General features: G+C 68.6%; 115 protein-coding genes and 1 tRNA gene (2 of these 116 cut by a window edge). 62 read left to right on the top strand and 54 right to left on the bottom strand.

The window, feature by feature from the left end; genetic code table 11:
• The 4 genes from dnaN to AORI_RS79130 form a co-directional block, all read right to left on the bottom strand.
• A protein-coding gene (dnaN, locus tag AORI_RS79145; RefSeq protein WP_016337882.1) for a DNA polymerase III subunit beta crosses the window boundary here: on the bottom strand, window positions 1–626 show its 5' portion. 439 nt of this gene lie to the left of the window's left edge; 626 of the gene's 1,065 nt are visible here — the first part of the coding sequence; the start codon lies at window positions 624–626; its stop codon lies off the left edge, out of view.
• Between the two features lie 9 nt (window positions 627–635).
• Window positions 636–1,898, bottom strand: coding sequence for an MFS transporter (locus AORI_RS79140; RefSeq protein ID WP_016337881.1), 1,263 nt, complete (start codon window positions 1,896–1,898; stop codon window positions 636–638).
• A 450-nt stretch (window positions 1,899–2,348) separates the two neighbouring features.
• Entirely contained in the window at window positions 2,349–3,023 is a 675-nt protein-coding gene (locus tag AORI_RS79135) for a Crp/Fnr family transcriptional regulator (RefSeq protein WP_003081747.1), read from the bottom strand.
• A 160-nt stretch (window positions 3,024–3,183) separates the two neighbouring features.
• Window positions 3,184–3,435 carry a hypothetical protein gene (locus tag AORI_RS79130; protein WP_005166943.1) on the bottom strand — a complete coding sequence of 84 codons (252 nt, stop codon included), beginning with the start codon at window positions 3,433–3,435 and terminating at the stop codon, window positions 3,184–3,186.
• 238 nt (window positions 3,436–3,673) lie between these two features.
• Here AORI_RS79130 and nth point away from each other — a divergent pair, with 238 nt between their 5' ends.
• From nth to AORI_RS79110, 4 genes are read left to right on the top strand one after another with little or no spacing between them, the layout of a single operon-like run.
• Complete coding sequence (gene nth / locus AORI_RS79125; RefSeq protein WP_016337880.1) at window positions 3,674–4,357, top strand: endonuclease III; 684 nt, start codon at window positions 3,674–3,676, stop codon at window positions 4,355–4,357.
• Window positions 4,354–4,950, top strand: coding sequence for a TlpA family protein disulfide reductase (locus AORI_RS79120; protein WP_016337879.1), 597 nt, complete (start codon window positions 4,354–4,356; stop codon window positions 4,948–4,950). The genes nth and AORI_RS79120 overlap by 4 nt, the downstream gene beginning before the upstream one ends.
• Entirely contained in the window at window positions 4,947–5,654 is a 708-nt protein-coding gene (locus tag AORI_RS79115) for an NUDIX hydrolase (RefSeq protein WP_016337878.1), read from the top strand. Before AORI_RS79120 ends, AORI_RS79115 begins: the two co-directional genes overlap by 4 nt.
• Before the next feature lie 6 nt (window positions 5,655–5,660).
• The gene (locus AORI_RS79110; RefSeq protein ID WP_016337877.1) at window positions 5,661–6,845 is read left to right on the top strand and encodes a MarP family serine protease; all 1,185 of its coding nucleotides are present in this window, start codon (window positions 5,661–5,663) and stop codon (window positions 6,843–6,845) included.
• On the opposite strand, the gene AORI_RS79105 is transcribed toward AORI_RS79110, so the two are convergent.
• Genes AORI_RS79105 through nhaA form a run of 4 tightly spaced genes read right to left on the bottom strand, consistent with a single transcriptional unit; the run spans window position 6,838 to window position 9,926 of the window.
• A complete protein-coding gene (locus AORI_RS79105) occupies window positions 6,838–7,245 on the bottom strand; it encodes a DnaJ family domain-containing protein (protein WP_016337876.1) in 408 nt (135 codons plus the stop codon). The two genes, AORI_RS79110 and AORI_RS79105, sit on opposite strands and share 8 nt — an antisense overlap.
• A complete protein-coding gene (locus AORI_RS79100; protein WP_016337875.1) occupies window positions 7,242–8,165 on the bottom strand; it encodes an alpha/beta fold hydrolase in 924 nt (307 codons plus the stop codon). Before AORI_RS79100 ends, AORI_RS79105 begins: the two co-directional genes overlap by 4 nt.
• 15 nt (window positions 8,166–8,180) lie before the next feature.
• Window positions 8,181–8,675 (bottom strand): phage holin family protein, encoded by a 495-nt coding sequence (locus AORI_RS79095; protein ID WP_016337874.1) that lies wholly within the window; start codon window positions 8,673–8,675, stop codon window positions 8,181–8,183.
• 51 nt (window positions 8,676–8,726) lie between these two features.
• A complete protein-coding gene (gene nhaA / locus AORI_RS79090; RefSeq protein ID WP_016337873.1) occupies window positions 8,727–9,926 on the bottom strand; it encodes a Na+/H+ antiporter NhaA in 1,200 nt (399 codons plus the stop codon).
• Window positions 9,927–10,133: 207 nt separating this feature from the next.
• On the opposite strand from nhaA, the gene AORI_RS79085 reads away from it, so the two are divergent.
• On the top strand, window positions 10,134–11,594 hold the full coding sequence (locus tag AORI_RS79085) for a peptide MFS transporter (protein ID WP_016337872.1): 1,461 nt from the start codon (window positions 10,134–10,136) through the stop codon (window positions 11,592–11,594).
• Window positions 11,595–11,850: 256 nt separating this feature from the next.
• Here the strand turns inward: AORI_RS79085 and AORI_RS79080 are convergent, their stop codons facing one another.
• Window positions 11,851–12,570, bottom strand: coding sequence for a VIT1/CCC1 transporter family protein (locus AORI_RS79080; RefSeq protein WP_016337871.1), 720 nt, complete (start codon window positions 12,568–12,570; stop codon window positions 11,851–11,853).
• Window positions 12,571–12,764: 194 nt separating this feature from the next.
• Here AORI_RS79080 and AORI_RS79075 point away from each other — a divergent pair, with 194 nt between their 5' ends.
• A complete protein-coding gene (locus AORI_RS79075) occupies window positions 12,765–13,043 on the top strand; it encodes an AAA family ATPase (RefSeq protein WP_016337870.1) in 279 nt (92 codons plus the stop codon).
• Window positions 13,012–13,749 carry a tRNA(His) guanylyltransferase Thg1 family protein gene (locus AORI_RS79070; protein WP_016337869.1) on the top strand — a complete coding sequence of 246 codons (738 nt, stop codon included), beginning with the start codon at window positions 13,012–13,014 and terminating at the stop codon, window positions 13,747–13,749. Before AORI_RS79075 ends, AORI_RS79070 begins: the two co-directional genes overlap by 32 nt.
• Here AORI_RS79070 and AORI_RS79065 read toward each other — a convergent pair.
• Window positions 13,713–14,393, bottom strand: a complete 681-nt coding sequence (locus tag AORI_RS79065) for a DUF2848 domain-containing protein (protein WP_016337868.1) — start codon at window positions 14,391–14,393, stop codon at window positions 13,713–13,715. The two genes, AORI_RS79070 and AORI_RS79065, sit on opposite strands and share 37 nt — an antisense overlap.
• A gap of 107 nt (window positions 14,394–14,500) precedes the next feature.
• Here AORI_RS79065 and AORI_RS79060 point away from each other — a divergent pair, with 107 nt between their 5' ends.
• The gene (locus tag AORI_RS79060; protein WP_016337867.1) at window positions 14,501–15,805 is read left to right on the top strand and encodes an MFS transporter; all 1,305 of its coding nucleotides are present in this window, start codon (window positions 14,501–14,503) and stop codon (window positions 15,803–15,805) included.
• On the top strand, window positions 15,802–16,137 hold the full coding sequence (locus AORI_RS79055; RefSeq protein ID WP_016337866.1) for a cupin domain-containing protein: 336 nt from the start codon (window positions 15,802–15,804) through the stop codon (window positions 16,135–16,137). Before AORI_RS79060 ends, AORI_RS79055 begins: the two co-directional genes overlap by 4 nt.
• A 54-nt stretch (window positions 16,138–16,191) precedes the next feature.
• Here AORI_RS79055 and AORI_RS79050 read toward each other — a convergent pair whose 3' ends face one another.
• The 3 genes from AORI_RS79050 to AORI_RS79040 all read right to left on the bottom strand — a co-directional run bounded on the left by AORI_RS79050 (window position 16,192) and on the right by AORI_RS79040 (window position 19,494).
• Window positions 16,192–16,680, bottom strand: coding sequence for a DUF6319 family protein (locus AORI_RS79050; protein WP_016337865.1), 489 nt, complete (start codon window positions 16,678–16,680; stop codon window positions 16,192–16,194).
• A 164-nt stretch (window positions 16,681–16,844) separates the two neighbouring features.
• Window positions 16,845–18,815 carry an acetate--CoA ligase gene (gene acs / locus AORI_RS79045; protein WP_016337864.1) on the bottom strand — a complete coding sequence of 657 codons (1,971 nt, stop codon included), beginning with the start codon at window positions 18,813–18,815 and terminating at the stop codon, window positions 16,845–16,847.
• Between the two features lie 100 nt (window positions 18,816–18,915).
• Window positions 18,916–19,494 carry a GNAT family N-acetyltransferase gene (locus AORI_RS79040; protein WP_016337863.1) on the bottom strand — a complete coding sequence of 193 codons (579 nt, stop codon included), beginning with the start codon at window positions 19,492–19,494 and terminating at the stop codon, window positions 18,916–18,918.
• Window positions 19,495–19,609: 115 nt separating this feature from the next.
• Between AORI_RS79040 and AORI_RS79035 the strand changes: the two genes are divergently transcribed.
• The 5 genes from AORI_RS79035 to AORI_RS79015 all read left to right on the top strand — a co-directional run bounded on the left by AORI_RS79035 (window position 19,610) and on the right by AORI_RS79015 (window position 24,858).
• Window positions 19,610–20,107, top strand: coding sequence for a phosphoribosyltransferase (locus AORI_RS79035; protein ID WP_016337862.1), 498 nt, complete (start codon window positions 19,610–19,612; stop codon window positions 20,105–20,107).
• The gene (locus AORI_RS79030) at window positions 20,104–20,835 is read left to right on the top strand and encodes a Fic family protein (protein ID WP_043848438.1); all 732 of its coding nucleotides are present in this window, start codon (window positions 20,104–20,106) and stop codon (window positions 20,833–20,835) included. The genes AORI_RS79035 and AORI_RS79030 overlap by 4 nt, the downstream gene beginning before the upstream one ends.
• Before the next feature lie 89 nt (window positions 20,836–20,924).
• Entirely contained in the window at window positions 20,925–21,683 is a 759-nt protein-coding gene (locus AORI_RS79025) for a 3-hydroxybutyrate dehydrogenase (RefSeq protein ID WP_016337860.1), read from the top strand.
• 26 nt (window positions 21,684–21,709) lie between these two features.
• Window positions 21,710–23,026 carry an MFS transporter gene (locus tag AORI_RS79020; protein WP_016337859.1) on the top strand — a complete coding sequence of 439 codons (1,317 nt, stop codon included), beginning with the start codon at window positions 21,710–21,712 and terminating at the stop codon, window positions 23,024–23,026.
• Window positions 23,023–24,858, top strand: coding sequence for a helix-turn-helix domain-containing protein (locus AORI_RS79015; protein WP_016337858.1), 1,836 nt, complete (start codon window positions 23,023–23,025; stop codon window positions 24,856–24,858). Before AORI_RS79020 ends, AORI_RS79015 begins: the two co-directional genes overlap by 4 nt.
• On the opposite strand, the gene AORI_RS79010 is transcribed toward AORI_RS79015, so the two are convergent.
• Together AORI_RS79010 and AORI_RS79005 are read right to left on the bottom strand one after the other, a co-directional pair.
• Window positions 24,836–25,420: a nitroreductase family protein gene (locus AORI_RS79010; RefSeq protein ID WP_016337857.1), complete on the bottom strand. Its 585-nt coding sequence runs from the start codon at window positions 25,418–25,420 to the stop codon at window positions 24,836–24,838. The two genes, AORI_RS79015 and AORI_RS79010, sit on opposite strands and share 23 nt — an antisense overlap.
• A 4-nt stretch (window positions 25,421–25,424) precedes the next feature.
• Window positions 25,425–26,696 carry an alpha/beta hydrolase family protein gene (locus AORI_RS79005; protein WP_016337856.1) on the bottom strand — a complete coding sequence of 424 codons (1,272 nt, stop codon included), beginning with the start codon at window positions 26,694–26,696 and terminating at the stop codon, window positions 25,425–25,427.
• Window positions 26,697–26,814: 118 nt separating this feature from the next.
• Between AORI_RS79005 and AORI_RS79000 the strand changes: the two genes are divergently transcribed.
• Window positions 26,815–27,669, top strand: coding sequence for an extracellular catalytic domain type 1 short-chain-length polyhydroxyalkanoate depolymerase (locus AORI_RS79000; RefSeq protein ID WP_043848437.1), 855 nt, complete (start codon window positions 26,815–26,817; stop codon window positions 27,667–27,669).
• Here the strand turns inward: AORI_RS79000 and AORI_RS78995 are convergent.
• Window positions 27,646–27,951: an ArsR/SmtB family transcription factor gene (locus AORI_RS78995; RefSeq protein WP_016337854.1), complete on the bottom strand. Its 306-nt coding sequence runs from the start codon at window positions 27,949–27,951 to the stop codon at window positions 27,646–27,648. The genes AORI_RS79000 and AORI_RS78995 overlap by 24 nt on opposite strands.
• 52 nt (window positions 27,952–28,003) lie before the next feature.
• Between AORI_RS78995 and AORI_RS78990 the strand changes: the two genes are divergently transcribed.
• On the top strand, window positions 28,004–29,173 hold the full coding sequence (locus AORI_RS78990; RefSeq protein ID WP_016337853.1) for an MFS transporter: 1,170 nt from the start codon (window positions 28,004–28,006) through the stop codon (window positions 29,171–29,173).
• A 262-nt stretch (window positions 29,174–29,435) separates the two neighbouring features.
• Here AORI_RS78990 and nicT read toward each other — a convergent pair whose 3' ends face one another.
• The 7 genes from nicT to AORI_RS78955 form a co-directional block, all read right to left on the bottom strand.
• Window positions 29,436–30,527 carry a Nickel transporter NicT gene (gene nicT / locus AORI_RS78985; protein ID WP_043848436.1) on the bottom strand — a complete coding sequence of 364 codons (1,092 nt, stop codon included), beginning with the start codon at window positions 30,525–30,527 and terminating at the stop codon, window positions 29,436–29,438.
• The gene (locus AORI_RS78980; protein ID WP_016337851.1) at window positions 30,524–31,453 is read right to left on the bottom strand and encodes an N-acetylmuramic acid 6-phosphate etherase; all 930 of its coding nucleotides are present in this window, start codon (window positions 31,451–31,453) and stop codon (window positions 30,524–30,526) included. Before AORI_RS78980 ends, nicT begins: the two co-directional genes overlap by 4 nt.
• Before the next feature lie 17 nt (window positions 31,454–31,470).
• A complete protein-coding gene (locus tag AORI_RS78975; protein ID WP_225949385.1) occupies window positions 31,471–32,469 on the bottom strand; it encodes a MurR/RpiR family transcriptional regulator in 999 nt (332 codons plus the stop codon).
• Between the two features lie 210 nt (window positions 32,470–32,679).
• Window positions 32,680–34,455 (bottom strand): serine hydrolase domain-containing protein, encoded by a 1,776-nt coding sequence (locus tag AORI_RS78970; protein ID WP_016337849.1) that lies wholly within the window; start codon window positions 34,453–34,455, stop codon window positions 32,680–32,682.
• 11 nt (window positions 34,456–34,466) lie between these two features.
• A complete protein-coding gene (locus AORI_RS78965; RefSeq protein ID WP_016337848.1) occupies window positions 34,467–35,735 on the bottom strand; it encodes an exo-beta-N-acetylmuramidase NamZ family protein in 1,269 nt (422 codons plus the stop codon).
• Window positions 35,732–37,537: a glycoside hydrolase family 3 protein gene (locus AORI_RS78960; protein ID WP_016337847.1), complete on the bottom strand. Its 1,806-nt coding sequence runs from the start codon at window positions 37,535–37,537 to the stop codon at window positions 35,732–35,734. The genes AORI_RS78965 and AORI_RS78960 overlap by 4 nt, the downstream gene beginning before the upstream one ends.
• A gap of 576 nt (window positions 37,538–38,113) precedes the next feature.
• Window positions 38,114–38,911 carry an HAD family hydrolase gene (locus tag AORI_RS78955; protein WP_016337846.1) on the bottom strand — a complete coding sequence of 266 codons (798 nt, stop codon included), beginning with the start codon at window positions 38,909–38,911 and terminating at the stop codon, window positions 38,114–38,116.
• A 563-nt stretch (window positions 38,912–39,474) separates the two neighbouring features.
• Here AORI_RS78955 and ssd point away from each other — a divergent pair.
• From ssd to AORI_RS78915, 8 genes are all read left to right on the top strand, one after another.
• Window positions 39,475–40,548 (top strand): septum site-determining protein Ssd, encoded by a 1,074-nt coding sequence (ssd, locus tag AORI_RS78950; protein ID WP_016337845.1) that lies wholly within the window; start codon window positions 39,475–39,477, stop codon window positions 40,546–40,548.
• Complete coding sequence (locus AORI_RS78945) at window positions 40,545–41,687, top strand: TadA family conjugal transfer-associated ATPase (RefSeq protein WP_016337844.1); 1,143 nt, start codon at window positions 40,545–40,547, stop codon at window positions 41,685–41,687. The genes ssd and AORI_RS78945 overlap by 4 nt, the downstream gene beginning before the upstream one ends.
• The gene (locus tag AORI_RS78940) at window positions 41,684–42,424 is read left to right on the top strand and encodes a type II secretion system F family protein (protein WP_016337843.1); all 741 of its coding nucleotides are present in this window, start codon (window positions 41,684–41,686) and stop codon (window positions 42,422–42,424) included. The genes AORI_RS78945 and AORI_RS78940 overlap by 4 nt, the downstream gene beginning before the upstream one ends.
• Entirely contained in the window at window positions 42,418–42,987 is a 570-nt protein-coding gene (locus tag AORI_RS78935; RefSeq protein ID WP_016337842.1) for a type II secretion system F family protein, read from the top strand. Before AORI_RS78940 ends, AORI_RS78935 begins: the two co-directional genes overlap by 7 nt.
• Before the next feature lie 16 nt (window positions 42,988–43,003).
• Window positions 43,004–43,177 carry a DUF4244 domain-containing protein gene (locus AORI_RS83160; RefSeq protein ID WP_016337841.1) on the top strand — a complete coding sequence of 58 codons (174 nt, stop codon included), beginning with the start codon at window positions 43,004–43,006 and terminating at the stop codon, window positions 43,175–43,177.
• Entirely contained in the window at window positions 43,177–43,515 is a 339-nt protein-coding gene (locus tag AORI_RS78925; protein WP_016337840.1) for a TadE family type IV pilus minor pilin, read from the top strand. Before AORI_RS83160 ends, AORI_RS78925 begins: the two co-directional genes overlap by 1 nt.
• Window positions 43,512–43,868, top strand: coding sequence for an Rv3654c family TadE-like protein (locus tag AORI_RS78920; protein ID WP_016337839.1), 357 nt, complete (start codon window positions 43,512–43,514; stop codon window positions 43,866–43,868). Before AORI_RS78925 ends, AORI_RS78920 begins: the two co-directional genes overlap by 4 nt.
• Before the next feature lie 418 nt (window positions 43,869–44,286).
• The gene (locus tag AORI_RS78915) at window positions 44,287–44,913 is read left to right on the top strand and encodes a bifunctional DNA primase/polymerase (protein WP_016337838.1); all 627 of its coding nucleotides are present in this window, start codon (window positions 44,287–44,289) and stop codon (window positions 44,911–44,913) included.
• 13 nt (window positions 44,914–44,926) lie between these two features.
• On the opposite strand, the gene AORI_RS78910 is transcribed toward AORI_RS78915, so the two are convergent.
• Window positions 44,927–47,392, bottom strand: a complete 2,466-nt coding sequence (locus tag AORI_RS78910; protein WP_016337837.1) for a DEAD/DEAH box helicase — start codon at window positions 47,390–47,392, stop codon at window positions 44,927–44,929.
• Window positions 47,393–47,710: 318 nt separating this feature from the next.
• On the opposite strand from AORI_RS78910, the gene AORI_RS78905 reads away from it, so the two are divergent.
• From AORI_RS78905 to AORI_RS78890, 4 genes are all read left to right on the top strand, one after another.
• A complete protein-coding gene (locus AORI_RS78905) occupies window positions 47,711–50,005 on the top strand; it encodes a sodium-translocating pyrophosphatase (protein ID WP_016337836.1) in 2,295 nt (764 codons plus the stop codon).
• A gap of 108 nt (window positions 50,006–50,113) precedes the next feature.
• Window positions 50,114–50,653: a hypothetical protein gene (locus AORI_RS78900; protein ID WP_016337835.1), complete on the top strand. Its 540-nt coding sequence runs from the start codon at window positions 50,114–50,116 to the stop codon at window positions 50,651–50,653.
• A 91-nt stretch (window positions 50,654–50,744) separates the two neighbouring features.
• Entirely contained in the window at window positions 50,745–51,329 is a 585-nt protein-coding gene (locus AORI_RS78895; RefSeq protein ID WP_016337834.1) for a hypothetical protein, read from the top strand.
• Window positions 51,330–51,363: 34 nt separating this feature from the next.
• Window positions 51,364–51,975 carry a hypothetical protein gene (locus AORI_RS78890; protein ID WP_016337833.1) on the top strand — a complete coding sequence of 204 codons (612 nt, stop codon included), beginning with the start codon at window positions 51,364–51,366 and terminating at the stop codon, window positions 51,973–51,975.
• A 413-nt stretch (window positions 51,976–52,388) separates the two neighbouring features.
• On the opposite strand, the gene AORI_RS78885 is transcribed toward AORI_RS78890, so the two are convergent.
• Window positions 52,389–53,201, bottom strand: a complete 813-nt coding sequence (locus AORI_RS78885; RefSeq protein WP_016337832.1) for a S1 family peptidase — start codon at window positions 53,199–53,201, stop codon at window positions 52,389–52,391.
• A 269-nt stretch (window positions 53,202–53,470) separates the two neighbouring features.
• Here AORI_RS78885 and topA point away from each other — a divergent pair, with 269 nt between their 5' ends.
• Window positions 53,471–56,383: a type I DNA topoisomerase gene (gene topA / locus AORI_RS78880; protein ID WP_016337831.1), complete on the top strand. Its 2,913-nt coding sequence runs from the start codon at window positions 53,471–53,473 to the stop codon at window positions 56,381–56,383.
• Window positions 56,384–56,486: 103 nt separating this feature from the next.
• Here the strand turns inward: topA and AORI_RS83600 are convergent, their stop codons facing one another.
• Window positions 56,487–56,705: a hypothetical protein gene (locus AORI_RS83600; protein WP_200870946.1), complete on the bottom strand. Its 219-nt coding sequence runs from the start codon at window positions 56,703–56,705 to the stop codon at window positions 56,487–56,489.
• A gap of 38 nt (window positions 56,706–56,743) precedes the next feature.
• Here AORI_RS83600 and AORI_RS78870 point away from each other — a divergent pair, with 38 nt between their 5' ends.
• The 6 genes from AORI_RS78870 to AORI_RS78845 all read left to right on the top strand — a co-directional run bounded on the left by AORI_RS78870 (window position 56,744) and on the right by AORI_RS78845 (window position 63,569).
• Window positions 56,744–57,535: an ESX secretion-associated protein EspG gene (locus AORI_RS78870; protein ID WP_016337829.1), complete on the top strand. Its 792-nt coding sequence runs from the start codon at window positions 56,744–56,746 to the stop codon at window positions 57,533–57,535.
• Window positions 57,528–58,301 carry an ESX secretion-associated protein EspG gene (locus tag AORI_RS78865; protein ID WP_016337828.1) on the top strand — a complete coding sequence of 258 codons (774 nt, stop codon included), beginning with the start codon at window positions 57,528–57,530 and terminating at the stop codon, window positions 58,299–58,301. Before AORI_RS78870 ends, AORI_RS78865 begins: the two co-directional genes overlap by 8 nt.
• Window positions 58,302–58,313: 12 nt before the next feature.
• Window positions 58,314–59,555, top strand: a complete 1,242-nt coding sequence (locus AORI_RS78860) for a hypothetical protein (RefSeq protein ID WP_228688262.1) — start codon at window positions 58,314–58,316, stop codon at window positions 59,553–59,555.
• Window positions 59,556–59,568: 13 nt separating this feature from the next.
• A complete protein-coding gene (locus tag AORI_RS78855) occupies window positions 59,569–60,174 on the top strand; it encodes a hypothetical protein (RefSeq protein WP_016337826.1) in 606 nt (201 codons plus the stop codon).
• Window positions 60,175–60,321: 147 nt separating this feature from the next.
• Window positions 60,322–62,376, top strand: a complete 2,055-nt coding sequence (locus AORI_RS78850) for a bifunctional MFS transporter/dTMP kinase (protein WP_016337825.1) — start codon at window positions 60,322–60,324, stop codon at window positions 62,374–62,376.
• Window positions 62,373–63,569 (top strand): DNA polymerase III subunit delta', encoded by a 1,197-nt coding sequence (locus AORI_RS78845; RefSeq protein ID WP_016337824.1) that lies wholly within the window; start codon window positions 62,373–62,375, stop codon window positions 63,567–63,569. Before AORI_RS78850 ends, AORI_RS78845 begins: the two co-directional genes overlap by 4 nt.
• A gap of 377 nt (window positions 63,570–63,946) precedes the next feature.
• Here AORI_RS78845 and AORI_RS78840 read toward each other — a convergent pair whose 3' ends face one another.
• Window positions 63,947–65,647, bottom strand: coding sequence for a hypothetical protein (locus AORI_RS78840; protein WP_016337823.1), 1,701 nt, complete (start codon window positions 65,645–65,647; stop codon window positions 63,947–63,949).
• A 140-nt stretch (window positions 65,648–65,787) separates the two neighbouring features.
• Here AORI_RS78840 and AORI_RS78835 point away from each other — a divergent pair.
• A tRNA-Thr gene (locus AORI_RS78835) sits at window positions 65,788–65,861 on the top strand.
• A 59-nt stretch (window positions 65,862–65,920) separates the two neighbouring features.
• Here the strand turns inward: AORI_RS78835 and AORI_RS78830 are convergent.
• The 20 genes from AORI_RS78830 to AORI_RS78735 form a co-directional block, all read right to left on the bottom strand.
• Window positions 65,921–67,129, bottom strand: a complete 1,209-nt coding sequence (locus tag AORI_RS78830) for a tyrosine-type recombinase/integrase (protein WP_016337822.1) — start codon at window positions 67,127–67,129, stop codon at window positions 65,921–65,923.
• Entirely contained in the window at window positions 67,113–67,346 is a 234-nt protein-coding gene (locus AORI_RS78825) for a helix-turn-helix domain-containing protein (protein ID WP_046199871.1), read from the bottom strand. The genes AORI_RS78830 and AORI_RS78825 overlap by 17 nt, the downstream gene beginning before the upstream one ends.
• Before the next feature lie 270 nt (window positions 67,347–67,616).
• Window positions 67,617–68,594 carry an AAA family ATPase gene (locus tag AORI_RS78820; protein ID WP_046199870.1) on the bottom strand — a complete coding sequence of 326 codons (978 nt, stop codon included), beginning with the start codon at window positions 68,592–68,594 and terminating at the stop codon, window positions 67,617–67,619.
• 28 nt (window positions 68,595–68,622) lie between these two features.
• Entirely contained in the window at window positions 68,623–69,405 is a 783-nt protein-coding gene (locus AORI_RS78815; RefSeq protein WP_016337820.1) for a DNA cytosine methyltransferase, read from the bottom strand.
• On the bottom strand, window positions 69,405–70,349 hold the full coding sequence (locus AORI_RS78810; RefSeq protein ID WP_016337819.1) for a bifunctional DNA primase/polymerase: 945 nt from the start codon (window positions 70,347–70,349) through the stop codon (window positions 69,405–69,407). The genes AORI_RS78815 and AORI_RS78810 overlap by 1 nt, the downstream gene beginning before the upstream one ends.
• Window positions 70,346–70,717 carry a hypothetical protein gene (locus tag AORI_RS78805; protein WP_016337818.1) on the bottom strand — a complete coding sequence of 124 codons (372 nt, stop codon included), beginning with the start codon at window positions 70,715–70,717 and terminating at the stop codon, window positions 70,346–70,348. The genes AORI_RS78810 and AORI_RS78805 overlap by 4 nt, the downstream gene beginning before the upstream one ends.
• The gene (locus AORI_RS78800; protein ID WP_016337817.1) at window positions 70,714–71,340 is read right to left on the bottom strand and encodes a hypothetical protein; all 627 of its coding nucleotides are present in this window, start codon (window positions 71,338–71,340) and stop codon (window positions 70,714–70,716) included. The genes AORI_RS78805 and AORI_RS78800 overlap by 4 nt, the downstream gene beginning before the upstream one ends.
• Before the next feature lie 13 nt (window positions 71,341–71,353).
• Window positions 71,354–71,974 (bottom strand): HNH endonuclease family protein, encoded by a 621-nt coding sequence (locus tag AORI_RS78795; protein WP_016337816.1) that lies wholly within the window; start codon window positions 71,972–71,974, stop codon window positions 71,354–71,356.
• Window positions 71,971–72,156 carry a hypothetical protein gene (locus AORI_RS78790; RefSeq protein WP_016337815.1) on the bottom strand — a complete coding sequence of 62 codons (186 nt, stop codon included), beginning with the start codon at window positions 72,154–72,156 and terminating at the stop codon, window positions 71,971–71,973. Before AORI_RS78790 ends, AORI_RS78795 begins: the two co-directional genes overlap by 4 nt.
• Window positions 72,157–72,435: 279 nt before the next feature.
• On the bottom strand, window positions 72,436–74,598 hold the full coding sequence (locus AORI_RS78785; protein WP_016337814.1) for an ATP-binding protein: 2,163 nt from the start codon (window positions 74,596–74,598) through the stop codon (window positions 72,436–72,438).
• Window positions 74,595–75,671, bottom strand: coding sequence for a hypothetical protein (locus AORI_RS78780; RefSeq protein ID WP_016337813.1), 1,077 nt, complete (start codon window positions 75,669–75,671; stop codon window positions 74,595–74,597). Before AORI_RS78780 ends, AORI_RS78785 begins: the two co-directional genes overlap by 4 nt.
• A complete protein-coding gene (locus AORI_RS78775; RefSeq protein ID WP_016337812.1) occupies window positions 75,668–75,949 on the bottom strand; it encodes a hypothetical protein in 282 nt (93 codons plus the stop codon). Before AORI_RS78775 ends, AORI_RS78780 begins: the two co-directional genes overlap by 4 nt.
• Window positions 75,946–76,185: a hypothetical protein gene (locus AORI_RS78770; protein WP_016337811.1), complete on the bottom strand. Its 240-nt coding sequence runs from the start codon at window positions 76,183–76,185 to the stop codon at window positions 75,946–75,948. Before AORI_RS78770 ends, AORI_RS78775 begins: the two co-directional genes overlap by 4 nt.
• A 3-nt stretch (window positions 76,186–76,188) precedes the next feature.
• Window positions 76,189–76,392 (bottom strand): hypothetical protein, encoded by a 204-nt coding sequence (locus tag AORI_RS78765; protein WP_016337810.1) that lies wholly within the window; start codon window positions 76,390–76,392, stop codon window positions 76,189–76,191.
• The gene (locus tag AORI_RS78760) at window positions 76,389–76,820 is read right to left on the bottom strand and encodes an RRQRL motif-containing zinc-binding protein (protein WP_123798687.1); all 432 of its coding nucleotides are present in this window, start codon (window positions 76,818–76,820) and stop codon (window positions 76,389–76,391) included. The genes AORI_RS78765 and AORI_RS78760 overlap by 4 nt, the downstream gene beginning before the upstream one ends.
• Window positions 76,821–76,825: 5 nt before the next feature.
• Window positions 76,826–77,200: a hypothetical protein gene (locus AORI_RS78755; RefSeq protein WP_016337808.1), complete on the bottom strand. Its 375-nt coding sequence runs from the start codon at window positions 77,198–77,200 to the stop codon at window positions 76,826–76,828.
• Window positions 77,197–77,640 carry a RapZ C-terminal domain-containing protein gene (locus AORI_RS78750; protein ID WP_051552927.1) on the bottom strand — a complete coding sequence of 148 codons (444 nt, stop codon included), beginning with the start codon at window positions 77,638–77,640 and terminating at the stop codon, window positions 77,197–77,199. Before AORI_RS78750 ends, AORI_RS78755 begins: the two co-directional genes overlap by 4 nt.
• 41 nt (window positions 77,641–77,681) lie before the next feature.
• Entirely contained in the window at window positions 77,682–77,885 is a 204-nt protein-coding gene (locus AORI_RS78745; RefSeq protein ID WP_043848434.1) for a hypothetical protein, read from the bottom strand.
• Complete coding sequence (locus AORI_RS78740; protein WP_200870945.1) at window positions 77,885–78,283, bottom strand: hypothetical protein; 399 nt, start codon at window positions 78,281–78,283, stop codon at window positions 77,885–77,887. The genes AORI_RS78745 and AORI_RS78740 overlap by 1 nt, the downstream gene beginning before the upstream one ends.
• Before the next feature lie 109 nt (window positions 78,284–78,392).
• Complete coding sequence (locus tag AORI_RS78735) at window positions 78,393–78,584, bottom strand: hypothetical protein (protein WP_016337804.1); 192 nt, start codon at window positions 78,582–78,584, stop codon at window positions 78,393–78,395.
• A gap of 193 nt (window positions 78,585–78,777) precedes the next feature.
• Between AORI_RS78735 and AORI_RS83155 the strand changes: the two genes are divergently transcribed.
• Together AORI_RS83155 and AORI_RS83150 are read left to right on the top strand one after the other, a co-directional pair.
• Window positions 78,778–79,635: a P-loop nucleotide/nucleoside kinase family protein gene (locus AORI_RS83155; RefSeq protein WP_081809751.1), complete on the top strand. Its 858-nt coding sequence runs from the start codon at window positions 78,778–78,780 to the stop codon at window positions 79,633–79,635.
• A complete protein-coding gene (locus tag AORI_RS83150; RefSeq protein WP_228688261.1) occupies window positions 79,632–80,576 on the top strand; it encodes an NAD(P)-dependent oxidoreductase in 945 nt (314 codons plus the stop codon). The genes AORI_RS83155 and AORI_RS83150 overlap by 4 nt, the downstream gene beginning before the upstream one ends.
• A 51-nt stretch (window positions 80,577–80,627) precedes the next feature.
• Here the strand turns inward: AORI_RS83150 and AORI_RS78730 are convergent, their stop codons facing one another.
• The 4 genes from AORI_RS78730 to AORI_RS83135 form a co-directional block, all read right to left on the bottom strand.
• Complete coding sequence (locus tag AORI_RS78730) at window positions 80,628–80,969, bottom strand: hypothetical protein (protein WP_016337803.1); 342 nt, start codon at window positions 80,967–80,969, stop codon at window positions 80,628–80,630.
• 253 nt (window positions 80,970–81,222) lie between these two features.
• On the bottom strand, window positions 81,223–81,990 hold the full coding sequence (locus tag AORI_RS83145; RefSeq protein ID WP_081809750.1) for a hypothetical protein: 768 nt from the start codon (window positions 81,988–81,990) through the stop codon (window positions 81,223–81,225).
• 140 nt (window positions 81,991–82,130) lie between these two features.
• On the bottom strand, window positions 82,131–82,517 hold the full coding sequence (locus tag AORI_RS83140) for a type II toxin-antitoxin system RelE family toxin (RefSeq protein ID WP_081809749.1): 387 nt from the start codon (window positions 82,515–82,517) through the stop codon (window positions 82,131–82,133).
• A gap of 6 nt (window positions 82,518–82,523) precedes the next feature.
• Window positions 82,524–82,925, bottom strand: a complete 402-nt coding sequence (locus AORI_RS83135; RefSeq protein WP_158509152.1) for a type II toxin-antitoxin system Phd/YefM family antitoxin — start codon at window positions 82,923–82,925, stop codon at window positions 82,524–82,526.
• A gap of 1,125 nt (window positions 82,926–84,050) precedes the next feature.
• Here AORI_RS83135 and AORI_RS78725 point away from each other — a divergent pair.
• A complete protein-coding gene (locus AORI_RS78725) occupies window positions 84,051–85,646 on the top strand; it encodes an HNH endonuclease signature motif containing protein (protein WP_016337802.1) in 1,596 nt (531 codons plus the stop codon).
• Window positions 85,647–86,111: 465 nt separating this feature from the next.
• Here AORI_RS78725 and AORI_RS78720 read toward each other — a convergent pair whose 3' ends face one another.
• Window positions 86,112–86,750: a TetR/AcrR family transcriptional regulator gene (locus tag AORI_RS78720; protein ID WP_016337801.1), complete on the bottom strand. Its 639-nt coding sequence runs from the start codon at window positions 86,748–86,750 to the stop codon at window positions 86,112–86,114.
• Window positions 86,751–86,794: 44 nt separating this feature from the next.
• Between AORI_RS78720 and AORI_RS78715 the strand changes: the two genes are divergently transcribed.
• The 6 genes from AORI_RS78715 (at window position 86,795) to AORI_RS78690 (ending at window position 93,033) form a co-directional block, all read left to right on the top strand.
• Window positions 86,795–87,721 carry an alpha/beta hydrolase gene (locus AORI_RS78715; protein WP_016337800.1) on the top strand — a complete coding sequence of 309 codons (927 nt, stop codon included), beginning with the start codon at window positions 86,795–86,797 and terminating at the stop codon, window positions 87,719–87,721.
• The gene (locus AORI_RS78710; protein ID WP_016337799.1) at window positions 87,718–88,533 is read left to right on the top strand and encodes an SDR family NAD(P)-dependent oxidoreductase; all 816 of its coding nucleotides are present in this window, start codon (window positions 87,718–87,720) and stop codon (window positions 88,531–88,533) included. The genes AORI_RS78715 and AORI_RS78710 overlap by 4 nt, the downstream gene beginning before the upstream one ends.
• Window positions 88,533–89,462 (top strand): hypothetical protein, encoded by a 930-nt coding sequence (locus tag AORI_RS78705; protein ID WP_016337798.1) that lies wholly within the window; start codon window positions 88,533–88,535, stop codon window positions 89,460–89,462. The genes AORI_RS78710 and AORI_RS78705 overlap by 1 nt, the downstream gene beginning before the upstream one ends.
• Window positions 89,459–89,944 (top strand): NAD(P)/FAD-dependent oxidoreductase, encoded by a 486-nt coding sequence (locus AORI_RS78700; protein ID WP_016337797.1) that lies wholly within the window; start codon window positions 89,459–89,461, stop codon window positions 89,942–89,944. The genes AORI_RS78705 and AORI_RS78700 overlap by 4 nt, the downstream gene beginning before the upstream one ends.
• A complete protein-coding gene (locus AORI_RS78695) occupies window positions 89,941–91,428 on the top strand; it encodes a flavin-containing monooxygenase (protein ID WP_016337796.1) in 1,488 nt (495 codons plus the stop codon). The genes AORI_RS78700 and AORI_RS78695 overlap by 4 nt, the downstream gene beginning before the upstream one ends.
• Window positions 91,429–91,500: 72 nt before the next feature.
• Window positions 91,501–93,033 carry a PstS family phosphate ABC transporter substrate-binding protein gene (locus AORI_RS78690; RefSeq protein ID WP_016337795.1) on the top strand — a complete coding sequence of 511 codons (1,533 nt, stop codon included), beginning with the start codon at window positions 91,501–91,503 and terminating at the stop codon, window positions 93,031–93,033.
• 88 nt (window positions 93,034–93,121) lie between these two features.
• Here AORI_RS78690 and AORI_RS78685 read toward each other — a convergent pair whose 3' ends face one another.
• A complete protein-coding gene (locus AORI_RS78685) occupies window positions 93,122–93,586 on the bottom strand; it encodes a GreA/GreB family elongation factor (RefSeq protein WP_016337794.1) in 465 nt (154 codons plus the stop codon).
• A 123-nt stretch (window positions 93,587–93,709) separates the two neighbouring features.
• Between AORI_RS78685 and AORI_RS78680 the strand changes: the two genes are divergently transcribed.
• From AORI_RS78680 to AORI_RS78655, 6 genes are all read left to right on the top strand, one after another.
• On the top strand, window positions 93,710–94,297 hold the full coding sequence (locus tag AORI_RS78680; RefSeq protein WP_016337793.1) for a TetR/AcrR family transcriptional regulator: 588 nt from the start codon (window positions 93,710–93,712) through the stop codon (window positions 94,295–94,297).
• 116 nt (window positions 94,298–94,413) lie between these two features.
• Entirely contained in the window at window positions 94,414–95,640 is a 1,227-nt protein-coding gene (locus AORI_RS78675) for a M14 family metallopeptidase (RefSeq protein WP_016337792.1), read from the top strand.
• A gap of 87 nt (window positions 95,641–95,727) precedes the next feature.
• Window positions 95,728–96,249, top strand: coding sequence for a gamma carbonic anhydrase family protein (locus AORI_RS78670; RefSeq protein ID WP_016337791.1), 522 nt, complete (start codon window positions 95,728–95,730; stop codon window positions 96,247–96,249).
• A gap of 33 nt (window positions 96,250–96,282) precedes the next feature.
• Window positions 96,283–96,714, top strand: coding sequence for an uL11 family ribosomal protein (locus tag AORI_RS78665; RefSeq protein WP_016337790.1), 432 nt, complete (start codon window positions 96,283–96,285; stop codon window positions 96,712–96,714).
• Window positions 96,711–97,124 carry a CGNR zinc finger domain-containing protein gene (locus AORI_RS78660; protein ID WP_016337789.1) on the top strand — a complete coding sequence of 138 codons (414 nt, stop codon included), beginning with the start codon at window positions 96,711–96,713 and terminating at the stop codon, window positions 97,122–97,124. Before AORI_RS78665 ends, AORI_RS78660 begins: the two co-directional genes overlap by 4 nt.
• Window positions 97,125–97,235: 111 nt before the next feature.
• Window positions 97,236–98,504, top strand: coding sequence for a serine hydroxymethyltransferase (locus AORI_RS78655; protein WP_016337788.1), 1,269 nt, complete (start codon window positions 97,236–97,238; stop codon window positions 98,502–98,504).
• A 191-nt stretch (window positions 98,505–98,695) separates the two neighbouring features.
• Here the strand turns inward: AORI_RS78655 and AORI_RS78650 are convergent, their stop codons facing one another.
• Window positions 98,696–99,214 carry an inorganic diphosphatase gene (locus tag AORI_RS78650; protein WP_016337787.1) on the bottom strand — a complete coding sequence of 173 codons (519 nt, stop codon included), beginning with the start codon at window positions 99,212–99,214 and terminating at the stop codon, window positions 98,696–98,698.
• 152 nt (window positions 99,215–99,366) lie between these two features.
• Here AORI_RS78650 and dacB point away from each other — a divergent pair, with 152 nt between their 5' ends.
• The 11 genes from dacB to folP all read left to right on the top strand — a co-directional run.
• Window positions 99,367–101,403: a D-alanyl-D-alanine carboxypeptidase/D-alanyl-D-alanine endopeptidase gene (gene dacB / locus AORI_RS78645; RefSeq protein ID WP_123798683.1), complete on the top strand. Its 2,037-nt coding sequence runs from the start codon at window positions 99,367–99,369 to the stop codon at window positions 101,401–101,403.
• Window positions 101,404–101,677: 274 nt separating this feature from the next.
• Window positions 101,678–102,706, top strand: coding sequence for a zinc-dependent metalloprotease (locus AORI_RS78640; protein ID WP_016337785.1), 1,029 nt, complete (start codon window positions 101,678–101,680; stop codon window positions 102,704–102,706).
• Window positions 102,703–103,677, top strand: coding sequence for a tRNA lysidine(34) synthetase TilS (tilS, locus tag AORI_RS78635; protein WP_016337784.1), 975 nt, complete (start codon window positions 102,703–102,705; stop codon window positions 103,675–103,677). The genes AORI_RS78640 and tilS overlap by 4 nt, the downstream gene beginning before the upstream one ends.
• A gap of 13 nt (window positions 103,678–103,690) precedes the next feature.
• A complete protein-coding gene (gene hpt, locus AORI_RS78630) occupies window positions 103,691–104,254 on the top strand; it encodes a hypoxanthine phosphoribosyltransferase (RefSeq protein WP_016337783.1) in 564 nt (187 codons plus the stop codon).
• Between the two features lie 144 nt (window positions 104,255–104,398).
• The gene (locus tag AORI_RS78625; RefSeq protein ID WP_016337782.1) at window positions 104,399–104,764 is read left to right on the top strand and encodes a hypothetical protein; all 366 of its coding nucleotides are present in this window, start codon (window positions 104,399–104,401) and stop codon (window positions 104,762–104,764) included.
• A gap of 17 nt (window positions 104,765–104,781) precedes the next feature.
• Complete coding sequence (locus AORI_RS78620) at window positions 104,782–106,155, top strand: WXG100 family type VII secretion target (protein ID WP_016337781.1); 1,374 nt, start codon at window positions 104,782–104,784, stop codon at window positions 106,153–106,155.
• Window positions 106,156–106,220: 65 nt separating this feature from the next.
• Entirely contained in the window at window positions 106,221–107,015 is a 795-nt protein-coding gene (locus tag AORI_RS78615) for an ESX secretion-associated protein EspG (protein ID WP_016337780.1), read from the top strand.
• A gap of 184 nt (window positions 107,016–107,199) precedes the next feature.
• On the top strand, window positions 107,200–108,033 hold the full coding sequence (locus tag AORI_RS78610) for an ESX secretion-associated protein EspG (protein ID WP_016337779.1): 834 nt from the start codon (window positions 107,200–107,202) through the stop codon (window positions 108,031–108,033).
• 189 nt (window positions 108,034–108,222) lie between these two features.
• Window positions 108,223–110,640 (top strand): ATP-dependent zinc metalloprotease FtsH, encoded by a 2,418-nt coding sequence (gene ftsH, locus AORI_RS78605; RefSeq protein ID WP_016337778.1) that lies wholly within the window; start codon window positions 108,223–108,225, stop codon window positions 110,638–110,640.
• Window positions 110,609–111,223, top strand: a complete 615-nt coding sequence (folE, locus tag AORI_RS78600; RefSeq protein WP_016337777.1) for a GTP cyclohydrolase I FolE — start codon at window positions 110,609–110,611, stop codon at window positions 111,221–111,223. Before ftsH ends, folE begins: the two co-directional genes overlap by 32 nt.
• On the top strand, window positions 111,220–111,231 hold the beginning of the coding sequence (gene folP / locus AORI_RS78595; protein WP_016337776.1) for a dihydropteroate synthase. It continues 831 nt past the right edge of the window; only the first 12 of its 843 coding nucleotides appear in the window; it begins with the start codon at window positions 111,220–111,222; its stop codon lies off the right edge, out of view. The genes folE and folP overlap by 4 nt, the downstream gene beginning before the upstream one ends.

The following is a 111,231-nucleotide window of genomic DNA, read 5'->3' as shown; positions in this document are numbered from 1 at the left end:
AACCGGGTGCCGTCGCCGTGCAGGCCGACGGGGCCGCGCGCCTGCTTCGCCGTCTCGGCGAGGAGGCCCGCCGGGACCAGTGCGTCGATCGGCTCGCCCGCGGAGCGCAGCGGAAGGGTGGCCACGGCCATCCGGTACCGGTCGGGCGCCGTCAGCCGCAGCTCGCGGCTGAAACTCTGCACGCGGACGCCGGTGAACATCGGCAGCGCGTCGTCCTTCGCCGCTGTGCCCGCGACCGTGCGCAACGCGGTCACGAGCGCGTGACCGTCCACTTCGGACACCTTCGGCGGCATGTCCGGGAGGTTCAGTTCGCGGCTCAGCAACGGCAGCGCGTAGCGCCCGCCTTCCACCCGCACGGCCAGCCGCGAACCCTCGACGACCAGGCGCACCAAGTCGTCTTCGAGCATGCGCAGCGTCTCCGCGAGGGGCCCGGCGGGGACGAGGACCTCACCATCGGTGTGGACCATGGCCTCGGCGGTCAGGCGGACGGCTCGTTCGCTGTCGGTGCCGCCGACGGTCAGCCCGTCCTTCCCGGCGCGCAGGAGCAGGCCGGAGCGGGCAGGCAGCAGCCGGGCGGCGGCGGAAACGGCGGACGAAAGCGGGCGGGTGGCGGCGGTCAGGTCCATGCCCGCAAGCTAGCGGGCGGCACCGACAAGTTCGGGCGCTTCGGTGGCGGCCGCGGCGGGCCGGGGGCGGAAGGTGCCGCGCAGCAGCCACACCACCGCGGCGAGCGCGAACCCGACCCCGCCGGCGGCGAGGAACGCCGCTTCGTGCCCGGCGTGCTCGACGAGGTAGCCGCTGATCGACTGCCCGAACGCGAGGCCGAGGGTCACCGCGGTGAGCACCCAGCCGAACGCCTCGGCAGCCGTACCCTTCGGCGCGGCGATCTCGATGGCCGCCGAGTGCGTCGTCGACTGCGGCGTGATGAGCGCGCCCGCGGCGAGCATGGCGAGCGCGAGGCTCCAGAGCGAACCCGGCAGGGCGAGGAGCGCCACCAACGCGCCGAACCCGGCCAGCAGCACGGGCAGCCGCAGGCCCATCTGACGCGGCCACGGGCGCAGGCTGTACGCCACGCCGAACGCGACCGAGCTGACCGACCAGGCCGAGAGCAGCAGACCGCCGATGGAGGTGTTCCCCGCCTCGGTGGCGGCCGCCGGGACGGCGACCTCGACGAATCCGATCACCGCGCCGAAACCCAGCGCGGCGATCGCGAGCGTGCGCATCCCGGGGCTGGTCAGCGCGCCGAGCAGTTTCCCGCCCGTCGACGGCGACGGCCCCCACGCGCGCACGGTCGGGCTCAGCGCGAACAGCACCGCGCCCGCGATCATGGTCAGCGAGCCGGTCACGATGCCGGTGCCCGCCCACGGCGCGGCGATCAGCAGCCCCGCGAACCCGGGACCGAGGATGAAGAAGACCTCCATGCTGATCGCCTCGTAGGAGAACGCGGCGTTCCGCGTCGGTCCGGCGGGCAGCAGCCGTGTCCACAGCGCCCGCGAGGCCGAACCCACCATCGGTTCCGTGATCCCGGTGCCGAAGGCGAGCGGGACCAGCACGAGCGTCGGTGCGTGTGCCTCGATCGCGAACACCAGGGCGGTCATTGCCAGCGCGAAGAGGATCGTGGTGGTCAGCAGCGGCCGGGTCGGCCCGAACCGGTCGATGAGCCTTCCCTGCACGACCGCGCCCACGGAGACGCCCACCAGCGACCCGGCCGACACCAGTCCGGCCGCGGCGAAGGAGCCCGTCTCACGCTGGACGTAGAGCAGCGCGGAGATACCGATCATCGCGATCGGCAGGCGGGCGAGCAGCGACGCGATCACCGCCCCGCGGGAGCCGGGCGCGGTCAGCGCGGCGCGGTAGTCGGCGAGGGAGGTGCGGTGGCTCTCGGCGGAAGCGGACACAGACTGGGACACGCGTACCAGTATGAACACTTTGGTACGCGAGTACCAGATCTGCGGCGGTAAGTTTGGTCACCACCGGATCCGGGTATTACGGACCACGAATCGCCAGGTTCGTCACGATCGGGTAACAGTCAGGCGATTCTGGGTCATTCGGGGCAACAAATCGACGCAGATGGCGTCCTTGAGAGTGAAAGAACTTGAGTTCACGGCCGATGGCCGTGGATGGTTGTACGACAGACACACAGCTTCCAGCTCCCTCCGGCGTACGGGTCGGGGCCTTGTTCCGGAGGGCGGGGAGCGCGGATCGTCGGGGGATGGTCCGCGCACAGCGAAGAGCCGGTGCGCCACGTCGGGGGTGGCGCCCGGCTCTTCGTTGTGTTTCAGCACGAGTACATGAAGGCCCCCTTCACTGCGCTAGACGCAATGAAGGGGGCCTTCATGTACTCGAAATCAACGGGCGCGGCGGGCCAGACGCTCCGGGTCCAGGATCAGCACGCTCTTGCCTTCGAGCCGCAGCCAGCCGCGGTGCGCGAAGTCGGCGAGAGCCTTGTTGACGGTCTCACGCGAGGCACCGACGTACTGGGCGATCTCTTCCTGCGTCAGGTCGTGCGTGACCCGCAGCAGGCCGGCCTCCTGGCTGCCGAAGCGCTGCGCGAGCTGCAGCAGCGCCCGCGCCACGCGGCCGGGGACGTCGGTGAAGATCAGCTCGGCGACCATGTTGTTCGTCCGGCGCAGCCTGCGGGCGACCACGCGGAGCAGCTGCTCGGCGATCTCCGGGCGGGTGGAGATCCACTGCCGCAGCGCCGGGCGGTCCATCGTCACCGCGCGGACCTCGGTCACCGTCGTCGCGCTGGACGTCCGGGGGCCGGGGTCGAAAATGGACAGCTCGCCGAACATGTCGGACGGGCCGAAGATGCCCAGCAGGTTCTCGCGGCCGTCGGGTGACTTGCGGCCGATCTTCACCTTGCCGGACTGGATGATGTAAAGCTTGTCGCCGGGTTCACCCTCGTTGAAGATGACATGCCCGCGAGGGAACTCCACGGATTCCAAGGTCTGTGCCAGCGCCTCGGCGGCTGCCGGCTCAACACCCTGGAAAATGCCCGCTCGGGCCAGGGTTTCGTCCACCTCGGGTGCCTCCTCATCGAGATACGACGTCGATCCTCGTTCTGCCGAGGACCGTGTCGTCGATCACTTTTCGCGTCAGTCTAGGTCGTGCGCGCGAGATCGCTCGTCGGCACGCCGAACGCGCGCGCGGGCCGGGAACGATCTCGCTCGAACGTGGAGCCTAACTCCGCACGCGTCGCGCGCGAAGCCTGGCCGCCTTCCCGCCCAGCCTGCGCAGCCGGAAAAGCTCGAGGGCGCGCCCGATTCCGTGCCCGTAAAGGGCCCTGACCTCGTTGGGCTGAGCCTGCTCGAGGAACTCCTCGACCTCGTTCTCCTGCACCGCGACGTGCTTGAGCCTGGTCTCCACGCGTTCCATGAACAGCGCGAAGAACATGATCACCAAGGGGACGAGGATGACGAACCAGACGGTCATGCGCCCTGCCCAGGGAATTCCGAAAAGTTGTGCATTACTCCAGATCCTCGCTCATGGCGTCCTCGATCGAAGCGCCGAGGTGGTGCTCTGGCGTGTCGGCCGTCGACCGGCGGGATGCTCCCACTGGCTCGTCCGATGGCGCCCGTAGGCTATCGGGGTGCCTCCTGCCCCCACCAATGCCCCCCGTGCGGGGGGCAAGGGTGAAAGCCGGCTCGCGTTGGTGAGACGCGCCAGGCGGATGAAGCGTTGCCTCGACGACGAGTTCCCCGACGCGCACTGTGAGCTCGACTTCACCACTCCGCTCGAACTGCTGGTCGCGGTCGTGCTTTCGGCGCAGACCACCGACGTCCGCGTGAATCAGGTCACGCCCGCGCTCTTCGCGCGCTACCGGACCGCCGCGGACTACGCCGGCGCCGACCGCGCCGAACTCGAGGAGTACCTCCGCCCGACGGGCTTCTTCCGCGCCAAGGCGAACTCCTTGCTGGGTTTGGGCGCCGCGCTGGTGGAGCGTTACGACGGCGAGGTGCCCGGCAAGCTGAAGGACCTCGTCACGCTGCCCGGAGTCGGCCGCAAGACGGCAAACGTCGTGCTCGGCGACGCCTTCGGGGTCCCCGGGATCACCGTCGACACGCATTTCGGCCGCCTGGTCCGCCGCTGGGGCTGGACCGAGGAGGAGGACCCGGTCAAGGTCGAGCACGCCGTCGGCGAGCTCATCCCGCGCAAGGAGTGGACGCTCCTGTCGCATCGGACGATCTTCCACGGCCGCCGCGTCTGCCATGCCCGCAAACCGGCCTGCGGCGCCTGTCCGCTGGCCAAGATGTGCCCCTCGTACGGAACCGGCCCGACGGGTTTCGAAGAGGCCGCGAAGCTGGTCAAGGGCGAAGAGCGCGACCACATCCTGGATCTGGCGGCCCGCCGGTGACCAGGGTCACCAAACTGGCCCTCGGTGCCGCCGTGCTGGTGGTGGCCCTGATCGTCGCGTTGCTCACGACCCGTGACGGCCAGGCGCCCGCCAAGACGTCGGGGGATCTCACGGCCGCGCGCGCGAAGGCCGCGCTCGCCCCCTGCCCCCCGCCTGGGCCCGGTGAAGTGGCGAAGCTGAGCGGAGTCGACGTCGAGTGTCTCGGCGACGGCTCCAGGGTCGACCTCGCCAAGGTGCTCTCGGGCGGTCCTGTGCTGGTCAACCTGTGGGCGTCGTGGTGCGAGCCGTGCCGCGCCGAGCTTCCGCTGCTCCAGCGGTACGCCGCAGCGCCCGGCGCCGCGCGCGTGCTCCTCGTCCAGGTCGCGAGCTCCGGCGCAGACGGGCTGTCGATGCTGGCCGAACTGGGGGTCCGGTTGCCGTCCGTGTTCGACGGCGACGGACAGATCGGGCCGGTGCGGACGGCGCTGAAGGCGCCTTCCTCCCTGCCGGCGACGTACCTGGTCACGGCGGGCGGCGACGTCCGGCTCATCGAGAACCCACGCGTCTTCCTGAACACTGACCAGGTGCGCGCCGCTGTGGAAGGGACACCATGACCGGCCCCCTCGTGGACCCGGAGGCCGTGCCCGCCTGGCTGCAACCGCTGGTCAAGATCAGCGGCGAAGTCGACGCGGCCACCTTCAGCCGGTTCAGCGTGCCACCGGACGCGAGCTACCGGTCCGCGTCCGTCCTGATGCTCTTCGGCGAGGGCCCGCAGGGGCCCGATGTCCTGCTCCAGCGCCGCGCGGACACCCTCGGCTCGCACGCGGGCCAGGTCAGCTTCCCCGGCGGGGGCGCCGAGCCGGAGGACGGCGGGCCGGTCGGCACCGCGTTGCGCGAGGCGGAGGAGGAGACCGGCGTCGAGCCCGCGGGTGTGCTGCCGGTGGCCGTCTTCCCGGAGCTGTTCGTGCCCGTGTCGAGCTTCGCCGTGACGCCGGTGCTCGCCTACTGGCGGACTCCGTCGCCGGTGCACGCCGTCGACCCTGGCGAGACGGCGGCCGTGGCCAGGGTGCCCGTCGCCGAGCTCACCGACCCGGCCAACCGGTTCCAGGTCACGCGCAAGGGCTACGACTGGAAGGGCCCCGCGTTCGACGTCGGGGGGATGTTCGTCTGGGGCTTCACGGGCGGCCTGCTGGCGATGACGCTGGCGCTCGGCGGCTGGGAACGGGACTGGGACCACGGCGACGTCCGGGACCTTGACGTAGCGTTGGCCGAACATCAGGCGCGGGTCGACGGGCGGCAAGTGCCGGAGAAGGAGTAGGCGCCGGTGAACTGGGTCGACGTACTGGTGATCCTGCTCGCGCTGCTGGCGGGCGTGTCCGGCGCGTTCCAGGGGGTGATCATCGCCCTCCCCTCGCTGGTCGGGGTGGTGCTCGGCGCGCTCGCGGGGATCAAGATCGCGCCGCTGGTCGTGGAACTCTTCCAGCATCCGGCGGCGAAGGTCGCCTTCGCGGTGGCGACCGTGGTGTTCCTGGTCGCGCTCGGCGAGACCCTGGGGGTCTGGGCGGGCCGGAAGCTGCGGCAGAAGATCAACCCGGACAAGCTTTCCGGCGTCGACAAGACGCTGGGCGCGGTGGTGCAGGCCGCCGTGGTGTTCGTGGTCGCGTGGCTGATCGCGACCCCGCTCACCGCCGTCTCGGGCGTGCCGGGGCTGGCGAAGTCGATCAACAGCTCGGTCGTGCTCGGCGGCGTCAACGACGTCATGCCCGAAGCGGCGCAAGGCTTCCCGAGCGAACTGCGCAAACTGCTGGACGCCTCGGGCTTCCCGTCCATTGTGGACCCGTTCCAGAAGCCGAACGTCGAGGACACCAGCCCGCCGGACACCGCGCTGCAGGCGAGCGCGATCGTCAAACAGGTGCACCGCAGTGTGGTGAAGATCCGCGGCAACGCGACCTCGTGCTCGCGGGCGCTGGAGGGCAGCGGTTTCGTCGTCGCGCCGCAGCGGGTGATGACGAACGCGCACGTCGTCGCGGGCACCGACGAGGTCGCCATCGAGTCGACGTCGGGCAAGTTCCCGGCCAGGGTCGTCTACTTCGACCCCGAGGCCGACGTGGCCGTGCTCGCGGTGCCGAGGTTGCAGGCCCCGGTGCTCCCGTTCACGCCGCGGGTCGCGCGCGCCGGCGACAACGCGATCGTGCTCGGCTACCCGCTCGACGGCCCGTACACCGCGACGCCCGCCAGAGTGCGCGGCCGGATCAACCTGCGCGGACCGGACATCTACGAGTCCAACACCGTGCAGCGCGACGTGTTCACCGTGCGCGGGCAGGTCCGCAGCGGGAACTCCGGCGGGCCGATGATCAACCCCGAGGGCGAGGTCATCGGGGTCGTGTTCGGTGCGGCCGTGGAGGATCCGGAGACCGGCTTCACGCTGACTTCGGAGCAGGTGCGGCCGGTGGTGGAGACGGCTCCGGCGCTGAGCGCGAACGCCTCGACCGGGCCGTGCGCTAACTAGCGGCTTCGCGCCAGGAGGTCACGACCTCTTCCACGTCCAGCGGCCGTGCCCGCAGTACCGGACCGCCCGCCGGACGCCGGTGCTCGGCGCGGATCCGTTCGTTCAGGTCCTCGACGATCTCCCGCACCCGCGCCTCCCGGCGCACCTTCGCCAGGGTGTCCGGCAGATCGTCGAGCTCCTTCGCGATCGCCAGCGAAGGCGGCAGCAGCGCCGAAACGTCGTGCCCCTCGGCGCGGACCTTGTTCACCACCCAGGCCAGCGCGGTGTCCTTGCCGTCGGTCTTCGGCAGCGGCTTTCCCGCGCCGGGAAGGTCGTCGAACTCGCCCTTCGCCGCGGCGGCGCTGACCTGCCTGTCCACCCAGGACTCGAACGACACGCCCGTCGGTTTGCGCTCGGTCATACGTCCAGGGTACGGAAAAAGCCCAGCAACGCGGCCGACGTGCGTTCCGGGGCCTCCAGATGCGGGAAGTGCCCGATGCCCGGCCAGCGCTCGAGACGGGCGTCCGGGGCCCAGCGACGGGACGCCGCCGCGGTGTCGGGCAGGACGCATCGGTCCTCTTCGCCGTGTAGTTGCAGCACGCGGGGTGCGAAGCGGCCTCGCAGCGCTTCGCCGAACCGGCGTCCTTCGCCGCGGAACTGCGCGCGGAACGCCCATCGGTAGTACTCGAGCGCGCTGTGCGGCACTCCCGGCACGAGCATCGCCTGCCGGAACGCCCGCATGGCGTCGGCGAACTCCGCCGTGTCCGTCCACTGTGGACCGGACCAGGCGCGGAACAGCTCCTCGACGGCGAGCGCGTCGTTCTTGACCAGCCATTTCTCCGGCGCCATCGGCACCTGGAAGCGGAACAAGTGTCCCGAAGCCCGCAGCTGCCCCGGCCGCCGGACGGCCCGGCGCAACGCCAGCGGATGCGCGCCGCCCAGCACGCTCACCGACGAGACCAGCCGCGGGTGCAGCGCGCCGACCGTCCACGCGAGCATGCCGCCCCAGGCATGCCCGACGAGATGGGCCTTGCGCGCGCCGAGCGACTTGATCAGCCCGCCGACGTCGCCCGCGAGGGTCCAGGCGTCGTAGCCGCGCGGGGGTTTGTCGGAGTCGCCGTAGCCGCGCAGATCGACCGCGACCGCGCGGAAACCGGCGTCGGCGAGCGCGGCCAGCTGGTGGTGCCAGGTCCACCAGAACTCGGCGAACCCGTGCAGCAGTACCACCAGCGGTCCGTCGCCGAGCTCGGCGACGTGCAGCCGGATGCCGTTCGCCGAGACGTCACGATGGGTCCACGGACCGTCTATCCGGACGATCGACGGATCCGGTGTCGCCTGCACCGACTCGAAGACTTCTCAGTCGCGGTCCGCGGGCGCGTCGTCATGACGCGGCTTGAACGCGGCGGCGGTGTCCTTGAAGCTGTTGATCGTGCGCTCGGGCGCCTTGATCTTCTTCACCTTGCGGTAGCCGAGGAAACCAGCGACCGCCGTCGTGGCGAGCATCAGCCCGAACACGATCGCGAACGCCGCCCAGCGCATCAGCCACTCCGACAGCAGCTCGCCGAGGAAGAAAAAGAAGAAGAACGAGCTGTACAGCCCGACGACCAGCGCGACCAGGAAGAAGATGGCGCCCTTGAGGCCCTTCTTCGCCTCCGCGACGACCTCGGATTTGGCCAGCTCGACCTCGGCGCGGATCAGCGTCGAGACGTGTTGTGTGGCATCGCCGACGAGTTTCCCGAGGGACTGCTCGCTCGCTACCACGTCGTCATCGCTCGACAGGGGGAGGTAGGGCACGGCCCCCACGCCGTCGGGGCCGGTACGTTCGTGCTTGGGGCTGCTCACACCGGTCATCGTGCCACGTGCCCCGATCACGGGCGCGGCGGACCGGCGAGTGTCGCATTCTCAATCTTCGCGCGCGTGCACGCGGCTGCGGTGCAGCAGCATCGCGGCGGCCGAAAGCGAGGCGATGGCCGAAGCGATCAGCACCGCCGCCTTCGCCAGTTCGACGGCCTCCCCGTCGAGCGCGAGATCGGCGATCAGCAGGCTCACGGTGAACCCGACGCCGCCCAGCATCGACAGCGCCCCGATGTCACGCCAGCCCATGCCCCTGGGTTTCTCCGCGAGCTTGAACTTCACCGCGAGCAGGCTGGCGCCGAAGATCCCGAGCAGCTTCCCGCCCACCAGTCCGACCAGCACGGCCAGCGGCAACGCCGTGGTGAACACCGCGCTGAGCGATTCGCTGTCCACTTTGATCCCGGCCGCGAACAGCGCGAACAACGGCACCGCGACCGCGGCCGACCACGGCTGCAACCGGTGTTCGAGCCGGATCGCGGGCGCGTGCTCCTCGCCCTCGTCGGCGCGGACGCGGGTGAGCAGGCCGAGCGCGACGCCGGCGATGGTGGCGTGGATGCCCGCCGAATGCACCGCGATCCAGGTGATCAAGGCCAGCGGCACGTAGATCCAGGCACTGCGGACGCGGCGGTGCTGCAGGTACGCGTACAGCGCGAGGGCGACGACGGCGACCCCCGCGGCGACGAGGTCGAACTTCGCGGTGAACAGGATCGCGATGAGCAGGATCGCGCCGAGGTCGTCGACCACCGCGAGCGAGAGCAGGAAGACCCGGGCGCTGCTGGGCAGGTTCGAGGCGGTCAGGGCGAGCACGCCCAGCGCGAACGCGATGTCCGTGGCGACGGGGATGGCCCACGCGCGTTCGATGCCCGGGGTGCCCCAGCCCACGGACAGCGCGACCAGCGCGGGCACGATCATGCCGCCGACCGCGGCGACCACCGGCAGGATCGCCTGCTTGAACCGCGAAAGTTCACCGACCACGAGTTCGCGTTTGAGTTCGAGCCCCGCGACGAAGAAGAACAGCGCGAGCAGGCCGTCCTTCGCCCAGTCGCCGATCGTCAGATTCAGGTGGAGGAATTCGGGGCCGAGCCGGAAATCGCGGATGGCGCGGTAAATGTCGTCGATGGGCGAATTCGCCCACAGCAGGGCGATCGCGGTGGCGCCGAGCAGGATCATTCCGCCGGTGGTCTCCGTGCGGAGATAACGGGCGAACTCGGCGACGACGACTTTCGCGGGACGGTTCGGTCCGGACAAGGCAACTCCCGGTTTCGGCGACGACGAATACTGTTGCCGACCAGACTTCCCGGCGCACCTTGACATCATTTTAACGCCTGGAGCTGCGGAAATCTCGCGTTCATGACAGCGACCACAAGATCCATGCGGACGTCGGTGTCCCGTCCACATGCTGGGCTTCTAGCATGTCAACTGAAAACCGACAACGATGTCTTCGATAAGGACGGCATGGTGAGTACCTCTACCGAGGTCCAGCAAGACACGAGGTTCTTCGGGCACCCACGAGGGCTGGCGAACCTCTTCGGCGTCGAGATGTGGGAGCGTTTCTCGTACTACGGGATGCTCGGAATCCTCCCCATCTACCTCTACTACGAAGTCAGTCAGGGTGGCCTCGCGCTGCCGAAGGCCTCCGCGCTCGGCATCGTCGGCGCGTACGGCGGCATGGTCTACCTGTCGGCGGTGATCGGCGCCTGGGTCGCGGACCGCGTGCTCGGCTCCGAACGGACGCTGTTCTACAGCGCGATCCTGATCATGATCGGGCACATCAGCCTCGCCGTGCTGCCGGGGCTGGCGGGCATCGGTGTCGGCCTCGTCTGCGTGGCCGTCGGTAGTGGCGGGCTGAAGTCCAACGCCACGGCCATCGTCGGCACGCTGTACGCGGACGGCGATGAGCGCCGCGACGGCGGTTTCACCATCTTCTACATGGGCGTGAACATCGGCGGTTTCGTCGGGCCGCTGCTGACCGGGCTCGCGCAGAGCGAGATCGGCTTCCACGTCGGCTTCGGGCTTGCCGCGTTCGGGATGGCGCTCGGCCTGATCCAGTACACGATCGGCCGCAAGAACCTCGGCGAGAAGGCGAGCGAGGTCCCCAACCCGCTGCCCGCGTCGCAGCGGCCGCTGGTCTTCGGCGGCACCCTGGTGGGTGTCGTGGCGATCGTGCTGCTCGTGGTCTTCGGCGTGATCAACCCGGGCAACCTCGTCGACGTCGTCGTCTGGGCCGTCGCGATCATTTCGGTGATCTACTTCGTGGTGATCATCAGCAGCAAGAAGATCACCTCCGACGAACGCAGCCGGGTGTACTCGTTCATCCCGATGTTCATCGCGAGCGCCGCGTTCTTCTCGCTGTACCAGCAGCAGTTCACCGTGGTCGCGGCCTACACCGACGAGCGGCTGGACCGGACGATCTTCGGCTGGGAGATGCCGGTCGCGTGGGTCAACTCGATCAACCCGGTGTTCATCATCCTGTTCGCGCCGGTGATCGCGGCGATCTGGACGAAGCTCGGCTCGCGGCAGCCGTCCTCGCCGATCAAGTTCGTGCTCGGCACGGTCACCATGGGGGTGGCGTTCCTGCTGTTCCTCCCCATGGTCGGCAGCGGCAAGAACGCGAGCCCGCTGCTCGCGCTGGCCGGCATCCTGTTCGTGTTCACCATGGCGGAGCTGATGCTTTCGCCGGTCGGTCTCTCGCTGTCGACCAAACTCGCGCCGGAGGCGTTCCGGACGCAGATGGTGGCGCTGAACTTCCTGTCGATCTCGCTCGGTACGGCGATGTCCGGGAAGCTCGCCGAGTACTACACGGTCGACGACGAAGCGCCGTACTTCAGCATCGTCGGCGGTGTGGCCATCGTGGTCGGGGTGGCGCTCCTGGTGGCGACGCCGATGATCCGCAAGCTGATGAAGGGCGTTCACTGACGCACTTCTTGCCGCGCTGACGAGCGACCCTCGGAGGTGCTGAAAGGGCCCTTCACCGCATAGGAAGCGGTGAAGGGCCCTTTCGCTACCCGTAACTCGCGTGATCGAAGGCGTAACTCGCGTGATTGGGGACGGAACTCGCGTGATTGGAAGGCGATGTCGATGTGCGGCGTCCGATCACGCGAGTTGCGGCTCCAATCACGCTTGATCGCCTTCTGATCACGCGTGTCGTCCCTCCGATCACGCGAGATCGCCGTCAGCCGACGGTGGTCCCGAACAGCACACCGACGTAGTACGTCACCAGCATCGTCAGCGCGCCCACGCCGACGTTCCGCGCGATCGCGCGGCCGGCCCGGGCGTCGCCGAGTTTCGCGCTGATGAACCCGGTCAGCGCCAGCCCGACCACGACGGCCGCCGCGCACGCCCAGACGCGCGCCGAGGTCGACGTCCAGACGATCGCCAGCAACGGCAGCAGCGCGCCGACGGTGAACGCCACCAGCGAGGCCCACGCCGCCTGCCACGGGCTGGTCAGGTTGTCCGGATCGATGCCGAGTTCGGCCTCGGCGTGCGCCTGCAGCGCGTCCTTTTCGGTCAGTTCGCGGGCGACCTCGGCGGCCAGTTCCGGGGAAAGGCCCTTGCCTTCGTAGATTTCCGCGAGTTCCCGTTCTTCGGCTTCGGGCATCTCTTTCAGTTCGCGCTTTTCCAGCCGCAACTGTGCGCGTTCGGTGTCGCGCTGGGTGCTCACGGAGACGTATTCGCCGCCCGCCATCGAAAGCGCGCCCGCGACGAGCCCCGCGATTCCCGCGGTGGCGATCGTGGTGGAGTCGGTGGTCGCGCCCGCGACGCCGACCACGATGCCCGCCACCGACACGATCCCGTCGTTCGCGCCGAGTACCCCGGCGCGCAACCAGTTCAGTTTGCCGCCCAGATCCGCGTGCGGTTCGTGGGGATGTTCGGTCGATACCGTCTCGGTCACCGTTTCAGTGAAACACGGAAAACGGCACGATGCGAGCGGAAAGTGATTCGGTCAATTGAGGCAATCCTTATTCATTATTGCCTTACCTAAGTCGTCGGATAGATTGCCGGACATGGCAGAGGTGGTGATCCTGATCGGGTTGCAGGCGTCCGGGAAGTCGACGTTCTTCCGGCGGGTGCGGAGAAGGCCGTTCGGTGGTCGTGGACAACACCAACCCGTCGCCGGAGGAATGGACGCCGCTGATCGAAGTCGCGAGACGGCACGGCGCGCGTGTCTCGGGGTACTGGTTCCCGCCGGATCTCGAACGCTCCCAAGAGCGCAACGCGCTGCGGAGCGTCAAAACCCGGGTGCCCGACGTCGGTCTGTATGCGACTCTCAAGCGGCTGCGGCGCCCGAGCGCCGAAGACGGTTTCGACGAGCTGTACACCGTCGGTTTGGACGATGAAGGCGGTTTCGTCGTGGAGCGGGGGTGAGGCATGGACGGTGCTCCGCGTCGACGGCCGGGGCTTCTCCAAGTTCACCGAAGCGCGGTTCGAGAAACCGTTCGATCCCCGGTTCGCCGACTGCATGGCCGAGGCGGCGAGCGCATTGATGGCGGAGTTCGCCTCGCCTTACGTGTACACGGAAAGCGACGAGATCTCCCTCGTCCTGCCGCCCGCCGCCGACCTGTTCGGCCGGGGTGTGGAGAAGCTCGTGTCGATCTCCGCCGGCGTCGCGTCGGCCGCGTTCACCCACGCGGCCGGGGTGCCCGCGCACTTCGACGGCAGGGTCTGGCTCGGCACGACGGCGGACGACGTCGTCGACTACTTCTCCTGGCGTCAGGCGGACGCGGCCCGCTGTGCGCTCAACGGCTGGTGCTACTGGATCCTGCGCAAGGCGGGGAAATCGCCGAGTGAGGCCGGCGCGGTTCTGGAAGGCACTGGCGTCTCCGAGAAGAACGAACTGCTCTTCGCGCACGGCGTCAATTTCGCCGAAGTCCCCGCCTGGCAGCGCCGCGGCGTCGGGCTGTACTGGGAGTCCTGCGAGCGCACCGGTTTCGACCCGGTGCGAGAGGTCGAGGTCTCCGCGACCCGCCGCCGCGTCCGCGTCGACCGCGAGTTGCCGATGAAGGGCGAATATCGCGCCTTCCTCGGCGAGCTGCTTCAGCCGATCGGTTCGGGCAGCCGCCGCACGGAGTAGGCGAGTTCGATCGTCTCGCCGGTCGCCGGGTCGCCCAGTTCGACGCGCCAGGAGTGGGCGAACTGGTCGACGCCGTGCACCATCGGGATCGTTCCCGAGATCAGCACGGTGCCGGGGGCGTACAGATCGCGTTCGCGCAGCACGTCCAGCCAGTACGACGGCGGCAGCAGTTCGGCGAGTTTCCCTTGCTGGATCAGGGTTTCCCCTGCCCAAGCGGAAAGCGTGAGGTCGTCGAGCCGGTCCTGGACGTCGACGAGCCGCCAAGCCTTGGCGGCGAGGACGTCGGGCCCGGCGTTCTTGCTCCACGCGACGCCGTGCGCTTCGAGCGCGCGGTCGGTGTGGTCGCAGGCCGCGGTCAGTAAGACGTCCTCGGGCTCGGGGCCGGTGATGACCAGCGCCCATTCGGCCTCGCCGGAGGTCCGCTCGTGCTGCACCGGGACCTCGTCGGTCTGGCTCGCCAGGTACGGCGCGACCGGGTAGAGCGCCGGGATCACCGAAGGCGCGGGGACGCCGAGTTCGGCCAGTTCGGCCACATGGGCGGCGACGTCCTCCTGGCTGCGACCGGCGTATCCGGCGTTCAGCAGCGTGTGGACCTCGGTCCGCCGCTCCTGGCCGTCGGGAAGGGTGAAACGCAGCTCAGGCATCTGTCCTCCGAGATTGGGGGTTGCGCATACAGCTTGTATACAAGGAGTATATCCGCAATTCAACCCCTCCCGGCGGGGTTGCGGACCTCCTACGGACGGATGTGGACATGACCTCACCAGCCGGTGACCGGCGTTCGTTGCACAAGGCCTTCGCGGCCAGCCTCTCGGGGACAGCGCTCGAGTGGTACGACTTCGCGGCCTACTCGGTGGCGGCCGCGACGATCTTCGGGCATCTCTTCTTCCCCTCGGAAGACCAGCTCGCGAGCACGATGGCGGCGTTCTCGACCTACGCCGTCGGCTACCTCGCCCGGCCGCTCGGCGGGTTCCTCTTCGGCCGCCTCGGCGACGTGCTCGGCCGCAAGCGCATCCTGGTCATGACGCTCGTGCTCACCGGCGTGGCGACGTTCCTCATCGGCGTCCTGCCCACGTACGAGACCATCGGCGGCTTCGCGGCGGTGCTGCTCGTGGCGCTGCGGTTCGCGCAGGGCGTCGGCATCGGCGGTGAATGGGGTGGCGCCGTCCTGCTGTCGAGTGAGTTCGGCGATCCGGGCAAACGGGGCTTCTGGGCGTCGGCCGCGCAGATCGGCCCGCCCGCGGGCAACCTGCTCGCCAACGGTGTCCTCGCCGTGCTGGCCGCGCTGCTCACCGAGGACCAGTTCAACAGCTGGGGCTGGCGGATCGCGTTCCTGCTGTCCGGCGCGCTCGTCGGGTTCGGGCTGTGGATCCGGCTCAAGCTGGAGGAGACGCCGGTCTTCAAGCAGATCCAGGAGCGGGGCGAACGCTCGTCGGCGCCGATCTCCGAGGTCTTCCGCACCGAACGCCGCGCGCTCGTCGCGGCCGTCCTGATCCGCGTCTGCCCGGACGTGCTCTACGCGCTGTTCACCGTCTTCGTCCTCACCTACGTCACCACGCACACCGACCTCTCGCGCGGTGCCGGGCTGGCCGCGGTGATGATCGGTTCCGCGTTCCAGCTGATCCTGATGCCGCTGTTCGGCGCGCTTTCGGACCGGGTCTCCCGGCGCAGGATGTACCTGTTCGCGACAATCGCCGCGGGGATCTGGCCGTTCGTGTTCTTCCCGATGGTCAGCGGTGGCTCGTTCGCGATGCTGGCGATCGGGATCGTGCTCGCGCTGGTCATCCACGCCGCGCTCTACGGCCCGCAGGCCGCGCTGGTCACCGAGCAGTTCTCGCCGCGCCTGCGCTACACCGGCAGCTCGCTGGCGTACACGCTGGCCGGCGTGATCGGCGGAGCACCCGCGCCGCTGCTGTTCACCGCGCTGCTGGCCGGTTTCGACACCTGGCTCGCGATCGGGGGCTACTTGCTCGTGACCGCGGTGGTGACCATCATCGGTGTCGTGCTCGCCCGTGACCCGGACCGCGAGGAGGCGGCTGCCATGGAGCCCGTGCGATGACCTGGACTCCGATGTCCATAGTGGAGGGTCTGCCGCTGATCGGCGGACAGGGCCGGTTCCGGACGCTCGCGACCGCGGAAGGCGGCCTGGCGTACGAGATCTGCTATCCGGCGGGCGTCGCTTCGCCCGTGCACAGCCACGATCACGACAGCATCGTTTATCTGATTTCGGGTTCGCTGCGCGGCACGCTCGACGGACGGGAAGTGACGCTCGAAGCGGGCGGGACGATCGTCCATCCGCGCGGCGTCCCGCACAGCGTCGAGGCCATTGTGGACAGTCGGTGGGTCGAGTTCAAGACCCCGCTGCCTTCGCGGCCACCGATCGCGGAATGAAGAAACCGGGGCGGACACTGATATCCAGCGTCCGCCCCGGTCGGGAGGAAAGTCTCAGGCGTCCAGCTCGGCCAGCGCCAGCTTCGCCTTCTCCAGCTCGGCTTCGAGCTGGGCCACCTTCGCGGCCTGCAGCTCGCGGGCGGCGTTGATGACCTCGTCGATGGGGCCCGACAGGTCCGCGTGCAGCTCCTTGGCGGCGCGGGACACGGCGGCGGCCGGGATCTCCAGGCCCTTCGTGACCCACTTGGCGCCGTTCTTCAGCTCGGCCTGCCACTCGCCGTCGGCGGTGCCGGTGACCGTGAGGGTCAGCTCGACGGTGCGGGTCTTCTTCGCCGTCGTTGCGACCTTCGGACGGCCGCGCTTGGGCTTGGGGGACTCCGCCGCCGCTTCTTCGGCGGGGGTCTCCGCCGGGCTTTCCGGTGCTTCGGTCTTCGCCTCGGCCGGAGCTTCGGCCGTCTCCGCCTGCGGCGTCGAGTCGACGGGCGCTTCGGTAGCCGCTTCTTCGGACACGGCGTCAGTGCGTGTCAAGGCATCCACGGTCATCGTCGGTGTCGTCTCCTTGCCCGGGTATGGGGTGGTACCCGGCACATCCTAGAACAGGCGTTCGACTCGCGCCCGGCGGGGTGTGGTAAGCGTGCCGGATGTCATGAAAGGGTCGTTCAGGACAAAAAGTGTCCTGAACGACCCTTTCATGACGTTTGGGACGGCTACTCCTCGGACTTGCCGGACTTCAGGCCCGAAGAGATCAGGTCCATCACCGACGAGTCGGCCAGCGTCGTCACGTCACCGACCTGGCGGTTCTCCGCGACGTCGCGCAGCAGGCGGCGCATGATCTTGCCGGACCGCGTCTTCGGCAGCTCCTGCACGACCAGGATCTGCCGCGGCTTCGCGATCGGGCCGATCTCCTTGGCGACGTGGTTGCGCAGCTCCTGCACGGCCTCGTCGCCGCCGTCGACCGCGTTGCCGCGCAGGATGACGAACGCGACGATGCCCTGCCCGGTGGTCGGGTCGGTCGCGCCGACGACGGCGGCCTCGGCGACCGTCGGGTGCGAGACCAGTGCCGACTCGACCTCGGTGGTCGAGATGCGGTGCCCGGACACGTTCATCACGTCGTCGACCCGGCCCAGCAGCCAGACGTCGCCGTCGGCGTCGTACTTCGCGCCGTCTCCGGCGAAGTAGAAGCCCTGGTCGGCGAAGCGGGACCAGTAGGTCTCGCGGAAACGCTGCTCGTCGCCCCAGATGCCGCGCAGCATGCCCGGCCACGGCTTGTCGAGCACCAGGTATCCGCCGCCGCCCTTGCCGACCTCGACGCCCTGGTCGTCGACGACCTTCGCCGAGATGCCCGGCAGCGCCTTCTGCGCGGAGCCAGGCTTCGTGGCGGTGACGCCCGGCAGCGGCGAGATCATGATCCCGCCGGTCTCGGTCTGCCACCAGGTGTCCACGATCGGCGCCGAGTTCGCGCCGATGTTCTCGCGGTACCAGATCCACGCCTCGGGGTTGATCGGCTCGCCGACGCTGCCCAGCACGCGCAGCGACGAGAGGTCGTACTTCTGCGGGATCTCGTTGCCCCACTTCATGAACGTACGGATCAGCGTGGGCGCGGTGTAGTAGATGGAGACCTTGTGCTGCTGCACGATCTCCCAGTGCCTGCCCTCGTGCGGCGTGTTCGGGGTGCCTTCGTAGACGACCTGCGTCGTCCGGTTCGCCAGCGGCCCGTACACGATGTACGTGTGCCCGGTGATCCAGCCGATGTCGGCGGTGCACCAGTAGACGTCTTCGCCCGCCTTGTGGTCGAAGACGTTGTGGTGTGTGTACGCGGCCTGGGTCAGGTAGCCGCCGGAGGTGTGCAGGATGCCCTTCGGCTTCCCGGTGGTGCCGGAGGTGTAGAGGATGAAGAGCGGGTGCTCGGAGTCGAACGCCTGCGGCGTGTGCTCCGCGGACTGGCCGTCGACCAGTTCGTGCCACCAGATGTCGCGGCCTTCGGTGATCGGCACCTCTTCGCCGGTGCGGCGGACGACGATGACCTTCTCGACCGATTCGGCGCCTTCGAGCGCTTCGTCGACATTGACCTTCATCGGGGCGGCCTTGCCGCGGCGGTACTGGCCGTCGGTGGTGATGACGATCCGCGCCGCCTGGTCGTCCACCCGGGAACGCAGTGCTGTCGGGGAAAAACCACCGAAGACGACACTGTGCAGGACACCGATGCGGGCACACGCGAGCATCGCGACGATCGCTTCGGGCACCATCGGCATCTGGATGGCGACGCGGTCGCCCGCCTCGAGGCCGAGGGATTCGAGGGCGTTCGCCGCGCGGGAAACGTCGTCCTTCAACTGCGCGTAGGTGATGTCACGGCTGTCGCCGGGCTCGCCGACCCAGTGGATGGCGACCTGGTCGCCGTGCCCGGAATCGACGTGGCGGTCCACGCAGTTGTACGCGACGTTCAGCTTCCCGCCCACGAACCACTTCGCGACCGGCGCATTGGTCCAGTCCAGTACCTGCGACCACTTCGTTTCCCAGTGCAGGCGCTCGGCCTGCTTGGCCCAGAACGCTTCCCGGTCGGCGTCGGCTTCGGCGTAGAAGTCGGCGGTGGCATTCGCTTGCGCGCTGAAAGCCTCACTCGGGGGGAAGGTCCTGCTCTCCGTGAGCAAATTGTCCAGCGCCGGCGACTGCTCGGTCATGGTGCGATGCCTCCTGTGATTCGCGTGTCTTCACGCCCGTTGGCACGCTATCGACGTTACGACGCGAAGTAAAAGGTTGCATCGTGGTTGCGCGCGGCATTCACACGCTTGAGGACAAAGCGGTACGGACCGCCGGCCATTCTGGTCCGGTCAGCGAGTAGACGACGGTGTCGCGGATGGTCCCGTCCGGCCGGACGCGATGCGCGCGCAGCACCCCTTCCCGTTGTGCGCCGAGACGTTCGATCGCCTTCTGCGACTTGAGGTTGCGGATGTCGGTCTCCCACGAGACGCGGTTCGCGCCGAGGTCGTCGAAAGCGTGGCGCAGCAACAGGAGTTTCGACTCGCGGTTGAGCCCGGTCCGCTGCCATTCGGAACCGATCCAGGTGTAGCCGACGGAAACGATCTTGTGGCGCGCGCTCATCGCGTAGAACGACGTCGTGCCCGCGACGTCGCCGGTGCGCGCGTCGATCTGCGCCCAGGCGCGGCGGTCGGTGTCGGCGAGGATGTCTTCGACCATCGCTTCGGCGGCGGCGAGATCCGTCGGTTGCCGGAGGCTGAGCCAGGTCCAGATCGCCGGGTCGGAGCCCGCCGCGAAGAGGCCCTTGGCGTGGTCGCGGGTGAGGGGTTCGAGGCGGACGCGTTCACCGGTCAAGGTCGCGTGGTCGTTCCAGTCGGTCACGATCTTGACGGTACGACCGGTAATGGCCTTACTGGATAGCCAGTTTCGAAGCATTCGAGAAGGCCACTGCGGCGTTGCCTATGCTCGCGGGAACGATCGACGAAGGCGAGGCACCATGGCCGAAGAGCGGGAAGAGCTCACCTGGGAGTTGTTCGGGACGGCCAGCAGGGATCTGGCACAGGCCGTCGCCGACGACGGCTTCGAGCCGGACCTGATCCTGTCGATCGCGCGCGGCGGGCTGTTCGTCGCCGGCGCCCTCGGCTACGCGCTGGACGTCAAGAACCTGCACGTGATGAACGTCGAGTTCTACACCGGTGTCGATCAGCGTCTCGACCTGCCGGTGATGCTGCCGCCGGTGCCGAATGTCGTCGACCTGACGAAGAAGAAGGTGCTCGTCGCCGACGACGTCGCGGACACCGGTGCGACGCTGAAGCTGGTCCGCGACTTCTGTGCCGACCACGTCGCCGAGGTGCGCTGCGCGGTGGTCTACGAGAAGCCGCGCTCCGAGGTCAAATGCGAGTACGTCTGGAAGCACACGGACCGGTGGATCAACTTCCCGTGGTCGGTGCAGGCTCCGGTGGTGCGGCGCGAGGGCCAGGTGCTGGACGCGTGATGGATCCGCTGAAGCCGCTGCTGGATCTCGAAGGGGTCCCGGCGGCCGCGAAGTCGGCGCAGGACGCGGTGTTCGCCGTCCACCGCCTGCCCGCCAACCTGCGCGGCGGCGCGGCGACGGCCGCCGAGGCGTCCGTGCGGTCGGCGCGGGCGTCGGCGGGCATCGAAGGCGCCGCGCCCGAACTGCCGGAATCCGGTGAGGTGACCGATCCGGTGCTGGCGGGCGCGTTGCGGGTCGCGGAAGCGCTCGAAGGACTGCTTCCGACCTGGCGGCGGGCACCGCTGCAGGCGTTGGCGCGCCTGCACGTTCTCGCCGCGTCGGATCTGGTGACGGATCTCGACGCGCTGGGGCGGCCACGGTCGTCCGGTGACGTCGGGCCGCGGCTGGAGATGCTGGCGCAACTGGTCACCGGCGCGACATCGGTGCCGGGACCGGTGCTGACCGCCGTCGTGCACGGGGAACTGTTGGCGCTCAAGCCTTTCGGCTCCGCGGACGGGGTCGTCGCGCGGGCGGCGGCGCGGCTCTCGGCGGTGGCGACCGGGCTGGACCCGAAGGCGCTGACGGTGCCGGAGGTCGCGTACTTCCGGCGAGTGCCGAAGTACCTCGAAGCCGCTTCGGGCTTCTCCAGCGGGACTCCCGACGGCGTCCGCGCTTGGCTGCTCTTCTCGTGCGAAGCGTTCGAGGCGGGCGCTCGCGAGGCGAAGTCCATCTCCGACGCCGCCGGCTGACCTCTGGCGAGATCCCACATGGGATCTTGCCCAGGTGTGGTGCGTGACCACATGGCCTAAGCGGGCCGGTAGACCTAACGTCGTCCGGCATGAGTGGTGCGTATCACAGCGATCTGGCGGGTAAGTCCGCGCTGGTCACGGGCGCGGCGGGCGGGATCGGCCTGGCCTGCGCCGAAGCGCTCGCCGAGGCCGGGGCCAAGGTCCACCTCGTCGACATCGACGACGCCGTCGAGAAGGCGGCGGCCGGCGTCGACGGCATCGCGCACGTCGTCGACCTCACCGACGCCCGGGCCGTCGAGACCCTCCCCACCGAGATCGACATCCTCGTCAACAACGCCGGTTTCCAGCACATCGCGCCGATCCACGAGTTCCCGCCGGAGACGTTCACCCGCGTCCAGTCGCTGATGGTCACCGCGCCGTTCCTGCTCATCCGCCGCGTGCTGCCGAGCATGTACGAACGTGGCTGGGGGCGCGTGGTCAACATGTCGAGCGTCCACGGCCTCCGCGCGAGCCCGTTCAAATCCGCGTACGTCACCGCGAAACACGCGCTCGAAGGCCTCTCCAAGGTCACCGCGCTGGAAGGCGCGGAACACGGCGTGACCAGCAACTGTGTCAACCCGGGCTACGTCCGGACGCCGCTGGTCACCGGCCAGCTCCAGGCGCAGGCCGAAGAACACGGCCTCGAACGCGACGCCGTCATCGAGCAGGTCCTCCTGCGCCGGTCCGCGATCAAGCGGCTCATCGAACCCGCCGACGTCGCCGCGTGCGTGCTCTGGCTGTCCGGCGACCACGCCGCCCATGTCACCGGCACCTCGATCCCCCTCGACGGCGGCTGGACCGCCGCGTGAACCCCTCTCCCGAAAGGATCTCCCCGGTGACCACCCAGAACCGCGGCTCGATCGCGAAGGTCGTCAGTGCCAGCCTGATCGGCACGACGATCGAGTGGTACGACTTCTTCCTCTACACCTCCGCCGCGGCGCTGGTGTTCGGCAAATTGTTCTTCCCCACCAACGATCCGCTCACCGGCACGCTGCTGGCGTTCCTCACCTACGCCGTCGGCTTCCTCGCGCGGCCGATCGGCGGGCTGGTGTTCGGGCATTTCGGTGACCGCGTCGGCCGCAAGAAGCTGCTGGTGCTGAGCCTGCTGCTGATGGGCGGGTCGACCTGCGCGATGGGCATCCTCCCGACGTACGCGACCGTCGGCGTGGTGGCGCCGATCCTGCTGACGCTGCTGCGGCTCGTGCAGGGTTTCGCGCTCGGCGGCGAATGGGGCGGCGCGGTGCTGATCGTCTCCGAACACGGTGACGACAAGCGCCGCGGGTTCTGGGCGTCGTGGCCGCAATGCGGTGCTCCCGGCGGCAACCTGCTCGCGACGGCGGTCTTGGCGATCCTCGCCGCCACCCAGTCCGACGAAGCGTTCCTCAGCTGGGGCTGGCGGATCCCGTTCCTGCTGTCCGGTGTCCTTGTGGTGATCGGGCTGTGGATCCGGCTCGCGGTCAGCGAGTCGCCGGTGTTCCTCGCGGCGCAGAAGAACGACACGACCACGCACGCGCCGGTCGTCGAGGTGTTCCGCAAGAGCTGGCGCGCGGTGCTGATCACGATCGGCTCCCGGATGGCGGAGAACGTCTCGTACTACGTGATCACGGCGTTCATCCTCGTCTACGTGACCACCGGGCTGAGCCTGCCGAAATCCGCCGGTCTCAACGCGGTGCTCATCGGTTCGGCGGTGCACTTCGTGACGATTCCTTTGTGGGGCAAGCTTTCCGACCGGGTCGGCCGCCGCCCGGTCTACCTGTTCGGCGCGATCGGCATGGCGGTGTGGAGCTTCGTGTTCTTCGCGATGCTCGACACGAAGAACTCCGGCGTCATCATCCTCGCGGCGACCATCGGTCTGGTGCTGCACGGCGCGATGTACGGCCCGCAGGCCGCGTTCTTCTCCGAACAGTTCCCGACGCGGGTGCGCTACACCGGGCTTTCGGTCGGCGGGCAGTTGTCCTCGATCGCGGCGGGCGCGGTGGCGCCGCTCATCGCGGTGGCGCTGTTCAAGGAGTTCGGCAGCACGGTCCCGGTGTCGCTTTACGTGGTCTCGATGTGCGCGCTGACCGTGATCGCCCTGCTCGCCGCCCGCGAGACCAAGGGTGAATCCCTGCACTCCGAAGTTCTCACGGAGCGCGGTCACGTGTCAGCATGACCGCTGTGGACGGAGCCGCGGAATTGCGCCGGCTGCTCGAACTGCTCGCCTCCGGCGCGGGCAGCGAGCAGCTGGCGCACGTCCCTGTCGACCCGAAGGCCACCGAGCTGGCGCTGCGGATCCGGGACACCGTCGCCGAGCACCGGCGGCGTGAGGCGGAGCTGGCCGCGTTGTTCGACACGGCCAGCGACCTCGCACGGCTGGACGATCCGGACGCCGTCCTCCGGTCGATCGTGCGGCGGGCGCGGGCGCTGCTCGGCGTGGACGTCTCGTATCTCAGCCTCAACGACGAGACCGAGGGCAAGACCTACGTCCGCGTCACCGACGGGTCGGTTTCCGCGCTGTTCCAGGACATCGTGCTCGGCATGGGCGAGGGGCTCGGCGGCCTGGTCGCGCAGACCGCGCGGCCGTACGCGACGGCGGATTACTTCAACGACAAGCGGTTCCGCCACACCTCGTCGATCGACACCGGGGTGCTCGACGAGGGACTGACCGCGATCCTCGGCGTGCCACTGGCGATCGGCAGCAAGGTCATCGGGGTCCTGTTCGCCTCGGACCGGACCACGCGGGAGTTCTCGCCCGACGAGGTCGCGCTGCTGTCGTCGCTGGCCGACCATGCGGCGATCGCGCTGGACAACGCCCATCTGCTCGACGAGACGCGCCGCGCGGTCGCCGAGCTGAACGCCGCGAACGCGACGATCAGCGCGCACAACGACGCGATGCGCCGCGCCGAGGACGCGCACGACCGGCTGATGGATCTCGTGTTGCGCGGCGGTGATCTGGCCGAGGTCGCCGCCGCGGTCGCGGACGTGCTCGGCGGCGCCATCGCGGTCTACGACGCGGACGGCGCGGTCCTCGCCAGGACCGACGGCGACCTGCGTCTTTCGCGTACCGCGGTTTCCGCGTCCAGGACGAGCGGGCGCGCGGTGTCCACTGAGGACGGTTGGCTGTGCGCGGTCCAGGCGGGACAGGAGTTCCTGGGCAGCTTGGTGCTGGGCGGTGGACGTTCGCTCGGCGAGGCCGACCGGCGGCTGTTCGAGCGGGCGGGCGTGGTCACCGCCGTGCTGCTGATGCAACGGCGGTCCGTCGCGCGCGCCGAGGATGAGGTGCGCGGCGAGCTGTTGTCGGACCTGCTCACCGCGCCCGGCCGTAATCCGGCCGCGCTGCTGGCCCGCGGTCGGCGCCTTGGAGTCGACTTGTCGACATCGCACGCGGTGCTGATCGCGCATTCCGACGACGTCTCCCGGCGACGGCTGGCCGCGGCGGCTTCGCGGCACGCGGACCTGGTCGGGGTCCACGCCGACGAGGTGGTGCTTCTGGTCCGTGGCGCGGATCCCGGCGCGCTGGCGCGAACCGTCGCCGCCGAGCTGACGTCCACAATGGAATGCCCGGTGACGGTGGGTGCGGCGGGGCCGGCCGGCTCACCGAAGGCGCTGGCTGTGGCGCACGCCGAAGCCGCGCGATGTGTCGCGTCACTGCTGGCGCTGGGCCGGGCGGGGGAAGGCGCGAGCATGGCCGACCTCGGCTTCGTCGGGCTGCTCCTCGGCGAGCACGCCGACCTCGGTGCGTACGTGACGGCCACGATCGGCCCGGTGCTCGACTACGACGAACGCCGCGGCACGGACCTGATCGGCACGCTCCGCGCGTATTTCGCCTGTGGCGGCAACTTGACGCGGGCGAAGGACCTGCTCCACGTGCACGTCAACACCGTCGTCCAGCGGCTGGACCGCATCGCGTCGCTGCTGGGCGAGCAATGGCAGGCGCCCGAGCGCGCGCTGGAACTCCAGCTCGCGCTCAGGCTGCATCGCCTCACCAGTGACCGAAACGGATGACGTCGTCGAACTCGCGCCGGGCGATCGTGGTCGCCGACGAGCCGGGCGACGGACCGGATTCGGCGCCGTGTCCGAGCGCCACGACACCGATCGGGTCGTGATCCTCCGGCACGCCGAACTCGCTGTGAAGCCGCTCCACGCTTTCCGGTGCCAGCCCGAAGAAGACCGCGCCGAGACCTTCGTCGACGGCCGTCTGCAGGATGAGCAACGTCGCCATCCCGGTGTCGACGTCCCAGTACGGCACGCGCCACCACGAATCGTCCCGATCGGCGACACCCTTGTCCGGCTTGGCGTAGCGGTCGAGGTACGCGTTCTTGACCGAAAGCGGGACGATCGCGACCGGGGCCGTGGTCACGGTTTCCGGCGCCCAGCTCGCCCCGAACTCCCAGAATTTCGCGAGTTCTTCGCCGGTGAGGACGAGAAATCCTTGTCCCTGTGAGAATCCGGCCGAGGGACCCTTCAGCGCGTTGCGCAGGACGCGCTGAAGGCTCGCCTCAGCGACGGGCTCGTCGGTGAACTTCCGGACCATGCGACGGCGTCGTACGACGTCCTGGAATTCCATACGATCAGCTTAGTGCGCAAGCGCTCGCCAGGTCGCCGCTCGCGCGCGGGATCGTCGCTGAAGCGGGCGGGCGGACGCCGTCGAGCCAGCCTTCGAGAGCGCTGAAAGCCGTGCGGAAACACGGGCCGATCGGGCGCAGCTTGTCCGGGTACGCGTCGTACAGTCCGTCGACGTGGTTGCCGTCGACGATCCGGTAGTAGCGCTGCAGACCGGCGCGGCCCTGGTCGGTGAGCATCCGCTGGTAGACATCGGAATCGCGGGTGATCGGCAGGAGCGTGTCGAGGGTGCCGTGCAGGGTGATCAGCGGTTTGCCGATCCGGCCGGTCAGCGAGATCCGTTCGACCGCGCGGTGCACCGGCCGAGGGCGGGCGGCGTAGTCGTAGTCGGTCCCGGCGAACGACGGGTCGAATTCGGCCTGATAGATCCGCTGGGTCAAGCCCCAGTAGACGTCGTTGTGGTACTTCCAGAGGAATTCGGAACCCGGCGCGAATCCGGCGTCGAGGATTTCCTGGTGGGCCTGTGAGGAACCGGTGGCGTAAGCGGGATAAGCCTTGATCGCGGGCGGCAGGAAGGTGAACAGGTTTGGGCCGTCCTCGTGCCAAAGCGTGCCCTCCCAGTCGATTCCGCCGTCGTAGAGCCACGGCCGGTTCTCGAGCTGCCAGCGGACAAGGTAGCCGCCGTTCGACATGCCGGCCGCGAGGGTGCGGCTCGGCAGGCGTCCGTAGCGGTGTGCGACGGCCGCCTTCGCGGCGACGGTCAGCTGCGTGACCCGCGAGTTCCACTCGGCGATCGCGTCGCCGGGGCGACGTCCATCGGTGTGGAAGTCGGCGCCGGTGTTGCCCTTGTCGGTGGCGGCGAACGCGTAACCGGCGGCGAGGACCTGGTCGCCGATCGCGCGGTCGTTCGCGTACTGCCGTCGCACGCCGGGCGACCCCGACACCACGAGGCCGCCGTTCCAGCGATCCGGCAGCCGGAGCACGAACTGCGCGTCGTGGTTCCAGCCGTGCGTCGTATTGGACGTCGACGAATCCGGGAAGTAGCCGTCGACCTGGATACCGGGAACACCCTTGGGCGCGGGGAAACCGGCGGAGGTGAGCCCGGCCCAGTCGGACTGGACGGTGTGCCCGGTGGCCAGGGTGCCGGTGGTGGTCAGATCGTCCAAACAGGACAGTCGTTGGGCCGCGGCGCCGGGAACGCGCACGTTCCCGCAACCGCTCGTCGCGTGGGCGGGGGTGGCCAGGGCCAGCATCATCGCGAGGACCAGGAAGAGCCGCATCGGCCGACGATAAGCGGGCGTTTCGCGGATCGGTACCCGGCGCGGCCACACAAAACGGGCCGTCGCTGTGGTGGTCTTCCACGTGGAAACCCGCGGGCGCCGGTTTTAGCCTCGGGTGATGCGAAAACTCCTCATCGGCGCGGTGGTTTCGGCATTGACCCTTCTCTTCGCGACTCCGGCACAGGCGGCGACGATCCGTCCGGTGACCGGGTTCGGGAGCAATCCCGGTGCTCTGCAGATGTTCGAATACGTTCCCGACGGGCTGCCGTCCGGACGTCCGGCGGTGGTCGTGCTGCACGGCTGCACGCAGGACGCCGCCGGATACGCGCGTGGCTCCGGCTGGGTCGGGCTCGCGGACCGGCTGCGGTTCAAGCTCGTTCTGCCGCAACAGGTTTCGGCGAACAACTTCAGCAAATGCTTCAACTGGTTCCAGGCCACGGACATCAGACGAGGGGCCGGAGAAGCCGAATCGATCGCGCAGATGGCGCGGTATTCGGCCGGAAGCCGGACGTACGTGACCGGCTTGTCGGCCGGTGGTGCGATGACTTCGGTGATGCTGGCGGCGTATCCGGAACTGTTCGCGGGCGGCGGTGTCGTCGCGGGGCTGCCCTACGGCTGCGCGGCCTCGATGATCGACGCGTACTCCTGCATGAACCCCGGCAAGGATCTGACCCCGAAGCAATGGGGCGACAAGGTGCGTGCCGCGGGGACGGGGCCGCGTTCGCCGGTCAGCGTCTGGCACGGGACCGCGGACTACACCGTCGCCCCGATGAACATGCGTGAGCTTTCCGAGCAGTGGACCGATGCCGGCGCGGCCGTCGACACGCACGCCATCACCGGGATGGGGCACGGTCAGCCGATCGCGCCGGGGTCCGGTTGCGGGCAGGCGGGGCCGTATCTGCTCGATGTCGGTGTGTGTGCCGCGGCGGAACTCGCGGCGAAGTGGCGGTTAGGCGAGGACGGCGTCCAGTAGCCCGGGGAAGCGGGCGTGGACGTCTTCGGTTCGTAGCTCGACCCAGCGGGTCCGGCCCTCGACGAACGTCGTCGTGAGGCCGGCCTCGCGCAACACCTTCCAGTGGTGGGAAAGCGTCGGCGCGCTGATCTCGACGTCGTACTCGGTGACGGCGCAGCTTCGCGGCGAAGGGTTGCTTCGCAGGGCGCGGATCAGCTCCAGGCGCACGGGATCCGCGAGCGCCTGAAGCACCGGCACGATCTCGATCTCGTCGATCGACGGCTGCGGCAGCGTGCTGCTCACGGCACTCCAAACTATTTGACAGTCATCGAACAGTCCCGTCACTATACCTCCCATGACGATTCGACGATCATCAAATGATCGGCTCGCTCTGGGGGCTCTGCTGGTACTCGCCGTCGGGACGTTCACCGTCGGCACCGACGGATTCGTCCTGAACGGGCTGCTGCCCGCCATCGCCGCCGACCTGCGGGTTTCCGAGGCCGTCGCGGGCCAGCTGACCACGGTCTTCGCGGTGACCTACGCGATCTCTTCGCCGCTGATCGCGGCTTTCACCGGACGGCTCGACCGGCGCTGGGTGCTCGGCGTGGGGATGGTGCTGTTCACGATCGGCATGGCCGGTCAGGCGCTCGGCGAGTCCTTCGCCGTGGTCGCCGTCGCGCGGGTGCTGGCCGCCCTCGGCGCCGCCGCGTTCCAATCCAACGCCTATGTACTGGCCGGCGCGCTGTCCTCGGACGAACGCCGAGGCCGCGCGCTGGCCACGGTCTCGAACGGGATGAGCGTGTCGATGGTGCTCGGCGTGCCGATCGGGGTGGTGGCGGGCAACTGGTTCGGCTGGCGCGCGGTGATGTGGGGGATCGGCGCGGTGGCGCTGGTCGTGATGCTGCTCGTGCCGCTGCTGCCCGGGGTTCGGATGCCGACGGTGTCGTTGCGCGACAGGCTCGCCGTCGTCGCGCGGCCGCCGATCGCGCGCGTGCTCGGCGTGAGCGTCCTCGGCACCGCCGCGGGCTTCGCGGCCTTCGTGTACCTGCCGGTGCTGGTGGCTCCGGTGGCGGTGGGCGCGACGATCTCGTGGCTGCTCGTCGGTTTCGGGATCGGGCAGATCGCGGGCAACGCCTTCGCGGGCCGGGCGACGGACTCGCTGGGGCCCTCGCGCGTCCGCTCGATTTCGCTGATCGGCACGGTCGTGACGTTCGCGCTGCTGGACGTCGCCGTGCTGAGCCTGCCCGGTTCGCTGGTCCTCGCGCTGGCTTCGGGGGTCTTCGGCGGCATGCTGATGGTCCCGCAGCAGCACCGGCTGTTCTCGCTGGCGCCCGACGCGCCGACGGTCGCCATGGGGCTCAACGGTTCCGCGATCTACGGCGGCGGGGCCCTCGGTGCCGCGCTGGGCGGTGTCGTCCTGTCTTCCGCCGGAGCCTGGTGGATCGGTCCCGTTGCCGCCTTCGTCGCTCTGCTGGGCTTCGCGCTTTCGGTGCCTTCGCGGGCGAAGGTGCCCGAGCCTGCGTGACCGAGGGGAGCAAGGGACCTTTGCTACCACTCTGCTGGGACAGCCCCCGTCGGCCTGGGTTCTCGCCTGTTCGCTTTAGGCGTTTCGCGGAGGGGTCGTGAGTGGCAAAGATCGTTCTAACCCTCTTTGTCACTCACGACCCCCGGCGAAAACGGTGCATACTGGAATAAAACGGGCACTCAACCGACCCAAACTGTCCTTTGTGGACACTTCGGGAAGTGGTAGCAAAGGTCCCTTGCTTCCTTTTCGCAGGTCAGGGCCCTTACTTGACCGACCAGCGCTCCTCGATACGCGCAAACCGCCACACGAGGAGCGCGAAGAGCCACGTAAGCACGAAGAGCGCTACAACCGCGTAGCCCACGTAGTCCAGGCTCAGCGACCCGATAGCCGCGAGCGGTCCGGTCGTGATGCCGAGCCGTTCGGTGATGATCGAGACGACCTCGATCGTCCCGATGAGCAAGGCGACCGCGACGGAAAGCGCCGTCACGATGAGGTTGTAGTAGATCTTCCGCACCGGCTTCGCGAGCGCCCAGCCGTACGCGTAGTTCATGAAGCAGCCATCGGCGGTGTCGAACAGCGTCATCCCCGCGGCGAACAGGATCGGCAGCACCAGGATCGCGTACCAGGGCAACGAGAACGCCGCTGCGCCGCCGGCGAGCACCAGCAGGCTGACCTCGGTCGCGGTGTCGAAGCCGAGGCCGAACAGCACGCCGATCGGATAGATGTGCCAAGGCTTGCGCACCGCTTTGGTGGCGCCGCGGAGCAGACGGTTCATGAAGCCGCGATTGTCGAGTTGCCGCTCCAGCGCCGCTTCGTCGAATTCGCCCCGCCGCATACGCCGGAACACCTTCACGATGCCGACGAGCACCACCAGGTTCATGATCCCGATGAGGTACAGGAACACCGCCGAAACGGAGGTCCCGATCAGCCCGGTCGCCTCGTGCAGCGCCGACGAGTCGTCCTCGACGGCCCCGGCGAGCGCGCGGACGCCGAGCGACAGCAGCAGGCACAGGACGAAGACGATCGTCGAATGGCCGAGGGAGAACCAGAACCCGACCGAAAGCGGCCGTTGCCCGTCGGCCATCAGCTTGCGGGTGGTGTTGTCGATCGCGGCGATGTGATCCGCGTCGAACGCGTGCCGCATCCCGAGTACGAACGCCGTGACGCCGAGGCCGACCCCGAACACGCCCGTGGCGCCGAGCTCGTACTGGCGCGGCGCCACGAAAAGCGTCAGGACCCCCCAGCCGATGACGTTGAGCAGCAGGATGAATCCGGCCATCCCGGCGACGGACACCCGTTCGCGTCGCGTGAGCGCGATGCGTCGGGATGAACGGGTCTGTCCGCCGGTGTTCAGCTCGCGCGCACCCTGAGGGAGTCGAGAGCCTTTCGTACGTGGCCATCGCTGGCCGTCAGCGCCTTCGCCGCACTCGCGACGTCTTCGCCGGACAGCAGATGGACCAGTGCGACCTTGAGGTCGCCGTCGGCCTCGGTGAGCGCGTCGGAACAGTCCGCCATGCTCATGCCGGTGGCCTCGCGCAGGATCCGGATGGTCCGCCCGCGCAGCTTCGCGTTGGTCGCCCGCATGCTCACCATCAGGTTCGAATACGTACGGCCGAGCTTGATCATCGTCGCGGTGGAGAACGCCGTGAGGATGATCTTCTGCGCCGTGCCCGCCTTCATCCGCGTCGATCCGGCGATCGCCTCGGGGCCGGTGTCCACCGCGATGAGGACGTCGACACCCGGCGGCGTCACCGCTGCCGGATTGCCCGAGACCAGCGCGGTCCGGGCACCGCGACGGCTGGCCGCGGCCAGCGCGCCGAGGACGTAGGGCGTCCGGCCGGAAGCCGTCAGCCCGAGCACGAAGTCACCGGACGCGACGGACTCGGCCACCTCGGCGGCTCCGGCCTTCGCGTTGTCCTCGGCGTCTTCGACGGCTTGGCGCAGAGCGCGCGCCCCGCCCGCGTGATGCGCGATGAACCAATCGGAGGGCACGTTGAACGTCGGCACGAGCTCCGCCGCGTCCAACGTCGCCAGCCTGCCGGAAGTACCGGCCCCGAAGTAGTGCACGCGGTGGCCCGACCGCAGCGCCTCCACGGCGAAGTCGACCGCCCGCGCCACCTGCGGCAGCACCGCGGCGACGGCTTCGGGGACCCGGCGGTCCTCGGCGTTGATCGCGCCGAGGATGCCCATGGTCGACATCAGGTCGATGTCGGTCGTCCGTGGATTGCGCTGTTCGGTTGGCGAGTCGACGTGCACCACCTGGCGTGGGACGGTCATCATGCGCCTCACTTTTTCGCTCATTTGCCGGTTTCCCGCGGCCGCCGCCTGCCGTCGGGCCGGACGCCCAGACGGTGCGAGCCAACCGCGTCCCTGGTCGCGTCGAGCGCGTTGACCGACGCGTCCATGTGCCGCTGCGCGACACCGATGAACAGGCAGTCGATGACGGTCAGCTGCGCGATGCGACTGGCGGTCGCACCCGAGCGGAACGTCGTCTCCCGCGCGGCCGTGGTCAGCACGTGGTCGGCGACCTCGGTGATCGGTGAACGCGGGAAGTTCGTCACGGCGACGGTGATCGCGCCGTGCTCACGGGCCACGCGCAGCGCCTCGACGGTGTCCGTGGTCGCGCCCGTGTGGGAGATGCCGATGGCGACGTCGCCGGGGCTCAGCACGGCGGCCGAGGTGAGCATGATGTGCGTGTCCGACCAGGCGAAGCTGACGCGCCCGATGCGGTGCAGTTTCTGCTGCAGGTCCGCAGCGACGAACGCGCTCGCGCCCACGCCGTAGACGTCCACGCGGCCCGCGCCGGCCACGATGTCGATCACGCGCTGTAGCGACGGGACGTCGAGCTGGTCGGCTGTCTCCTCCACGGCGCGCGCGTCCGCGAAGCTGACCTTGCCGATCACCGCGGCCAGGTCGTCCTCCGGACCGATCTCGCCGCCGAGGTTGCGGGTCGACCGCGCCTCGGAGCGGGCGGTGTCGGCCGCCAGGGCGATCCTGAGCTGCGGATACCCGCCGACGCCGACCGCCTTGCAGAACCGCGTGACGGTGGTTTCGCTGGTGTTCGCCGCGAGCGCGACCTCGGTGATGCTGCGCCGCGCGACCTGCGCGGGGTCGTCGAGGACGACCTTCGCGACACGCTGCTCGGCCCGGGCGAGCCCGGGCAGGAGGGAGCGAATCCGGACGAGCGGGCTCGCGTCAGCGTCCCGTGTCGGCTGCGCCGGCACGGCCTCGGACGGTGCGGCCGCGATTACGGAATCGGTATCGCCCACCGTGGGAAAGTTACTAACCGTTGGCATCTGCGACAAGGCTACCCACACCCTTCGGGAAGATCGCAACCTATCCGTGTCTGCGGATTCGATTTGCGATTAATCGTTGACCAGAAAGTCGCTAACCAGGTCGAGGCCGTTAACGAGGTCGAGCTAACGACTTGGCAACTTAGTGTCGCGATGCAAGGGGCTGTGTCCCGGTCAACGGGGCGGTCCGGTCAGCACATCGGAGCCGATTGGCTACCTAGTGCTCAACTTCCAGCCGGTAGCGACGAAAGTAGGGGGATTATGCTCACTGTCCAGCAGTATGTGGCCGCGTTCAGTGACTTTCACACCATCCAAGGAAATTCCGCGTCCGGTGTAACGGGCATCCGTCGTGTAACGCCACCGGAGGGTGATTTGTGAGCTTTGTGACACCTCGGCGGCGGCCTGCCACCAAGCGCGGTGGCCGTGCCCGCCGAGCCCGGTCTGCTCCCCGGCGGGGGCACCTGGTCCGGACGCACGCACGGTAATCGATTTCCAGGTTGCTCCGCCGTCGGTACTTATTTCCAGGAAGAGCGAATCCGACGGTCCTTCGGTGTCCACGAAGGTGTCGAAGGAGACCTTCAGCGGCCCGCCGCGCGTCTGTAACGGCGGAGTCGTGAGCGTGGCCGTGGAGACGTCGCCGGCGCCGCTGAACCACGCGTCGCGGCCGCGCGTGGGGCGGACGGCCATCGCCTTCGCGAGCGAGCTCGCCCACGTCTCCCTCGCGAGGTTGATCGAGCCCCAGCTCCGCGTCGGGTGCACGCGGTTGGTGAGCAGGATCGCGAACGACCGCGAGAGCGGATCGATCACCAGCGAGGTCCCGGTGAAGCCGGTGTGCCCGGCCGTCGAGGGGGCCGACAGCGCGCCCATGTACCAAGGCTGGTCGAGTTCGAAGCCGAGCCCGTGCGCGTTGTCGGGGAACTTGTGGTTGTAGTTCGTCAGCATCGCCCGCACCGTCTCCTCGCGCAGGATCCGCTGGCCGCGGTACGCGCCGCCGTTGAGGATCGTCTGCGCGAGCACCGCCATGTCGGCGGCCGTGGAGAACACACCCGCGTGCCCGGCGACGCCGCCCAGCGACCAAGCGTTCTCGTCGTGCACTTCGCCGCGTACGAGCCCCCGGGGCGGCTTCGCGGCGTACTCGGTCGCCGCGACCCTGGCGAGTTTCGACGCGGGCGGGTTGTAGCCGGTGTCCACCAGGCCCAGCGGCACGGCGATGCGGTCCTGGACCACCTTGTCCAGCGGAGCCCCGGCCACCTTCTCGACCAGGAAGCCGAGCGTCAGCAGGTTGATGTCGGAGTAGAGGTACGTGCTGCCCGGCGCGTTCTTCAACGGGCTGTCGAGGACGGCCTTCCGGCGGGAGGGGATGTCCGGATAGCCCTCCCACAGCGACGGGAGCGGTGTCGCGGCGAAACCCGAGACGTGGGTGAGCAGCTGCTGGACGGTGACGGCCTCCTTGCCGTTCACCCCGAACTCCGGCAGGTACCGCACCACCGGCGCCGAGATGTCCAGCTTGCCCGCCTCGGCCAGCTGCATCACCGCGATGGAGGTGAACAGCTTCGAGATCGAAGCCATGTCGAAGATCGTGTCCGCGCGCATCGGCACCTGCTGTTCGGGTGGCAGCTCCGTGCCCTTGGCGTCGGCGTAGCGGACCGCGCCGCCGACGGCCTGGCGCTCGACGATCACGCCGTCGTGCGCGAGCAGGCCGACCGCGCCGGAGAAGTGCGGATGCCCGGTGGCGTCCGGCTTCGTCCAGCTCTCGATGAACCGCTCGGCCGCCTTGATCGGCTCCGGGTCGAGGCCGACGTCGGAGGGCGCGCCGTCGCGCAGCACGGTGGACGCCGGCGCGAAGCCACCGCGCGGCTTGTCGAACCGGCCCGCCGCGCCGTCTCCCTGTTGCCCGGTCCCCGGAATCGCCTGTGCTCCCGCCGTCGACAGCGTGGTCGCCGCGACCAGTACGGAGACGGCCGCGATCAGGATCTTCCTAACACGCACGGTCGTCCCCTTCAGCGGTAGATGAGATGGCGGCGGCGTTTCCGGTCGAACTCGGCCAGTTCGGCCTGCCAGGACCCGACGATCTCGTCCGCTCCGGCGCCCTTGTCGATCATCGTGCGCAGCCTGTCCGAGCCGGAGAGCTTGTCGAGGAAGTTGTCGGGGCGCCACTTGAACTTGTCCGGATGCACCTGTTTCGCGGTGACGAACATGGTGACCGCGGTGCGGATGGCGTCGAACGCCCGCGGATCGGTGATCGTCACCTGCACGCCGCCGCAGGGCTCGTTGACGAACTTGCCGAACGTCGGCACGAAGTACGCCTCACGGAACTTCACCCCGGGAAGCCGTAGCTCGCCGAGCTTCTCGCGCCAGCGCCAATCGAGGCCCGGCGCGCCGATGATCTCGAACGGCCTCGTGGTGCCCCGGCCTTCGGAGAACACAGTGCCCTCGAACATCCCGGTGCCGGGGTAGACGAGCGCGGTGTCCGGCGTCGGCATGTTCGGGCTCGGCGGCACCCAGGTCAGCCCGGTGCGGGCGAAGAGCTGATCGCGGCGCCAGTCGCGCACCTCGACGATTTCGAGCTTGCCCGGCGTGACCCCTTCGGCAGGCAGGAACTCGGCCGCGAAGAACCGCGCGAGTTCGCCGACGGTCATGCCGTGCTGCTGCACGATCGGCTTCCGGCCGACACCCGAGGCGAACGCCGGGTTCAGCATCGGCCCGGCGGCTTTGCCGCCCAGCGGATTCGGCCGGTCCAGCACGACGACCGCCGCGCCGACCTTCGCCGCCGCGACCATCGCCGTGTACAGCGACCAGATGTAGGTGTAGAACCGCGCGCCTACGTCGGCGATGTCGAAGACGACGGTGTCGACGCCCGCCTTCGTGAACATCCCGGCGAGCTTCGTCGCGTCGGCGCCGTACGCGTCGTACACCGGCACGCCGGTGCGCGGATCGGTGTAGTCGCCCTCGGAACCGCCTGCCTGCGCGCTGCCGCGGAAACCGTGCTCCGGCCCGAACGCGGCGAGCGGCCGGACCCCGGCGGCGACCATCGAGTCGACGATGTGGTCGCCGCTCGCCAGCACGCCCGTCGGATTCGACAGCACGCCGAGCTTGCGGCCGGACAGTGGCGCCCAGCCCCGGGCGGCGAGCACGTCCGCTCCGGTGCGGGTGAGCGGGGGACCTTTGCTCTCGCTTTCCGGCTGGGCCCCCGCGACCGAGGACCCGGCCGTCAGCGCGGGGACCGCGAGCGCGCCGGTGGCGAGGAAGTGGCGGCGGTTGAGGTTCACCAGGTCAGCCCGTGGCCGAAGGGGTACTTCACCGTGCCCACGTCCTTGCCCGCGGGAACGTCCACCGGCAGCTTGCCCTGCGGCGTCACCTTCCCGAGGATCACCTTCGCCAGCGCTTCGAGCGAAGGCGAGATGTAGCCGTATGTGGCGAGCCACGTCTTGATCGGGTTCTCGTAGCCGGCGTCGTAGGGGATCTGTGCGGCGACGGCGACGACGGGCTTCCCGGTGTCGGCCAGCGCCTGCAAAAGCTTGCCCTGCAACGGATACGTGCCGACGTTGTTGGTCAGCACGACGACGAGGTCGACGTTCTTCGCCGCCGCGGCCGCCTGCGCGATCTGCGCGTCCGTCGGCGTCTGGCCGGTCTGGAGCGCGGTCGCCTGCGTGCCGTGCGCGGTGAGCTTCGCGGCCAGCGACGCCGTCGTGGTCGCGCCCCAGCCGGTCACGAGCGTCTTCGCGGGCTGCTGCTTGAGCGGCAGGACACCGCCGTCGTTGCGGATCGCGGTGACCGACCGATCGGCGATGCCCTGCGCGGTCGCGAGGTTGGCCGGGACGCCGACCTTCGACATCACCTTGGCCGGGTCGACGAACGGCGAGGTCAGGATGCCGCGGTTCAGCTTGAGCTTCAGCACCCGCAGGACGCTCTCGTCGATACGCCGCTCGGTCAGCTCGCCCTTGCGGACGGCGTCGAGCACCGAGTTGATCGCGAGTTCGAGGTTCACCGGCATGAGCAGCTGGTCGATGCCTGCCTTGAGGGCCAGCACCGGGATCTCCGCGTCGGTGTGCATCTCGCGCACCGCGTCCATCGAGAGGGAGTCGGTGACGACGACTCCGCGGTATCCGAGCTCCTCGCGCAGCTTGCCGGTGAGGATCGGCTTCGACAGCGTGGCCGGTTCGCCCGACGGGTCGAGGCTGGGGAACTGGATGTGCGCGCTCATGATCGAGTCGATGCCCGCCTTGATGGCGGCCTTGAACGGCGGCACGTCGGTCTCGCGCCAGCTGGCCTCGCTCCGGTCGATCCGGGGCAGCTCGTGGTGACTGTCGGTGGCCGCGTCGCCGTGGCCGGGGAAGTGCTTCGCGGCGGCGGACACCGTCTCCGAACGCCGTCCGGAGTTCTGGAAGCCCCTGACCTGGGCTTCGACGAACTGGCTCGCCAGCTCCGGGCGGCCGGAGAAGGAACGGACGCCGATCACCGGGTTCGCCGGGTTCGAGTTGACGTCGGCGTCGGGGGCGAAGTCCTGGTTGATGCCGACTGCGCGCAGTTCGTGCCCGAGGATCCGGGCGGCGTCCTGCGCGGCCTTGGTGTCACGGCCCGCCGAGATCGCCATCGCGTTCGGCAGTTCGGTGGCGGGGGCCCCCATCCGGGTGACCGTGCCGCCTTCCTGGTCGGTCGCGATCTGCAACGGAATGCGGGCGCCGCTGCGGAGCGCGGCCCGCTGGAGCCCGTTCGACAGCTTGGCGACCTGCACCGGGTCGTCGAAGTTGTCGCGGCTGTCGTTGTTGAAGTAGATGACGCCGCCCAGGTGGTACTTCTCGATCACCTGCGCGGGGGTGTCGACCCCGAAGTCGGCCTTGTTCTTGGCGTTGACCTCGTCGGCGGACTTGCCGTTCACCCAGGTGACGAAGAGCTGCCCGACCTTCTGCTCCAGGGTCAGCCCGCGCAGCGTCCGCTGCGCCTCCGCGTCGGCCGTCACCGGCTGCGCGGTCGCCGGAACACCCGCGACACCCAGGGCGAGCAGACCCGCGAGGGGCAGGGCGAGCGCATGGATCCTCCGATGACGGGCGTGCGCGATTCGGGTCGTCACCTCAAGCCTCCCAGATTCGTGCCTGACTCTCAGATGGAAAGAAGTCCACCTGGAAGCACTGATATCCGGAAGCTACCCACAAGCACTTTGCTTGTCCATCGGCCACCCGCACGAACGGTCCGTTCATACACAAAGGGACGCGAACGGGCCTGTCACGCTTGAAAACGTGGGCAAAACACTGGCGGCGCCCGTCGGCAAGAAGCCGGCGGGCGCCGCCAGTCAGTGCGGACCACTCGGGCGACCAAGCGTGCAACTCTGGTCGTACCTTCATGGACTCGGCGTCCGGCGTCCCGGTACGCAGTCCCTAGACGACGAGCCTCCCGCGGCGCGCTGCGCGTGGGTACCCGGTGTCCGCACACGGAGATTCGCCGGGGTGGAACAGGCTTCTCTTCTACCTGTTCCCTGGCCGACCGAACGTCCGCACCTACTTTCTACGCCGTGAGCCGGGTCACTTCAAGTGCGCAGACGGGTGCACCGGTACAGAGGCTCGATCTAGTGACACGGGCACCCTCCGCGACGGACAATTCGCGCCCCTGACTGCGAAAACCGGCCCGGTACCGCCGTGTGGGTGTGCGCTCAGCGGGTGCGTTTGCGCCGGTTGTAGCCGTACCAGGTGGCACCCGCGGCGAAGGCGCCGAGCGCGACCAGGCCCGCCGACCGCGCGGGGATCCGGGTCCGCAGCGACATCGGGTGCTCGAAGGCGAGGATCTCCCAGCCCTGTTCCGTCGCGTGCTTGCGCAGGACTCGGTCGGGGTTGACCGCGTGCGGCCGTCCGACGACTTCGAGGAGCGGGATGTCGGTGCTCGAGTCGGTGTACGCGTGGCACTGGGTGAGGTCGTAGCCGTACGTCGCCGCGAGTTGCTTCGCGGCGACGGCCTTGTTCTCGCCGTAGCAGTAGAAATCGACTTCGCCCGAGTATCGGCCGTCCACGATCTGCATCCGCGTGGCCACGCTCCGCGTCGCGCCGAGCATTTCGGCGACCGGCGCGACGACTTCCTCGCCGGTCGCCGACAGCACCACGACGTCGTGCCCGTCCGCGCGATGGGACGAGATCAGTTCCGCCGCCTCCGCGTAGACGAGCGGGTCGACGACGTCGTGCAGCGTTTCGCGGACGATCGCCGACACCTGTGCGACATCCCATCCGGTGCACAGCGCGGAAACCTCGGCTCGCATCCGCTCGGTCTTCGCCGCGTCCGCGCCCGCGAGGGAGAAGACGAGCTGGGCGTACGCACTGCGAAGCGCGGCTCGGCGGTTGATCAGGCCTTCGCGCAAAAGCGGCTTGCTGAAGGCCAAAGCGCTCGATGACGCGATGATCGTCTTGTCGAGATCGAAGAACGCCGCGACCTGGCTCGGCGTCGTGCTGGGTCGGTCCACTCGCCAAGGATAGGAGAGCCGGACGGCCGGCCGCCCGTTGGTCGACCACGATGGGGATACGACGGTGGAAAATTCACGACCGCGTATCCGATCGGGCGCGGCGTGCCGTTATCGAATTGTGGGTACCGGCGCCGCCCGCAACGGGCCGGTATCGGAGTTACAGTGAGAATGTCCGGTGTTGCACCGGGCCCAGGTTCAGTCCGACCCCCCGGGGCTGAACCCCAGGCGGCCCTCGTCCCTCCCCCCTGGCGAGGGCCGCCTCCTAATTTCCCGTCGTGCCAATGGTTCAGACCTTGTCGGCGGCGGAAACCCCGGCAGGGCAAGGCAGAACAGGCCGTAGTTCGTTAACTTTCCTTTCTCTCAAGGACTTCTTGTGTCTCGTCCGGCTCCGAGGCTCATAGCGGAAGGGGCTGACGGAAAACGTGGGAAACCGGTTTCCCGGGGTGGAGTTGTCCACAACACCCCGGTTGTCCACAGGTGGGACGGAATGGCGTTGTGCGCGGTGGGGAAGCGGCGGGACCGTGGAGTGGTCACCCGAGTCCGACCGAATCACTGGGGGAGTCATGACCGCGGAACATCCGCTCGTCGTCGCCGGAGACGACGTCCTGCTCGACGAGATCCTGCGCGTGGCGGCGGCCGCGGGTTGCGAGGTCGAGCGAGCACCCGATCTCGACGCCGCACGCGGGAGATGGGCCCGCGCGCCGCTCGTGGTGCTCGACGAGGAGGCCGCGAGCGCGCCGAACCGGCTGCTGCGGCGGAACAAGGTCCTGCTCGTCTGCAAGGGCGCGCCGACGCCGGCGACGTGGGAGCGGGCCGTCAACACCGGTTCGGAGAAGGTTCTTTCCCTGCCGGACGAGGAAAGCGACCTCATCGGCGAGTTCGCCGACGTCGTCGACGGGCCGCCGCGGGACGACGGCGTCGTCATCGGGATCATCGGCGGGCGAGGCGGGGCCGGGGCTTCCGTGCTTTCGGCCGCCGTCGCGTACCGGGCGGAGAAGTCCGGCACCGGCGGGCTGCTCGTCGACTGCGATCCGCTCGGCGGCGGGGTCGACGTCCTCCTCGCCGCCGAACGCGATCGCGGGCCACGCTGGCCGGAGCTCGAACTCGGCGGCCGGGTCTCCATGGCCGCGTTGAGCGAAGCCCTGCCGCGAAAGAAGTACGCGACCGGCTCACTGTCCTTTGTGTCCTATGGCAGGGAAGGGCGCGGCCCGGGGCCCGACGCGATCGAAGGCGTGCTGTGCGCCGGACGCCGGGCCGGCCGGACGGTCGTCTGCGATCTGCCGAGGTACTTCGGCGCCGAGACGTCCACCGTGATCGGGCTGGCCGATCTGGTCGTGGTCGTCGTCCCCGCCGAACTCCGTGCCTGCGCGGCGGCGAAACAGGTCCTCGCCAGGATCGAGCCCCACGCGTCACGGATCGGCGTCGCGGTGCGGGGGCCGTCGCCCGCCGGGCTGATCCCGCAAGAGATCGCCGACGCCGTCGGCGTTCCGCTCATCACCTCGATGGGCCGCGAGCGCTCCCTCGCGGCGGCCCTCGACCGCGGCGAGTTCGTCCTGAGGCATCGCGGGCATTTGGCCATCGCCGCCGGCGAAGTCCTCGCCGCCGCGCGAGGGCGGTTGGCCGGTGCCTCGCGATGACCGGCGATCTGGTCGAGCGGGTCCGGCGGCGGCTGGCCGGATCGGCCGCCCCGGCGGATCCGGTGAGCGTCGCGCGGGCGGTCCGCGCCGAAGCCGGTGGCGCGCTCGGGCAGGAGGCCGTCCTCGGAGCGGTCCGGCTGGCCCGTGACGAGTTCGTCGGAGCCGGGCCGTTGGCGCCGCTTCTCGAAAAACCCGGCGTCACAGACGTTCTCGTCACGGCACCCGACGAGGTCTGGACCGACACCGGCGAAGGCATCCGCTTGACGGACGTTCGTTTCGCCGACGAAGAAGCCGTCCGCAGGCTGGCTCAGCGGCTCGCCCTCGCCGGCGGGCGGCGCCTGGACGACGCTCAACCGTTCGCCGACTGCTGGCTGCCGGGCGTGGGGCCGCAAGGCCGGGTCCGCATGCACGCGGTCCTCCCGCCGATCGCTCCCGCCGGGACCGCGCTCTCGCTCCGGGTTCTCCGGCCCGCCACCCATGATCTCGCCGAACTCCGGCTGCACGGGGCGTTCGGCACCAGCGGCGCCGACCTGCTCGGCTCGGTCATCCGGCGACGGCTCCCGTTCCTGGTGTCCGGCGGGACAGGGGCGGGGAAGACGACCCTGCTTTCCGCGTTGCTCGGCGCGGTGCCCCCTGCCGAACGCATCGTCTGCGTCGAAGACGCCGGAGAACTGCAACCGGACCATCCGCAGTTCGTCAGCCTGCTCACCCGCCCGGCGAACGTCGAGGGCGCGGGCGAGGTCGGGCTGAGCGAGCTGGTGCGGCAGGCGTTGCGCATGCGTCCGGACCGGCTGGTCGTCGGCGAGGTGCGCGGCGGCGAGGTCATCGCGTTGCTCAACGCCATGAACACGGGCCACGAGGGCGGCGGCTGCACCGTGCACGCCAATTCGCCGGAGGACGTCCCCGCGCGGCTGGAAGCGCTGGCCGCGCTCGGCGGGTTGAAACGGGACGCGCTGCACAGCCAGCTGACCGCGGCGATACGAGTGGTCCTGCACATGCGCCGCCTGCCGAGCGGGATCCGGCGGCTGGACGAGGTCGGCGTCCTCCGGTCCTTCCGAGGCGAGGCCAAGGTCGTCCCGGTCTGGAGCAAGGGCGCCTGGATCGGCGACGAGACGCCGTTCGAGGAGATGGCGGCGTGAACCCGTGGTTCCTTCTCTCCTGGGGTGCGGGTCTCGCCTGCTGGCCGAAGCCGATGGCGCGCACTCCGATCGCCTGGCGGCTACCTCGCGCCGTCCGGGCGGGCTGGTGGCCGCTCCCCGCGCTGGCTCTGTCCTTCGTGGGAATCGGCTGGGCGGTGGCGACGCTGGTGCTCACCTTGGCGATCCGCCAGGAATACCGATGGCGGGCGCGAGAGAAGGCGGCGCTGGCCGAAGCCGAACTCACCGCGTCCGTGCTGCGGACCATGATCGGTGAACTCCGGGCGGGTGCCCATCCGGTCGCCGCAGCCGAAGCCACCGCGGAGGCGGTGCCCGCGGCGTCCGAGCGCTTGCGCGGACTCATCGCGGCCGCCCGGTTCGGTGGTGACACCGCCACAGAACCGGACGCGCCACCGGCGCTGGCGACCGCGTGGACACTCGCGAATCGCTTCGGGCTCCCGATGGCCGAGGTGCTCGATGCCGCGCGCCGGGACGCCGAGGCGGAGATCGGTTTCCGCCGTCGTCTCAAAGCCAAGATGGCGGGCCCTCGGGCGAGTGCCGCCGTGCTCGCGGTCCTCCCGCTGATGTGTCTGCTGCTCGGCGAGGCGATGGGGGCCGGGCCGGTCCACGCCCTCACCGGGACGGCCGCCGGTCAGTGGTCGCTCGTCGTGGGCAGCGGTCTGATCTGGGCGGGCACGGCCTGGTGCCGGGCCCTCACCGGGCGGGTGGCGCCATGCTGACCGGCGCGGCCCTGATCCTGCTGGGCGGTGCCGTCTTCTGCTGGCCGCGCGTCACCTCTGTGGCCACAGAGCGCCCCGGATGGCTCCGGCCGCGGGAAAGAAGGCCTCGCGGCAAAGGCGTCTCCGAACTCCTTCGGTCCGCGGCCACCCTCGATCTGCTGTCCGCCTGCCTGGCCGGTGGGCTGCCGGTACCCGTCGCGCTCGAAGCCGTCGTCCCGACCGCGTCACCGCAGACCGCGGCGGCACTGCGCTCGGTGGCGTCGCACCTCGCCGTGGGCGTCGGACCGGCGGAAGCCTGGGCCCCGGTCCGCGACCGGCCCGGCCTGACGGAACTGTCCGTCGCCGCGGTTCGTACGGCGAGGGCGGGCACCGCGCTCGCCGCCCACGCGAAGGACCTCGCGCGAAGACTGCGCGAGTCGCTCTCCGCCGAAGCCGAGGAACGATCCGAACGGGCCGGAGTGCTGCTGGCGGCCCCGATCGGCCTCTGCTTTCTCCCCGCGTTCCTCTGCCTCGGCGTCCTGCCCGTCGTGCTCGGCCTCGCCGGTCGTCTCGACTTCCTCTGACTGAAAGGCGCTTCCCATGAACAAGCTCCCCACCTTCCGCGAAGACGACGGCATGACGACGGTCGAGTACGCCATCGGCACCTTGGCCGCCGCCGGGTTGGCGGCCCTCCTCTATCTGGTCGTCACCAGTGATGCCGTCTCCGCTGGGCTCACCGCGCTCATCGAGCGGGCCCTGTCGGTGAAGTTCTGATGGCCGACCGCGGCTCCGTCACGGTCGAGGCGGCGCTCGGCATCGGCGCGCTGACCTTCGTATCGGCCTTGCTGTTCGCCGGGATCGGAGTCGCCTCCGATCAGCTCCGCTGTACCGACGCTGCCCGGGAGGCGGCCAGGCTCCTCGCCCGAGGGCAGCCCGCCCGTGCCGAACAGGCGGTGCGGGAGATCGCACCGTCCGGCGCTCGGCTGGACGTCGTCCGCGAAGGCGACTCGATCACCGTCGGCGTCGAGGCCGAACCGGTGGCGGGGCTCCTGCCGGGTATCCGGCTGCACTCCCGTGCCTTCGCCATCGCCGAGCCGGGAAGCGGGCCGTGACCTCGAACGACCGCGGGGTCGCGACCGTGTGGACGGCCTCGATCGTCGCGGCGCTGGTCTGCGCGGCGGCGTTCGTCTTCTGGATCGGCGCCGCCGTCACGGCCCGCCACCGCGCCGAGGCCGCCGCCGATCTGGCCGCGCTCGCGGCCGCCTCGCACGCCACGGAGGGACCCGGCGCGGCCTGCGAACGGGCTAGGGAGGTCGCCGTCCGGATGTCGGTCACGCTGCTCAGCTGCCGGTGGGAGCGCGGCGATGCCCTGGTCGAGGTGCGCTCGGAGCCGTCGGCACGGCCGGCGGTCACCGGACGGGCGGAGGCGCGGGCCAGGGCGGGCCCGGTCGGCCGGTCACCGTGACGTGCGTCGCACGACGAACGGTCGTCCGGTGGTGACCGGCCGGTAGTACGCGTGAGTAACCGCTCGGCGCGAGCAGCGGTCGTTGCCGCACGGCGAGCGGTCGAAGCCATGATCAGCGCGCCGCCGAACGGCCGCCCGCCGCTCGTCGTGAGCGCCATCACTCGGGGCGGAATCCCAGGTCGGCTGCGACGAACGGCCCTGGACCGGTCGCGCACGCCCGTTAATCGGACGTCCGGCGTTCGGTCCGTCCGGTCGCACTACCGCGCGTTCATCGCTAAGTAACCGCCGGTTGTCGCGTGAGGTCTTCTCCCGATGTGCAACTTGCCGTTTATTGAGATGTGCGCCACCTCGAGAAGGTCGCCGGGTGGCGCGGAGCAGAACCGACACAGGACAGAGTTGACCTGAGGCAGGGACGGGAATGTTGGACGCGAATTGGCCGGACAGCTGGCGGGGCGCCTTCCGCATCGAGATGCGGGCGGAGGCGATCGGCCTCGCGTGGCGTGGCTGGCCGGTGCTCCCGGGTGCGGAGCCCGCCGCGATCACCGCCGAAGGTGACGACCTCACCTGGCGCCGTCCCGTCCCGGCACAGGACAACTGGCGCGAACTGACCGAGACCCACCCGCACGAGGTCGCCACCTGGTTCGGCGACGACACCCACAGCCTGCTCGTGGCCACCGGCACCGTGCTCGACGCCATCGAGGTCGACGACGAGCTCGGCAAGGCCGCCGCCCGCCTACTGCGCGCCACCGGACACCCCGCCCCGATCGTCGCGATGCCGAACGGCCGCTGGCTGTTCCTCACCACCGTCGCCACGAGCATCCCGCGGGAACTGGCCGACCAGGCCTCGATCCAGTGGCACGGCGCGAACGGCTACATCCCGCTGCCCCCGTCGCCGTTCCAGCACGGTGTCGTGCACTGGCGGGTCAAGCCCGAGGTCTGGGGCTGGCAGCTGCCCGAGGCCACCGAGGTGCACGACGTGCTCGTCCGTGCGCTGGCCGGTGACCGGACCGTCGCCCCCGTGGCGACCCTGAGCACCGCCGCCTGATCAACCCACAATTTCAAGCCACCCCGTGGCCGGACACGGACCCGTGCTGACGCAAAGCCCCGAGCACGGTGTCCAGAACGGCCACTGCCCCCGCCTTGTCCAGCGGATCGTTGCCGTTCCCGCACTTCGGCGACTGGACGCAGGACGGGCAGCCGGCCGGGCACTCGCAGGAAACGATCGCCTCCCGCGTTGCGGCCAGCCAAGGGACAATCGCGGCAAATCCGCGGTCGGCGAATCCCGCACCCCCGGGATGGCCATCGTGCACGAACACCGTCGCCTCCCCGGTGTCTTCGTGCCACGCGGTCGACACCCCGCCAATGTCCCAGCGGTCGCACGTAGCGAACAGCGGTAGCAGGCCGATCGCCGCGTGCTCGGCGGCATGCAGGGCACCGGGGACGCGCGCCGGATCCAACTCGGCGCTCGTCCCCGGTGCCCCGCCAAGTTCCTCGGTCCCCACCCTGGAGCCTCCGGTCCCCACCGGCTCCAGAACTTCGGTCCCCGTCCGATGGCCCCCGGTCCCCGCCACACCACCGGACACACCGAGCAGCTCCGCCGAGATCGTGTACCAGACGGCGCGGGTGTGCAGGCTCTGCTCCGGCAGATCCAGCGGCGTCTGGTCCAGCACCTCGCCGGACGGGCGCCGCCGCAAGTAGCCGACCACTTGCGAACTGACCGACACCTCGCCGAGGTTCACCGTGACCCCGCCGTGCACGCTGGTCTCTTCGGTGCGCAGCACACTGATGTCGACGATCTCGCGCGGCGACGTGGTCCAGTCCGGATCCTCCGCGTGCACCAGCGCGAGCCCGGTCTCCAGGTCGAGCTCGTCGACCACATAGGACGAACCCTGGTGCAGGTACACCGCGCCGGGATGCACCGCGTAGCAGGCGGAACCCGGGTCGACGGTGCCGAGCATTCGGCCGGAATCGGCCTCCACCACGGCGATCTGCTCGCCGCCGGAACCGCGGATGCCGACCTCGGCGTGCGGCCGGTCGCGCGAAGTCCAGTACCAGCCGCTCGACCGGCGCCGGACGATCTTCTCCTTGACCAGATCGGCGAGTACGGCGCGCGCCGGGTCGCCGCCGAAGGCCGCGACCTCCGGCTCGGTCAACGGGAGTTCGGCGATGGCGCACGCCAGTTGCGGCCCGAGGACATACGGATTCGAAGGGTCGAGGACGGCGGCTTCCACCGGCCGGTCCAGGATCGCGGCCGGATGGTGCACGAGATAGGTGTCCAGCGGATCGTCCCTGGCCACGAACACGACCAGCGCCGCGTCTCCCGCGCGCCCGGCCCGGCCAGCCTGCTGCCAGAACGACGCGAGCGTCCCCGGGTAGCCGGCCAGCACCACCGCGTCCAGCCCCGCGATGTCGACGCCGAGTTCGAGCGCGTTCGTCGTCGCGACGCCGAGCAACCGCCCGGACAGCAACGCCGCTTCGAGGGCACGCCGCTCTTCCGGCAGGTACCCGGAGCGGTACGCGGCCACGGATTCCGCCAGGGCACCGTCCACTTCGGACAGAATGCGCCGGGCGCCGAGCGCGGTCAGCTCCGCGCCCCGCCGCGACCGGACGAACGCCAGCGAACGAGCGCCTTCGATGACCAGTTCGGCGAGGATGCGAGAAGCCTCGGCTCCCGCCGAACGCCGCACCGGTGCCCCGTTCTCGCCCGAGAGTTCCGACAGCAGCGGTGGTTCCCACAACGCGACCGTGCGGGCGCCGCGGGGTGAGCCGTCCTCGGTGACCGGGACACAGTCCTGTCCGGTGAGCTTCGCCGCGAACGCCGCCGGATCCGCCGTCGTCGCCGACGCGAGGACGAAGACCGGCGAAGCGCCGTAGTACGCCGCGACCCTTCGCAGCCTGCGCAGCAGCAGTGCCACGTGCGAACCGAAGACCCCGCGATAGCTGTGGCATTCGTCGACGACGACGAACGCGAGCCGCCGGAAGAACCGTGACCAGCGCGCGTGCGACGAAAGGATCCCGCGGTGCAGCATGTCCGGGTTCGTGAACACCCAGTTCGCGTGCGCGCGGACCCAGTCCCGCTCCTCCAACGGGGTGTCGCCGTCGAACGACGCCGCCCGCGCCTTCTTGATGTCCAAAGAGGACACCGCGCGCAACTGGTCGGCGCCGAGCGCCTTGGTCGGCGACAGGTACAGCGCCGAAGCGCGCTCGTCCTCGACCAAAGCCGAAAGCACCGGCAACTGGTACGCGAGCGACTTGCCCGACGCCGTGCCGGTGGAGATCACCACGTGCTCGCCCGCGCGGGCCAGCGACGCCGCTTCCACCTGATGCCGCCATGGCGCCTTGACGCCGTTCGCCCTCAGTGCCTCGACGACCGGGGCCGCCGCCCACTCCGGCCAGTCGACCGAATCCGCCGGACGGGCGGGCAACTCGGCCACATGGGTGACCGGGTACAGCGAAGCCGGGATCCCCGCCGTCGCGCGGTCGAGAAGCCTCCGCCCTTTGCCGGGTCGCACCGTGCCGTCCACCTTCCGAGCTTCGCACAGCGCACCGACAGAAACGGGCCGCCGCCGAACGGACCGGGCACTGGAAGCGGCCGTCGATGATCGATAAAGTGACCAGCCTCACAAGGTAACGGAACGTGCGGTGGCGGGGACGCCTTGCCGTCCGCCATCCCACTACCAATACACTCCCGCAATCCACACCGACTGTGGCGAGCGTCATGTGAGACGTGCCTTGCAGTGCGACTAGCGTGACGTTCGGTTCAGTTCCCCCATGCCAGCGTCGGCACGCCGGTTCCATCGGCGGATCGTCGTTGGCCAACGGCGACGTCTCCAGGAGGACGAATGTCCCGGCAGTTCCTCGCGGAGGGCGAACTCACGCTCTCCGGAGGTGGTTACACCATCGTCGGTGTAATCGCCGTGGTCGCCCTTGCCGCACTGGTCATCGGCTACGTTCTGCTCAAGGAGGTGCTGGCCGCCGGCCAGGGCACCACCAAGATGCAGGACATCGCGAAGGCAGTGCAGGAAGGCGCGGCTGCCTATCTGAAACGGCAGCGCAACACCCTCGCGATCTTCGGTGCGATCGTGTTCGTACTGCTCTTCGCCTTGCCGGCCGATGACTGGAACGAAAAGATCGGCAGGTCGATCTTCTTCCTGGTCGGCGCGGCGTTCTCCTTCGCGATCGGCTATCTCGGCATGTGGCTGGCGACGCAGGCGAACCTGCGCGTCGCGGCCGCTTCGCGGGAGGAAGGCGGTCGCGAAAAGGCGATGCGCGTGGCCTTCCGCACCGGTGGCGTGGTCGGCATGATCACCGTCGGTCTCGGCCTCTTCGGCGCCGCGGTGGTCGTCCTCGTCTACACCGGACAGGCCCCGAAGGTGTTGGAGGGCTTCGGTTTCGGCGCCGCGCTGATCGCGATGTTCATGCGTGTCGGCGGCGGTATCTTCACGAAGGCCGCCGACGTCGGCGCCGACCTGGTCGGCAAGGTCGAGCAGGGCATCCCCGAGGACGACCCGCGCAACGCGGCCACCATCGCCGACAACGTCGGTGACAACGTGGGCGACTGCGCCGGGATGGCGGCGGACCTCTTCGAGTCGTACGCGGTCATGCTCGTGGCGGCGCTGATCCTGGGTAGCACCGCCTTCGGCGTGCACGGCCTGATCTTCCCGCTCATCGTTCCCGCCATCGGCGTGATCACCGCGGTCATCGGTGTCTACATCACCAAGGCCAAAGCGGGCGAAGGCGGTCTGGTCACGATCAACCGCTCCTTCTACATCTCCGCCGGTATTTCCGCGGTGCTCTCGACGATCGCGGCGTTCGTCTACCTGCCCGGTTCGTTCTCCGAGCTGACCGGCGGCGCCACCAACGAGTCCGGGAACCCGGCGGTCATCGCGACCGTCTCGGTCATCATCGGCATCGTGCTCGCGGCGATCATCCTCAAGCTCACCGGTTACTACACCGGCACCGAGCACAAGCCGGTCAAGGAGGTCGGCAAGACCTCGGAAACCGGTGCGGCGACGGTGATCCTGTCCGGTATCTCGGTCGGTTTCGAGTCCGCTGTGTACACCGCGCTGGTGATCGGCGCGGCGGTGTTCGGCGCGTACCTGCTCGGCGGCGGCGTCGCGCTGTTCGCCGTGGCGCTGGCCGGTACCGGTCTGCTCACCACCGTCGGCGTCATCGTCGCGATGGACACCTTCGGCCCGGTTTCGGACAACGCGCAGGGCATCGCGGAGATGTCGGGCGACGTCGACGAAGACGCCGCGCAGATCCTCACCGAGCTCGACGCGGTCGGCAACACCACCAAGGCCATCACCAAGGGCATCGCGATCGCCACGGCGGTCCTCGCGGCGACGGCGTTGTTCGGGTCCTACCAGGACGCGATCAGCAAGGCGCTGAAGTCGATCCCGGAAGCGGCGGAAGCCAGCATGTCGACGCTGAACTTCTTCGTGAACACGGTGGTCAGCCCGAACACCCTGGTCGGCGTGATCGTCGGCGCGGCGGTCGTGTTCCTGTTCTCCGGTCTCGCGGTCAACGCGGTGTCCCGTGCCGCCGGCGCGGTCGTCTACGAAGTGCGCCGCCAGTTCCGCGACATCCCGGGGATCATGGAGGGCACCACCCGTCCCGAGTACGGCCGGGTCGTCGACATCGTCACGCGCGATTCGCTGCGTGAGCTGACCACGCCCGGTCTGCTCGCGGTCTTCGCCCCCATCGCGGTCGGCTTCGGCCTCGGCACCGGCGCGCTCGCCGGTTACCTGGCCGGTGCGATCGCGACCGGCACCCTGATGGCGATCTTCCTCGCCAACTCCGGTGGCGCTTGGGACAACGCGAAGAAGCTCGTGGAGGACGGGAACCACGGCGGCAAGGGTTCGGACGCGCACGAGGCCACCATCATCGGTGACACCGTGGGCGACCCGTTCAAGGACACCGCCGGTCCCGCGATCAACCCGTTGATCAAGGTGATGAACCTGGTGTCGGTGCTGATCGCCCCGGCGATCGTGCAGTTCTCGATCGGCGCGGACGCCAACGTCGGCATCCGCATCGCGATCTCGCTGGTCGCCGTCGCGATCATCGTCGCGGCGATCGTGGTCTCCAAGCGCCGCGAGTCGGTTCTTTCCGACACCCCCGCGGAAGCGAAGGCGTAACGCCGGGACAGTTTCCCTCCGCCGGGCCCGCCACGATTTCCCGTGGCGGGCCCGGCGTGTGTCTAATATCTGCGCGTCACGCCGATCCGATCCGGGGGAGTCCCTGCCATGAGGCGTTCGCTGATCCTGTTCGCCGCTTTCCTGCTGGCGGGCTGCGGCTCCGAACCGGCGGCCACTCCTTCTTCCTCCGCTCCCGTGGCCGGGGTTTCCTGGATGGACGGTTTCTGTGGTTCGTTGCTCGACTTCGCCAAGATCGGCGATTTCACGATGCCCGAGTTCGAGCAGAACGACGTCGCGAGCGCGCGGAAGGTGATGGACGAGGCCTTCGGGGTGTTCGCGCCCGGTTTCGACAACGCGGTCACCGGCTTGGGGAAGCTCGGCCAAGCGCCGAGCGCGGAGGCCGAAGCGGTGCGCAAGAGCATCGTCGACGCGCTGACGCCGATCCGGGACGAGGTACTCGCCGCGAAGGCGGCGCTCGACGCCGCGCCGAAGGGCGACAAGAAGGCCGTGACGGACGCCGCGGCTTCCTTCCGGCGAATCGGTTCCCGGATGAACGACATGCCCGACCCGTTCCAGCGGCTGGAATCGGACGTTTCGTTGAAAACACTGGCCGCGCAGGCCCCGAACTGCAAAAAGCTGCCTTCTTGACCGCTCTTTCCGCCACGTTGATTTGCATTGCCCCCCGGTATCGGTACCGTCGGGGGCCAGCCGGGAAGTCGTCAGGTCGGGAGGTGTTTTCGTGCGGCCGCGGTTCACCGTCCTTGCCGCGCTAGCAACAGGTATCGGACTCGGCCTCGCCGGGTGCGGGCAGCAGCCCGCGGTGACTTCCCACGCCAGACAAGAAGGTCTCGCGACGGTCAGCGCGTCGGAGGCCGACCCCACCTCCGCTTGGGCGGAGGCGTACTGCGGCGCGGCGGGCGGACTCGTCCGGACGCTGGCGGCGCTGCCCAGCGTCGATCCGAGCACGCCTCAGCAGGCTTCGCGCACCTCCAGTGAGCTGATGCTGTCGGTGGTCGAAGGGCTGGATCGCACTTCCGCCGCGCTCGAGAACCTCGGCCCGGCACCGGTCGCCGGCGGCGACACCTCGCGGACGGCGGCGGTGGCCCAGCTCGGCGGCATCCGCGCCCGCGCCGACGAAGTCCGCCATCGTCTCGACTCCTCAGCCGACCCCGAGGCGACGAAGGCCGCGCTTCGCGACGCGAGGACCTCGCTCGACGAACTGGACCGTCTTGACCTTCTCAGGGGCCTTAACGACGTGCCGCAGCTCGCCGCGGCGAGCAGCCGGATCCCGGTTTGCCAGGAATTGGTGAAACAACCTCGCTGAGTCATCGCCCGATCACTGGCCATCAGTCGAACTTGTGTTCTATTCTGTCCGGGTGGACGGGACGATCTCGCTCTTCTCGGCGGAGGCGAGCGGGCCGGAGCTCGCCGACCTCGCCGGAGTGCTGTGCGGGCCCGGGCGGATGACGGGCTTCGGGCGGACGGCCGGGCGGCTGTCCGCCGTGGTCGACGAGCCGTGGCGAGCGGGTGCCCTCGCCAGGGAATGCCGTCGGCGCGGCGTCCAGGCGCAGGTCTCGGCCGCCGAATGCGGGCGGCCGCTCGTGCGGACGCCGTTCCGGGTCGATCTGCTGCCGCTGGAGCAGCGGTGGAACCGTGGTGAAGAGAAGGTCCTGCCGGAGGGCTTCCGGCTCGACGGGGCCATGTTGAGGATGTGGGCGCTGGCGGCGGGCAGCCCCCAGGGCAACGGCTACCTGCTCGCGCTCGATCCGGCGGTGCCGGAGACGCACGAGCGGTTGATCACGGCGCTGGCGCGGCTGGGCGTGCCCGCCAAAGCGCAGAAAGGGGAAGACTCGCTGCTCCGGGTCACCGGACGGCGGCGGCTCGCGCACGTCCTCGAGCTGATCGGGGACGCGCCCGCGGGTGCCGAGCCCGCCTGGCCGAGCTTGGTGCCGGTGGTGCGCGCCGTCTGAAGCCGCTCGGTCGCGCGGGTCGTGAGTGGCGTTTCGTGTTCTAACCCGAAATGCCACTCACGACCACGTTGCGCCGCATTCATGAGGACGTGCACCGCACTCGCGAGTTTCGTGCCTGATCACGTGAGTCACGCCTCTGATCACGCGAGTTCCGGTTTTGCGCACGCCGCGCCCTGTGGACCTTCACGGACTTCGGACCGGTAGGTACAGAGGGCAGGGGTTTCGTGTGATCGAACGGACGGTACGTCGTCCGTCCAGGCACGCGTGTCGTCCGTCGGATCACGTGTGTCGTCCATCCGGTCACGCAAGACCGATCCAGGACAGGGTTGGCCCGGAACCCGAAACGCCCCTCACGACCCATCTGACCCGCGATCAGCCGTCGGCCGTTCATGGCGGCCGGCGAGGGAGAAAGGTCAGGGCTTCGGCGCCCGGCAGTTCGGGTTCGCGAGGTCGAGTTCACTGTGCGAAAGACAGGAGGTCAGCTGGTAGGTCTGCTCCCCGTAGTTGATGCCCTGCCGCACGGTCACGTTCCCGGCCGCGTCGACCTCGCACGGGTTGTTCATCGTGCACCGCTGGCCGCTTTCGTTGCCGGTGTTGTTGACGCCGACGACCTTCCCGGTCGAGGTCTCGATGATGGGCGACCCCGAGGTCCCGCCGATCGTCTTGCACGCCGAGGTGTACCGGATCGAGTCCTTCCAGACCCAGTCCGCCTCGTGCAGCTCGTGGACGAAACCGTCGATGTTGCAGGAGTAGATCTTCTTCCAATATCCCGAGACCACGTCCATCGCGATACCCGCCGACGGACGGGTGGGCGAGAGCGTCAGCGGAGCGATACCGTACCTCGACTTGATCTTGGCGTAGCTGGTGTCGAGCTGGTACAGCGAGACGTCGGTGTCGGTCATCGTGGCGTAGAGCAGCTTCTTCGCCTTGAGCGTGCCCAGCGACGAGCGGCCGTCCTTGGACAGCAGGCTGAACGTCCGTGACGAGGGCTTGTCGACGATTACTTCCCCGGGGTCCGGGAAACCTTCTTGCAGGCAATGCCCGTTGGAAAGGACGAGGGCCGGGTCGTCGAGGCTCGCCTCGGGCGGTTTGACCACCGACCCGGAGCAGTTCGACAACGCCACCGTTCCGGCGAAGGTGGTGGTGGCCGCTTCCGCCGGTGCGGTGCCGACCAGGGCGGACGCGGTCAGCATGGCGAACAGGGTGCCGAGGAGTCGTCGGGTCACGTGGAGTCCTTTCGGGTCGGCGTGGACATCAAGTGAAGCGTTGACGGCCACGGTGTCACCACCGTCGAACGGAGGGTGTTCGCCCCGTCACGCGGGACCCCAGGCGGACGTGTCCGACATCACGTGCTAGGTGTTGAAAGGAAACATCGACGAGGTCAGCGGCGATGCGCTGGACACACGATCGGCGGCGTGTTGCACCACCTAGCCGTGGTCCGGGCGGTGCGAGCGTGCACACTGACGGGTCGAGAGGCGGCGCGAAGGCGCCGAAGATGAGCGGAGAGCAGGACAGCGTGGCAGGAGCACGGACGAAGAAGACCGCGGCGTCGGACGACGGCGCGGGCCGTCGTCGGCTGGTGATCGTCGAGTCGCCGACCAAGGCCCGCAAGATCGCCCCGTACCTCGGCGGTAACTACGTCGTGGAGTCCTCCGTCGGACACATCCGCGACCTTCCCCGCGGCGCGGCCGACGTGCCCGCCCAGTACAAGGGCGAGTCGTGGGCGCGGCTGGGTGTCGACGTCGACAACGACTTCAAGGCGCTCTACGTCGTCACGCCGGACAAGAAGTCCAAGGTCACGGAGCTGAAGGGCCTGCTGAAGGACGTCGACGAGCTCTACCTCGCCACGGACCCCGACCGCGAGGGCGAGGCCATCGCGTGGCATCTGCTGGAGACCCTCAAGCCGAAGGTCCCGGTGCGCCGGATGGTCTTCCACGAGGTCACCGAGCAGGCGATCCGCGCCGCGGCCGACAGCACCCGCGAGCTCGACGGGGACCTCGTCGACGCGCAGGAGACCCGCCGCATCCTGGACCGGCTCTACGGCTACGAGGTCTCGCCCGTGCTGTGGAAGAAGGTCATGCCGAAGCTTTCGGCCGGCCGCGTGCAGTCGGTGGCGACCAGGATCGTGGTCGAGCGGGAGCGCGAGCGCATGCGCTTCACCTCGGCGTCGTACTGGGACATCTCCGCGACGATGGACGTCGGCGCCGAAGCGTCGCCCCGCAACTTCCCGGCCAGGATGATCGCCGTCGACGGCGCGCGCCTGGCCACCGGCCGTGACTTCGGCTCGGACGGGCGGCTCAAGGCCTCGAACAACGAGATCCGGGTGCTGGCCGAGGCCGACGCCGTCCGGCTGGCCGAGGCGCTCAAGAACCGCGACTTCAAGGTCGCGAGCGTCGAGGAGAAGCCGTACACGCGCAAGCCGTACGCGCCCTTCATGACCTCGACCCTGCAGCAGGAGGCGGGCCGCAAGCTGCGGTTCACCTCCGAGCGCACCATGCGGATCGCGCAGAAGCTGTACGAGAACGGGTACATCACTTATATGCGTACCGACTCCACGACGCTGTCGGAGTCGGCGATCTCGGCGGCGCGCAGCCAGGCGACGCAGCTGTACGGCAAGGAATACGTCTCGCCGTCGCCGCGCCAGTACACCCGCAAGGTTAAGAACGCGCAGGAAGCCCACGAGGCGATCCGTCCCTCGGGTGAGGTCTTCCGTACGCCGGGCCAGGTCGCGAAGGATCTGGACACCGACGAGTACCGCCTTTACGAGATGATCTGGCAGCGCACGATCGCGTCGCAGATGGCGGACGCGAAGGGCACCACGATGTCGGTGCGCATCGTCGGCACGGCCACCAGTGGCGAGGAGTGCACGTTCGCCTCGTCGGGCCGCACGATCACCTTCGCCGGGTTCCTCAAGGCGTACGTCGAGGCCGTCGACACCGAGAGCGGTGGCGAGGCGGACGACAAGCAGAGCCGTCTGCCGCAGCTGGTCAAGGACCAGGCGCTGACCGCGACCGAGCTGAGCCCGGACGGGCACACCACGTCGCCGCCGGCGCGCTACTCGGAGCCGAGCCTGGTCAGCAAGCTCGAGGAGCTGGGCATCGGCCGCCCGTCGACGTACGCGTCGATCATCAAGACCATCCAGGACCGCGGCTACGTGTGGAAGAAGGGTTCCGCGCTGGTGCCCTCCTGGGTCGCGTTCGCCGTGATCGGCCTGATGGAGCGGCATTTCGAGCGGCTGGTCGACTACGACTTCACCGCCGGCATGGAGGACGAGCTCGACCGCATCGCCGCCGGTGACGAGCACCGGACGCAGTGGCTGTCGAAGTTCTACTTCGGCGGCGACATGGGCGTCGACGGTTCCGTCGGCCGTCTCGGCGGGCTGAAGAAGCTGGTCGGCTCGGGTGTCGAGGACATCGACGCCCGCGAGATCAACTCGATCCCCCTGTTCAGCGACGCCGACGGGCACACCGTCGTCGTGCGCGTCGGCCGCTACGGCCCGTACCTCGAGCGCGAGGTGGACGGGACGTCGCAGCGGGCGAACCTGCCGGAGGACCTGCCGCCGGACGAGCTGACCAAGGAGATCGCGGAGAAGCTCTTCGCGACGCCGCAGGAAGGCCGCGTACTCGGCAAGGACCCGGTCAGCGGGCACGAGATCGTGGCGAAGGAAGGCCGCTTCGGCCCGTACGTCACCGAGCTCCTGCCCGAGCCGGAGCCGCTGCCCGAAGGCGCGACCGCCGCGCAGAAGAAGGCCGCGAAGGCGAAGCAGCCGAAGCCGCGGACGGGCTCGCTGTTCAAGTCGATGTCGATCGAGACGATGAACCTCGAAGACGCGCTGAAGCTGCTTTCGCTGCCGCGCGTGGTCGGCAAGGACCCGGAATCCGGCGACGAGATCACCGCGCAGAACGGGCGCTACGGGCCGTACCTGAAGAAGGGCACGGACTCGCGTTCGCTCACCACCGAGGACCAGCTGTTCTCGATCACGCTCGAAGAGGCGCTGAAGATCTACTCGGAGCCGAAGCAGCGTGGCCGGTCCGCGACCGCGAAGCCGCCGCTCAAGGAGCTCGGCGACGACCCGGTGTCCGGTAAGCCGATGGTGGTCAAGGACGGCCGGTTCGGCCCGTACGTGACCGATGGCGAGTACAACGCGACGCTGCGGAAGTCGGACAGCATCGAGGAGCTGACGGCCGAGCGCGCCGCCGAACTGCTGGCGGAGAAGCGCGCGAAGGGCCCGGCGCCCAAGCGCAAGGCTCCGGCGCGGAAGACGGCGGCGTCGAAGACGACGGCCACCAAGACGACCGCGGCCAAGAAGACCACCGCGACCAAGACCGCTGCGACCAAAACCGCGGCAGCGAAGTCGACAGCGGCGAAGAAGCCTTCGACGCGCTCGACGGCCACGAAGACGAAGTAGCTCCCTTCACGCGCCATGAAAGGTCCTTTCCTTGCAAAATTCGCAAGGAAAGGACCTTTCATGGCATCCAGGTGACCACTGAGAGGACGTGAGTGGAGCCGGGTCAGGTCGCACAGGCCGCCGGGATGTTCGCGGTCGTGCGCAGCGCCTCGCTCGCCGACGCGGGTTCGCTCATCCGCTCGGCCATGAACGCGCCGATCTCGCGGAAGACGTCTTCGAGGACCGTCCGGACGAGTTCCTCCTTGTTCGCGAAGTGGTACGAGATAAGGCCGGTGCTTGTCGGCCGATGACCGCTCGCCGACCGCTCGCCGAACCGCCTCACCCGTTCGAACAAAAGTTCTAAAAATTGTCGGTACCAGGGTGTTCAATGGTCAGGTGAGCACTTCAACGACCGCTGTCTTCGACGTCATCGACGAGGTCATCGCCCCGCTGGCAGCCGAGGTTCCGGAGCGTCCCTCGGTGATGGAGTTCTACGACCCGGAGCTCGCCGTGCCGCCGGTGCTGGCCGACGAGGAGCCGACTCCAGGGCTCACCCTGGCCGAGGAGGTGGAGCAGTACACCCGGTTCGTGAGCGGGATGGCGACCATCGGGCTGGCCCCCGGCGGCGAGGTCACGCCCGAGGCCGTCGGGCTGTATCGCGCGCTGCGCGGCGGGTTCATCCGCGGCGTCGTGACCGGTGTGTTCCCGTCGCGTCCGGAGCCGTGGGAGGTCCGGTTCTTCGGCGACGAGGACTACACCACGGTGCTGAACAAGCTCGGCAGGCGGGCGAGGCTGCGGTCCGGTTTCCTCAGCGCGCTGCCGGGCTGGGTGTTCGACGGCCTGCCCGACCATCCGCCGGGCACCGGCGAGACGGTGCGCATCGTGACGGACGCCGGCGGGCTGATCCCGCTGCGGGCCCGCGACGCCGTCGAGGTGATCCGTGAGGGCGCTTCGCGGCCGCGCCACGGCACGGTTCTCGTCGATCTCGCGGTGCGGAACTCCATCCTCGCCGAGTATCCGCACGGCGCGTTCGGCCTGGTCGACAACGACCTCGGCCGGTACCAGTTCAGCGCGGCGATGGACGGCGACGGCCGCTGGACGCTCACCTGGGGCCCGGCCAGCCGGTCGACGGCCGAGCAATGGATCGTGAAGGCGGTGCAGAACCATGCGTGAACCGGCGACCGTGAAGGAACTGATGAGGCGGGCCGCCGAGCCGGTGCTGCGCGCGGTGCCCGAGCGGCGGAGCGTGTACCTGGGGTACGACCCGGAGATCACCGACGACGAGATCCGGCGGCTGTGCCCGTCCTACGACGAGCCGGCGGATCTCGTCACCCAGGCCGAGCGGTACGCGGCCAAGGCGGCGATGCTCGAAGAGGCCGGGCTGATGGAAAACGGCGAGATCCATCCGGCCGCGGTGCAAATGCACGGCGTGATGTTGCGCGGTTCGGTGCGCGGCGTCCTCACCGGCGTCTTCGCGTCCGCGCCGCGTTCGGTACGCGTCGATTGCTACGGAGACGGGCATCAGGCGGTCGTCTGGCGGATGCGGTCGGGGCGGCGGACCACGTTCAGCCTCAGCGATTTCGGCGAGCTGGGAGCCCGGGTGTTCGGCGGGCTCCCGCACGTTCCCGCAGGGGAGACCGAGCCGATGCGCATCAGGATCGACGAGCACGGGGTGCCGCTGCCCGGGCAGGAGGAAGAGGTCGGGCTGGTCGCCGACACGCTGAACCGTCCGCGCACTGGCACGGCGATCCTCGATCTGGTCGCCTTCGGCGGCCTGAACGCCGAGTACCCGGACTACGGCTTCGTGATCGTGGACAACGACTTGGGGAGGTTCGTTTTGTACGCAGCCCCTTCCGAAGGGTGGCTGATGTTCGGTGGAATGGACCGCCGGGCACTGGCGGGCTGGCTGCACGAGGCGGTGGACTTGAGCCGGACGTAGCCGCCTTGGGCGATGACGAGGGGGAATGCGGGCATGGACCTGGACCGGCGCGCGGCCGACGCGTGGTTCCGGCGGCGAGGGCTGCCGATGGTCATCCACCGGCGGCGGCGTGGCGCAGGCATGTTGCGCCGGTCCACGCCGGGGTTGGTGTTCCTGTGCCTGCTCGACCTGCTGCTGGCCGCGTTGCTGAAGCTGCTCGACGTCCCCGAGGCCGTGCTCGCGGCCCGGATGCGCAGCAGCGGCGTCGGCTACGTGCTCGGCGTGCTGGCGCTGACGTTCGCCGTGGTCGTGGTGCCGGTGATCGCCGGGCGGCTGATGGCGAAGCTGCTCCGCGTGCTGAGCCACATCCGGGTCCGGTTGGCCGTGATGGCGGTGACGATCGGCTTCTGGCTGCTCGTGCTGCCGCTCGGCGAGCGGCTCACCGGGCTGGTGTCGTGGGACAACCCGTTGTGGGTCGCCGTGCTCACCAACCTGGCCGCGCTGGCCGTGCTGATGTTGCTGGTCCGGATCGGCGTCGGTTCGATCCTCACCTGGGCGGCGCGGAGCGCGGTCGCCCAGGTCAGGGCCATCGGCACGCTGGCGTCGCGAGCGTTGCCGCTGCTCCTGCTCGTGGTGATGTTCAGCTTCTTCACCGCCGAGCTGTGGCAGGCCGTGGAACGGCTGACCCCTGGCCGGTTGTGGCTGGTGGCCGGCTTCCTCGTACTGATCGGCGCCGTGTTCCTGGCGTCGATGCTGTCCGACGAGATCAAGGAGCTGAAGTCCTGGACCGTGGAGCCCGGCGCGACCGTCCTGCGCGGTACACCGTTCGACGACGACACCCCGCCACCGGACAGGCGCGCGCTGACGAAGACCGAGCGTTTGAACATCGCCTTGGTGCTGTTCTTCGCCCAAGCGGTGCAGATCGTGGCGTTCGGCGTGCTGGTGTTCGCGTTCTTCGTCGTGTTCGGGGTGCTGATCCTCAGCCCCGAGGTCGTGACGGAGTTCGCCGGCCGCGAATCGGCGCCCGGGACACTGCTGGGTGTCCCCCTCCCGGTGAGTTCCGCGCTCGTCAACGTCTCCGTCTTCCTCGCCGTCTTCTCCGGTCTGTACTTCGCCGCATCGACCGCGACGGATGCCCGGTACCGGCGTTCTTTCTTCGAACCTTTGCTGGAGGATGTGAAGATCAGCCTCGCGGCGCGTGACATTTATCTGGCCCATTGGGCGGATGTGCGGCGGGCAGAGGTGGTTACCCTGGAAGCAGAGGACATTCCGTAGTGAGGTGGTCACCATGAGCGGGAAGGGCGGAACTCCCTTCTTCGATGCCCCCGACTTCGTGAAAGGCGATGGCACTCAGGCAGATCCTCCGGGCGACACGTTCGCCGACCCGCTGTCCGGGCTGGTCACGACCGGCACGACGGCCCCGTCGGCGGGAGCCGACGACGTCCACGTGCAGGTGCCGGGACCGGTGCAGCCCGACCCCGAAGTCGTGAGCAGGATGGTCAGCGCGGCCATGCTCGCGGACGACCAGCCCGCCGAAAGCCCGGGTCCGGAGCAGACCGCGGCCCCGTCGCCCGCCAAGGTCGTCAGCACGGTGGGTGAACAAGGCGCTGCGCCGATCGGGATCCTGCCCCAGCAGCGGACCTGGCCGTCGAGGCCGTCTCAGCTGATCCGTCAGCCCCGCCGTCTGAAGCCGGAAGAGCCGGTCGATGTCGATGAGGAGGCCGAGGTAGAAGTACGGCGCGCCAAGCGTTCCATGCAGATGCCCCGGCTCGCCAAACCCTCGTCGAACACGGCCGGGGTGATGATCGCGATCGCCCTCATGATCGTCTTCGCGGTCCTCGCCATCCAGCTGCTCGCGAGCCTGTTCAACAGCATCGCGGGGATCTTCGGGTAACCCGTCCGGCGGATACCGCCGGACGGGGCCGTCCGTCCAGAAGTCACCCATCGGGATACCCTGGCCCTACGGTCGGGGTACCCGGTGTTGACCCGGGTCGCAACCCCGGCGCCGCGTGACTAGTGGGGTGGGCGTATCAGCGAGGGCGTGCAGTCGGTGCCCGAGGCGGGCACGAGTGGTCCGTCGGGACGTGACGCTTCCACCATGCACCGGGTGCGGCGGGTGCTGGCGATCAAGCCGTTCCGCCGGATCTGGGGCGTCTCCTATCTGTGCAGCGTCGCGGACTGGCTGAACCTCCTCACGCTGACCGGTCTGGTCACCAAACTGACCGACAACTACGCCGCGCAGAACTTCGCGTTCGTCGGGGTCGTGCTGACCTCGCTGCTGCCGGGGCTGCTGTTCGCCCCGCTCGGCGGGCTGCTCGCCGACCGCTTCGACCGGCGCAAGGTGATGGTGCTCTGCGACCTCGGCCGGTGCGGGTTCCTGCTGTCGATCGCGTTCGTCGGCACCCCGTGGTGGGTGTTCGTCGGCAACTTCCTGGTCGGCTGCTGCTCGATGATGTGGATCCCGTCGAAGGACGCGGCGGTGCCGAACCTGCTGCGCCGTCCGGATCAGGTCGAGACGGCCAACCAGCTCGGCATGGTGATGACCTACGGCCTCGCGGTGATCACCGCGGCCGGGGCGAACGCCGTGCTCACCGGTAGCAACACCACGTTCCACTTCTTCCAGGGCGACGCCCAGCTCGGCATCGCCAAGGTCGCCGTCGTCATCACCGGCCTGCTGTACCTGACCAGCGCGATCGTGATCGCGACCCGGATCCCCGAGCTGTCGCTGCGCAACGTCCACGCGGTCGAGAAGCCCAAGGTCAAGGCCGCGGACGAGGAGAAGTTCGGCTTCCGGCAGATGATCGCCGACGGTGCCCGGTTCGTGCGGACGACGCCGCTGGTGCGCGGGCTGATGATCGGTGCTTTCGGCGCCTTCGCCGCCGGTGGCGCGGTGATCGGTTCCGCCAAGCCGTACTCGTCCAGCCTGCTCGCCGGTGACGCGGCGTTCAACCTGCTCGTCCTGGCCGTCTTCCTCGGGCTTGCGACCGGGATGGCGGTGGCGCCGAAGCTCGCCAGGCGGCTCGCGCACGACCGGCTGTTCGGGATCTCGATCGTCGCTGCGGGCCTTTGTCTCGTGGTGGTGGCGTTGTCGCCGCATCTCGCCGTTTCGCTGGTCGCGGTCGCCGCGGTCGGGGTCTGGGCGGGGACGGCGTTCCTGACCGGTGTCACGATCATCGGTTCACGGATCGAGGACTCGATCCGCGGCCGGATCAACGCGATCTACCAGTCGCTGATGAAGATCGTGCTGTTCGGCTCGACGGTGCTGGTGCCGGTGCTGATCAGTGCGGTGCGGACGACCGAGGTCGAGCTGTGGGGCGGCACGATCACGATCGACGGCACGCGGCCGGTGATGGTCGGTGGCGGCATCCTCGCGCTGCTCGCCGGCATCTTCGCGTACCGGCAGATGGACGACCGGCGGGCCGAACCGATCCTCGCCGATCTCCGCAACGCCTTGCGCCGCAGCCCGCGTCGCGTGAACGGGCTGCTGATCGCGCTCGAAGGCACGCGGGCGATCAACACCGAGACCCAGGCCGCGCGGCTGGCCGAGTGGTTGCGCGCCGGTACGCGTCCGGTCGTGCTTGCCGCGGACCCGGCGCTGGACGATCAGCGGCTCGCGAAGCTCGTCTCCGGCGCTTCGCTGTCCGGTGCGCGGGCGCAAGCGCTGGCCGCCGCCGCGGTGCGGGCGGACATCGTCGAACGGGACATCCAGCCGGCGCTCGACGCCGGTTCCGTCGTGGTGATGGAGCGGTTCGTGGACTCGCCGCTGGCGCATCTGTCCGCGGTCGCCGGATTGGACAGTCAGGAGCTCGAAGGGCTCGCGGACTGGGCGACCGGCAGGCTGCGGCCCGACATCACCATCCTGCTCGACGCCGATCCCGGCACGGTGATGCGGAAGTCGGAGTCGCTGGACGCGCAGTGGCGGGTGCAGCATCTGCTCACGGAGATGGCCGCCGCCGACCCGGACCGGTATGTCGTGGTCGACGCGGAAGGTACCGAGGACGAAGTGAGCGACCGGGTGCGGACCGCGATCCGCGCGGTGCTCGTCGGCAGGCTCGCCGGGCTCGCTCCGGCGGAGGAGAAGGTCGAAGCGAGATGACGCTGATCGGTGTCTGGAAACAGCTCGTCGGCCAGGAGCCCGCCGCACGCACGCTTTCCACGGCGTCGACGGCGGCCGCCCGGATCATCGAGAATCAGCCTGTCGCGCCCGGCGCGATGACCCATGCCTGGCTGATCACCGGTCCGCCGGGTTCGGGGCGCTCGACGGCCGCGCGGGTTTTCGCGGCGGCGTTGCAGTGCAGCACCGGCACCGGCTGCGGTGGGTGTCCGGGCTGCCGCACCGTGATGGCCGGGACGCACGCGGACGTCAAGCTCGTCGTGCCGGAAGGCCTTTCGATCTCGGTCGCCGAAATGCGTTCGCTGGTGCAGGCCGCCGCCCGCCGCCCGACCACCGGGAAGTGGCAGGTGGTGATCATCGAGGACTCCGACAGGCTGACCGAAGGCGCGTCGAACGCGTTGCTGAAGGCCGTCGAGGAGCCGCCGGATCGCACGGTGTTCCTGCTGTGCGCGCCGTCGGATCACCCGGACGACGTGTCGGTGACGATCCGCTCGCGGTGCCGTCTGGTCACTCTGCGGACGCCGCCGGTCGAGGCGATCGCGCAGGTGCTCGTGGAGCGGGACGGCATCGATCCCGAACGCGCGCAGTGGGCCGCGTCCGTCTCAAGTGGACATGTCGGCCGCGCGCGGCGGCTCGCCACCGACGAGGCGGCCCGGCAGCGGCGGGCGACGGTGCTGCGGATCCCGCTCGGCCTGCGGCGGCCGTCCGATGTGTTCACTTGCGCCGATCAGCTGATCAGCGCGGCGGAGGCCGACGCGGGCGAGGAGAGCAAGGTCCGCGACGAGGCCGAACGTTCCGAACTTCGCACCGCGATGGGTGGCGACGGCACCGGAAAGGGTGTCGCCGGGGCGAAACGTGCCGCCGAAGCCGCCGTGAAGCAGCTCGAGAAGCGCCAGAAGTCCCGCGCGACCCGGACGCAGCGAGACACTCTCGACCTCGCGCTGGTGGACCTGGCCGCGTTCTACCGGGACGTGCTCGTGACCGCGAGCGGCGCGGGCGCGACGCTGAACCACCCGGACCACGCCTCGGAAATCTCGCAGGCCGCCTCCGCGTGGGCGCCGGACTCGATCCTGCGGCGGCTCGAAGCCGTCCTGGAATGCCGCGAGGCGATCGACCTGAACGTGAAGCCGAGAATCGCCGTCGAAGCCATGGTCACCACCCTGCGCCAGGGCTGACGCGCCGCTTCGCTCCCTACCCCAGCACCCCGCCCGTCCCAGGGGGGCGTCCCCGAGTCCAGTTTACCGGGGGTGGAGGGGGAAAAGGGCTGGTCGGGGGAGTTGTCCACAGGTGGGGATGGTTGTGGACAAGTGCTGTGGGTAAGTGAAGGCGCTTCGGGTTCGGGGCGGGGTTTCGGCACGCAAGGAGGGGGTGTGTGGAAATAGGGACACTCAACGTCTCTATTTCCACACACCTCCGCGCATGAGCAGGTGACTGCGGATTCCAACGCACCAAAATCCACACGGTCAGCGGCGTAGGCCAAGGCGTTCAGGGGTACGAACGGTCCTCTCACGCGGGGACGTGAAAGGACCGTTCATCACCCTCCTCGCCCCGTCTAGTCCTCTGAGTCCAGAGAGCGCGGCCGCGGCGAAGGCTTGAACCCAGGGGAGCCAGGCGACTTCTTCGCGACCGGAACCACCGCGAGCCGGCGCCGTCCCGGCATGGCGGCCACGAGAACGACACCGATCAGCAGCATCGCCGTACCCGACCAGAACATCGGCACCGTGTCGTAGGCGGCGTTGGTGTACGCCAGGTTCTTGACCGGCCCCTTCGGCGCCGCGCCACCGTTGTTGCCGGCAGGGGGCGCCTGAGCCGTGCCGCACTCGACGCCACCAGTGGGCGCGTACGCCCGGGCGATCTGCTCACCGAGCGACACCTGCGCCAGCGACGAAGGCAGCTTCTTCGCGGCGTCCGGCGGCAGCGCCTTCTGCAGCGCCGTCGTCGGCAGGATCTGCAGGTCCAGCAGCCGCGCCGAGGCACCCATCTGGAAGCCCTTGAACGGCGACGTCATGTCGCTCGACTTCTGGTTCAGCCCGGCGATCGACAGCTTCAACACCCCGATGTCGAGGGTGAGCCCGTTCCCGGCCTCGCCGCCGGGAAGCTGCTTGGTGGCGCCGTTGAGCATCTCGGCCAGCCCGCCGATCACCGGCACGTTCTTCAGCTGGTCGAAGCCCGGAACCTGCTTGAGCGACGGCAGCGGGATCCCGATCGGGATGTCCTTGGTCGGGTTGTTCGCGTCGAGGGTGAACAGCACCTTGTCGCCGCGGACGATCTGCAGCACCGGGGCGCTGTACTCGACCTTCGACGTCTTCTTGTCGCCGGTCGAGGTGACCCGCAGCGTCGGCTGGCTGGCGACCTTGATCGTCAGGCCGAGCGGCGTGCCCTTGAGCAGTTCGATGTTGGCCGCCTGCAGGGTCGACGTCGACTCGACGGCCTTGTTCTTCGAGCCGGGGATGTCGACCAGCCGCACGACCGAACGCGACGACAGCGTGTTCGGCAGGCTCAGCACCGCGCCCTTGCCGTCGGCGCTGGCGCTGGTGCCCGACAGCAGCCCGCCGAGGTTCGCCAGCGGGCCGGGAAGCCCGCCGAGACCGGCCTTGAGCTGGTCGGAGGCCTGGGTCAGCTGGTCGGCGCCCGGGATGTTCGGGATGGTCGGCAGCAGCGCGAGGTTCGCGATCGACGTGCTCGAATCGGAGATCGTGCCGACGCACGGCCCGAGCGTCGGGCTCCAGCGCGCGTGCGCCTGACCGTTGAGCAGGCCGAGGTTGAACAGCGGGTTCTTCGGCGCGTTGAGGCCGCCGCTGATCGGCTTCGGGTTGTCCGGCAACGCCGTCTGCACGAGGCTGCCCGGCGTCTGCGGCGCGTTGCCGGCGGCGGACAGGCCGAACGGCGACGACTGCGCGATCGACTTTTCGTAGCTCAGGTACGCCTCGGAGTTGGCCTGCGCGCTGGAAAGTCCCATACCGGCTTCGAGCGCGGACTGCTTCGGCAGCAACTCGCCCGCTCCCGGCAGGATGGCGCTGGTCGGTACCGCGTTCGGCAGCAGCCGCAGCACCCCGAGCGCCGCACCCGCGTCACCGACCGCCTTCCCCAGCGGCTGCGGCCCGATCGGCGCCGACATCGGCGGCTGTCCCGGATTCGCCGGATCGGGGATCGGCGTGGTCGGGATCGTCTGGGCGGTCGCCGGAGCCGCGGTCAGCAGAAGCAGGGCCGCGGCGGCCGGAAGCGCCAGCACACGGGGCAGTCGTTGCCGCATGAACAGGTCCTCCAGTGGGGATGGGCCGATCTTGGGGGACTGAGACCGGCGTCATAGGACCTTAACGACGGTGGCCCTCGAAGGTGACGTTCCAGCCTCCGCTACACTTGGCTCCGTCATCGGGTGCGAGCCCGGTGTCCGCCGCCTTAGCTCAGTCGGCCAGAGCGATTCACTCGTAATGAATAGGTCAGGGGTTCGATTCCCCTAGGCGGCTCCGCAGGTCAGGGCCCATCCGGAACACTCCGGATGGGCCCTGACTTTTTGAGTGAGTGACTAACTGAGTGACTGAGCCGCAGGATCGCCGGACTGGTCAAGTTCACCCGATCCGGGGAGCAGCCGATCCATCGCGACGGCTCCGGTCTCCACCACCGGGCGGATCTGCTTCCGGTAGACCAGCTCTGTCACGGCGGTGCTGCTGTGTCCCACCAGTCGTGAGATCTCTTCGATTGGCATCCCCCCGTCAGACAGGATGCTCACGAAGCTGTGCCTCAGCTCTCGCGGTGTCCACTTCGCAGGCGCGAGACCGGCCGCCTTGATCACGCGGCGGAAGTCCCGACGTACGTTGTTCACATCTTGAGCCGTGCCGACACTGGTGGTGAAGACCAGCCCCAGATCTCGCCACAGGGAGCCAGCGGCGGCCTTAGCCGCGTCTTGCTCCCTTCTGTGCGCTTCGAGAGCTGTGATGGCCCGCGTTGGCAGCGCTAGCGACCGTCGTGACTTCCTCGTCTTGGTCTCGCCTCGTGCCCGAACCGAACGCCAGACCTTGACGTTCGGCGCAATCGCGGGAGTCGCCTCCGGAGCGCCTGTCAGGTCGACGTGATCCCACGTCAGTGCGCGCATTTCCTCGGTTCGAGCCCCCGTGAGGAGTGACAGCACGATGTAGGCGCGCATCCGTGACTGTTCCGCAGCCGTCAAGACGGCTTCGGCCTCCGCGAGAGTCAGCGCGTTCGACGGCCGGCCTTCTCCTTTGCCCGCAGGGCAATCGCACAGAAGTACAACGTTGCGCTTGACCCTGTCCCGCGCCTGAGCGCGGCTCACGACGCGTCGCAAGATGGAGCGGAGGTTGCGAACGGTGGATGTGACCAGCGTTTCAGCTTTGGCCGCGAGCCACCTGTCGACGTCTTCCGCTGACAGGTCCACGAGTCGCCGCGCTCCCAAATCCGGGATGATGTGGTTGCTGACCAGTGAGCGCACCGCCTTGACCGTGTTCGGGTCTCGCTCTCCGAGTTCGTAGTTTGCGAGCCAGTCGTTCACGGCGTGCGCCACCGTGTATCCGGCTGGTGCGTTAGCTGCGATCCCTTCATCGAGGGTTCGCAGAATCTCCTTGAGCTTGTCTTTCGCCTCGGTCTTGGTCTTGCCGCTGGCCTTCTTGACGATCCGTTTTCCGTTGGGGCGGTATCCGATGGTGACTGATGAGATCCAGCGCTGACGGCGCTCGTCCCAATGAAGTCCGCCATCCCCGCGGCTACGCCGTGCGGCCATAGTTGACCTCCTCTGATTCGTGGGTGAGTAGTTCGAGATAGGCCGTGATTGCGGTTGCTGGAATGCGGCGTGCCCGGCCTTCCTTGACGGATCGGAGGCGGCCAGCGCGGATGAGTTCGTAGATCACGGAACGGCTGAGGGAGAGCAGCCGCATCGCTTCCGGGATCGGGTAGAGGTGCCGAGCAGGAACAGGCATCGGCGTGATCGTGGCGTCCATCGCGGGAGTCCTTCGGTGTCGTACGGCCGGGCGGTGGCGGTGACAAACACGGCGGTTCCTTTCGGTGGGTGTCACTCGGGTGTCACTGGTGTTTGCGCTGGTCAGGTGGTTGGGGTGACAAGGTGACAGGGGTGACAGCGGAGACGGGTCCCTGCTGTCACGGGTGACAGGCGGTTGGGGGTGTCACTCCGGCTGTCACCGCTGTTTGCGCTGGTCAGCGTCGCGAGGTGACAGGAGTGACGGCGGTGACAGCCGGGTGTGTCCCGGGTGTCACTCCGGGGCGCTGTAGGTGCCTTCGCGGTCGACCTGCAGTTGTCCGGCTTCCTGCATCCGTTTGCAGGTCTGGCGGACGGTGTTCGGGACGAGCTGCAGGGCTTCGGCGATCCGGGCGGGTTTGAGCGGTCCGTGTTCGCGCAGCAGGCGGAGAATGTCCGCGCGGGTGTTGGACACGGTGTGGTCGGAGGCGGGTCCGTCCAATTTGGTCCAGGCACCGGCCTGGGCGTCGAACAACATGGCGTAGTCGGCTTCCTCGACGTCGCGGCCGGTGACATGAAGTACCCCGTCGGCCTGTCCGCGCCCGCGTTCGAGCACCAACGTGGCGTCGACGGCGCCGGTGAGTCCTGCGGTTCCGGACACCAGGTTCTGCCAGTCCTCCGCGCCCTGTTTGCGGACGTGGTGGATGAGCAGGAACGGGACGCTGTAGTGGTCGGCGAGGCGCTTGAACCTGCTGGCGGCGGCGTAGTCCCCGGCGTAGGCGGACATGCCGGGAGCGTCGGAGCCGCGCATTTTCTCGTAGGTGTCGATGATGACGAGCCGGGCGTGCGGGTTTTCCTCCAACCAGTCGATGAGCAGCTGTTCGCCTCCGGCGGTCATGGTGGGACAGGCGGTTTCGAGGGTGAGCAGGGGCGCGGCCCGGCCACCGGCGGCCAGCATCTGACGGCGGCGTCGCTGCAGCCGTCGGCCGGTGTCTTCCAGCGCGCAGTACAGAACCGGGCCACGCTCCACGTCGATTGAGCCCAACACCGGGTCGCCGTTGGCGATATCGGCGCCGAAACCCAGAGACAGCCACGACTTTCCGAGCTTCGGCGCACCGGCCAGCAGGTTCAGCCCTTCCGCCAGCAGGCCGGGGACGGCCCATTTCGGCGGCGGGAACTCTTCTCGCATCAGCTCCGCGTCCGTCCACCGGGTACGGCGTTCGGGCGGTGTCGGCACGGGCACCAGAGCGCGCGGGGACGTCGTGGCTGTCATGGGTTTCGAGCCTCCGTAGTGCTGGTGGTCAGGCGGCCAGTGACGGCGTGGACGCGCCGGAGAGGGCGTGAGCGTTGGCGATCAGGCGGCCGACGTGCTCGGCGACTCCGGGGACGATGGCGTTTCCGTAGGCGCGGAGGTGGTGTTCAGCCAGTTCGCGGGAAAGCCCATCAACCAGCCGATCCACTCGGGGTTCGCTTGCCCAGTGCCTCGCGCTCGTCCGCGTCGGGGTTGTCCGTCGCGCCAGTCCTTGCGGCGGCTGGTCGTGCCGGTGCGCAGCTTCGCCAGCAGGTCCCCCCGGCCGCCGCGTTCCCCGTCCGAGGCGCGGGGCGTGGGCCACTCCGAGCAGGCGGGCACGTGCTTGTGGGGCGCCCACCTCACAAGCTCGGATACGGCCGACGCGGTGGCGGTATCCCAGTCGAACAAGGTCGGCGTGGACGATGTCGAGTCCTCGGGTCCGCAGGCCGGGCACGTTCTCCCAGAGCACCCACTCAGGTCCGACCGCGCGGATGACGTCGAGCATCGCGGGCCAGAGCCACCGCTCATCCTCTTGCGCGAGCCCGAGCCCGGCGAGGGAAACCGGCTGGCACGGGAACCCACCCGCGACCAGGTCGACGTGTGGGCGGGACTGGGACTCCCACCAAGGGACAGTGGTTCGAACGTCGTCATGCCGGGGCACCTCCGGGTAGTGGTGGGCGAGAACGGAGCGACAGAACGGGTCGATCTCGACTTGGCCGACCACGGTCATCCCGGCGCGCTCCAGACCGAGATCCATCCCGCCGATACCGGCGAACAGGGACAGGACGTTCATCACGCGACCTTCCTGGGGCGGTTGGCCCCGGCCTTGAGGCCGGAGGTGATCGTGGTTTCGGCCTCGCGTTCGGTGAAGGCCCGGATGCCGACGTGCCGCCCGGCGGCGGTCCTCAGCGCCGCCCGCACCTCGTCCTCACCGACCGCGCCACCGGCCACGAGCTGTCCGAGCGCGACGGCGGCGGCGTAGAGCGTGGCGTTCCGGTTGGTGGTGGCGTCGGCGACTTTCCCGGCCTCCGCCCGGATCGCCGCAGTGAGGTAGCGGTCACGGCGGCCGGTCGACGGCCGGATCGGCACTACCGGCGCGGGCGGCAACGCGGCCGGGGTGAGCCGATCCGTGAGCCATGCCGGCAGTGCCGCCACCGGCCCGTCGAACAGGTAGCCGTACCGGCCGGACGTGGCCAGGCTGCCGGGGGCGACGACGTAGCCGCCCCACGCGCGGACGTCGACTTTCCAGCCGAGCCCGTTCCCGCGCTCCCCACCGGTGTTGCGCAGCCGCACCCCGTCCGGCGCCCGGAAGTACAGGTGCAGACCACCGGACGGCGTCCGCACGGTGAGGGTGTCCCCGGGCACCGGTTCCCCGGCCTGCTCCGCCAGGATCGCCAGCACATCCTCACCACTGGCCGCGCCCTGCTCCGCCCACTCCGCGGGGACCTCTTCCCCGCACTTGACCACGTCGAGGTCGATCACGCACAGCCCGGACGGCCCGGTGGCCAACCCGACGTTGTACGCGGCCTGCGACCACGCCGCGCGGATCTTCGCGGGGTCGGTGGTGGCGCGCTGCTCCCACGTCCGGTGACCATCCGCGCAGCGGCCGGTGCCGGGGCAGTCGTCGATGTTGTGCCCCGCAGGGCGCTTGCGGCCCGGGCGGAGCGGGAACACGTGCCAGCCGCGCCCGGCCGCGTCCAGCGCGGCCGCCTTCATGGTGTCGTTCGGGGTGTTCATCGGGCCTCCTTCACGAGCTGGCGGGGACGCTCTTCGCGGGTCTGGCAGATCAGGCAGTGACGGGACTCGCGGGGCGTGTCGTGGTCGGGCAACATCGGCTCCCCCTTCGCGCAGCCACAGGCACACGCGCGCCAGCAGAGCGGCCAGCGGTGCCCGTTCTCGCGGCACTGCTGAGCGGTGGCGCACTCGTCGCACTGGACTCCGTCGGCCGTGACCTTCCACCCGGAGTCGGTCAGGGCCGTAGTGGCCTCCTGCACGGTCCGGAAGTGCAGCTCGCAGCCGAGGTCTTCGGAGTTGCTGAACTCGTGCCCGCAGTCCCCGCACGCCGCGACCACGCACGTCTCCTGCCTGAATCCCGGCCTGATCATCGGGTCGCCTCCGGGGCGACACGGCCGAACGCGGTGGTGTGGTCGGCCAGCCAGTCATGGACGACGAACCGGCGTTGCGCGAAGGCGTGGGCGATTGTGGCGTGCACGGGCAGGTCGTCAGGCTGGCAGATGGTCACCACGCCCGGCTCCCGATAGGTCCGAACGGTGCCGTCGGCCTTCAGGCGGGCGGAGATCAGCTCCACGGGCATCCCGCTCCAGACCGAGCGGGCGCGCTCGTGCAGGGTTCGGTAGGCGTCGTAGGTGTGGAGCCGGTTGCCGGGGGCGTAGCCCTCACGCAGGCCGACGGCGACCATGACCGCGGACCGGACCAGCCGCCCGCCGCTTCGCCAGCGGCCACCGGCGACAAGTTCGCGCGCCGCGCGCTCGCAGTCGTCCGGGTCCGGGGTGCCGTGGCTGACACTGGGATCGCGGACCAGCCGAATCCAGGACGATCCGTGGCCGGTCGTGAGGGCGTAGGCGGTCATCGGCACCCCAGTGCGGCCGGTGAGCTCCGCGATCTCGTCGACGACCTCGGCGAGCGGGTAGAGGGGTGCGGTGGCGTGCAGCTCGTGCGCCCACACGCCCGGCGCGGAAGCGGTCTCGCGGTAGTGGAAGCTGCTCATGTCGGGGTTCCTTTCAGCAGTGGCGGAGGATGGCGGCGATGGCGTCGTGTTCGGCCTGGTCGACGGTCATGGCGTAGGTGGTCTTCACCCGCACCCAGTGCGCGACGTAGCCGCACCGGTCCTTGGCAGGCAGCCACTTCGCGGGGTCCTGATCGCCTTTGGCGCGGTTGGACTTCGCCGACACCGCGACCAGGACGGCGGGGTCGTTGGCGTAGCGGGTGCGCTGCTTCTCCGACCAGCCGCGGGTGCCGGAGCGGGCCGCTTCGGCCAGCGGCACCATGTGATCGACGTCGACGGTCCCGGGGTCGGTGACCGTCACTCCGTCGTAGCGGCTGGGCCACTCTCCACTCAGGACCTTGCAGCCCTTGCCGGTCTTCACATTCCGGCCCTGAACCTTGAGCGTGTCCTCGCGGCGGTCGCAGCCCTTGCCGACAGAAACCCAGTGCGGCCAGTCGTCGCGTTTGTAGTGGGCGCCGGTGTCGACCGGGGCAACCCGGAGCGCGGCCAGCTGACGGGCGGTGCTCGAACCGGCGGTGGGCCGCTTCGCTGCCGCGGACTCCGGTGTCGGCACGCACGCCGCGGTGCCGAGCGCGACGGCAGCCGCCAGCGTGGCGATCGTGGTGGTCGGTTTCATCGCTTGCCCCCGCTCTTGTTGGCCTTGTGGACGGCTTCGCAGGCCGGGCACGGCGGGCTGTGAAACCACATCTCGCGCGAGTTGCCGCTCTTGAACGTCAGGCCGCACAGGGTCTTCACGTCGCCGTTCCACCAGCTCTTGGTGCCGCGGTGAACCACGGGTTTGGCGGGTTTGCTGCCCATGTCGATCCCTTCCGTTAGTAACGTTGAGTGAGCGTTTTTGGCGTGGGGGTGCCGTGGCGGCGGCCGGTGGCGCGTCGCCGGAACGGTGTGGAGTTCGAGTGAGACCGGGAGTGAGGTCCTGGGAGACCGGTTAGGTTTCTAACTCCCGGAGTGAGATTGGGGATCTGGCCTGCTGATCTGCGGAAAGTTAGCCCGGTGAGGCGAGTTAGCCCGGCCCGTCAGGGGCTCGTGATCATGGTTTCCGGCGGTGCCCCGCCGTCCGGGCTGGGCTAACTCCGGTCACTCGTCGCCGTCCAGGTCCGCAGTGGCCTGCTTCGCGAGAGCTTCACGCACCGTGACCGGGTCGACCGGCCAGCGGTTGCCTGTGGAGGGCACCTTGACCCCGTACTGTGCGGCCAGGATCTCCCGCAAGCCCTTGCCCGTGAGCCGCTTGTACGGCTCCCAGCCCGGGGCGTGCGCCGCCAGCAGCGCGGGCACATCCGCCGCAGGCACGGTCGTGTCCCCTAGGACGGCGTCGAGGTCTTCCAGCAGATCCCGCGCCACCGGGATTTCCCGGGCCGGTGCAGGGGTCCCGGGCAGGGACTTCATCGCCGCCAGCGACCGTTCGATGATCGGGGTGACCTGGTCGTTGTCGCGGGACACGTCCAGGAAGTACACCTGCACGATCTCCGAGCGTTCGCCGGTGAAGCCTTTCACCACCGCGGTTCCCTTGTCGGTGCCCGGAATCAGCTCCGTCGCGCGGTGACCGGCGGCGTAGGCACCCTGTCCGAGCAGCGCGTCATTGGCCACGTGGTCGCCGACGGCGAACGCGACACCGTTGGAGCAGTTCCGCGTGACGTCGCGGGGCATGGAGTCCTTAGTGGGGGCCTGCGTGGAGACGATCAGGTTAATCGCACGCTTGCGTCCCAGCCGGACGATGTCGACCAGTAGCCGCGAGATTTCCTTGCCGTACAAGGGATGTTGGATCGCGACGTGCGCCTCTTCCAGCAGCGCGAAGATGGGGTGCAAGCCGACGTTCTTGTTCGCGTACTCCCGCGTCACGGCGGGGATCTCGTACTTGATCAGCAGTTCGCCGCGGCGCTGCACTTCGGCGTGCAGGTCCTGCAGGTCGGCGAGGATTTCGGCGATCTTCTCGTCTTCGGCGCCCATCACGTAGCGGGTGCACCGTGGCTTGAACACCTCGAAGTCGAAGTTCGCGTCCGGAACCCAGATCCGCAGTTCCGCCGTGGGATCGAGCGCCGCACCGGCCATGATGATCCGGGCTGCGGACGACTTGCCTTGCCCGGGCATGCCGCCGCAGATCGTGTTGCGCTCCAGCAGCGGGGCGTTGATCGGGTTGCCTCGCAACGTTTTCCCGAACGGAACGCCCTTGAACACGTCCACCACACCATCGGTGAGCAGCGGGTATTCGCCCGCACCTTCGGCAAGCGCGCCCTTGTCGGCAACCCACAGGTCGAGGATTCCGGCTTCGGATCCGGTGGTGGGCCACACTTCCTTGGCCAGCCGGTGCAGGCCGGTGGCGAGGTCCCCGCGGCGGCGGGCGACCTTTTCCGCGGTCACACCGGCCGGGAGCCGCACGACGGCGTGGGTTCCGCGACCGTCCACCCGGGCCGGGGTGAGGAACTGCAGCGGTGAACCGGTCTTGAGGTAGGCGGTGATCTGGGGGATACGCAGGGCAGACAGGGCGGCGGCGATGGTGGTCTCGTCAATGGAGACGTCCACATCGGACTCCGCCGACGTCGCCAGCCAGCCCGGGGCCGCACCGGCCTTGCGGCCCAGGTGCCACAGGCCGATCACGGCGACCCAGGGGGCGGCGAGCACGATCGGGCCCCAGGCGATCGTGAGGACCATGACCACCCAGTTGATGGCGTCGATGACCGCGTTGAGCGGGGCGATCACATCGGAGATCCGTTCGTTCGCCACCGCGAGCACGATCCCCAGGGCCAGCAGGAACCCGATGCCCGCGGCCACGCTGATCGCCAGCGCTTTCGCGACCTTGCCCGGGGCCTGCAGCATGTCCATGCGGCGCGAGTGACGGCGTTCCTTGGCCGCTTCGGCGCGTTCGTCCCACTCTTTGAGGGCTTCCATGTCCCCGCGCAGCTCCGCGCCGCGCATCAGCCGTTCATACCGGGCGTTCGTCGACGACTCCCACGCCCGCACGGCCAGCACCTTCGCGCCGCCGCCGACGTAGACGGCGTTGCGGACCAGCGCCTTGCCGACGGTCTTGGTGCGCTCGTGGGTCGCGACGGCCTTGGTGACGCGGGCGACGGTGACCACGTCGTTGCGGTATCCCTGGTACCGCGCCATCATCTTCGCTTTCTCTGAGGTGAGGCGCTGGTACTCCTCTTCGGTGATGAACTCGCCCTCGATCGCGCCGCTGTCGACGGTCGGGAGGTGGTGCACGGTCGCCAGCTCCGCCGACTCGGTGGTGTGCTCGTTCACTTGGCGTCTCCCTTGAACTGGTCGCGCAGCTTGCGGGCGGTCTTCGGCGCGCACTTGAGGGTTTTGCGGATCGATTCGGCCGACGTCGGGTTGACGTCACCGGCCTTGATCAGGGCGCGGAACTCGGCTTCCAGCTCCGCATCCGACCGGGTTTTCGGTGCCCGGATCGTGCGGCGCGGCGGGGTCGATTCCTGCTGGTCACGCTCGGGATCGAGCACCGCGACCGCGCCAGAGTCGGCGGTGTCGGTGGTCGGGGTGATCGAGGGTCGATCCTGTTGCGCGAGCCACGCCGTGACCTCGTCGGCGAGACTGACCGGAACCTCGGTGAGGCGGCCGCGGCGGCTGATCTCGTACCGGCCCGGGGCGAAGACCAGGGTCGCGGTGCCGGTGTGGTCGATCTCGCCGACCGCGTGCCGGATCGCCGCCGCGCGGATCTTCATCGTCTTTGCGAGCGCCTGCCGCTCCAGCTTCGCCGCGGCCTTCTCCGCCGCTGTCCGGCGCGGGGACGCGACCGCGAGTTGGTGCGCGATGACACCGGCGATCGACACCAGCCCCATCAGCAGGCCGGAAGACCAGCCGTGGCGGAGACCGTCCAGCAGGTTCAGGGCGAACCCGTAACCGGCGAACACCCAGATACCGACCTGCAGCGACCACACCGGACGGCCCGGAGCCCGCCGCGCCATCTGCACGGCGACCGCGAACGCCCACATGCCGAGCTCGGAGATGACCGGAAGCACGACCCCGAGGGCGCTGCCGTAGGTCTCGACACCGTGGCGAGCCATCGCAGGCACCGCCAGCACCGCCGCGGCCAGACCCAGCAGGTAAATCGGGCCGTCCACCCGGTGCACGGCCAGCCACGCCGCCAGCGCCGTCCACCGGGCCGCCCGCTTCGCCTGCCGCGCGGTCTTCGCCGCGGCGTCAAGCTTGGCCTGGGCGGCGGCGTCCTGGCGCTGCTGCTCCGCCAGCGCCGCACGTTCGGCCACGCGCCGGTCCGTGCGGGCCGCGGCGTCGAGCCGTGCCTGTTCCCGGTCGGCGATCCGGTCCGCGCGCTGCTGTTCCCTCCACGTGCTCATGCCCGAACCTCCCGCTCACTGCCCATGCCGGCATTCCCGTGCGGCCCGGCCTCGATCTGCCGGGGCGCCACCTTGTTCTGCAGCTCCGCCCGCGTCTTGTGGTCGCGGATCTCGTTCAGCGCCCACCACGCGGCGACGACACCGGAGACCGTGGCCAGCCACGGCCACACCAGCACCCCCGCGACAGCGGGAAGGGTGATCCCGGCCAGCTCCCCGGCGTGCCCGACCGTCCAGGCCACCGCGGCATCGGTGCGGGTCCGCTCGTTCTGCTGTGTCATGGCCGGACCTCCTGTCCTGTTGGTGTGCAAGCGAAGTGGTTGATCGGACCGCGCGGTGACCGTGACACTTGCGTCACCGCATAGCCATCGACCCGGCTCATCACTCCGGTGATGACCTGCAGCAGCAGCCCCAGCGGAATCCGCATCAGCTGCAGCACCGCGAACAGCACCACCGCCGCGACAAACCGCAGCAGAGCCCCGGTGCCGCGCGTCTCCAGCACGTTGAAGACAGTCATGGGTTAGCCCTCGCCCCACTTCGTGTCGTGGGTGCGGTTCCAGTGGGCGACTCGGCCGTCGTACTCGGATTCGAGAGCCTTCCGGCGTCCGTTCTCGGACAGCTCACCCAGGACGGCCGAACGGTGCTTCGGGGTCATTCCGGATAGCAGCGCGTGCACCACGGCGTCGTCGATCTGTTCTTCTTCGGTCTTCTGTCGCCTGCTCATGCCGCCACCTCCACGTCGTTGGACATCTCGATTTCCAGGCAGGACCAGCACTGCCGGGTGCTGGTCGGCACGCAGTAGTCCTTCTCTTCGGCGCAGTCGACGCAGGTGCGGCGGGCCCGCATCGCGTACTGCAGGTTCCGCAGCCGCGAGACCTGCTGTGCCTGCGACGGCACCGGCCGCTCCACGGCGTCGGCCACGGCGAACAGCTCCGCCACGGTCTGCCGGGCGTAGGGCTTGCGGTGCCGGAACACCAGCAGCGCCCGCGGGTCCAGCCCCGCGGCCGACAACCCGGCCTCCCGCAACTGCGTGGCGGTGTAGAGCCCGGCTGGTGCCTCGTTCCACCCGAAGTAGGGCAATCCCTCCCGCATCCCGCGGGCTTCGGCGACCAGCACCGTGTCCCCGCAAGGAATGTGGGCAATGATCCGCACGGCGCTCACAGGACCTCACCCGCTTCGATCACCGGGCCGCGCTCGTTGAACCACGTCACTGCGGCCGACAGCTGCGCGAACCGGCCCAGCGCTTCCCGGTAGGACGCGTCGGTGAACAGGTCCTCGTTCCTGAACGAGTCAGTGCGCATCTCCGTGCACTGGCGGACCAGGTTCACCCACTCACTCACGACGTCCAGACCGGCGTTGAGCTGCCGCACAGCGCGTTCACGCGTTCGGGCGGCGTAGGCGCGGGTCTCTTCCTCTACCATCGGGAACCCCTTCGAGTCCTTAGCTGGCTGGTCGGGACCCGGCGCGGTCGGCGCGTTCTTGGCGGAGTGGGCCGCCGCGTCGGGGCACGTGATCTGCAGGTTGGTGGTCATCGCTGCACCACCGGCCGTCGAATGTCGCGGTGGTAGACCTCCGCGTCGATGCCGTCACCGGCCAGCAGCAGCGCTAGCGCTTCGGCGATGACCACCGATCGGTGGCGGCCGCCAGCGCAGCCCACGGCCACCGTGACGACATTCGGAGTCGCGGCCGGGACCAGAGCAGCGATCGCCGCGGCCTGAGCACGCACGAATTCGAGCGCGCCGACCTGATCGAGCACGTTCGCCCGCACCGCGTCGTCCCGGCCGGTGCTGTAGCGCAGAGCGGGGGTGACGTGCGGGTCGCGGAACAAGTTGCGCACGTCGATCACCAGATGCGAAGAGCTGGAAGTCAGGGGCTTCGAGTCCTCGTGCAGGTAGCCGAAGCTCTCGATGACCACGCGGGTGATCGTTACGGAATCGGTCGGGGTCACCCGGAGACCGAAGTCACCGACCATGTCAGTTCCAGGCCACTGGTCGCCGAACGGGGCCATGTCCATCACGCCACCGCCAGCAGCCGCGCCGCGTGCCGGTGCGCCTGGTCGGCCTGCTCCGCAGCGCCGGCCGAGCCCGTGGCGGCCAGGTGGTCCAGTACCACGGCCTTGCGCTCGTACCAGGCGGCGATCGAGGCAACCGGTGCATCGACGGCCGGGCGGGTCAGGTGCAACGCGCCCAGTTCGGCGAGCACGTTCGGGGCCGCCATCACGCAGCCTCGATCTCGTCCGAGATGACGGCCTGCCGGATCGCCGCAGACTTGCCCTGCGACGGCACACCAGCGATCAGCCAGTGACTTTCACGCAAGACCTGACGGCCGGCGCGACGGCGGGCACGGGCCGCGCGGCGCTGGTCGGTGAAGTCGTAAAGGAACGCTGCGGAAGCGGCGTGCTCATCGGCCGCCAGCTCCCGATCGACCTCTTCGAGCAGCGCGTCAATCGCCGATTCGGTCAGACCGTCCGGGTAGAAACCCTCACCGGTCAGGCCATCGGTGACCTCCGGGAAGGTGGCCGGAGAGGCCGGGTACCAGGTGCTGCGCTTCGCGTTCATCGGATCTCCTAAACGTTCGATTTCGTTGCAGGGCAAGGGATTCAGTTCGAGCAGCACGGGCAGTCGCCGCAGTGGACCGTGTCGCCCTCACCGGCGCGGTAGCAGTCGAGGCAGGTCACCATCAGGGAATTCCTTCCAACGTTGGGTTTCGCGGTAAACGTGCAGGTCAGAAGCTGTTGAAGAACGTCACGACGCTCGTCGTGGCGGTGTCGATCGCCCCGAACACGGACTTACCGAACCCGGCCGCCTCAATCGGCGACTTCACGATCAAGACCAGCACCAGCACCAGCAGGACTCCGACCAGCCACTTCGTCTTGCCTCCGCCGAGCTTGAGGCCAGGAATCGAGGTCTTCGCCATCTCCGTGCATCTCCTTCGGTGTGTGAACTGGAACACGGCAAAACCTAACAACTGATTTGGAAACCAGTCAACTGATTGACTCGAATGGAGCAATGGGAGCAGTGTCTACCTGGGGAAATGCGGTCAGTCATCTGGTATGGTTTGGCCTGTCAGCCAGTCATCTGACTGGTAGCTGCCACAGCAGGGAGTCCCGATGTCCCGGCCACGCGCGAAGGTTCAGCGATCCGAGTCGCTTCATCAGCAGGTTGCCCGCAATATCCGAAACGACATTGAGGCTGGGCGGCTGAGGGATGGTCAGGCGCTGCCGTCGACGCGGGAGATGGCCGCTGAGTGGCAGGTCAGCCCGTTCACAATCTCCGAAGCGATGGACGTGTTGATCAAAGAAGGGCTGGTCGTGAGCAAGGCGAGGGCTGGTCGCGTCGTGCATGCTCCGCACGTCACGGAAGCGGTGCGACCGAAGACGTCCGCGCCGCAGGTTGTATTTGTCGGCGGCTTCGCGGGGAGTGGCAAGACTGAATTAGGGCGAGTTCTGGCGCGAGAGACTGGCTGGTCGATCCTCGATAAGGACACCACCACCCGCTTCGTGGTGGAAGTGGCCCTTGAACTTCAGGGACTTTCGCCCAATGATCGTGAATCGGACGTCTACGCAGAAAAGATTCGCCCCCGGGAGTATGAAGCACTTATAGCCACCATGACGGAGAATGTGCAGTGCGGAAACAGTGCGATCGTTACGGCGCCATTTATTCGCGAATTTGCAAACCCGGCTTGGGTTAGCCGAATTCAGGCAACATGCAAGGACCTGGGAGCCAACCCTACTTTTGTTTGGGTATATTGCGATGCCAGCACGATGCACACATATGTCAGGCATCGCGGCGCGGCCCGAGATGCTACTAAGCTCGCAAACTGGGAGTCTTACGTTTCAGGGCTTAATCTGGAATTGCGCCCGCCGGTGCCGCATGTTGTAATCGATAACTCCGCATCGAGTAAGCCACTGCAAGATCAAGCGCGAGACTTGCTCTCGACCATTCTGATCGAGGAAAACGAAAAGTGACCATCGAAAAGACGATCGTTCTAATTAGCACTGAAGTTGACGACATGGTCGCGCATGGCATGTTTAGGCAACTTGACGACGTTGAGGTAGTGGGATATGACCCCGCTGCTAGGCGGCTCGACAATATGCAGAGGCGTGCCAGTATCTTCGTTCCGCCATATCGAGGAACCAATCGTCCAATGGCGCTAATGGAACAGCTGCCAAACTTGGCCATGGTTCAAATTACGGCCGCGGGTACTGACGAATGGGTCAACGCTGTTCCCGACGGAGTAGTTCTGGCTGGGGCGCGTGGCGCCCATGCTGGACCGGTTTCAGAGTGGGTTTTGTCAGCCATTTTGGCGCAACTCCGCCAATGGCCAACCCTTGTCAGGTACCAGGACAAGAATACATGGGCGCATCGAAAATTTGACGCTGACACCCTCCGAGGGAAACGGGTTCTAATCGTAGGCGCTGGCAGTATCGGAATGGCTACTGCGCGACTCCTCGACGCTTTCGGCGCAAACTCCACTTTGGTGGCCAGTGTAGCTCGCGATGGAATTCACGGTGCAGTAGAGTTGCCCGCCTTGGTAAGTGGGCACCAAATCGTCGTAATTACGGCGCCGCTTAATGATGCGACACTCAATCTTGTCGACAAAGATTTTCTGGCCGCGATGGACGACGGCGCCCTTCTCGTAAATGCAGGGCGTGGCAAGATCGTGGATACTGACGCGCTAGTAGAGGAACTTCGTTCGGAGCGGCTCCGAGCTGCGCTCGACGTCACCGAGCCTGAGCCGCTCCCCGAGGATCATCCAATTTGGAAATGCACCGGTGTCATTATCAGCCCGCATAGCGCCCGGACGGTGCCAGGCACCAATGCCCTGTGTTATGCCGTCGCCGTCGATCAGGTGAGGACCTTCCTGGCAGGCGGAGTCCCCTCGAACGCTGCTGTACGACCATGTTGAGGGCAGCTAATGCGGCCGGGATGAAGCCCTAAGGTCGCCTCTGATGGACGTTCAAGCGTGACCCGGTGTGCCGGGATGCCGGAAATGGTCTCGGCCCACCTCGGAGCGCGGGTGCAGCGCATCCGACAAGATCCACTGCCTCTGAGGTGTGCCGCCGCTCCCGGGGGTGTCGAGCATGAAGGACACCAGTCCTGCCCAATGGCCCGTGGTCGTCGCGGACCACACGCTGAGCAGTCCGGGCACCATGCCTGTCAGGTCGAGACCGTCCGGCATCGAGGCGATCGGCGTTCCGACGGGGAAGACATGGCGCAGGTCAACCCACACGGGACATGCAGGCTCCACCTCGTGCAGGTAGGGGCCAGAGGTGGACCTCGCGCCGGTCGGATCGGACATGTGTTCGATTATGCAACGTGTGTCACCGTGGGATCTAGGCGGTGTGACCTGCAGAAACGGCAATGCCACGCCTCGCTGCTCGTTGCCGGTGGGGAACTACCTTTGCGCCTTGCTGTTCGTGGGTCTTCCAGTAGGCGTGGTGAGCTGCCCTGAGAGAGTCTTGGCAGCTCGGGCACAGCACGCCTCCCGGGCCAAGCTCGTTCTCGTCGCAGCGGAAGCACTTCCGTGGAGCAGGTTCAGTCGGGCTTCTGTGTCACAGCACCGTATGCAAGATTTTCTTTACGCCATCTATTAGATCTGAGACCTGCTCATCGGTGGGGTCATCGTCCTTCCTGTGACTGCAAAGATTCCGCAAGTCGCCAAGATATTGGATCTTTCTCCAAGTTGTTACTTCGATAATGTTTTCCCCCTTGAGCTTGTCGTTGAACTCGGAAATAGTAGGGTTCTTTTTGGTGATCTTGATCCCATGGTTATCGCAAACCGTTTTAAGGTGCGATTCCAGGACCACTCCGGCAAGGGCTCCTGCGGCACGAGTGAAGCCCTGTTTGAGTAGTGCGGCCGCAGCGTCCACCTCTTGGTCGTAGAGATCTGCTTGTAGGATTGTGGAGAGGTCATATAGGCTGCTTGTGAACCTATTCTTAAGTGAATCCAGTATCTTGACCTGTTGAGTGAGCTTTGGAATCGCCGCTTTCCTGTCGGCCCTTGTATCGCCGCCGAAGCTCGATGTTAGCCCCATTAGAGCATCGCTTATGGTGTAGTTCTCAGCGTCTAAGTTCTTTCTTGCCCTGGCAGGTTTATAGTAAGCAACAAAATCTGAAACCCGTGCCGGAAGCAACTGTGAAACTACCGCCAGGGCCTCTGAGTACCAGGATTGGTAGTCGATGGCGAAGATTGGCAGCTTAACATCTTTGAATCTTTTGGCTTCTTCTGGATACTCCGCAACTACCAAAGAGGCCTGTAGGCGCTCGCCCTGCTTGATGAGTCTGTCAAGATCTCTTTTGAACTTTATGTCGTCAACCACTTGTGCACCTTCCAATTTGCCGCCAAGACCCTGGGTCTAACGACAGGCGTTGTGGCGCTCTGAAGTTGCGCCTAGAAGATGACGGGGGTAATAAGGATAGTCCTTACTGCCCCCGTCGGCTTCGTCAAGGGGTTAAAGTCTTACTTCTGAGTTGGATTTCTCTTGTGGACTTGCCAGGCTCCTTCAAGCAAGTTGGTTGCCAGGTCGGCCATCTCGCGATCACCATGAAGGCGGAGGCGGCTGACGGCTATTTCGTAGCACTCATTGTCTGCGCGTTCCTTGATTACCCAGATGACTGCAACAGTGCCGTCATTTTCAACACGGTAGACCGCGCGGTAAGCACGGTCGCCGATGACAAGCTTTCGAAAAGTTGTGAGGTTATTTTGAGTTCGACTGCCGAGCGGCTGTCCACGTTGCTCGGGGTTCTCTTTGAGCTTGGCCAGGGCCTTAATGATAATCTTCCTTGCGGAGCCGTCAAAATCTCTGAGGTCTTCTTTTGCGTCATCGGTCAAATAAACCCTGGCCATTTGTCATCAGTCCTCGGCTAGATCAATGTCAAACTCGGCAGCAACGTCTTCAAGGCTGTGACGGGCGCCAGAGTCGGTCATGGTTCTAACCCATGCGATGCTAAGTAGCTTCAAGTCTTCCTCTGCCTCCTCGACCCTCTGAAGGCGGTTCATGGTTTCTATGTCGGTGATCACGGCTGCTGGGCAATTGTTTTTCATTACAACAATGCGTCGACCATTTTCGCTAACGTCATTGAGGATCTTTGAGAAACGTTGGCTGGCCTCTGTGACGCTAACTATGTCGTCGGTATCAATGTTCACGGGTGCATCCCCTGGGCTGCGGGCGAAGGCACGTTGGCGATCGTGCTCGGATGGTTCAATCTGAGGGCCGCGTTCGTCTGTTGTCAGCAGGCGAGGGCTACGGTCCATGCCGAGTAGTCTACACAGAATTCTGGTTAGAATTACCTCCAGAAAGGTAACCATCTGGCGGACGTTGAACTGCTCTCGCAGCTGCGCGTGCGACAAAGCTGCAGGTCAGAGTGCTTCTGATCTTGCGTCGCGGTGTGCAGGATCACCCTGAACGGCAATGCTCCAGGCCTGCGCTGTGCGGTAGTGAGCCGCGGTCGGGGCGACGCTGGACCATTGGCTATGCCAGCCTCAAGGTGTGTCGTTGACTGCTCGGTGACAGTGGGGGCATGTCGAACCAGTCACCCCTGTCACTCTGTCACTCCACGGCCTCTGACCTGCGCAAATAGGAGTGACAGGGGAGTGGCGGGGGTGGTGCTGTCACTCGTCCCACTCTTCTTCTATGTCACAGGGGTAACTACGGCTGGAACAGGACGTGGGCGGGGACTGTCTCTCCGCAGTCCTGTTCCAGCCGCTTGTGTCCTTGGCGTGCCCCTGGCGTGCCGGTCGTCGGGGGGATGCGAAGGGATTGACGGGGAACAGCGTCCCCTGACCTGCTGGTTGTAGATCCCCCGGTTGCGCGCGGCTTCAGTTCCCACCTTTGCAAGGCGGGAGTCGAGCGACTTCCGCACAGGAGGGGCCGAACCAGCAGGTCCGGCCCCTCCTGTGACTTCTCGGACAATCCATTAATGCAAGAGAGCGTTGACCTCGTGCAATAGCGCCGTCAGGGCGATGAGAAGCGCGGTCGTGGCGACCGCCGCACTCTTCGCCCGGCGACGAAGACGACTGCACAGACAATCAGGCCGCCTTCTGGCCATTTGATCCTCCCAATGGAAGCTCTTCGCTGACATTCAGCTGCGTCCAGCTGGCTGGAGCACTTCGGCGGATCGCGCCGGTTCGCGCACCAACAGGTGCGCGGACGATCTGCTGTCGAAGTGCGGCTTCGCTGATTGAGCCCGTCGCAGCTGCCTTAGCGGCTTCGTCAGGGGAGTGAGGCCCCAAATGTGCCCCAAAGTTACCATCAAGCTGGTGAACTAGCTGGTCAGGAGCGCCTAAGGAACTCTCTGTAAAACAGATGACCCCGCTTCGGGCTTGGTGCCCGTCTTAGGGGCCGCCGGCTTTGTCGGTGGGCTTGGCTAGCCTCGCCAGATGGGGCTTGACAGCTTGACCGAGGAGTCGGTCCGCGAGGCGATGCAGGAGTTCGACGAGCTGGGTTTGCAGGCGTTCTGTGAGCGTTACGGGCTCAGTCGCGTATATGACTCGGTGGTTGTCGAGGGTCGCCGTCAGTACAGCGCTCCCGCGATCGCCGCGGCCGCGCATGGGCTCGTACCTGGTGGTGCGCCACTGGCCTCGGACGAGGTCGCCGACGAACTGGCTGTGAAGAAGCATCTTGGGAGGTTGGGGTTCTTGGTTCGGAAGGTCACGCCGCCTCCGTGGAAGCGGGACGAGTTGGTGTTGGCCTGCGCCGCTCTGTTCGAGAACGATCGGAAGGCGCTGCGGGCTGGGGATCCGCGGGCTGTGGAGCTGTCGCGTGTGCTGCGGTCGATGGGAATCCGTACGCCGGACCAGTACGGGACGAAGTATCGGTCGCCGGCGAGTGTTCAGCGCAAGCTCTATGACCTTCAGACCCGTCTTCGGGAGTACACCGGGGTGCCTACCAGGGGTGGGCATCTCGACACGGCTGTGTTGGCCGAGTTCGAGCGGGACACTGCGGCGATGATGGCCGAGGCCGCGGCGATCCGAGCCCGTGTCGACGGCGGTGCCGAGGCTTCGCCGGTAGAGCCGGCAGAGGCGGAGGCGGCAGGGCCGGGGGTGGAGCGTGCATGGTCGCTGTTCTCGGCGGGAGGGGCGCGTAAGTACGGCGGTAACGGTGGCTATCCGGACGTGCTGGGTGAGCAGTACGTCTACGACAACCAGGTGTCGAACTCGCGTCGCGTCGCGGTCGGCGACTTGATCGTCATCCGAGACGCGGACCAGATCCTCGGAGTGAGCAGGGTCGAGCGGATCGACGCTCAGGCCGGCGTGCCCAAACCCCAGAAAGTCTGTCCCACCTGCGGTGGGACCCGGTTCGACGAGCGTAAACGCCAGCTCCCGAAGTACCGATGCCGTCGGCCTACCTGCCAGGCGGAGTTCGACGAGCCCGGTACCGCCTCCAACGACGTCACCCAGTTCGTCGCGAGCTACGGCCGTGGTTGGCGCAGCCTCGCCGGCGCGATCACCTGGGACGAGTTGCAGGCACACCTGTTGGATCACGCTCCGCAAAACGCCATCCGCCCCCTGGAGCGAGACGCGCTACTGGCGCTGCTCCAGGGACGTTCGGTGCCGCCCCCGCCCCACCTGCCGGAGGGCAAGAAACGGGAGGCGCCCAAAGGCGGGCATCGCGAGGGCACGGCGCGGTTCCGGGTCGGCCAGGACAAGTTCAAAGCGAATCTGCTCCAGGAACACGGTGTTCGATGCGCGATCACCGGCCCCTGCCCCGAGCAAGTACTCGAAGCCGCCCACCTACGTAAATTCGCTGAACACGAGTCCCACGAGGATGGCCTGCTCCTGCGCGTCGACATCCACAGGCTCTTCGACCGCAAACTCCTCGCGATCCACCCCGACACACTGACGGTCGTCATCGCACCCACACTCGCCGACTACGACGACTACGCCAAACTCGAAGGACTCCCCGTAACCGCCGCCGCCACTGCCTCAGACGCCATCCGCGACCACTTCCACGACACAACCACAGCTTGGACATGACGAGGAGTCGGGAAGTGACAGCGGGGGCATGTCGAACCTGTCACCCCTGTCACTCTGTCACTCCACCCCTTGCGACCTGCATAAATAGGAGTGACACGAGAGTGACAGTGGTGAGTCTGTAGCTCTTCCCACTCTTCTTCTATGTCACACCAGTAACTACGGCTGGAACAGGAGGGGGGTCTGTGCCGGACCCCCCTCCTGTTCCAGCCGTTCTCCCGTCGAGTGAGTGACAAACTGAGTGACAATCGGTGCGGATCACGAGGTACATCAGTGGATGTCCACGGACGACGATGCTGCTGGTCGCACGCAGGTGGGCGCGGCCGGAATCCTGACGACTTTGCCTCGTAATGAATAGGTCAGGGGTTCGATTCCCCTAGGCGGCTCCGCAGGTCAGGGCCTCATTCGGAACACTCCGGATGAGGCCCTGACTCGTTTCCGGCTCGGCCTCGGCACCGAGCCGGAAGTTCACCCGTTGGTGTCACCCTTGAGGAACATCCGGGACAGTGAGGTGCCCACTCCCGTGAGGTGCTCGACGAGCGTGTCCGCGTCCGCGTCGAGCAGCCCGGAGCGCCACGCGAGCATGATCTCGACGAAGCCGCCGATGCCCAGCAGGACGTTGACCCGGAACTCCAGCCCGTCCACGTCCGGCTTCAGATGTGGCCGCGCCAGGTCGATCAGCAGGCCGGTGGTCTCCTGGACGGTCTGCCGCCGCAGTTGTTCCAGCACCGCGCTGCCCGCGTGGTCGCCGAACAGGATCTGCGCGCGCGACGGCTCTTCCTGCACGTGGTGCACGACGACGTCGACGGCGGCGCGGAGCTGGTCCAGGGCGGGTTGCTCGATGCGGGCGGCGACGGCGTCGAGGACCATCCGCAGGGTCTCGTCGCGCACCTGTTCCCAGGCGGTGGCGAGGAGCGCGTCGCGGTTGGCGAAGCTCTCGTAGAAGTACCGGTCGGTCAGGTTCGCCCGCGCGCAGACGCCGCGCATGGTGACCGCCGCCCAGCCCTGTTCCTGCCAGATCTCCAGCGCGGCGCCGAGGAGTGCCAGCCGCCGTTCGGCGCGGCGTTCGTCGGCGGTTTTGCCGCTGTAGCGGCGGGACGCGGTCACCCCTCCATCTTGACAGCAGGTGCCCTCAGATTCATTCTGAGGGCATGCGACCGCAGAATGGCCTGCGCGCCGGGCTGGCCTCCGCGCTGACGTCCGCTTTCGTGCGGCCGATCGCCAACGCGATCCCGGCCAACCGGGCGGGGGTCGCGTTCTCCCGGGCCTTCATCGCGAGCAGTTTGTGGCTGGCCTCGCCGCCGTTGAAGGGGAGCCGCGTCGAGCCCGCCATCCGCGGCGAGTGGGTCCGCGCGCCCGAGGTGAGCGAGGGCAACGCCGTGGTCCTCTACATCCACGGCAGCGGTTACGCGCTCTGCTCGGCGCGCACGCATCGCGGGCTGACCACGCGGGTCTCCGCCGGTACCGGGCTGCCGGTCTTCGCCTGCGAGTACCGCCTCGCGCCGCGGCATCGCTTCCCGAGCGCCGCCGACGATGTCCGCGCGGCCTACGACCGGCTTCTCCGCCAGGGATACCGTCGGATCCTCGTAGCGGGCGACTCCGCGGGCGGGCATCTCGCGGTCGACCTCGCCGCGCAGCTGATCCGCGAGCACCGAGAACCGCCCGCGGCGTTGGCGCTCTTCTCGCCGCTGTTCGACGTGACCTTCGGGCTCGCGGCCGAACGAGAGCGCATGAGCCCGGATCCGATGATCTCCGCCGCCGCGGCCGCGCGGCTGGTCGGTCTGTACACAGTGGACGCCGATCTCGCGTCGGAGCGGCTTCGGTTCGCCTTCGACGACATCAAGGGTTTCCCGCCGACGATCATCCAGGCGGGCGGGCTCGAAATGCTCGCCGCGGACGCCATCGAGCTGGCCAGGGCCCTGCGCCGCGCGGGAGCCGACTGCGAACTCGACGTGGTCCCCGGCCAGATGCACGTCTTCCAGGCCTTGACCCGCTTCATCCCCGAAGCGGCGCCGGCGATGGAGCGGGCTTGCCGCTTCCTCACCGGGAACCTTCCAGCGATCGTGAGGGCGGCATGACCAAGCGGACCCACGGAGCACATGCCGTCGTCACGGGCGCGGGCAGCGGGATCGGGAAGGCGATCGCGGCCGAGCTCGTCCGGCGCGGCAGCCGCGTCGTTTGCGCAGACATCGACCTCGAAGCCGCCGAAGAAACCGCGAAAACGCTCGAGAACGCGGTCGCCATCGCCTGTGACGTGTCCGATGTGGACGAAGTCGCGGATTTGGCGAGCCAGGCACGGTCCTGGTTCGGCCGCGAGCCCGACCTCGTCGTCAACAACGCCGGGATCGGCGCGGGCGGCAAACTCGTCGGGCAGAGCCCGCTGTCCGATTGGCAGCGGACGCTCGGCGTGAACCTCTGGGGCGTGATCCACGGTTGCCACACCTTCGTCCCCGCCATGCGCGCGGCGAAGGCGGGCGGCGTCATCAACGTCGCGTCGGCCGCCGGATTCACCGCCGCGCCGAGGATGGCCGCGTACAACGTGAGCAAGGCCGGGGTCGTCAGCCTGTCCGAGACACTGGCCGCCGAACTGTCCGGCACCGGCGTCGCGGTCACCGTGCTGTGCCCGACCTTCGTGCGCACCAACATCTTCGGCGGCGAGCTCATCGAAGACGGCGCACGCGGTCTCGCGCAACGGGTGTCCGATGTGGTCGGGTTCTCGCCGGAGCGCGTCGCGAAGATGACCCTCGACGCCCACGACCGCGGACGCCTCTACGTCGTACCGCAGCCCGACGCCCAGCTTCTGTGGCACGCCAAGCGGTTCGTGCCCGTCCCGTACACGCGGATCGCCGGCCTGCTCGGCCGGTTCCTGCCCGCCGAAAAGGAGAAGTGATGGCTTACGACTTCACGGCGATGCTCCAGACCATCAAGGACAAGCAGTGGTCGCTGGCCGACATCGACTGGGACGCGCCCGGCGCCGAGACGATGACCGACGAACTCCGCGCCAAGATGCGGCCGTTCATGGCCGACCTCGTGTGGATCGAGCACGTCGGCGCCCGCGGGTTCGCCTCGCTGGCCAAGAAGGCGCCGACCCCGGTGATCCAGGAGATCTACCGTTACTTCCACGCCGAGGAACAGAAGCACGCCAACGCGGAACTCGCGCTGATGAAGCGCTGGGGCATGCTCGACGAGCACGGTTCGATGCCCGAGCCGAACATCAACGTCAAGCTCGCCATCAAGGTCCTCGACGACTTCGGCGACACACTGCCATTGACGGCACTCGCCACGCTCATCCCGCTGCTGGAATGCGCGCTGGACGGCGCACTGGTGAAGTTCCTGCTGGAAGAGGTCTCCGATCCGGTGTGCCACCAGGTGTTCCGGCACATCAACTCCGACGAGGCCCGGCACATCACGGCCGATTTCGAAGTGCTGGAACTGATCGGCGCCGGATCCACGACCAAACTGCTCACCGAATCGATCGGCTCGCTCAAACCCCAGATCGTCCTCGGCCTGATCGTGGTGTTCGTCCCGCTGATCAACAAGATGCGGGACAACATCGTCGCGATGGGCCTGCCGGAGAAGAAGCTGTACAACGCCGTGAAGCGGTTCTCCACCATCGGCGGCCGCGGCGAGTTCACCAAACGCATCCCGGCGTACCACGTGCTCAAGGCGCAGGCGGCGATGATCGTCGACCGCTCGCACGTCTACCACCGGCTGCTCGCCGACCCGATGGTGAAGGTCACCCGGCTGATTCCCGCACGGCTGCTGGGAAAGCCGCAGTCGTGGACCGAGGAGATCACCCACGAACCGGTCGCGTCATGAGCCTCGGTGCGTTCCGGGGCGAGGTGCTGCGCGGCACCGAGTGGTTCGGGCACGACTTCACCGGACAGCGTGTCGCCGTGGTCGCGCCCGGCCGCGAGGCGGCGCAGATCGTGCCCGAGGTGGTGGCCACCGCGCGGTCGGTGAAGGTGTTCCAGGAGGAGCCGGATTGGGTGGTGCCGATGCCGGTCCCCGGGCCGGCCGTCCTCGGTGTCGCCGTCGCCCGGGTTTTCCTGCGCTGGCAGGTGAAAGACCCCTGGATCCGCAGGCTCCTGACGCCCGACCGACGTTTCGGCTCGCGGCGGACGGCGCCGGGCCTCGGCTACTACGGAGCACTCCGGCGGCCCGGCTGCAAGCTCATCACCTGGCCGGTCTACGCCTTCGCGCCCGGCGGGATCCGCACCGCCGAAGGTATCGAGCACCAGGCCGACGTGGTGGTGCTCGGGCCCAGCTCGCTGTTCGCCAAGAAAGGACTCCCCGCATGAAGCCGGACCACGAGATCGCGATCATCGGCGGGGGATTCTCCGGTATCGGGGCCGCGATCCTCCTGCACCAAGCCGGTTTCGAAGACTTCCTGATGCTGGAGGAGGGCGACGGCGTCGGCGGCGCGTGGCATTGGAACACCTATCCCGGAGTCGCTGTCGACATCCCGTCGTTCAGCTACCAGTTCTCGTTCGAGCAGATCTCCGGCTGGTCGCGGGTCTACGCGCCCGGCCGTGAGCTGAAGGCGTACGCCGACTACTGCGTCGACAAGTACGACATCCGCCGCCGCACCCGCCTCGGCAGCAAGGTCGTCTCCGCGACCTTCGACGACGAGACGCACTTGTGGCGCCTCGAAACCGCCGAGGGCCGGCCGCTGACGGCGCGCTTCGTCGTCGGCGCCACCGGCGTGCTCACCCAGCCGAAGCCGCCGGACATCGACGGCATCGACGCTTTCCGCGGCACGGTCATGCACACCGCGCGCTGGGACCACGGCGTGGACCTGCGGGGCAAACGCGTCGCCGTCGTCGGCACCGGGGCCTCGGCCGTGCAGGTGATCCCGTCGATCGCGCCGGAGGCCGCGCATCTGACGGTGTTCCAGCGCACGCCGATCTGGTGCCTGCCCAAACCCGACGCCGCGTTGCCCCGGACGGCGCGACTCGCGCTGCGGCGGCTGCCGGGAGCGAAACTGGTGTCCCGGCTGGCCAGCCAGGCCCTCGTCGAGGTGACCTTCCCGCTGGCCGCGCATTTCCACAATCTCCTGCCGACCGCGGGCGCCGGCGAGCGGCTCGGGCGCGCGCATCTGCGCCGCGCGGTCAAGGATCCCGAAACCCGCGAGAAGCTGACCCCGCGCTACGCCTTGGGCTGCAAGCGACCGAGCTTCTCGAACGAATACCTCCAGACGTTCAACCGGGACAACGTCACGCTGGAGACCACCGGCATCGAGGCGATCACCGAATCCGGCGTGCGCACCGCCGACGGCACCGAGCATCCGGCCGACGTCCTGGTGCTGGCGACCGGGTTCAAGGTGTTCGAGAAGGGCAACATGCCCGCCTTCACCGTGCGCGGCGCGGGCGGCGCCGATCTCGAGAAGTTCTGGGCGGAGAACCGGTTCCAGGCCTATCAGGGCGTCAGCGTCCCCGGTTTCCCGAATTTCTTCACCATTCTCGGACCGTACGGCTACAACGGTTCCTCGTACTTCAACCTCATCGAGACGCAGACCGCGCACATCATCCGCTGCCTGCGCAACGCGAGGAAGACCGGCGCGACGCGCGTGGAGGTCACGAGCGAGGCCAACGACCGGTACTTCCGGAGCATGCTGGACCGGCGCAAGCACCAGGTGTTCTTCCAGGACAGCTGTTCACTGGCCAACAGCTACTACTTCGACGCTAACGGGGACGTGCCGTTCCGCGCCTCGCCGACGCTGGAAACCATGGTGACGAGCCGGTTCTTCGACCTCGACGACTACGCCTTCGCGGACGGGCGGTGAACACTGGCTGAAGTCCGCCGTCCCCGGCCGTGACGGGCCTTAGGTTCGATTCCCCGAACCTGGAGGCTGGTCTTGGAAGGCTTTCCCTGGGACGTCCTGCTCGCGGTGGCCGGGATCGCCGTCCCGGCCGTCGCTTTCCTGTGGGAGTTCGCGCTCGTCGGCCGGAAACGGCTCGGCTACCGCGTGCAGATGGACACCCCGACGGCGTCCGGGCGCGGGTTCGCGCCGACGGCCGACGCGCTGGCGCAACTCCAGCACGAGAACGGCGAGCGGCTCGTCGACCCGTCGTTCGTGCTGCTGCGCATCGAGAACAACGGCACCACCGACATCGACACCGACGACTACGCGGTCAACGAGAACGACCGCGTCGGCATCCGCGTGAAGTTTCCCGGCCGCACCGTGGCCGGGATGGTGGTGACCGAACTCAGCTCGCCGCATCTGCACGAATGCTTCGGCGACGACTCGGGTTTCGGCGCGCGCGACGAGAATCCCGAACGGCCGGCGGGCGTGATCGATCTGCCGAGGGTGCCGCTGAACCGCGGCGCGCACTACAAGATCCTCGCCGTGCTCGACCGCATCCCCAACGGCTCGCCGGACGATTTCGACGATCCCCAGGTCGTCGGCGAGATCAAGGGCGGCAGCCTCCGCGAGACCAAGAGCCGCACCGGGCCGACGACCTCGGTGATCGCGCTCATCCTGTTCCTCGTGGTGATCAGCATCTTCCAGCTGACCCGTTCGCTGGTCTTCGACGAGAAGCCGCCGCCGCTGGACTGCGCGTCCGGGAAGCTCACGATCACCGGATCGACGGCGTTCGCGCCGGTGCTGAAAGAAGCGACGGCTTCGTACGCGAAGACGTGCCCGGGTGCGTCGTTCGCCTTCGACACCCGGGGGAGCGCGGAAGGGCTCGGCAGCCTGAATCAGGCCGGGAACGACGGCGTGCTGGCGTTCTCCGACGGCGCCAAGGGCGAGGGCTTCCCGCAACTGCTGCCGCGTCCGGTCGCGTTCTCGCTGTTCACGCTCGTGATCAACTCCGACGCCGGGGTCCAGGACCTCACGCTCGCGCAGATCCGCGACGTCTACGACGGCAAGATCGCGAACTGGCGGGAGATCGGCGGCAAGGACCGGCCGGTGCGGCTCGTCGACCGGCATTCCGATTCCGGTACGCGGCGGACGTTCGAGGGACAGATCCTGGCGGGCAAGCGGGAACCCGGTGACAACTCCGACGACTGCCTCAAACCGGCGCCGGGTGCGCAGCCGGGAGTGGTGCGGTGCGCGAAGCCGTCCACGAACGACGTCCTCGACGCGGTGTCGCGTGTGCCGGGCGCGCTCGGCTACAGCGAGCTGGGCGCCGCCACGAAACGCGAGGACGTGCTGGCGGTGCGGATCGACGGCCACCAGGCGACGCTGGAGGGCGCGATCCACGCGGCCTACCCGTTCTGGGAGACCGAGTACGCGTACACGTTCGGCGAGCCGAAGGCCGACTCGCTCGTGGCGAGCTTCCTGCGGTACCTGACCAACCAGGTCGGCAAGGACATCGTGCGGTCCCACGGGCACCGGCCGTGCGCGGAGCTGGCGAATCCGGTGCTGTGCCGTCCGGGCGCGTGACCGCGGCGGAAGGCGATGGGCCGGGTTGGTCGTGAGTGGCGTTTCGGGTTAGAACCCGAAACGCCACTCACGACCAACTGGACCGAGGTCAGGCAGGCGGCTTCAGGGTGACGACCGTGGCGCTGGTCTCGCCCCGCGGCGTCCGGTACGTGATCTCGTCGCCGTCCTTCGCGCCCACGAGCGCGAGGCCGAGCGGGCTGTCCGAGGTGACCGTGGAGGCGTCCGCGTCCTCGCCGGGGATCGTGACGATGTGGAGCTCGTCCTCGTCGCCGTCGGCGAACCTGAGGGTGACGGTGGTGCCGTCGGGGAGCAGGCCCTTGCTGTCGCGGCCGCCGTGCTCGAGTTTCGCCGCGACGTCGGCGATGCGCCGGTCGAGGTAGGCGGCGGCCTCCGCGCGGTCCAGCACCTCCGCCTGGTCGGCGGCGTCGCCGGTTCGTTCCTGCTCGCCGACGAGCGGCGCCATCGCGTCGCGCTGCGCACGCAGATCGGCGAGTTCCTTCTCCAGCTGCCGTCGTGCGGCCGGGCTGAACCCGTTGTCCCCTGAGGTCACCATGCCGGGCATTGTCCGCTACGGATCGGCGGCTAGCCACCTAGATTTTTCACCCGCTGTGATCGGACAGGACGCTTGCCCTAAGCTTCAGGGCTCGTGTCCTGACTACTTGGTGTAAGGAACTTCGTGACCGCCGTTCCCGGCCGCAGCGCGCGGCTCTCCCCCAATCAGCTGCAGAAACAGGAACAGATCGTCGAAGCGGCGCGTGTCGTGCTCGCCAGGGACGGGCTCGCGGGCTGCACCGTGCGGGCGATCGCGGACGCCGGGCCGCTCACGAAGAGTGCGATTCATTACTACTTCGCGGACATCGACGTCTTGATCGACCGCGCGATGGCGGCGCACATCACAACGTTCATCGCCGATTTGCGCAAAATTTCGGCGAAACACGATCACCCGGATGAGCGGCTCTTCGCCGCGCTGGAGGCCTTCCTCGCCGAGTTCTCCGGCCGCCCGAACGCGGCCTTCCTCTGGTTCGAGTACTGGATCGCCGCGGGCCGCGCGCAGCATCCTCAGGCCATCGACGTCATGCTGACCTCGATCACCGAACTGCTGGCGGAACTGCTCGCCCCGCTCGACGTCGAAGACCCGCGGGCGCGGGCGCGGGCCCTACTGTCCTATCTGCTCGGTGCGATCGTCCAGCAGCGCGTCCGGCGGCGGCCGTTCGCCGCACTGCGTGGTGACATCGAAGCGCTCTGTTTCGCGAACTACGGCTAGAAATACGCATTAGATCCGTACCGTTACGGATTGTTCGCTCTTCCGGCTCCGGTCATGGTGAGGTTCCCCTTCCCCTGCCTCAGAGCTAGGAGACGACGATGCGCATAAGACGGTGCATGGCCGTGGCGATCGCGGCCGTCGCGGCGTTCACCATCCCGGTCGCCGCGAGTCCGGCGACCGCGGACCAGCAGGCCGAGGACGCGCAGGTCCAGATCTACGAGGTCTTCGGCACCGGGACTTCCCAGCAGCGCACCCAGATCTCCCGGCTGGGCGTCGATGTCCTCGGCTCCGCCGGCGGCACGACCACGTTCATCGGTGAGGCGAGCGACGCGGCGAAGATCCGTTCGCTCGGCTATCGCGTCGAGCAGCGCGGCGTGGTCGACCGGTCGGAGAAGGTCGGCACCAACGCGATCAACGACTTCCCGCCGTCGGACTCCGGCTACCACAACTACGCCGAGGTCACCACGGAGCTTCGCAACGCGCAGTCGAACTACGGCTCGATCGCGCGGTTGAGCAGCGTCGGCAACTCGTATCAGGGCCGGGCGCTGAACCTGCTGAAGATCAGCGACAACGTCGGCACGGACGAGAACGAGCCCGAGGTCCTGTTCACCTGCAACCAGCACGCGCGTGAACACCTCACCACCGAGATGTGCCTGCGGATCGTGAACCGGTTCACCCAGGGCTACGCCTCGGATCCGGCGATCAAGCGGTTCGTCGACAGCGTCGAGATCTACGTGATCCCGAACGTCAACCCCGACGGCTCGGAGTACGACATCTCCGGCGGCAGCTACAAGTACTGGCGCAAGAACCGGCAGGGCAACGGCACCGACCCCAACCGCAACTGGGCCTACAACTGGGGCTGCTGCGGCGGTTCGTCGGGCTCGACCACCAGCGAGACCTACCGCGGCCCGTCGGCGTTCTCCGCCCCGGAGACCAGGGCGGTGTCCAACTTCGTCAACTCGCGCAAGATCGGCGGCGTCCAGCAGATCAAGGCGAGCATCGACTTCCACACCTATTCGGAGCTCGTGCTGTGGCCGTTCGGCTTCACCTACAACGACACCGCGCCCGGCATGACGGCGGCCGAGGCGCAGCGGTTCCAGACGCTGGGACGGCAGCTGGCGGCGACCAACGGCTACACGCCGCAGCAGTCGAGCGACCTGTACATCACCGACGGGACGATCGACGACTGGATGTGGGGCACCCACAAGATCCTGAGCTTCACCTTCGAGATGTACCCGCGGGGTTCGAACCCCGGCTTCTACCCGCCCGACGAGGTGATCGTCCGGGAGACCACGCGTAACGACAAGGCCGTGGACCTCCTGCTGAACACCGCCATCGGCTGACGCTCCAGAGTTCCGTGAAGGCCTCCTTCCCTACTCTCAAGGTAGGGAAGGAGGCCTTCACGGACTTTCGCGCATAGGGTGCGGGGCATGCCGATGTTCGAATTCGAGGGGCACCGTCCCCAGGTGGATCCCGAAGCGTGGATCGCCCCCACCGCCACCCTGATCGGCGACGTCGTCGTCGAGAAGGGCGCCTCCGTCTGGTACGGCGCCGTGCTGCGCGCCGACTTCGGGAAGATCATCGTCCGTGAGGGCGCCAACATCCAGGACAACTCGGTCATCCACGTCAACGGCGGCGTGACCGAGGTCGGCAAGAACGTCACCGTCGGGCACCAGTGCCTCGTGCACGACTGCACGATCGGCGAGCAGGCGCTGATCGGGAACGGCTCGACCGTGCTCGACAAGGCGCAGATCGGCGCGAAGGCATTGGTCGCCGCCGGCGCCACGGTCACGCCCGGCATGGTCATCCCGCCGGAGACGGTCGCCATGGGCAGCCCGGCGAAGAAGCACGTCCCGCTCGACGGCACCGCCCGCGGCTGGGTCGAGCACAACGCGGTGATCTATCAGGAGCTGGCACGCCGTCACGCGGAGAGCGTCAAACCGATCGATTGACTCTCCAGTAACTGGAGACCATAGCTTCGGCGCATGGCACCGAAGTCGAAGAAGAAAACCCATCAGGCGACCCTCGAGCTGACCGCCGGCAACGCGCCGGTGGTCGACCTCGGGAAGACGCTCGGGCAGACCGGCGTGAACCTCGTCGAGGTCAAGAAGGCCTACGACGCGGCGACGGCGGCGCAGCGGGGCGACATCGTCCCGGTGGTCGTGTCGGTGTTCGAGGACCGGTCCTTCGAACTTCGGCTGAAGACCCCGCCGGCGTCGTTCCTCATCAAGAAAGCCTTGGGCGGCAAGGGATCCGGCCGCCCGGGGCATGAGGTCGCCGGAAAGCTGACCCGGGACCAGCTGCGCGAGATCGCCGAGCGGAAACTGCCGGACCTCAACACCGGCGACGTCGAAGCGGCCATGCGCACGATCGCGGGCACGGCCCGCTCGATGGGCGTCGCGATCGAAGAACCGTGACGCGCAAGCATGTGATCGTCCCGCCTTTCCGCGACCTCGACCCGGGCCTCGAAGTCGCGGAAAGGCTGCTGGCCCAAGGGAATCCGTGGCTCGCCGGCGTCGTCTCGGCGCTGCCGGACGAGCATGCCGCCGCCGACCGGCTCAACCGGATCCTCGCCGGGAACGGTGCCGCGCCGCGGCTGGTCGAGTCCGGGAAGGGCTGGCGGCTGGTGCAGGTGACGGCGTGGCCCGGCTGCGGTGACCTGGTCGCGGGAGCGTCCGGGCTGGCGGAACTCGTCGTATTCGGTGGCTGGCGGCGGATCAAACGCTGTGCCGTCTGCGCACAGGCGTTCTGTGACCGCACGGCCGGGTGCAGCCGCCGGTGGTGCGCCGGACATCGTCCGCACGCCGGGTCCCGCGCCGTGCTCTAGGCTGGTCCGCACCAGCGACTGGCGCCATTTGAGGTGGAGCACCACCGGGAAGCGACGACGAGGCCGGTACCGCGCGCCTGGGTCCGGCCGTCTCTGGCAGGAGTACGTCCGATGACACACCAGCCCGAACTTTCCGCGCTCGCCGCCGCCGACCCGCAGATCGCGGGGCTCGTGGAGGACGAGGCGAAACGCCAGCACGACAAGATCCGCCTGATCGCGTCCGAGAACTACGTTTCCCAGGCCGTACTCGAGGCCACGGGCACCGTCCTCACCAACAAGTACTCCGAGGGCTACGCGGGCAAGCGGTACTACGAAGGCCAGCAGCTCATCGACCAGGTCGAGAACCTCGCCATCGAACGGGCGAAGGCCGTCTTCGGCGTCGACCACGCGAACGTCCAGCCGTACTCCGGCTCCCCGGCGAACCTCGCGGTGTACCTGGCTTTCGCGCAGCCGGGCGACACCGTGCTCGGCATGGCGCTGCCGGACGGCGGCCACCTCACGCACGGCTGGAGCGTGTCCGCGACCGGCAAGTGGTTCACCCCGGTCCGCTACGGCGTCCGCAAGGAGACCGGCCGCGTCGACCTCGACCAGGTCCGCGAACTCGCGCTGAAGCACCGGCCGAAGCTGATCTTCGCGGGTGGCACCGCGATCCCGCGCACCATCGACTTCCCGGCGTTCGCGGAGATCGCGCGCGAGGTCGACGCCGTGCTGGTCGCCGACATCGCGCATATCGCCGGGCTGGTCGCCGGCGGCGCGCACCCGTCGCCGGTCGGGCACGCGCAGGTCATCACCACGACCACGCACAAGACGTTGCGCGGCCCGCGCGGCGCGATGATCCTCTCCGACGCCGACCACGCGAAGGCCGTCGACAAGGCGGTGTTCCCCGGTCTGCAGGGCGGCCCGCACAACCACACGACCGCCGCGATCGCCGTCGCGCTGGGCGAGGCGCAGAAGCCGGAGTTCTCCGAGTACGCGCACACGATCGTCGCGAACGCGCGGGCGCTGGCGGAGGCGCTGGTCGAGCGCGGCTACGACCTCGTGTCCGGCGGTACCGACAACCACCTGCTGCTGATCGACCTGACGAACAAGAACGTGCCGGGCAAACCCGCCGCGCAGGCGCTGGACCGCGCCGGGATCGAACTGAACTACAACACCGTGCCGTTCGACCCGCGCAAGCCGTTCGACCCGTCCGGCATCCGGCTCGGCACCTCCGCGATCACCACCCGCGGGCTGGAGCCGGAGCACCAGGTCAAGGTGGCGGAGTGGATCGACCGCACGATCACCGCGGCGGCCGGCGGGGAACAGTCCGCTTTGGACACCATCGCCGCCGAGATCCGCGAGTTCCTGGCGCCGTTCCCGATCCCGGGCTACGCGGCGTAGACGGTCTCGTGAGTGGTAAGGACGGTTCTAACCGTCCTTACCACTCACGAGGCGCAGCACCGGTGATGTCACGTGACTGGACGGACGTCACGCGAGCTTGGACGGACGACACGCGTGATCCGGCGGACGAGACGCAAAGGGGCCCTTCATCGCATGCGATGCGGTGAAGGGCCCCTTCGGTGCTTAAGTGACTAGTGAGCCGCCGGACCGTCGATGGCCTCCTTGGCCAGCCGGTCGGTCTCACGGTCGAGCGAACGCTTGATCTCGGCCTCGGCCTCGGAACGCCCGACCCAGGTCGAACCCTCGACGCTCTTGCCCGGCTCGAGGTCCTTGTACACCTCGAAGAAGTGCTGGATCTCGAGCTTGTGGAACTCGTTCAGGTGGTGGATGTCGCGGAGGTGCTCGAGCCGCGGGTCGTTCGTCGGGACCGCGAGGACCTTGTCGTCCGGGCCCTTCTCGTCGGTCATCCGGAACATGCCGATCGCGCGGCAGCGGATCAGGCAGCCCGGGAAGGTCGGCTCCTGGACGAGCACCAGCACGTCGAGCGGGTCGCCGTCCTGGCCGAGGGTGTCGTCGATGAACCCGTAGTCGGCGGGGTACTGCGTGGCGGTGAACAGCGTCCGGTCGAGTTTGATCCGACCGGTCTTGTGGTCCACCTCGTACTTGTTGCGCTCCCCCTTGGGGATTTCGATAGTGACGTCGAATTCCACGCCGGCCTCGCTGCTCTCGTCTTTGGTACGCCCCGCCGTCGCGGACGGCTCACCGAAATCATCGTCTTGTCTTCACTAGTGTGGACCACGGGGGCCCGGGCGGTCGCATCGATGTGGTCGTATGTGAGCTTGGCCCCTTCCCCGGACGGTGGATGAAGGAGTGTTGCGTGCCGGAAAACGATGTCCCGATGTGGCCGTCGGACGACAAGGACACCTCATCCGCCGAGCCCAAGGGCACCAAGGGGGAGGGAGAGGCCACCGTCTGGCTGCCGATGTCGGGTCTGGCGAACGGCAAGACCGAAGAGCTGGCAGTGCCGAAGGTCACACCCGAAAGTGGCTCCTGGTTCCAGCCCGTCGTCGAGGTGGAGGAGGAGCCGGACGTCCCGGAGACCCCGACGCCGCAGTGGTCCGCCTTCGAGCCGGCGACTCCCGTCGAGCCGGAAGCGCCGAAGACGGTCTTCGTCCAGCCTGTCCAGCCACGGCAAACCGATGAGCCCGACTGGGAGCAGTTCGACCGGGGAACCGCGACGCCGGCGAGGGAGCATGAGCTCGCGAGACCCGAGCCGCGGCCGGAACCCCCGCAGGATCCGCCGCGCCGTCCCGAGCCGAGCCGGGTCGATCCTCCGGCTCCCGCGCCGGTCCCGTCCGCGACCATGCACGCGCGCCCGGTCCGCATCGAGCCCGCCGAAGAGCGCTTCGACTCCGAAGCCACCGTCGGGATCCAGCAGCCCGAGCCGCCTTCTCAAGAACCCCCGGCCGGCGAGGCCGAATCCGCGCCCGCGCCGAAGCCGAAGCGCAAACGCAAGGCCTTGCTGATCACGACGCTGGTCGTCGTCCTGCTGCTCGCCGGGATGGGCGGCGCCGCCGCGATGCCGAAGGTGTCGAACCGGCTCGGCCTGCCCTGGGCGCCGAACGCGCCGAAGGGTGAGATCCCCAAACCCGCCGGTGTCACCCGGGTCCTGCACGGGCCGGACATCAACGGCGCCGGGCCGACGAAGGAAGGGCTCGCGGCCGCGCTGGCCGGCCCCGCCGGTGCCGCCGACCTCGGCACGCTCACCGGCACCGTCGTGGACGCGGCGTCCGGCGAAGTCCTGTGGGACAAGAACTCCGGCACCCCGCTGACCCCGGCGTCGACCACGAAGATCCTCGTCGTCGCGGCCGCGCTGCTGTCGATGGAGCACGGGACGCAGTTCTCGACGAAGATCGTCCAGGGCGCCGAGCCGGGCACGGTCGTCCTCGTCGCCGGTGGCGACCCCTCGCTGACCGCGCTGCCGCTGGGCACCGATTCGCCGCTGTACCCGGGCGCGGCGCACGTCGACGACCTCGTCGCCCAGGTCAAGAAGGCCGTGGGCGGCAAGATCTCCAAGGTCCAGCTGGACATCAGCCTGTTCAAGGGGCCGACGTCGGCGAAGGGCTGGGACCCGGAGGACACCGCCGCCGGGAACACCTACATGGCGCCGGTCCTCCCCGTGATGGCCGACGGCGGCCGCACCGACCCGAAGAACGACCACTCACCCCGCGTGGCGAACCCGGCGGCCGCGCTGACCCAGAAGATCGCGGGGAAGCTCGAAGCCCAGGCCGGTGGTACGACGACGGCGCCGAAGGACGCGAAGGTGCTCGGTGAGGTCAAGTCTCAGCCGCTGACCGAGTTCGCCAACTCGCTGCTGCAGCTCTCGGACAACCTGATGGCCGACGTCCTCGCCCGCCAGCTCGCGCTCGCGAAGGGCGCCGAGCCGTCGTTCACCGGCGGCGCGACCGCGACGATGGACGTGCTCAAGCAGGCCGGATTCGATCTCACCGGGGTCCAGATCAACGACGGCAGCGGACTGTCCGACCAGAACAAGATCCCGGCCAAGGTGCTCAGCGAGATCCTCGCGGTCGCGGCGGCGCCGGACGGCAAGGACCCGAGGACGCCCAAGCTGCGGCCGCTGCTGGCGGGCCTCCCCGTCGCGGGCGGCAGCGGGACGCTGGAGAAGCGCTACGGCGACCCGGCGTCGGCGGCGGGCCGGGGCTGGGTGCGCGGCAAGACCGGGACGCTGTCCGGGGTGAACACCCTCGCGGGCGTGGTGCTGGACACCGACGGCCGGATGCTGGTGTTCGCGCTGATGTCGTCCGGTTCGGACCAGAACAAGGGCAGGGCCGCGCTCGACGTCGTCGCGGCTACGTTGCACAAGTGCGGCTGCAGATGATTTCGGTGAACCCGCGACCGCGATCGCGTCGCCAGGGCGCACTTTTCGTCTCCCCGGCGTCGTGCGTTCGGGGCGCCCTGCCGCCGCGATCGCGGAGCCTTCGGCGGGCGGGTTCACGTCGTAGTCGGTCGGCCTTCGGTTGTTCGCATCTGCTCCGCCACCGTCTCCCGGTGAGCGACCGGAACCGGAGCGTGAGGAAGTCGGGACGGAAACCGGTCTCCCAGCGGGTAGCGTCGTAAGAGTGACTGAGGAAACGCCGACCAAGACACGTTCGATGGTCGACTGGTCCCTGGCCGCCTCGACGGGCGCCCTCCTGGTGCGTGGCGGTCCGGTGGTCGACCGCGAAGAGGCCGAAAAGGCCGTCGCCGAGCTACGTGACCTGACGAGCGAGGCCGAGGAGCACGTCCGCGAGCTGACCGGGCTTGGCCTCGACCTGCCGCTGCTGCCCGCCGAAGTCGTCGACAGGCCCGGTTGGGTCCGTTCGGCCGCGGCGGGCCTCGACGCGCTCACCGGTCGCGCGCTGCCGGAAGCGCAGGGCGGCCCGCTGGCGCCCGTGCTGGCCGGTGGCGCCGGAGTCCAGACCGGGCTGGTGCTCGCCTTCCTGGCTTCCCGCGTGCTCGGGCAGTACGACCCGTTCGGCGGGCCGGACCGCGCCGGGCAGCTGGTGCTCGTCGCGCCGAACGTGGTCGCCGCCGAGCGCGCGATGGACGTGCCGGGGCACGACTTCCGGCTGTGGGTCTGCCTGCACGAATGCACCCACCGGTTGCAGTTCACCGCGGTCACCTGGCTGCGCGACTACTTCGCCGACGAGGTCGAGCGCCTGATCGGCGGGCTCGCCGGCCGGGACGCGGACGGGCTGAGCGATCTGGTCGGCCGCCTGCCGGACACCATCAAGCAGATCGGCAAGGGCAAGGCTGGCGGCGCCGGCCTCGCCGAACTCCTGCAGTCGCCGAGCGAACGCGCGGTTTTCGACCGGCTGCTGGCCCTTTCCACGCTGCTGGAGGGACACGCCGACTTCGTGATGGACGCCGTCGGGCCGCAGGTGGTGCCGAGCGTCGAGCTGATCCGTTCGCGGTTCACCGCCCGGCGCAAGGGTGGCGGCCTGATCGACCGCGTGCTGCGCAGCCTGCTCGGCGTGGACGCGAAGCTCCGCCAGTACGAACAAGGCGCGAAGTTCACCAAGCACGTCGTCGACGCCGTCGGCATGGACGGCTTCAACGCCGTGTGGACGTCGCCGAACACGCTGCCGACCAGGGCCGAGATCAGCGATCCCGCGGCCTGGGTGCGGCGCCTGCACGGGTGAGCGGACCGGATCCCGCGATCGCGGCCGTGCGGACGGCCGTGCGGGAGTTCCTCGCGTCGGCGAGCCCGCGCGACGAGGTGTACGTCGCGGTCTCGGGCGGCGCGGACTCCCTGGCCCTGACCGAGGCGGCCGCGTTCACCGGCGGCAGGGCGGGGCTGAAGGTGCGGGCGCTCGTCGTCGACCACGGCCTCCAGGACGGTTCCGCCGAAACCGCAGCTCGGGCCGCGAGCACCGCGCGAGAGCTGGGCGCCGACACCGCCGAAGTGCTGAAGGTGCGCGTCGAGGGCGCGGGCGGACCGGAAGCCGCGGCCCGCCGGGCCCGCTACGGCGCCTTGCGCTCGGCGCTGCCCGGCGCGCACGGCCTCGTCCTGCTCGGCCACACCCTCGACGACCAGGCCGAAACGGTCCTGCTCGGCCTCGGCCGCGGTTCCGGGCCGCGCTCGCTGGCCGGGATGCGGCCGCTCGACCCGCCATGGGGACGGCCGCTGCTCGGCGTCACCCGCGCCACCACCCGGCGGGCCTGCGCGGCGCTCGGCGTCGACCCGTGGCAGGACCCGCACAACGAAGACCCGCGGTTCACCCGTGTCCGGTTACGGACGGAAGTACTGCCCCTTCTGGAGGAGGTGCTGTCCGGCGGTGTCGCGGCGTCGCTCGCCCGCACGGCGGCGCAACTGCGCGAGGACACCGAGGCGTTGGACACACTCGCCGGAGAGGTCCACCTGCGGGCTTTCACCGGCGACGGACTCGACGTCGCGGTGCTCGCCACCGAACCGCCCGCGCTGCGGCGACGCGTCCTCCGCAGGTGGCTGCTCGACTCCGGGGTCCGCGAACTCACCGACGCCCATCTGCGTTCGGTCGACGCGCTGGTGGGGAACTGGCGGGGTCAGGGCGGGGTCTGGCTACCCGGCGACTTGGTGGCGAAGCGGGCGCATGGCAGGCTCTTGCTCGAAGCACCCCAGTCCACCACCTAGAGGGGAACGTCCCGTGTACGAAGGCGAGATCGCCTCCGTGCTCGTCACCGAGCAGCAGATCAACGACAAGATCGCCGAGCTGGCCGCACAGGTCGCCGCGGACTACCCGGCCGACGGCCCCGGCTCCGGGCAGGGAGACCTCCTGCTCGTCGGCGTGCTCAAGGGCGCGGTGATGTTCATGACCGACTTCGCCAGGGCGCTCCCCCTTCCCTCCCAGCTCGAGTTCATGGCGGTCTCCTCCTACGGCTCGGCGACGTCGTCGTCCGGCGTGGTGCGGATCCTCAAGGACCTCGACCGCGACATCGCCGGCCGCGACGTGCTCATCGTCGAGGACATCGTCGACTCCGGGCTGACCCTGTCCTGGCTGCTGAAGAACCTCGCGAGCCGGAACCCGGCGTCGCTGGAGGTCGTCTCGCTCCTGCGCAAGCCGGAGGCGGTCAAGGTCGACGTACCGGTCAAGTACATCGGGTTCGACATCCCCAACGAATTCGTAGTCGGATACGGCCTGGACTACGCGGAGCGTTACCGGGACCTGCCCTACATCGGCACCCTGGATCCGCACGTTTACACGTCCTGAGAACCGCTTGCCCGTTCGCGGGGGAATGCGGAACCCTGAGCGCGGCGAACACGTCATAAGCTGCGATCAAGTGCGTTAACCTATGCGAAGACCTTTGCCACGAAGCCGTCGTGGCCTGGCCCGGGGGAAACGGAGAGAGCTCAGATGGGGAACAGCAGCCTGGCGGACGCGAACGCGTTCAAGAACGCCGCGGCTCAGGGGCAGGTCGGGATCGACCCGGACGCGGCCCAGACCGCACTGAACAAGATCCGCACCGGCAAGGACGCCGTCGAGGCGCTGCTCCAGAGCGCCGGCGACCTCGGCCAGGCGCCGAAGCTGGGCAACAACCCGGTCGGCAACGCGATCGCGGCGAAGGTCGCGAACCGTGCCGATGGTGGCGGTGACTCCTACACCGCCGCCCTCCAGAACCTTTACCAGCAGTACGAGGCGGCCGAGTCCGGCATCGTCACCGCGATGGCCCGTTACCACGAGATCGACCAGGCCGCGGCCGAGCCGTTCCGGAACGTCTGAGGGGGAGTCAGAAAGCCATGCCACCGAAGCACAGCGCCGACTCTTACGGCGAGAGCAACACCAGCGGCACGCCGGTCCAGCTCGGCGACAACACGGACGCCGCCAACATCGTGTCGGCCGCGCGAGGCCGCTCCGACGGCTTCGACATCGGCGCCGACCGCGCGATCACGAACCCGCCGAACTGGGAAAGCGCCCCGAGCAGCCAGGACCTGTGGAACCAGGCCAACCTCGGCAACGACCCCAGCACCGCGACCGCGATCAGCCAGTCCTGGGGCTCGCACGGCAGCAAGCTGAGCCAGGCGTCGAACGACCTCTACAACGCGATTTCCGAGCTGGGCTCCGCCTGGATCGGGCAGGGCGCGGCGGCCGCGCAGGGTTCGCTGGTCGCCATCGCGAACTCGGGTTCGCAGGCCTCCGAGGCCGCGCACACGATGTCGGACCGACTCCAGAAGCAGGCCGACGCCGCCACCAAGGTCAAGCTCATGCCGAAGCCGACCGACTACAGCCCCGAGAAGGCCATGGGCCAGGCGCTGGCGGCGGGCCCGGTCGGCATGATCACCGACCAGAAGCCCCTCGCCGACCAGGACAAGGAAGTGCGGGCGGAGCAGGCCAGGTTCCTCGAGGCCTACACCAAGGAGATGAGCGAGGTCGACAGCTCGACCCCGAGCTTCGGCCCCGAATCCCTCGGCATGAAGCCGACCGCCACGCACAACAGCGCTTCGTTCAGCGGTGTCGGCAACATCGCCTCCGGGGGCCTCAACTCCGGCGCCGTCTCCGGCACCCCCGTCCTCGCCGGCACGCACGGCTACGGCGGCGCGCAGGGCAGCGGCGCGGCTCCGGTCCACGGTGGCCCGGACACGGGCGTGTTCTCGCAGGCCGGCTACACCCCCGCCGCGAACGTCCCGGCCGCCGGTGTCGCGCCGGGCGCCGGTGTCGCTTCCGGCGCCGGTGCCCCGATGACCCCGCACGCCCCGGCGAGCGGCGGCAACGGGCTCGGCCAGGCCCTCACCGCGGCCGCGCTCGGCGGCGGCCTCGGCTACGCCGGTGCCAAGGCGCTCGGACAGGGCAACAAGTCCGGCTCCAAGGACACCGACAGCACCGACGCCGCGGCCACCGAGAAGGGCGGGCCCGCGCAGAGCGCCGCGTCCCAGGCCGTGCCGCAGCAGGGCATCGTGTCCTCCAGCGGCACCATCGGCGCCGGCGCCACCCCGCCGATGCACGGCATGGGCGGCGGCATGGGCATGGGCGCCCACGGCGCGCAGGCCGAGCAGGAAGAGGAGCACACGCACGCGTCGTTCCTCATCGAGCCGGACCCGGACGACGCCTTCGGCGCCAACGAGGCGACCCCGCCGCCGGTCATCGGCGCCTGGACCGAAGACGACGAACGCTAGAACGGTTTTCACCGGGCGCGCGGCCGATCCGGCCGCGCGCCCGCTGACTTGTTTGGGGGCCGAAGATGGCGAACGGTGAGCTGCTCACGCCGGTCGAGCTGGACTTCCTGTGGGAGAGCGCGAACGCCGGAGAGCTGCCGTACCCGCTGCGGCTCCGCTCGCACGGGGCGACCATGGACGAGCGCGGGGCCCTGCGGACGCAGACGCTCCAGTCGCTGAACCAGCGCCGCCTCGCCGACGAGCGCGGACGTCCCGAGCCGCATATCGAGGACTACTTCGGTGTCCTCGCGCGGCCGGACCTGAGCCTGGACTGCGTCCAGCTCAACAACCCCAACACCGAACCGCTGCTCGCGGTCGCGTCAGTGCTCGGTGGCCAAGGCCTGCTGACGGTGCAGGATCCGCGCGGTTTCCACCTGCACCCGATCGCCCCGGACGGCCTCGCGAGCGCGATCGTCTCCCTCCTGCCGCCGGGCAGCCGCGGCACGGAGAAGTCGATCACCCTCCCGCTGGACGGGCTCGTCGGCGCTTCGGGGGCGGACTTCCTCCAGCGTCGCCAGCCGCAGATCGACGGCACCGCGACGTCCGACGAGGACCGTAAAGCCCTCTCGCGGCTTCAGGCGCAGCCGCGGCTTCGCGGTGGCCAGTTCGGCGCGAACGCGCGCAGCAAGCACGGCACGCGGAGCCGGTCTTCGGTGCTGAGCTGGTTCGACACGCAGTCCGGCCGGTACTTCACCCAGGCCACCCGCGGTGCCGACGGCCGGGACTGGATCACCATCGCGCCCGCCGATCCGGCGACGCTGCGGCACCGGCTCACGGAGATGCTGGGGAGGATCGCTTCCGAGGCTTCCCTCGCGCGCTGACCCCTCTTCGAAATGTCATGAAAGGGTCTTTCCTGACATTTTTCGTCCTGAACGACCCTTTCATGACGTTTGGCGACCCGGGCACTTAGCGCATCCGGACGACGACTGTCGTACCCCTTCGCTATCGTGAACCCGCTGGGCGTCCCGAGGCCCAGAAGCCGAGGTGCCGGGAGGGCACGGAGCAATGCACCAGGAACATTTCACGCCGATGGCGTTCGACTTCCTCTGGGAGTCCGCCGAGCTCGGCGACCTGCCGTACCCGCTGCGCGTCCGGTCGCACGGCGCGACCGAGCTCGAACGCCGGGCGCTGCGCCAGCGCGTCGACAACGAGCTCCAGGCCCGCGGCATCCGCGACGGCCGGGGGCGGCTGGAGCGGAAGATCGAGGACTGGCTGTACCTTCTCGCCCGCGGTTCGCTGACCATCGACGCGCTGCACATCCCCGATTTCCAGGCCCCGACAATCGCCGTGCTCGGCGCCACCGACGGCCGCGACGGGGTGATCGCGATCCAGGACCAGTCCGGGATCTGGCTGCGCGAGGCGCCCGCCGACGGGCTCCCGACCGCGGTCGTCGACCTGCTGCCCCCGGGGCAGCGCGGTTCGGAGGCGTCCATCACGCTGCCGATCGACGACGCCCGCCGCACCGAGCCGATCCGCGCCGCCATCAACGCGACGAAGCAGTCCGAAGAGCCCGAAGCGGCGAAGAGCCGCCGCAAGGACAAGCCGCGTGTCTCGCTCAGTGAACGCATCACCGCGGACCCGCGTGAGGCGTTCGGCAAGCTCACCGGCCAGCCGAGGCTTCGCGGCGGTCAGCTGGCAGCGAACAGCCGGTCCCACGTCGGTGCCAAGCAGCGATCCCGGGTCCTCGGCTGGTTCGACACCGCCAGCGGCCGGTATCTCAGCACGTCACAGGCCGGCCCGGACGGCCGCGAGTGGGTCACCGTCTCGCCCGCCGACGTCAAGACACTCCGCATGCGGCTGGGTGAAATGGCCGCCGGTGTGGCGGTCGACACACGCTAGGGTCCCGCTCCGGGAACCCTCACGAGGCGTCCGCCGTTTACGTCCGAGAGGCTCACCACCCTCATCCGTCCAGGCGGGCGGTATCCTGAGGGGCGGGTGTCGGAGCACCATGGGTCGTCAAGATCGTGATGGCGGGTATCACAGGAGCCGCCCAACCAGGAAGGGTCGAGGCCACCAGGGCCGAGTCGTATGAACCGGAAGAGCGTGCTCAGGAACCCAGTGCTCTGGATTCTCGCGGCGGTACTGGCGTTTCTCGCATACAACACGATCTTCGACAGTGATCGTGGCTACACCCAGGTGCCGATCTCGATCGCGAACCAGCAGATCACCGCGAACAACGTCAAGGAAGCCTCGCAAGAGGACAAGGAGCAGCAGATCAAGCTGCTGCTGAACAAGAAGATCGAGGTCGACGGCCAGCAGGTCGACCAGATCATCGCCCAGTACCCGGCGAACGTCGCGGGCACCATCTACGGCCAGCTCATCGGCCTCAAGAGCGGTGACAACCCGGTCAAGTTCACCACCAAGGTCACCCAGCAGAACGTCCTCACCCAGATCCTGATCTTCGCCATTCCGCTGGCGCTGGTGCTGGGCCTGCTGATGTGGATGATGAACAACGCCCAGGGCGGCGGGAACCGCGTCCTCAACTTCGGCAAGTCGAAGGCCAAGCAGCTCAACAAGGACATGCCCAAGACGACCTTCGGGGACGTCGCGGGCGCCGACGAGGCCGTCGAAGAGCTGTACGAGATCAAGGACTTCCTGCAGAACCCGGCGCGCTACCAGGCGCTCGGCGCGAAGATCCCCAAGGGCGTCCTGCTCTACGGGCCGCCCGGTACCGGTAAGACGCTGCTCGCGCGCGCCGTCGCCGGCGAGGCGGGCGTGCCGTTCTACACGATCTCCGGTTCGGACTTCGTCGAGATGTTCGTCGGTGTCGGCGCCTCGCGCGTCCGCGACCTGTTCGAGCAGGCCAAGCAGAACGCGCCCTGCATCATCTTCGTCGACGAGATCGACGCGGTCGGCCGCCAGCGCGGCGCCGGCCTCGGCGGCGGCCACGACGAACGCGAGCAGACGCTGAACCAGCTCCTCGTCGAGATGGACGGCTTCGACGCGCGCGGCGGCATCATCCTGATCGCCGCGACCAACCGCCCCGACATCCTCGACCCGGCGCTCCTGCGCCCCGGCCGCTTCGACCGCCAGATCCCGGTGTCCGCGCCGGACATGCGCGGCCGCAAGGCGATCCTCGAGGTGCACGCCAAGGGCAAGCCGATCGCGCAGGGCACCGACCTGAGCAGCCTCGCCAAGCGGACCGTCGGCATGTCCGGCGCGGACCTGGCGAACGTCCTCAACGAGGCCGCGCTGCTCACCGCCCGCCAGAACGGGCACGTGATCACCGACGCCGCGCTGGAGGAGTCCGTCGACCGCGTCGTCGGCGGCCCCGCCCGCAAGAGCCGGATCATCTCCGAGAAGGAGAAGAAGATCACGGCCTACCACGAGGGCGGGCACGCGCTCGCCGCGTGGGCGATGCCGGACATCGAGCCGGTCTACAAGCTGACGATCCTCCCGCGCGGGCGCACCGGCGGGCACGCCTTGCTCGTCCCGGAGGACGACAAGGAGTTGATGACCCGCTCGGAGATGATCGGGCGCCTGGTCTTCGCGATGGGCGGCCGGACCGCGGAGGAGCTCGTCTTCCACGAGCCCACCACCGGTGCCTCCTCCGACATCGAGCAGGCGACGAAGATCGCCCGCGCGATGGTCACCGAATACGGCATGAGCGCCCGGCTCGGCGCGGTCAAGTACGGCCAGGAACAGGGCGACCCGTTCCTCGGCCGCTCGGCCGGCCGCCAGGCGGACTACTCGCTGGAGGTCGCGCACGAGATCGACGAGGAGGTGCGCAAGCTCATCGAGACCGCGCACACCGAGGCGTGGCACGTGCTGAGCACCTACCGCGACGTGCTGGACGAGCTGGTCATCGAGCTCCTCGAGAAGGAGACGCTGACCCGCAAGGACCTCGAGCGGATCTTCGCGACCGTCGAGAAGCGCCCGCACATCACCATCTTCAATGAGTTCGGCGACCGCAAGCCGTCCGACAAGCCGCCGATCAAGACCCCCGGCGAGCTGGCGATGGAGCGCGGCGAGCCGTGGCCCCCGCCGGAGGAGAAGAAGGAGCAGCCCGTGCTGCAGCCGGCGCCGACCCCGGTCGGCACCGCGCAGGGCGGCGGCGACCTTCCCGGCGGCCCGCCGTACACGCAGCCGGCCCCGCCGCCGGACCCGAACGCCAACCCGTACGCCCCTCCGCCGCCGGGCGCCTACCCCAACGGCGGTCGCCCCAACGGCGGGCCGAACGGCACCGGTCACTGGCCCCAGGCATATGGTGGGCAGCAGCCGGGCGGACCGGCAGGCGGTTACCAGGGTGGGCCCGTAGGCGGCCCGCCGAACTACGGGGCTCCTCCCGGATGGACCCCGGCCACGCAGCCGGGCGGCCAGCCGAACCAGCCCTGGCGTCCCGCCGAAGACCGCCCGCGCGACGGCTGGTTCGCTGACCAGCCCGGCGGTCAGCAGGACGAAGGACAGCAACGGCGTGACGACGGACAGGACGACACCAAGCGGTAACGGCGCAAGCCCGGTCTTCGACCAGGACCGGGCCGAGAAAGCCGTACGCGAACTCCTGCTCGCCTGTGGTGAGGACCCGGACCGGGACGGTCTCTTGGAGACCCCGGCCCGGGTCGCTCGCGCCTACCGGGAAATGTTCGCCGGCCTCTACACCGAACCGGACCACGTCCTGGACCGCACGTTCGACGAGGCACACGAAGAACTCGTGCTCGTGACGGACATCCCGATGTTCAGCACCTGTGAACACCACTTGGTGCCCTTCCACGGTGTCGCCCACGTCGGCTACATCCCGAACGGCCACGGCAAGGTCACCGGCCTGTCCAAACTGGCCCGCCTCGTCGACCTCTACGCCAAGCGCCCGCAGGTCCAGGAGCGGCTCACCTCCCAGGTCGCCGACGCGCTCATGCGCAAACTCGAGCCCCGCGGCGCGATCGTCGTGGTCGAGGCCGAACACCTTTGCATGGCCATGCGCGGGATCCGCAAACCCGGCGCCAGGACGACGACGTCCGCCGTGCGCGGGCTGCTGCAGTCTTCGGCGTCCTCGCGGGCGGAGGCGCTGGACCTGATCAAGGGCCGTCGATGACCGCCCTG

It is taken from the genome of Amycolatopsis keratiniphila, assembly GCF_000400635.2.
Taxonomy (GTDB): domain Bacteria; phylum Actinomycetota; class Actinomycetes; order Mycobacteriales; family Pseudonocardiaceae; genus Amycolatopsis; species Amycolatopsis keratiniphila.
This window is presented reverse-complemented; position numbering and strand designations above follow the sequence as displayed.

Excerpts from the sequence above, each read along its gene's own strand:
- AORI_RS79130 (WP_005166943.1), bottom strand. The coding sequence starts at position 3,435 with ATGACCGTCTGGTTCGTCATCCTCGTCCCCTTGGTGATCATGTTCTTC.
- nth (WP_016337880.1), top strand. The coding sequence starts at position 3,674 with ATGAAGCGTTGCCTCGACGACGAGTTCCCCGACGCGCACTGTGAGCTC.
- AORI_RS79115 (WP_016337878.1), top strand. The coding sequence starts at position 4,947 with ATGACCGGCCCCCTCGTGGACCCGGAGGCCGTGCCCGCCTGGCTGCAA.
- AORI_RS79105 (WP_016337876.1), bottom strand. The coding sequence starts at position 7,245 with ATGACCGAGCGCAAACCGACGGGCGTGTCGTTCGAGTCCTGGGTGGAC.
- AORI_RS79095 (WP_016337874.1), bottom strand. The coding sequence starts at position 8,675 with ATGACCGGTGTGAGCAGCCCCAAGCACGAACGTACCGGCCCCGACGGC.
- AORI_RS79085 (WP_016337872.1), top strand. The coding sequence starts at position 10,134 with ATGGTGAGTACCTCTACCGAGGTCCAGCAAGACACGAGGTTCTTCGGG.
- AORI_RS79070 (WP_016337869.1), top strand. The coding sequence starts at position 13,012 with ATGAAGGCGGTTTCGTCGTGGAGCGGGGGTGAGGCATGGACGGTGCTC.
- AORI_RS79065 (WP_016337868.1), bottom strand. The coding sequence starts at position 14,393 with ATGCCTGAGCTGCGTTTCACCCTTCCCGACGGCCAGGAGCGGCGGACC.
- AORI_RS79060 (WP_016337867.1), top strand. The coding sequence starts at position 14,501 with ATGACCTCACCAGCCGGTGACCGGCGTTCGTTGCACAAGGCCTTCGCG.
- AORI_RS79055 (WP_016337866.1), top strand. The coding sequence starts at position 15,802 with ATGACCTGGACTCCGATGTCCATAGTGGAGGGTCTGCCGCTGATCGGC.
- AORI_RS79050 (WP_016337865.1), bottom strand. The coding sequence starts at position 16,680 with ATGACCGTGGATGCCTTGACACGCACTGACGCCGTGTCCGAAGAAGCG.
- acs (WP_016337864.1), bottom strand. The coding sequence starts at position 18,815 with ATGACCGAGCAGTCGCCGGCGCTGGACAATTTGCTCACGGAGAGCAGG.
- AORI_RS79035 (WP_016337862.1), top strand. The coding sequence starts at position 19,610 with ATGGCCGAAGAGCGGGAAGAGCTCACCTGGGAGTTGTTCGGGACGGCC.
- AORI_RS79025 (WP_016337860.1), top strand. The coding sequence starts at position 20,925 with ATGAGTGGTGCGTATCACAGCGATCTGGCGGGTAAGTCCGCGCTGGTC.
- AORI_RS79015 (WP_016337858.1), top strand. The coding sequence starts at position 23,023 with ATGACCGCTGTGGACGGAGCCGCGGAATTGCGCCGGCTGCTCGAACTG.
- AORI_RS79010 (WP_016337857.1), bottom strand. The coding sequence starts at position 25,420 with ATGGAATTCCAGGACGTCGTACGACGCCGTCGCATGGTCCGGAAGTTC.
- AORI_RS79005 (WP_016337856.1), bottom strand. The coding sequence starts at position 26,696 with ATGCGGCTCTTCCTGGTCCTCGCGATGATGCTGGCCCTGGCCACCCCC.
- AORI_RS79000 (WP_043848437.1), top strand. The coding sequence starts at position 26,815 with ATGCGAAAACTCCTCATCGGCGCGGTGGTTTCGGCATTGACCCTTCTC.
- AORI_RS78990 (WP_016337853.1), top strand. The coding sequence starts at position 28,004 with ATGACGATTCGACGATCATCAAATGATCGGCTCGCTCTGGGGGCTCTG.
- AORI_RS78980 (WP_016337851.1), bottom strand. The coding sequence starts at position 31,453 with ATGATGACCGTCCCACGCCAGGTGGTGCACGTCGACTCGCCAACCGAA.
- AORI_RS78975 (WP_225949385.1), bottom strand. The coding sequence starts at position 32,469 with ATGCCAACGGTTAGTAACTTTCCCACGGTGGGCGATACCGATTCCGTA.
- ssd (WP_016337845.1), top strand. The coding sequence starts at position 39,475 with ATGACCGCGGAACATCCGCTCGTCGTCGCCGGAGACGACGTCCTGCTC.
- AORI_RS78945 (WP_016337844.1), top strand. The coding sequence starts at position 40,545 with ATGACCGGCGATCTGGTCGAGCGGGTCCGGCGGCGGCTGGCCGGATCG.
- AORI_RS78935 (WP_016337842.1), top strand. The coding sequence starts at position 42,418 with ATGCTGACCGGCGCGGCCCTGATCCTGCTGGGCGGTGCCGTCTTCTGC.
- AORI_RS83160 (WP_016337841.1), top strand. The coding sequence starts at position 43,004 with ATGAACAAGCTCCCCACCTTCCGCGAAGACGACGGCATGACGACGGTC.
- AORI_RS78925 (WP_016337840.1), top strand. The coding sequence starts at position 43,177 with ATGGCCGACCGCGGCTCCGTCACGGTCGAGGCGGCGCTCGGCATCGGC.
- AORI_RS78915 (WP_016337838.1), top strand. The coding sequence starts at position 44,287 with ATGTTGGACGCGAATTGGCCGGACAGCTGGCGGGGCGCCTTCCGCATC.
- AORI_RS78905 (WP_016337836.1), top strand. The coding sequence starts at position 47,711 with ATGTCCCGGCAGTTCCTCGCGGAGGGCGAACTCACGCTCTCCGGAGGT.
- AORI_RS78900 (WP_016337835.1), top strand. The coding sequence starts at position 50,114 with ATGAGGCGTTCGCTGATCCTGTTCGCCGCTTTCCTGCTGGCGGGCTGC.
- topA (WP_016337831.1), top strand. The coding sequence starts at position 53,471 with ATGAGCGGAGAGCAGGACAGCGTGGCAGGAGCACGGACGAAGAAGACC.
- AORI_RS78865 (WP_016337828.1), top strand. The coding sequence starts at position 57,528 with ATGCGTGAACCGGCGACCGTGAAGGAACTGATGAGGCGGGCCGCCGAG.
- AORI_RS78860 (WP_228688262.1), top strand. The coding sequence starts at position 58,314 with ATGACGAGGGGGAATGCGGGCATGGACCTGGACCGGCGCGCGGCCGAC.
- AORI_RS78855 (WP_016337826.1), top strand. The coding sequence starts at position 59,569 with ATGAGCGGGAAGGGCGGAACTCCCTTCTTCGATGCCCCCGACTTCGTG.
- AORI_RS78845 (WP_016337824.1), top strand. The coding sequence starts at position 62,373 with ATGACGCTGATCGGTGTCTGGAAACAGCTCGTCGGCCAGGAGCCCGCC.
- AORI_RS78840 (WP_016337823.1), bottom strand. The coding sequence starts at position 65,647 with ATGCGGCAACGACTGCCCCGTGTGCTGGCGCTTCCGGCCGCCGCGGCC.
- AORI_RS78830 (WP_016337822.1), bottom strand. The coding sequence starts at position 67,129 with ATGGCCGCACGGCGTAGCCGCGGGGATGGCGGACTTCATTGGGACGAG.
- AORI_RS78825 (WP_046199871.1), bottom strand. The coding sequence starts at position 67,346 with ATGGACGCCACGATCACGCCGATGCCTGTTCCTGCTCGGCACCTCTAC.
- AORI_RS78820 (WP_046199870.1), bottom strand. The coding sequence starts at position 68,594 with ATGACAGCCACGACGTCCCCGCGCGCTCTGGTGCCCGTGCCGACACCG.
- AORI_RS78815 (WP_016337820.1), bottom strand. The coding sequence starts at position 69,405 with ATGAACGTCCTGTCCCTGTTCGCCGGTATCGGCGGGATGGATCTCGGT.
- AORI_RS78810 (WP_016337819.1), bottom strand. The coding sequence starts at position 70,349 with ATGAACACCCCGAACGACACCATGAAGGCGGCCGCGCTGGACGCGGCC.
- AORI_RS78805 (WP_016337818.1), bottom strand. The coding sequence starts at position 70,717 with ATGATCAGGCCGGGATTCAGGCAGGAGACGTGCGTGGTCGCGGCGTGC.
- AORI_RS78800 (WP_016337817.1), bottom strand. The coding sequence starts at position 71,340 with ATGAGCAGCTTCCACTACCGCGAGACCGCTTCCGCGCCGGGCGTGTGG.
- AORI_RS78795 (WP_016337816.1), bottom strand. The coding sequence starts at position 71,974 with ATGAAACCGACCACCACGATCGCCACGCTGGCGGCTGCCGTCGCGCTC.
- AORI_RS78790 (WP_016337815.1), bottom strand. The coding sequence starts at position 72,156 with ATGGGCAGCAAACCCGCCAAACCCGTGGTTCACCGCGGCACCAAGAGC.
- AORI_RS78780 (WP_016337813.1), bottom strand. The coding sequence starts at position 75,671 with ATGAGCACGTGGAGGGAACAGCAGCGCGCGGACCGGATCGCCGACCGG.
- AORI_RS78775 (WP_016337812.1), bottom strand. The coding sequence starts at position 75,949 with ATGACACAGCAGAACGAGCGGACCCGCACCGATGCCGCGGTGGCCTGG.
- AORI_RS78770 (WP_016337811.1), bottom strand. The coding sequence starts at position 76,185 with ATGACTGTCTTCAACGTGCTGGAGACGCGCGGCACCGGGGCTCTGCTG.
- AORI_RS78765 (WP_016337810.1), bottom strand. The coding sequence starts at position 76,392 with ATGAGCAGGCGACAGAAGACCGAAGAAGAACAGATCGACGACGCCGTG.
- AORI_RS78755 (WP_016337808.1), bottom strand. The coding sequence starts at position 77,200 with ATGACCACCAACCTGCAGATCACGTGCCCCGACGCGGCGGCCCACTCC.
- AORI_RS78750 (WP_051552927.1), bottom strand. The coding sequence starts at position 77,640 with ATGGTCGGTGACTTCGGTCTCCGGGTGACCCCGACCGATTCCGTAACG.
- AORI_RS78745 (WP_043848434.1), bottom strand. The coding sequence starts at position 77,885 with ATGGCGGCCCCGAACGTGCTCGCCGAACTGGGCGCGTTGCACCTGACC.
- AORI_RS78735 (WP_016337804.1), bottom strand. The coding sequence starts at position 78,584 with ATGGCGAAGACCTCGATTCCTGGCCTCAAGCTCGGCGGAGGCAAGACG.
- AORI_RS83155 (WP_081809751.1), top strand. The coding sequence starts at position 78,778 with ATGTCCCGGCCACGCGCGAAGGTTCAGCGATCCGAGTCGCTTCATCAG.
- AORI_RS78730 (WP_016337803.1), bottom strand. The coding sequence starts at position 80,969 with ATGTCCGATCCGACCGGCGCGAGGTCCACCTCTGGCCCCTACCTGCAC.
- AORI_RS83140 (WP_081809749.1), bottom strand. The coding sequence starts at position 82,517 with ATGGCCAGGGTTTATTTGACCGATGACGCAAAAGAAGACCTCAGAGAT.
- AORI_RS83135 (WP_158509152.1), bottom strand. The coding sequence starts at position 82,925 with ATGGACCGTAGCCCTCGCCTGCTGACAACAGACGAACGCGGCCCTCAG.
- AORI_RS78725 (WP_016337802.1), top strand. The coding sequence starts at position 84,051 with ATGGGGCTTGACAGCTTGACCGAGGAGTCGGTCCGCGAGGCGATGCAG.
- AORI_RS78715 (WP_016337800.1), top strand. The coding sequence starts at position 86,795 with ATGCGACCGCAGAATGGCCTGCGCGCCGGGCTGGCCTCCGCGCTGACG.
- AORI_RS78710 (WP_016337799.1), top strand. The coding sequence starts at position 87,718 with ATGACCAAGCGGACCCACGGAGCACATGCCGTCGTCACGGGCGCGGGC.
- AORI_RS78705 (WP_016337798.1), top strand. The coding sequence starts at position 88,533 with ATGGCTTACGACTTCACGGCGATGCTCCAGACCATCAAGGACAAGCAG.
- AORI_RS78700 (WP_016337797.1), top strand. The coding sequence starts at position 89,459 with ATGAGCCTCGGTGCGTTCCGGGGCGAGGTGCTGCGCGGCACCGAGTGG.
- AORI_RS78695 (WP_016337796.1), top strand. The coding sequence starts at position 89,941 with ATGAAGCCGGACCACGAGATCGCGATCATCGGCGGGGGATTCTCCGGT.
- AORI_RS78685 (WP_016337794.1), bottom strand. The coding sequence starts at position 93,586 with ATGGTGACCTCAGGGGACAACGGGTTCAGCCCGGCCGCACGACGGCAG.
- AORI_RS78675 (WP_016337792.1), top strand. The coding sequence starts at position 94,414 with ATGGCCGTGGCGATCGCGGCCGTCGCGGCGTTCACCATCCCGGTCGCC.
- AORI_RS78670 (WP_016337791.1), top strand. The coding sequence starts at position 95,728 with ATGCCGATGTTCGAATTCGAGGGGCACCGTCCCCAGGTGGATCCCGAA.
- AORI_RS78665 (WP_016337790.1), top strand. The coding sequence starts at position 96,283 with ATGGCACCGAAGTCGAAGAAGAAAACCCATCAGGCGACCCTCGAGCTG.
- AORI_RS78655 (WP_016337788.1), top strand. The coding sequence starts at position 97,236 with ATGACACACCAGCCCGAACTTTCCGCGCTCGCCGCCGCCGACCCGCAG.
- dacB (WP_123798683.1), top strand. The coding sequence starts at position 99,367 with ATGAAGGAGTGTTGCGTGCCGGAAAACGATGTCCCGATGTGGCCGTCG.
- AORI_RS78640 (WP_016337785.1), top strand. The coding sequence starts at position 101,678 with ATGGTCGACTGGTCCCTGGCCGCCTCGACGGGCGCCCTCCTGGTGCGT.
- AORI_RS78625 (WP_016337782.1), top strand. The coding sequence starts at position 104,399 with ATGGGGAACAGCAGCCTGGCGGACGCGAACGCGTTCAAGAACGCCGCG.
- AORI_RS78620 (WP_016337781.1), top strand. The coding sequence starts at position 104,782 with ATGCCACCGAAGCACAGCGCCGACTCTTACGGCGAGAGCAACACCAGC.
- AORI_RS78615 (WP_016337780.1), top strand. The coding sequence starts at position 106,221 with ATGGCGAACGGTGAGCTGCTCACGCCGGTCGAGCTGGACTTCCTGTGG.
- AORI_RS78610 (WP_016337779.1), top strand. The coding sequence starts at position 107,200 with ATGCACCAGGAACATTTCACGCCGATGGCGTTCGACTTCCTCTGGGAG.
- ftsH (WP_016337778.1), top strand. The coding sequence starts at position 108,223 with ATGAACCGGAAGAGCGTGCTCAGGAACCCAGTGCTCTGGATTCTCGCG.